General features: G+C 37.7%; 91 protein-coding genes and 1 tRNA gene (2 of these 92 cut by a window edge). 37 read left to right on the top strand and 55 right to left on the bottom strand.

What is annotated here, in order from left to right:
* From ACXAGS_RS08055 to ACXAGS_RS08000, 12 genes are all read right to left on the bottom strand, one after another.
* Positions 1–532, bottom strand: the 5' portion of a protein-coding gene (locus ACXAGS_RS08055; RefSeq protein ID WP_474906040.1) for a polyprenyl-phosphate transporter. The gene continues 383 nt to the left of window position 1, outside the view; only the first 532 of its 915 coding nucleotides appear in the window; it begins with the start codon at positions 530–532; its stop codon lies beyond the left edge, outside the window.
* A gap of 34 nt (positions 533–566) precedes the next feature.
* A complete protein-coding gene (locus ACXAGS_RS08050) occupies positions 567–1,973 on the bottom strand; it encodes a tetratricopeptide repeat protein (protein WP_474906039.1) in 1,407 nt (468 codons plus the stop codon).
* An 85-nt stretch (positions 1,974–2,058) separates the two neighbouring features.
* On the bottom strand, positions 2,059–3,249 hold the full coding sequence (locus ACXAGS_RS08045) for an aspartate aminotransferase family protein (protein WP_474906038.1): 1,191 nt from the start codon (positions 3,247–3,249) through the stop codon (positions 2,059–2,061).
* A gap of 23 nt (positions 3,250–3,272) precedes the next feature.
* A complete protein-coding gene (locus tag ACXAGS_RS08040; RefSeq protein WP_474906037.1) occupies positions 3,273–4,967 on the bottom strand; it encodes an OstA-like protein in 1,695 nt (564 codons plus the stop codon).
* 126 nt (positions 4,968–5,093) lie between these two features.
* The gene (locus ACXAGS_RS08035; protein WP_474906036.1) at positions 5,094–6,737 is read right to left on the bottom strand and encodes a GH35 family beta-galactosidase; all 1,644 of its coding nucleotides are present in this window, start codon (positions 6,735–6,737) and stop codon (positions 5,094–5,096) included.
* 86 nt (positions 6,738–6,823) lie between these two features.
* A complete protein-coding gene (locus ACXAGS_RS08030) occupies positions 6,824–7,426 on the bottom strand; it encodes an aminotransferase class IV (RefSeq protein ID WP_474906035.1) in 603 nt (200 codons plus the stop codon).
* Positions 7,410–8,381: an aminodeoxychorismate synthase component I gene (locus ACXAGS_RS08025; protein WP_474906034.1), complete on the bottom strand. Its 972-nt coding sequence runs from the start codon at positions 8,379–8,381 to the stop codon at positions 7,410–7,412. Before ACXAGS_RS08025 ends, ACXAGS_RS08030 begins: the two co-directional genes overlap by 17 nt.
* Before the next feature lie 24 nt (positions 8,382–8,405).
* A complete protein-coding gene (locus ACXAGS_RS08020; RefSeq protein WP_474906033.1) occupies positions 8,406–9,674 on the bottom strand; it encodes an adenylosuccinate synthase in 1,269 nt (422 codons plus the stop codon).
* 11 nt (positions 9,675–9,685) lie between these two features.
* The gene (locus tag ACXAGS_RS08015) at positions 9,686–10,141 is read right to left on the bottom strand and encodes a Fur family transcriptional regulator (protein WP_010520127.1); all 456 of its coding nucleotides are present in this window, start codon (positions 10,139–10,141) and stop codon (positions 9,686–9,688) included.
* A gap of 40 nt (positions 10,142–10,181) precedes the next feature.
* On the bottom strand, positions 10,182–12,386 hold the full coding sequence (locus tag ACXAGS_RS08010) for a RelA/SpoT family protein (protein WP_474906032.1): 2,205 nt from the start codon (positions 12,384–12,386) through the stop codon (positions 10,182–10,184).
* A gap of 44 nt (positions 12,387–12,430) precedes the next feature.
* Positions 12,431–13,663, bottom strand: a complete 1,233-nt coding sequence (locus ACXAGS_RS08005; protein WP_474906031.1) for a M48 family metallopeptidase — start codon at positions 13,661–13,663, stop codon at positions 12,431–12,433.
* A 5-nt stretch (positions 13,664–13,668) separates the two neighbouring features.
* Positions 13,669–14,463, bottom strand: coding sequence for a TrmH family RNA methyltransferase (locus ACXAGS_RS08000; protein ID WP_474906030.1), 795 nt, complete (start codon positions 14,461–14,463; stop codon positions 13,669–13,671).
* 76 nt (positions 14,464–14,539) lie between these two features.
* Here ACXAGS_RS08000 and ACXAGS_RS07995 point away from each other — a divergent pair, with 76 nt between their 5' ends.
* Complete coding sequence (locus ACXAGS_RS07995; protein WP_474906029.1) at positions 14,540–15,346, top strand: DUF6503 family protein; 807 nt, start codon at positions 14,540–14,542, stop codon at positions 15,344–15,346.
* Here the strand turns inward: ACXAGS_RS07995 and ACXAGS_RS07990 are convergent, their stop codons facing one another.
* The 8 genes from ACXAGS_RS07990 to ACXAGS_RS07955 all read right to left on the bottom strand — a co-directional run bounded on the left by ACXAGS_RS07990 (position 15,347) and on the right by ACXAGS_RS07955 (position 24,867).
* The gene (locus ACXAGS_RS07990; RefSeq protein ID WP_474906028.1) at positions 15,347–16,168 is read right to left on the bottom strand and encodes an endonuclease/exonuclease/phosphatase family protein; all 822 of its coding nucleotides are present in this window, start codon (positions 16,166–16,168) and stop codon (positions 15,347–15,349) included.
* A 3-nt stretch (positions 16,169–16,171) separates the two neighbouring features.
* The gene (locus ACXAGS_RS07985) at positions 16,172–16,666 is read right to left on the bottom strand and encodes a VOC family protein (RefSeq protein WP_474906027.1); all 495 of its coding nucleotides are present in this window, start codon (positions 16,664–16,666) and stop codon (positions 16,172–16,174) included.
* Positions 16,667–16,746: 80 nt separating this feature from the next.
* Positions 16,747–18,042, bottom strand: a complete 1,296-nt coding sequence (locus ACXAGS_RS07980; RefSeq protein ID WP_474906026.1) for an amidohydrolase family protein — start codon at positions 18,040–18,042, stop codon at positions 16,747–16,749.
* A 10-nt stretch (positions 18,043–18,052) separates the two neighbouring features.
* Complete coding sequence (locus ACXAGS_RS07975) at positions 18,053–20,992, bottom strand: amidohydrolase family protein (protein WP_474906025.1); 2,940 nt, start codon at positions 20,990–20,992, stop codon at positions 18,053–18,055.
* A gap of 69 nt (positions 20,993–21,061) precedes the next feature.
* Entirely contained in the window at positions 21,062–22,129 is a 1,068-nt protein-coding gene (locus ACXAGS_RS07970; RefSeq protein WP_474906024.1) for a DUF3810 domain-containing protein, read from the bottom strand.
* Positions 22,130–22,190: 61 nt separating this feature from the next.
* The gene (locus ACXAGS_RS07965; RefSeq protein ID WP_474906023.1) at positions 22,191–23,297 is read right to left on the bottom strand and encodes a peptidylprolyl isomerase; all 1,107 of its coding nucleotides are present in this window, start codon (positions 23,295–23,297) and stop codon (positions 22,191–22,193) included.
* Positions 23,294–23,854 (bottom strand): gliding motility-associated peptidyl-prolyl isomerase GldI, encoded by a 561-nt coding sequence (gene gldI / locus ACXAGS_RS07960; RefSeq protein ID WP_474906022.1) that lies wholly within the window; start codon positions 23,852–23,854, stop codon positions 23,294–23,296. The genes ACXAGS_RS07965 and gldI overlap by 4 nt, the downstream gene beginning before the upstream one ends.
* Complete coding sequence (locus ACXAGS_RS07955) at positions 23,851–24,867, bottom strand: DHH family phosphoesterase (protein ID WP_474906021.1); 1,017 nt, start codon at positions 24,865–24,867, stop codon at positions 23,851–23,853. The genes gldI and ACXAGS_RS07955 overlap by 4 nt, the downstream gene beginning before the upstream one ends.
* Before the next feature lie 137 nt (positions 24,868–25,004).
* Here ACXAGS_RS07955 and ACXAGS_RS07950 point away from each other — a divergent pair, with 137 nt between their 5' ends.
* On the top strand, positions 25,005–25,424 hold the full coding sequence (locus ACXAGS_RS07950) for a nucleoside-diphosphate kinase (RefSeq protein WP_010520140.1): 420 nt from the start codon (positions 25,005–25,007) through the stop codon (positions 25,422–25,424).
* A 46-nt stretch (positions 25,425–25,470) separates the two neighbouring features.
* Here the strand turns inward: ACXAGS_RS07950 and ACXAGS_RS07945 are convergent, their stop codons facing one another.
* The 3 genes from ACXAGS_RS07945 to recF are packed head-to-tail and all read right to left on the bottom strand — an operon-like array spanning position 25,471 to position 27,270.
* Positions 25,471–25,767, bottom strand: a complete 297-nt coding sequence (locus ACXAGS_RS07945; RefSeq protein WP_474906020.1) for a DciA family protein — start codon at positions 25,765–25,767, stop codon at positions 25,471–25,473.
* Positions 25,767–26,189 (bottom strand): hypothetical protein, encoded by a 423-nt coding sequence (locus ACXAGS_RS07940; protein ID WP_474906019.1) that lies wholly within the window; start codon positions 26,187–26,189, stop codon positions 25,767–25,769. Before ACXAGS_RS07940 ends, ACXAGS_RS07945 begins: the two co-directional genes overlap by 1 nt.
* 1 nt (position 26,190) lies before the next feature.
* Positions 26,191–27,270, bottom strand: a complete 1,080-nt coding sequence (gene recF / locus ACXAGS_RS07935) for a DNA replication/repair protein RecF (protein WP_474906018.1) — start codon at positions 27,268–27,270, stop codon at positions 26,191–26,193.
* Positions 27,271–27,394: 124 nt separating this feature from the next.
* On the opposite strand from recF, the gene ACXAGS_RS07930 reads away from it, so the two are divergent.
* The 7 genes from ACXAGS_RS07930 to ACXAGS_RS07900 all read left to right on the top strand — a co-directional run bounded on the left by ACXAGS_RS07930 (position 27,395) and on the right by ACXAGS_RS07900 (position 33,539).
* Positions 27,395–28,156 (top strand): tetratricopeptide repeat protein, encoded by a 762-nt coding sequence (locus ACXAGS_RS07930; protein WP_474906017.1) that lies wholly within the window; start codon positions 27,395–27,397, stop codon positions 28,154–28,156.
* A 6-nt stretch (positions 28,157–28,162) separates the two neighbouring features.
* The gene (gene ribH, locus ACXAGS_RS07925) at positions 28,163–28,645 is read left to right on the top strand and encodes a 6,7-dimethyl-8-ribityllumazine synthase (protein WP_474906016.1); all 483 of its coding nucleotides are present in this window, start codon (positions 28,163–28,165) and stop codon (positions 28,643–28,645) included.
* Positions 28,646–28,751: 106 nt separating this feature from the next.
* A complete protein-coding gene (locus tag ACXAGS_RS07920) occupies positions 28,752–29,036 on the top strand; it encodes a riboflavin synthase subunit beta (protein WP_474906015.1) in 285 nt (94 codons plus the stop codon).
* Positions 29,036–30,880 (top strand): DNA mismatch repair endonuclease MutL, encoded by a 1,845-nt coding sequence (mutL, locus tag ACXAGS_RS07915; protein ID WP_474906014.1) that lies wholly within the window; start codon positions 29,036–29,038, stop codon positions 30,878–30,880. Before ACXAGS_RS07920 ends, mutL begins: the two co-directional genes overlap by 1 nt.
* Before the next feature lies 1 nt (position 30,881).
* Positions 30,882–31,628 carry a rhomboid family intramembrane serine protease gene (locus ACXAGS_RS07910; RefSeq protein WP_474906013.1) on the top strand — a complete coding sequence of 249 codons (747 nt, stop codon included), beginning with the start codon at positions 30,882–30,884 and terminating at the stop codon, positions 31,626–31,628.
* On the top strand, positions 31,628–32,497 hold the full coding sequence (locus ACXAGS_RS07905; protein ID WP_474906012.1) for a rhomboid family intramembrane serine protease: 870 nt from the start codon (positions 31,628–31,630) through the stop codon (positions 32,495–32,497). The genes ACXAGS_RS07910 and ACXAGS_RS07905 overlap by 1 nt, the downstream gene beginning before the upstream one ends.
* 4 nt (positions 32,498–32,501) lie before the next feature.
* Entirely contained in the window at positions 32,502–33,539 is a 1,038-nt protein-coding gene (locus ACXAGS_RS07900; RefSeq protein ID WP_474906011.1) for an endonuclease/exonuclease/phosphatase family protein, read from the top strand.
* Here the strand turns inward: ACXAGS_RS07900 and ACXAGS_RS07895 are convergent.
* From ACXAGS_RS07895 to udk, 11 genes are all read right to left on the bottom strand, one after another.
* On the bottom strand, positions 33,536–33,847 hold the full coding sequence (locus ACXAGS_RS07895) for a DUF6122 family protein (protein WP_474906010.1): 312 nt from the start codon (positions 33,845–33,847) through the stop codon (positions 33,536–33,538). The two genes, ACXAGS_RS07900 and ACXAGS_RS07895, sit on opposite strands and share 4 nt — an antisense overlap.
* On the bottom strand, positions 33,840–34,418 hold the full coding sequence (locus ACXAGS_RS07890) for a WbqC family protein (RefSeq protein WP_474906009.1): 579 nt from the start codon (positions 34,416–34,418) through the stop codon (positions 33,840–33,842). The genes ACXAGS_RS07895 and ACXAGS_RS07890 overlap by 8 nt, the downstream gene beginning before the upstream one ends.
* Positions 34,419–34,487: 69 nt before the next feature.
* Positions 34,488–36,200 (bottom strand): signal peptidase I, encoded by a 1,713-nt coding sequence (gene lepB, locus ACXAGS_RS07885; protein WP_474906008.1) that lies wholly within the window; start codon positions 36,198–36,200, stop codon positions 34,488–34,490.
* Positions 36,201–36,255: 55 nt separating this feature from the next.
* On the bottom strand, positions 36,256–36,963 hold the full coding sequence (gene dapB, locus ACXAGS_RS07880) for a 4-hydroxy-tetrahydrodipicolinate reductase (RefSeq protein WP_474906007.1): 708 nt from the start codon (positions 36,961–36,963) through the stop codon (positions 36,256–36,258).
* A 4-nt stretch (positions 36,964–36,967) separates the two neighbouring features.
* On the bottom strand, positions 36,968–37,537 hold the full coding sequence (locus ACXAGS_RS07875) for a DUF5683 domain-containing protein (RefSeq protein ID WP_474906006.1): 570 nt from the start codon (positions 37,535–37,537) through the stop codon (positions 36,968–36,970).
* Between the two features lie 43 nt (positions 37,538–37,580).
* Positions 37,581–38,492 (bottom strand): ParB/RepB/Spo0J family partition protein, encoded by a 912-nt coding sequence (locus tag ACXAGS_RS07870; protein WP_474906005.1) that lies wholly within the window; start codon positions 38,490–38,492, stop codon positions 37,581–37,583.
* Complete coding sequence (locus ACXAGS_RS07865) at positions 38,493–39,266, bottom strand: ParA family protein (protein WP_474906004.1); 774 nt, start codon at positions 39,264–39,266, stop codon at positions 38,493–38,495.
* A gap of 133 nt (positions 39,267–39,399) precedes the next feature.
* Positions 39,400–41,469, bottom strand: a complete 2,070-nt coding sequence (gene scpA / locus ACXAGS_RS07860; RefSeq protein WP_474906003.1) for a methylmalonyl-CoA mutase — start codon at positions 41,467–41,469, stop codon at positions 39,400–39,402.
* The gene (locus tag ACXAGS_RS07855) at positions 41,462–42,829 is read right to left on the bottom strand and encodes a methylmalonyl-CoA mutase subunit beta (protein ID WP_474906002.1); all 1,368 of its coding nucleotides are present in this window, start codon (positions 42,827–42,829) and stop codon (positions 41,462–41,464) included. Before ACXAGS_RS07855 ends, scpA begins: the two co-directional genes overlap by 8 nt.
* 38 nt (positions 42,830–42,867) lie before the next feature.
* Complete coding sequence (locus ACXAGS_RS07850) at positions 42,868–43,194, bottom strand: FtsB family cell division protein (protein ID WP_474906000.1); 327 nt, start codon at positions 43,192–43,194, stop codon at positions 42,868–42,870.
* Between the two features lie 2 nt (positions 43,195–43,196).
* On the bottom strand, positions 43,197–43,805 hold the full coding sequence (gene udk / locus ACXAGS_RS07845; RefSeq protein WP_080319317.1) for a uridine kinase: 609 nt from the start codon (positions 43,803–43,805) through the stop codon (positions 43,197–43,199).
* 200 nt (positions 43,806–44,005) lie between these two features.
* Between udk and ACXAGS_RS07840 the strand changes: the two genes are divergently transcribed.
* The 4 genes from ACXAGS_RS07840 (at position 44,006) to ACXAGS_RS07825 (ending at position 48,803) form a co-directional block, all read left to right on the top strand.
* A complete protein-coding gene (locus ACXAGS_RS07840) occupies positions 44,006–44,494 on the top strand; it encodes an acyl-CoA carboxylase biotin carboxyl carrier protein subunit (protein ID WP_474905999.1) in 489 nt (162 codons plus the stop codon).
* Between the two features lie 2 nt (positions 44,495–44,496).
* On the top strand, positions 44,497–45,939 hold the full coding sequence (locus ACXAGS_RS07835) for an acetyl-CoA carboxylase biotin carboxylase subunit (RefSeq protein ID WP_474905998.1): 1,443 nt from the start codon (positions 44,497–44,499) through the stop codon (positions 45,937–45,939).
* A gap of 4 nt (positions 45,940–45,943) precedes the next feature.
* The gene (locus ACXAGS_RS07830; RefSeq protein WP_474905997.1) at positions 45,944–47,485 is read left to right on the top strand and encodes an acyl-CoA carboxylase subunit beta; all 1,542 of its coding nucleotides are present in this window, start codon (positions 45,944–45,946) and stop codon (positions 47,483–47,485) included.
* A gap of 103 nt (positions 47,486–47,588) precedes the next feature.
* Complete coding sequence (locus tag ACXAGS_RS07825; RefSeq protein ID WP_474905995.1) at positions 47,589–48,803, top strand: multidrug effflux MFS transporter; 1,215 nt, start codon at positions 47,589–47,591, stop codon at positions 48,801–48,803.
* Here ACXAGS_RS07825 and ACXAGS_RS07820 read toward each other — a convergent pair.
* The 5 genes from ACXAGS_RS07820 to nagB form a co-directional block, all read right to left on the bottom strand.
* Positions 48,796–49,878, bottom strand: a complete 1,083-nt coding sequence (locus tag ACXAGS_RS07820; protein WP_474905993.1) for an anhydro-N-acetylmuramic acid kinase — start codon at positions 49,876–49,878, stop codon at positions 48,796–48,798. The two genes, ACXAGS_RS07825 and ACXAGS_RS07820, sit on opposite strands and share 8 nt — an antisense overlap.
* A 1-nt stretch (position 49,879) precedes the next feature.
* On the bottom strand, positions 49,880–51,409 hold the full coding sequence (locus tag ACXAGS_RS07815; protein WP_474905991.1) for a glycoside hydrolase family 3 protein: 1,530 nt from the start codon (positions 51,407–51,409) through the stop codon (positions 49,880–49,882).
* Between the two features lie 6 nt (positions 51,410–51,415).
* Entirely contained in the window at positions 51,416–52,684 is a 1,269-nt protein-coding gene (locus tag ACXAGS_RS07810; protein ID WP_474905989.1) for an MFS transporter, read from the bottom strand.
* Positions 52,674–54,179, bottom strand: a complete 1,506-nt coding sequence (locus ACXAGS_RS07805) for a glycoside hydrolase family 10-like protein (RefSeq protein WP_474905987.1) — start codon at positions 54,177–54,179, stop codon at positions 52,674–52,676. The genes ACXAGS_RS07810 and ACXAGS_RS07805 overlap by 11 nt, the downstream gene beginning before the upstream one ends.
* 104 nt (positions 54,180–54,283) lie before the next feature.
* Complete coding sequence (gene nagB / locus ACXAGS_RS07800) at positions 54,284–56,227, bottom strand: glucosamine-6-phosphate deaminase (RefSeq protein WP_474905985.1); 1,944 nt, start codon at positions 56,225–56,227, stop codon at positions 54,284–54,286.
* 173 nt (positions 56,228–56,400) lie between these two features.
* Between nagB and ACXAGS_RS07795 the strand changes: the two genes are divergently transcribed.
* Positions 56,401–57,150 carry a DeoR/GlpR family DNA-binding transcription regulator gene (locus ACXAGS_RS07795; RefSeq protein ID WP_474905982.1) on the top strand — a complete coding sequence of 250 codons (750 nt, stop codon included), beginning with the start codon at positions 56,401–56,403 and terminating at the stop codon, positions 57,148–57,150.
* 1 nt (position 57,151) lies between these two features.
* Positions 57,152–57,973 (top strand): N-acetylmuramic acid 6-phosphate etherase, encoded by an 822-nt coding sequence (gene murQ / locus ACXAGS_RS07790; protein WP_474905981.1) that lies wholly within the window; start codon positions 57,152–57,154, stop codon positions 57,971–57,973.
* A 4-nt stretch (positions 57,974–57,977) separates the two neighbouring features.
* Here the strand turns inward: murQ and ACXAGS_RS07785 are convergent, their stop codons facing one another.
* Positions 57,978–59,099 carry a PQQ-dependent sugar dehydrogenase gene (locus ACXAGS_RS07785; RefSeq protein ID WP_474905979.1) on the bottom strand — a complete coding sequence of 374 codons (1,122 nt, stop codon included), beginning with the start codon at positions 59,097–59,099 and terminating at the stop codon, positions 57,978–57,980.
* Positions 59,100–59,243: 144 nt separating this feature from the next.
* Here ACXAGS_RS07785 and ACXAGS_RS07780 point away from each other — a divergent pair, with 144 nt between their 5' ends.
* Complete coding sequence (locus ACXAGS_RS07780; RefSeq protein WP_474905977.1) at positions 59,244–67,742, top strand: T9SS type B sorting domain-containing protein; 8,499 nt, start codon at positions 59,244–59,246, stop codon at positions 67,740–67,742.
* A gap of 57 nt (positions 67,743–67,799) precedes the next feature.
* A tRNA-Pro gene (locus tag ACXAGS_RS07775) sits at positions 67,800–67,873 on the top strand.
* Positions 67,874–67,928: 55 nt separating this feature from the next.
* Here the strand turns inward: ACXAGS_RS07775 and ACXAGS_RS07770 are convergent.
* Entirely contained in the window at positions 67,929–68,243 is a 315-nt protein-coding gene (locus ACXAGS_RS07770) for a four-helix bundle copper-binding protein (RefSeq protein ID WP_474905975.1), read from the bottom strand.
* A gap of 596 nt (positions 68,244–68,839) precedes the next feature.
* Here ACXAGS_RS07770 and ACXAGS_RS07765 point away from each other — a divergent pair.
* The 6 genes from ACXAGS_RS07765 (at position 68,840) to ACXAGS_RS07740 (ending at position 81,074) form a co-directional block, all read left to right on the top strand.
* Positions 68,840–71,824, top strand: coding sequence for a SusC/RagA family TonB-linked outer membrane protein (locus ACXAGS_RS07765; protein WP_474905973.1), 2,985 nt, complete (start codon positions 68,840–68,842; stop codon positions 71,822–71,824).
* Between the two features lie 13 nt (positions 71,825–71,837).
* Positions 71,838–73,397 (top strand): RagB/SusD family nutrient uptake outer membrane protein, encoded by a 1,560-nt coding sequence (locus tag ACXAGS_RS07760; protein WP_474905971.1) that lies wholly within the window; start codon positions 71,838–71,840, stop codon positions 73,395–73,397.
* Positions 73,398–73,409: 12 nt separating this feature from the next.
* On the top strand, positions 73,410–74,723 hold the full coding sequence (locus ACXAGS_RS07755) for a SusF/SusE family carbohydrate-binding protein (protein WP_474905969.1): 1,314 nt from the start codon (positions 73,410–73,412) through the stop codon (positions 74,721–74,723).
* An 11-nt stretch (positions 74,724–74,734) separates the two neighbouring features.
* On the top strand, positions 74,735–77,020 hold the full coding sequence (locus ACXAGS_RS07750; protein ID WP_474905967.1) for an alpha-amylase domain-containing protein: 2,286 nt from the start codon (positions 74,735–74,737) through the stop codon (positions 77,018–77,020).
* A gap of 164 nt (positions 77,021–77,184) precedes the next feature.
* A complete protein-coding gene (locus tag ACXAGS_RS07745) occupies positions 77,185–79,122 on the top strand; it encodes a helix-turn-helix domain-containing protein (RefSeq protein WP_474905965.1) in 1,938 nt (645 codons plus the stop codon).
* A gap of 113 nt (positions 79,123–79,235) precedes the next feature.
* Positions 79,236–81,074 (top strand): glycoside hydrolase family 13 protein, encoded by a 1,839-nt coding sequence (locus tag ACXAGS_RS07740; RefSeq protein WP_474905963.1) that lies wholly within the window; start codon positions 79,236–79,238, stop codon positions 81,072–81,074.
* A gap of 7 nt (positions 81,075–81,081) precedes the next feature.
* Here the strand turns inward: ACXAGS_RS07740 and ACXAGS_RS07735 are convergent, their stop codons facing one another.
* The 3 genes from ACXAGS_RS07735 to ACXAGS_RS07725 form a co-directional block, all read right to left on the bottom strand.
* Positions 81,082–81,603 carry a DUF421 domain-containing protein gene (locus ACXAGS_RS07735; RefSeq protein ID WP_474905961.1) on the bottom strand — a complete coding sequence of 174 codons (522 nt, stop codon included), beginning with the start codon at positions 81,601–81,603 and terminating at the stop codon, positions 81,082–81,084.
* Between the two features lie 243 nt (positions 81,604–81,846).
* Positions 81,847–82,749, bottom strand: a complete 903-nt coding sequence (locus tag ACXAGS_RS07730; RefSeq protein ID WP_474905959.1) for a helix-turn-helix domain-containing protein — start codon at positions 82,747–82,749, stop codon at positions 81,847–81,849.
* A 97-nt stretch (positions 82,750–82,846) separates the two neighbouring features.
* Positions 82,847–83,656 (bottom strand): helix-turn-helix domain-containing protein, encoded by an 810-nt coding sequence (locus ACXAGS_RS07725; protein ID WP_474905957.1) that lies wholly within the window; start codon positions 83,654–83,656, stop codon positions 82,847–82,849.
* Positions 83,657–83,878: 222 nt separating this feature from the next.
* Here ACXAGS_RS07725 and ACXAGS_RS07720 point away from each other — a divergent pair, with 222 nt between their 5' ends.
* From ACXAGS_RS07720 to ACXAGS_RS07680, 9 genes are all read left to right on the top strand, one after another.
* Positions 83,879–84,376, top strand: a complete 498-nt coding sequence (locus ACXAGS_RS07720; protein WP_474905955.1) for a nuclear transport factor 2 family protein — start codon at positions 83,879–83,881, stop codon at positions 84,374–84,376.
* 117 nt (positions 84,377–84,493) lie between these two features.
* The gene (locus tag ACXAGS_RS07715; protein WP_474905953.1) at positions 84,494–86,950 is read left to right on the top strand and encodes a TonB-dependent receptor; all 2,457 of its coding nucleotides are present in this window, start codon (positions 84,494–84,496) and stop codon (positions 86,948–86,950) included.
* 99 nt (positions 86,951–87,049) lie between these two features.
* Entirely contained in the window at positions 87,050–87,832 is a 783-nt protein-coding gene (locus tag ACXAGS_RS07710) for a hypothetical protein (protein ID WP_474905951.1), read from the top strand.
* Complete coding sequence (locus ACXAGS_RS07705; protein ID WP_474905949.1) at positions 87,829–88,944, top strand: aldo/keto reductase; 1,116 nt, start codon at positions 87,829–87,831, stop codon at positions 88,942–88,944. The genes ACXAGS_RS07710 and ACXAGS_RS07705 overlap by 4 nt, the downstream gene beginning before the upstream one ends.
* 52 nt (positions 88,945–88,996) lie before the next feature.
* The gene (locus ACXAGS_RS07700) at positions 88,997–89,494 is read left to right on the top strand and encodes a cupin domain-containing protein (protein WP_474905947.1); all 498 of its coding nucleotides are present in this window, start codon (positions 88,997–88,999) and stop codon (positions 89,492–89,494) included.
* A gap of 157 nt (positions 89,495–89,651) precedes the next feature.
* On the top strand, positions 89,652–90,113 hold the full coding sequence (locus ACXAGS_RS07695) for a (2Fe-2S)-binding protein (protein ID WP_474905945.1): 462 nt from the start codon (positions 89,652–89,654) through the stop codon (positions 90,111–90,113).
* A gap of 21 nt (positions 90,114–90,134) precedes the next feature.
* Complete coding sequence (locus ACXAGS_RS07690; RefSeq protein WP_474905943.1) at positions 90,135–92,405, top strand: xanthine dehydrogenase family protein molybdopterin-binding subunit; 2,271 nt, start codon at positions 90,135–90,137, stop codon at positions 92,403–92,405.
* Positions 92,406–92,577: 172 nt separating this feature from the next.
* Entirely contained in the window at positions 92,578–93,141 is a 564-nt protein-coding gene (locus ACXAGS_RS07685; protein ID WP_474905941.1) for a type 1 glutamine amidotransferase domain-containing protein, read from the top strand.
* 66 nt (positions 93,142–93,207) lie between these two features.
* Complete coding sequence (locus ACXAGS_RS07680) at positions 93,208–94,737, top strand: GH3 family acyl-acid amido synthetase (protein ID WP_474905939.1); 1,530 nt, start codon at positions 93,208–93,210, stop codon at positions 94,735–94,737.
* On the opposite strand, the gene ACXAGS_RS07675 is transcribed toward ACXAGS_RS07680, so the two are convergent.
* The 8 genes from ACXAGS_RS07675 to ACXAGS_RS07640 form a co-directional block, all read right to left on the bottom strand.
* Positions 94,738–95,367 carry a hypothetical protein gene (locus ACXAGS_RS07675; RefSeq protein WP_474905937.1) on the bottom strand — a complete coding sequence of 210 codons (630 nt, stop codon included), beginning with the start codon at positions 95,365–95,367 and terminating at the stop codon, positions 94,738–94,740. It abuts the gene before it with no gap.
* Between the two features lie 69 nt (positions 95,368–95,436).
* A complete protein-coding gene (locus ACXAGS_RS07670) occupies positions 95,437–95,649 on the bottom strand; it encodes a hypothetical protein (RefSeq protein WP_474905935.1) in 213 nt (70 codons plus the stop codon).
* A 49-nt stretch (positions 95,650–95,698) separates the two neighbouring features.
* Positions 95,699–95,860, bottom strand: coding sequence for a DUF1328 family protein (locus tag ACXAGS_RS07665; protein ID WP_080319291.1), 162 nt, complete (start codon positions 95,858–95,860; stop codon positions 95,699–95,701).
* A 203-nt stretch (positions 95,861–96,063) separates the two neighbouring features.
* The gene (locus ACXAGS_RS07660; RefSeq protein ID WP_474905933.1) at positions 96,064–96,756 is read right to left on the bottom strand and encodes an SOS response-associated peptidase; all 693 of its coding nucleotides are present in this window, start codon (positions 96,754–96,756) and stop codon (positions 96,064–96,066) included.
* Positions 96,757–96,902: 146 nt separating this feature from the next.
* Positions 96,903–97,784 (bottom strand): mechanosensitive ion channel family protein, encoded by an 882-nt coding sequence (locus ACXAGS_RS07655; protein ID WP_474905931.1) that lies wholly within the window; start codon positions 97,782–97,784, stop codon positions 96,903–96,905.
* 160 nt (positions 97,785–97,944) lie between these two features.
* Positions 97,945–98,151, bottom strand: coding sequence for a hypothetical protein (locus ACXAGS_RS07650; RefSeq protein WP_474905929.1), 207 nt, complete (start codon positions 98,149–98,151; stop codon positions 97,945–97,947).
* The gene (locus ACXAGS_RS07645; RefSeq protein ID WP_474905927.1) at positions 98,144–98,491 is read right to left on the bottom strand and encodes a phage holin family protein; all 348 of its coding nucleotides are present in this window, start codon (positions 98,489–98,491) and stop codon (positions 98,144–98,146) included. Before ACXAGS_RS07645 ends, ACXAGS_RS07650 begins: the two co-directional genes overlap by 8 nt.
* 9 nt (positions 98,492–98,500) lie before the next feature.
* Positions 98,501–98,830, bottom strand: a complete 330-nt coding sequence (locus tag ACXAGS_RS07640; RefSeq protein ID WP_474905925.1) for a YtxH domain-containing protein — start codon at positions 98,828–98,830, stop codon at positions 98,501–98,503.
* Between the two features lie 180 nt (positions 98,831–99,010).
* On the opposite strand from ACXAGS_RS07640, the gene ACXAGS_RS07635 reads away from it, so the two are divergent.
* From ACXAGS_RS07635 to ACXAGS_RS07615, 5 genes are all read left to right on the top strand, one after another.
* Positions 99,011–99,175 (top strand): hypothetical protein, encoded by a 165-nt coding sequence (locus ACXAGS_RS07635; protein ID WP_474905923.1) that lies wholly within the window; start codon positions 99,011–99,013, stop codon positions 99,173–99,175.
* A 42-nt stretch (positions 99,176–99,217) separates the two neighbouring features.
* On the top strand, positions 99,218–102,928 hold the full coding sequence (locus ACXAGS_RS07630; protein ID WP_474905921.1) for a ShlB/FhaC/HecB family hemolysin secretion/activation protein: 3,711 nt from the start codon (positions 99,218–99,220) through the stop codon (positions 102,926–102,928).
* Between the two features lie 335 nt (positions 102,929–103,263).
* Positions 103,264–106,308 (top strand): SusC/RagA family TonB-linked outer membrane protein, encoded by a 3,045-nt coding sequence (locus ACXAGS_RS07625; RefSeq protein ID WP_474905919.1) that lies wholly within the window; start codon positions 103,264–103,266, stop codon positions 106,306–106,308.
* Between the two features lie 12 nt (positions 106,309–106,320).
* Positions 106,321–107,790, top strand: a complete 1,470-nt coding sequence (locus tag ACXAGS_RS07620) for a RagB/SusD family nutrient uptake outer membrane protein (RefSeq protein WP_474905917.1) — start codon at positions 106,321–106,323, stop codon at positions 107,788–107,790.
* A 108-nt stretch (positions 107,791–107,898) separates the two neighbouring features.
* Positions 107,899–111,216, top strand: coding sequence for a VCBS repeat-containing protein (locus ACXAGS_RS07615; protein WP_474905915.1), 3,318 nt, complete (start codon positions 107,899–107,901; stop codon positions 111,214–111,216).
* Positions 111,217–111,275: 59 nt separating this feature from the next.
* Here the strand turns inward: ACXAGS_RS07615 and ACXAGS_RS07610 are convergent, their stop codons facing one another.
* From ACXAGS_RS07610 to ACXAGS_RS07600, 3 genes are all read right to left on the bottom strand, one after another.
* A complete protein-coding gene (locus ACXAGS_RS07610) occupies positions 111,276–112,100 on the bottom strand; it encodes a glycoside hydrolase family 43 protein (protein ID WP_474906129.1) in 825 nt (274 codons plus the stop codon).
* Between the two features lie 223 nt (positions 112,101–112,323).
* Positions 112,324–113,775: an MFS transporter gene (locus ACXAGS_RS07605; protein WP_474905913.1), complete on the bottom strand. Its 1,452-nt coding sequence runs from the start codon at positions 113,773–113,775 to the stop codon at positions 112,324–112,326.
* A 201-nt stretch (positions 113,776–113,976) separates the two neighbouring features.
* Positions 113,977–115,343, bottom strand: partial view of a hybrid sensor histidine kinase/response regulator gene (locus tag ACXAGS_RS07600; RefSeq protein ID WP_474905911.1) — the 3' end only. Its footprint extends 2,824 nt past the window's final position; the window shows 1,367 of its 4,191 coding nt (coding positions 2,825–4,191); its start codon lies off the right edge, out of view — the gene reads right to left on this strand; it ends in the stop codon at positions 113,977–113,979.

Here is a 115,343-nt window from a genome sequence, read left to right as displayed (position 1 = left end):
AAGCGCCGGATATTCCCGGTAAAATCATAGCGCAAATGGCAAGCGCACCAGATAAGAATAAAAATGGATAGGAATCTACATTTTCATTAGGTGGAAGTTTAGTTATGTAAAATGCGATGGCCGCTCCTGCTATTAAAATAATTACGGTAACGGCACTCCACTTTTTTATTTCTTTACCCACCAAGAAAATACTGGCAACTACTAATCCAAAGAAAAAGGACCATAATAGAATAGGCTCATTATCTAGAAGCCAAGTTAATAGTTTGGCCAACGACAAAACACTAATAAAAATGCCAGTAAAAAGCGCCAAAAGGAAATTGCCGTTTATTTTATTCCAAGCGGCTTTAATACCATTTTCTTTGATTTCTTTAAGCAAAGAAAAACTAATGGCGTTTATTGAATTTATTAACTCTTCATATATTCCAGAAATAAAGGCGATGGTACCTCCAGATACCCCTGGTACAACGTCTGCAGCTCCCATGGCCATACCCTTTAGGGTAACCCACAGATAATCTATTAGTTTTCTTGGCATAAGCTACTATCTATATTGCTGCAAAGATACCCATTTAGGTAGAAGCCCTTTGATTTCTTTTAAGGGAATCTTGAATCCATTTGATTTGACCGTATTCTGGATATAACTCTAAGAAGATTGAAGATTTTTTTGGACTTATTTGCAACGCTACACCAAAGTTTTCTTTAGCTTCTTCAAAATTGTTACAACGTAAATAGAGCCCAGTTAATTGGTACAATATTTCTGCATTGTTGGGGTAAAATTCCAAACCTTGTAGCAAAACTTGAATGGCAGCTTCAGAGTCATTAAGTTGTTTTAAAACCTTGGCCCAATTGGTCCAAGTATCTAACTCATAATTACCCAATTCTACAGCTTGTTTAAAGGCAAAATCGGCCTCGTCTATGTTATTTAAAGCAAAAAAGGTTTCTGCATTTCTTTTCCAGTACAAGGCATTGTCACCATCTATGTTTATAGCCTTATTTATATAGTGCAAGGCTTTTTCATAATCTTTTTTTCTAAGATAAAATTCGGTAATGGCCAACCATCCTTTATCTAACAGTGGATCTTCATGTACCGTATTGTAGTAATAGTATTTTGCCAAATCATCATTGCCTAGTTTTTCATGACATTTTGCAATTCTTAAATAGGCGTGAGAGGTAGGGTCTTCTATTTCAATAGTGGTTTCATAGCAAGCTATGGCTTCATTAAGTTTTCCTAGTTTTTCTAAAACCTTGCCCTTTTCAAAATAGGCACCTAAAAAGGTATCGTCACTAATTATGGCGAAGTCAAATGCGCCTAGTGCAGATTCCCACATGTTTTTTTCAATATACATTTTACCCAACTGATGCCATGCTACTTCACAGTAAGGATTCTTTTCTAAAAACTTGTTTAAAAAGCTGATAGCCCCTTCAAAATCTTCTAAAAATTCAAAACAATAAATTACATTGTATAGGGAAGAGTAATCAGAATCATCATAAGTTAGGCACTGTATAAAGCACTTTTTAGCTTCTAAATAGTTATCCATAAATAAATGCTCCATGCCCATTAGTGAATAGACATCAAAGCTATCCTCGTCTTGCACAATAGTTAAGGCTTTCTTTAACATATCAATAGCTCCAGCGTGATTATCTTTTTTAGAAAGAATGTTTGCGCGCTGGATAAAAATTTCTTCGTTATGTGCATCTAAGGATTGTAAATGGTCTAGGAGCGATTCTGCTTTGGTAAATTGATCTTCAAAAACCAAAACTTCTACTTGAAGCAATTTTATTTCAATGCAATTCGGATGTTGTTCCAAACCTAATTGAATTGCCTTTTTTCCTAGGGATACTTTACCAAGATTTAAGTAATGATGAATTATCTCTTCAAAGTCTTCCGCGTCAAAGAAATAGACATCGTCTGTCTTTAACATAGACTCGAACTTGTGTACCGTGGGATTATTATTTTCGTTAGTATGTAACGCCATAGGTCTAGTTTGGATTAACTATGGACTTAAAATTAGCAGGATATTGCTCCTATTTTAAGTCTTAATTTGTGTTCTTATTAACAAATTAGTTAACAGTTTCCCCGTTTAGGGTATCCAATATTTTTAAAATTTTAGTGCATCCTTCCTTAATTTCTTGTTCAGAGACAGTTAACGGAGGTGTAATTCTAACCGCTTTACTTTCGAACAATAACCAAAAAAGTATAAGCCCTTCTTCTTTGGCTCTTAGGACCAATTCATTGGCTATTTGGTCATTTTTCATGATTAATGCCAACATTAATCCTTTGCCTCTAATCTCTTTAATCAAAGGATGTACCAAAAGTGATTTAAAGAATATTTCTTTTTCTAGGCACTGACCCATAAGTTGACTTTCCTTTATTTCTTTTAGTGTTGCCAAAGCTGCTGCCGCAATGACAGGATTACCGCCAAAAGTGGTAATATGCCCCATTTTTGGGTTCTTAAGCGAAGCCATGATTTCTTGAGAAGCAGTAAACGCGCCAACCGGAAGGCCAGAGGCCATGCCTTTACCCATTACCAAAATATCTGGGATGCAGTTGTAATGTTCAAAAGCAAATAATTTGCCGGTACGTCCAAATCCGGGCTGTATTTCGTCTAAAATTAATAGTGCACCAACAGCTGTACACTTTTTTCTAACTTTTTCTAAATACTTGTTCTTGGGTTCAATAAATCCCGCACCACCTTGTATGGTTTCTAATATTACTGCCGCAGTTTTTGTTGTGATGTATTTTAAATCTTCCTCGCAATTAAATTGAATATACCCCACATCAGGAATCAATGGTCTAAAGGATGCTTTGCGTTCTTCTAAGCCCATTAGACTTAAACTACCCATTGTATTTCCGTGATAGGCATTTTTTGCGGCTAGTATTTCTGACCGTCCTGTAAAGCGTCTCGCCAACTTTAGTGCCCCTTCAATAGCTTCTGTTCCAGAATTTACTAAATAGGTAACTTCTAACGTTTTTGGTAATAATGATGCAAGGTATTTGGCGTATTCCACGGCTGGTGCCTGGATGTATTCACCGTAAACCATTACATGCATATATTGTTCTGCTTGTTGGGTTATGGCCTTAACCACTTTTGGGTGGCAATGGCCTAGGCTACAAGCAGAAACCCCGGCCACAAAATCCAAATGGGCTTGGCCATTTGTATCATAAATATAGCTGCCCAAAGCACGGGATACTTGCATACCCAATGGGTAGGGCGAAGTTTGTGCTTGGTATTTGTAATAATCCTTCTCCATAAATCAGCGTCTCATTTTTTGTATTATACACCGCCAACTTTTTTAAGTTTAGGGCGTTTGGTGCTGATAGCCTTATTATTCTTTGGCGCATTTTTAGGAACTAGAGGTAAACCACCACGTTCTTGCTCTTCGGTATCAATATCCACGGGTTGGTCTATGCCTCTAATTTTTACCAATATGATATTGTTATCATCGGCATCAAAAATTTCCGATTTAGAGGTTATGCGTTCATCTCCGCGCCAAATAAAACCTTTTAATTTTCTATTTTCCTCTGGTAAATCTGTTTCAGGATATATTTTGCCTTCAGGATTTACAAAAAAGGTAATGTCTTCTATATCACTATTGGCCAATTCTAACCTAATTTTACTACAAATGGTCTTGTCTATGCCAACTAGCTCGTTTTCATCATTATACATATAATAGATAACCTCTGTGTTCTTAACTAAGTCTACAATTTTTAATTCATTTTCTATAAACTTTCCAAAGAGGTCTTTTCCTTTTGCTTGGTTGTAACCCTTTTTTCCAATGGTATCAAATGCCGTAATAAAAGCGTTATTTATAACCCGTAAGGAATCCATTTTTTCGGTTTCTAAATCCGAAATTAGATGAATACTGTCCCCTGTCATTTGGTTGTCTAAATTCCACAATACCGGATTCGTAATTAATTGTGTTATGCCGGTGGCCTCTGCGGAATGAATAGAATCGCATTTGCCGCTCATATCGGTTTTGTAAAACTTGGCATTTCTAAATGCTCTTAAAACCCTTGCATCGGGCTTACCGGTAACCATTAAGGTGTCTCCGTGAATGTAAAGGGAATCTTGTTGAACCAAGCTTATTGCCACTGCACGTTTAGTGGCGAATACCGAGTCTTTTTCCTTAAAAACTTCCGCGTAATGTGCTTTAATAACCCCATTGTTTACGGTGTCTGTAACCTTAATATTATTTGTGGCAGATGCAAAAGACGTAGCCTTATCAAAGAAAACGCTATCGCCCTCTATGATACGGTTGTTGTAATTTATTTTAGTGTTTTTTACACCATATCCTTGTTCAATTTTAGTATCGTAGAAACCACGTTCACAGTAAATGGTGTACTCTTCGCCTATAATGGTAGAAGGCCCGTACATATAGGCATTTTTAGTAAGTCGGTAATAGTTCAATTGTTCAGAATCAATGGTATATTCTGGATTGTCTATGTGGACATTTTTTTGAAACTGAACTTTCTTTAATTCCATAAAATAGGTGCCAATAGTACTGGTTAGTACATTGGCAGAGTCTATTACCTTACCACCGGTTTTGTAAAAAGATTCTTGTTTTTCCCTATCAAAAAACAACGTATCGGTAGTTAGGGTCATTTGACCGTCCGTTAAATCTACGGCTTCATAGGCTCTTGCTATTTTGCTATTTCCATCATAGTCTAATTTGCCACTATTCATTTCAATACTATCGCCTTGTTGTAATCTTACGTTACCAACTGCTTTAAGTGTATTGGCTTCGGAATAGAAAATAGCTACATCACACCACAGGTCTGCCCCTTGATGTTCAAACTGTAATTGTCTGGTATCGTCTTTGCTAAATATGGTTGCTCCAGGAAATTGTTCCTCGTCTTTTATAAGGTTGGCCCCGTAAACAATATTTATTTTCTTGCTTTCTGTCTGCTGTGCGGCTGTTTTTGCACTAGCTATAAATACAAAAGCACAAAAAAGTATACATCTTTTCAATTGCTTGAAATTTTGCCCAAAAGTAAGGTTTTTACACAAAGAAAGGATTTTAGTTTAGATAGATTTAATACCCAAACTAAGATTACATAAAGTTGATTCTGTAAAAGGATAAGGGGTTATTAATTACTATTCATACTCATATAGGGTAAATCTTTGTAATGAAACGTTACCCAAGAATGCCCTTATGTGCCTGCCTTGATGTGTTTGGTCTCCATTAAGATGGCGATAAACTTTCCAAGCATTGTTTTCAAAGTGTCCTGATTCCGCTTTTAAAATACCGACAGTTTTGTTGTTTTTAAGATTTTTGAAGGTGAACGAAGTACCAAAACCTAAATAATAGAATTCGTTTTTAGCGGTTTGAACGATTAAAGCTGCTGCCTGCTCCCAATGATCATCTTTTGATCGTGCATCCCAACCTAAATTATGGGTGTGGCTGGCGGTAAATTCATAATCTCCCAAGACAAACGTACTGGTATTATTTTCTTTATCTAAAAGAACCCCTTTTATTTTATTTTCTCCCCATTGGGAAAATAAAAATGGTGCTAGTTCGCCCAGGGTTTTATAAGTTTCCGCTAAAAGTTTTTCTTTAGGGTTTAGCGCTTCATTTGGATTTTGCTCTATGGCAAAAGGGGAAAACCCCAAAGCTTGGTACTTGCCAATGGCAAAAATAGCTTTGGCAGCTACAGTGTTGTCAAAACTATGTTCCGGAACAAAAAGAGGGTTGTCTTGTCTGGTGTATAAATTGTTCCACTGTTCAAAATCGGGATTATAAAAATCTGGTGAATAGAAATCGATGGCGGGTGAGGCGGCTTTCCAAACATCCAATAAATGAGGCAAGGGACCAGCACTAGGGTAAGAGCCTGGTGCTTTGCCTGGGGCATTTAAAGCAGCATTTACAAATGCAGGAATTGGATAAATTTCTTTACCTGCTAGGGTAATGCTATTGGTATATTTTGCAAAATAATAGGCCATGAATAATTCTTCGGTGGCTATACCTTTTCCAAACACTTCTTCCCAATTTCCTGAATTTTTATATCCATTTTTGGCCCAAATGGACTTAAACTCTGGATTTAGTTTTTTCTTATTAGCTAATAAATACGCCATTAATTGTTCTGGAACGGGTTCGGCATACTTTTCATTGGCCAGTTTGCTATGGTCTCTGGCAACAGGTAACATACCTATTTCATTTTCTGGCTGCATCATAATAACGGTATTTTCCTTACCATCCACTTCTTTAATATGCTGCATTAATGCGGTGTAGGCATTTAAATCTGCCTTTAAGTTAGCTTCGTAGAACGGACTTAATATCTCTTGTGCATTACCTTTATCATCCCTGGCTCTAGGATACTTTTTATAATTGGTTTTTACCCATGCCGGTACATGGCTAGACATACTATTTTTCCAAGATCCAAACCATAGAATAACTAGTTTTAGGTTATGGGCTCTTGCATCATGTATTAGTTCGTCTACCAAATCAAAATTAAATTGGTTGGGTTTTGGTTCTAAAAGCTCCCAATAAATTGGTATTAGAACAGTGTTTAAATTGAGCTCTTTTAATCTTGGCCATACAGTAGACATAGACGCTTTTGAAGTTGCCGTAGAATTGCCCAATTCCCCACCTAGTACTAAGTAGGGCTCATTATTTACCAATAATACATCTTTGTTTCCTATTTTGCCTAATCTTGGTAAAGATTGTCCTAACATTAAATAGGACCAGAATAAGGTAAAAAATAGTATGAGTATACTTTGAATTTTAAGTTTAGTTTGCATGCTTAGTAATTAGTAGAAGAAAATTACTTAAGTGCCTTACATTAAAGCTTGGAAAGTGAAAAAGCTTACTAAACTTTTACGAAAACCTAATTGGTTTTTATCTGTTGTATTGGGATGATTTTTTGAGGTTCAAAATCCAGCATTGCATTTATTAGTTGAAACCCTTCAAATTTTTTTAAGTTTTGTATGGTAATATCCTGGGTTTCTACAAGCTTATGCTGTAAAAGTCGTTGTCTACACGTACCATTTAGTAAAAATGTTTTTGGGGTATACCATTTGGCATTCTTTTTAAACAGGATGTTGGCAAAATAGGTGTCGGTTATAAAACCGTTTTTACAAATAAGAACATCATCACAGTTGCCTCTTCTTTGCCAAAGCTGGGTTAAAGGGTCTCTTTGGGTGAATTTTAGATTATAGTCTATTTGGTTATCGTGAACTACTTGTAGGGTATTAATGGGTTTTGGTGAATAATAAGTAAACTTTGGTACTGTTCCTTGCTGATTGTAATCGATTCTTAACTTAACTGTTCCTTTAGTAAATGTATTAGGAACTTCAATAGTATCAAGTAAATTATAATTAGGTAAGTATCCAAAAAACTTGTAGAACGCTTTATTAAATCGAGCTTCATGAAAAGAACGGTTTTTAATAACACCGTCTTGTACGCATAGGGTTTCAAAGAGTGGGTACATACACTTTTTTCAGTAGTTCTTGGTATTCCTCTTTTGCTATACTTTGATGCGTAATGCCACCGCCGCTTTTAAAGACATAGCCATTTTCTGTTTTCTCAATAAAACGAATTGCCACACCAGAATCTATTTTTTCTCCATCAAAGATTCCAAAAATTCCCGTGTAAAAACCCCTATCATATTGTTCTGCCTCTTTAATTATTTTCACGGTTTGTTTTTTAGGTGCCCCACTTATAGAGCCAGCAGGTAACATCTTAAACAATAGGCTTGCAAAATTCTTTTTCCAATTAGCTGGTAATTTTCCTCTTATTTCTGAACTGGTTTGGTAAAGCCCGCCATCCTTAGTATTTATTTTTTCTAAATACCTATACTTGGTAACGGTTACTTCTTTAGCAACAAGGGACAAATCGTTTCTTATTAAATCTACAATTGTATTGTGCTCCTGAATTTCTTTAGCATTTTCTAGGAGCATTTTTTTTGCATTGGCCATGTTGGCGGTTGCGGTACCCTTCATAGGATACGAGTAGATAAAATCGTCCTTTATCCTTACAAAACACTCTGGCGAAAAGCAAACAAAATTGTCTTTGTAATATAATTTATAAGGTGCTTGCGCTGTATAAAAGGTATTTTCTAAATCTAAATTATTTAAAATAGGAGTAGGGTAGGTAAGGTTTAACAAAAAGCTATTACCCTTTAAAATTTCTTGCTTAACCAAACTGAACCCATTTTCATATTTTGAGAATGGCAATGGTTCGGTTATGAATTCTGGGATAGGAGTTAGTACCTCTTGCTTGGTTACGTTACTATTACCTTTAATATCAAAATAAATGCCTTGCTCTTTAGCTTCTTCAAAATCAAAGGCAATTAATTGTGTTTGGTCAAAATTGATTAGAAAAAAGAAAGGCTTTCCTTTTTCCAAAAAAACCGTTGTCTTTTCTTCAAAAGAAAGCCTATCCATAAAGGTACTTATCTAATTAGTTTACTATCGTAAGATAGTCTGTAGTCTGTCTGGACCTACGGAAACAATCTTGATAGGAACGTTTAGTTCTTGTTCTAAATATGCAATATAATCATTTAAAGCAGCTGGTAATTCTTCTGCTTTGGTCATTTTAGTTAAATCTGCAGACCAACCTTTAAGTTCTTTATAAATTGGTGTAACGTTTTCTGCTTCAATATTATAAGGTAGGTGTTCAATTTCTTCACCCTTATAATGATAGGCCGTACATACCTTAATCGTTTCAAAACCACTTAAAACGTCGGCTTTCATCATCATTAACTCGGTTACTCCATTAATTTGAACAGCGTACTTTAACGCGACCAAGTCTAGCCATCCGCAACGTCTTGGTCTACCGGTTGTGGCTCCAAACTCGTTGCCTACACGGCCCATGGTTTCCCCATCTTGGTCAAATAATTCCGTAGGAAACGGTCCGCTACCTACTCTTGTAGTATATGCCTTAAAAATACCTAGAACATCTCCTATTTTACCTGGAGCAACACCCAAACCTGTACAGGCGCCTGCCGCGGTTGTATTAGATGAAGTTACAAACGGATACGTTCCAAAATCAATATCTAAAAGCGAACCTTGAGCGCCCTCCGCCAAAATCTTTTTACCAGCGGCCATCGCATCAAAAATATATTGCTCACTGTCTATAAAGGTCAATTTTTTAAGGGTTTCCACACCTTCAAAAAATTCGGTTTCTAGCTCAGGTAAGTTGTATTGTATGTCTACGTTGTAATAAGCAATCATTGCTTCGTGCTTATCTGCTAGAGCTCTATATTTTTCTTTCCAATCTACAAATTCTAAGTCACCTACGCGCATACCATTTCTTCCGGTCTTGTCCATGTAAGTGGGTCCAATTCCTTTTAAGGTAGAACCAATCTTAGCTTTACCTTTTGCCGTTTCAGAAGCGGCATCTAGTAAACGGTGGGTAGGTAGAATTAAGTGTGCTTTTCTAGAAATCAATAGTTTAGAAATGTAATCTATACTAAACTGGTTTAAATTATCTAATTCTTTTTTAAAGATTACAGGGTCTATAACCACCCCGTTGCCTACAACGTTAATGGCATTTTTATGAAAAATTCCGGAAGGTATGGTATGTAAAACATGTTTAATACCATCAAATTCAAGTGTGTGTCCTGCATTTGGACCACCCTGAAAACGGGCAATTATATCATAATCCTTGGTAAGAACATCTACAATTTTACCCTTACCTTCGTCTCCCCATTGGAGTCCTAATAATAAATCTACCATTAAGTGTTTGCTTAGTCGGTTACGTTTTCTTGTTTATTTCTTGTGCCGTAAAAGTATAGGGAATGGTTATTGATTTTGATATCGAAAACCTCTTCTATGGTCTTTTTGATAGACTGTATACGAGGGTCACAAAATTCTACAACTTCTCCGGTGTCTGTTAAGATTACATGATCGTGCTGACGGTCAAAATAAGATTTTTCGTATTGTGCTTGGCTACCTCCAAACTGATGCTTGCGTACCAATTTACAGTCCAGAAGTAATTCTATGGTATTATACAGGGTAGCCCTACTAACACGGTAATTCTTGGTTTTCATTTTTATGTAAAGCGATTCTACGTCAAAATGATCATCGCTCTCATATATTTCCTGTAAAATAGCGTAACGTTCCGGTGTTTTTCTATGGCCGTTTTCTTCTAAAAACTTGGTAAAAACACTTTTTACGATTTCTTGGTTCTTATTGTTCCCCATAATAGTGCTACAATCAACTTAGCAAAGGTAACATCTTTATTTAAATTCGCACTACCTTGTCAATACCGTTGATGGCTTTCAGATTGTCAATAAGTTTTTTCAGAATGCTCTTGTTTTTTACCACAACGGTTATCTTTCCGGTGAAAGTACCGCCCTCTGCACTAAAATTTAGGTTACGCATATTTACATGCATATTGTCCGAAATTATGTTGGTAATTTCATTCATTAACCCAAGATTATCTATACCCGTAAGTTTAATATCCGCGCTAAATTCTTCTTGTGTAGAATCTATCCATTTAGCAGACATGATTCTATATGCATAGTTACTTTGTAATTGTATGGCGTTAGGGCAGGTTTTTTTATGCACTTTTATACCATCGTTTACGCTAACAAAGCCAAAAACAGGATCACCGGGTATAGGATTACAACATTTTGATAGCTTATAGTTTAATTTTTCTTCCTCACTACCAAATACGAGCATATCGTATTTCTGTGTAATTTCTTCTTTATCTAAATCTTCTGAAACAGGTGTTTTCCTAATTTTATTTTTAAAGAAGTTGATAAATGCATTGTTGTAAGAAGAGGCAAAATCTTTAATTTTTTGATTGTCTATTGCCCCATTGCCAACTCTGAAAAAGAGGTCTAAACTGGTTTTTAGTTTAAAGAAATTAACCATTTTGTTCACTACATCTTCGTTGAGGTTTATTTTTTGTGAACGTAGTTTTCTTCTAAGGGTTTCCTTACCTTCTTCTGCAATTTCTTTTTTCTCCTCTCTAAGGGATGATTTTATTTTCGCCCTGGCTCTTGCAGTATGGGCATAATCTAACCAGTTTTGATTTGGTTTTGCAATAGCCGAAGTTATAATTTCTACTTGATCACCACTTTTAAGCCTTGTATTTAGCGGTACCAATTTACCATTGACTTTTGCACCGCGGGTTCGCATGCCCACCTCTGTATGTATATGGAATGCAAAATCTAAAGGAGAGGCTCCTTTTGGCAATGATTTTAGTTCTCCTTTTGGCGTAAAGACAAATATTTCTTTGCTGTACAGGTTAAGCTTAAATTCCTCTACAAAGTCAACGGCATTGCCATTGTCTCCTTCCAGTGCTTCTTGCAAACGGTTTAGCCATTCTTCAATACCTTGTTCGTTTTGGTTACCGTGCTTGTACTTAAAGTGGGCGGCATACCCTTTTTCTGCAATTTCATGCATTCTTTCGCTACGTATCTGTACTTCTACCCATTTGCCTTGTGGCCCCATTACCGTTATGTGTAAGGCCTCGTAGCCAGTAGATTTAGGGGAGGTAATCCAATCCCTTAAACGCACTGGGTTAGGGGTAAAATGGTCTGTAACAATGGAATATATTTTCCATGCCAAGAATTTTTCGTTTTTACGATCAGACCTATAAATTATCCTAATGGCAAATTTGTCATAAACTTCATCAAAGCCAATATTTTGTGCCATCATTTTACGGCGGATGGAAAAGATACTTTTCATCCTACCTTTTATATGATAGTTAAGCCCCTCTTCATCTAGGGCATCTTCTATAACTTTTGTAAACGCATTTATGTATTCTTGCTGTTCTTCTTCGGTATCTTCAATTTTGTTGAAAATATCGTTATATACATCTGGTTCCGTATATTTTAAGCTGAGGTCTTCTAGGTGCGTTTTTATATTGTATAACCCAATTCTATGTGCTAGGGGAGCATAGATATAAAGGGTTTCTGAAGCTATTTTAACCTGTTTATGCTCTGGCATACTATCCATGGTGAGCATATTGTGGTAACGGTCTGCTATTTTAATAATGATTACACGCACATCATCATGCAGGGTGAGTAACATTTTTCTAAAGTTCTCTGCCTGCTGGCTAATGTTCATGTCTTTTTTAAGATGGGCAATTTTGGTAAGGCCATCTACTATCCGCGCTACGGTTTCGCCAAATAAGCGTTCTATGTCTGCCAACGTATATTCTGTATCCTCTACCACATCATGTAAAAGGGCAGAAGCAATAGAAACAGCATCTAAACCAATTTCGGAGGCTACGATTTTGGCTACCGCAATAGGGTGAAAGATATAGGCTTCGCCAGATTTTCTTCTTTGGTTTTTATGCGCATCTACAGCTACATCAAAAGCAGAACGTATTAGTTTTTTATCCTCGTCTGTTAAGGTTTGGTAACTAATTCGCAACAACTCTTTATACTGTTGTGCAATTTCTTTGTTTTCTTGTTCTATCGCAGCTTCCGTCATAGTAAAATAAATTTACGCCAATCTTTATTTGGAAGCAACAAAAATTATGCCTTAAGATTTCTTATACGCTCTAGTAGCGGCGGATGCGAATAATGCATAAAAACATAGGCGGGGTGTGGGGTTAAATTGGTCAAATTATTTTTGGACAATTTTTTTAAGGAACTGATCAACGGATGTGCGGCATAGGTTTCTTTGGCAAAATCATCTGCTTGAAATTCAAACTTTCTAGATATATAATTCATGACCAAGCCGGTAAGCGTGGATATTGGGCTATACAGTAAAACAAAACCGAGTAGGGCCGCATGATAACTTGGTGTTTTTACACCAATAGCCAAAGAGAGCTCCGGACTGTTAACAAATAACGAAAGTACGAACAAGGTAAAACCAGTTGATAAAATTGAAGTAAATAGGTTAAACAGGATGTGTTTTTTCTTATAATGACCAACTTCATGTGCCAATACAGCTACTATTTCTTCCTGGTTCAAATCGTTTATAAGGGTGTCAAAAAGTGTAACTCTTTTTTGTTTTCCAAAACCAGAAAAATAGGCATTAGCTTTTGTGGAACGTTTAGAGCCATCTATAACAAAGATGTTTTGGAGATTAAACCCAACATTTAGTGCATACTTTTCAATAGCAATTTTTAAAGGGCCATGTTCCAAGGGCTTTTGTTTGTTGAAAAGGGGAACAATAAGTTTGCTATAAAATAAATTGGCAAAAACCATGACTATTACAAACGTTGCCCATACGTATAACCAAAAATTAGGACCGGCCCATTGCAAAAACCAAATTACCAAGGCCAGCAACCCACCTCCAAATAAGAAAGCCAAAAGCCATCCTTTTAAAATGTCCAATAAAAAGGTTTTTTTGTTTGTTTTGTTAAAACCAAATGCGGTCTCTATTACAAAGGTTTGGTAATAATTAAATGGTATGGCCAACAAACTGCTTCCAAAAAATAAGAGTCCAAAATAAAGCACGGCCATTAATGTTGGGTTTTCTGTGTAATTCCTTACCCAAGTGTCTATCCAATTAAATCCACCAAAAAGTAAAAAAGTAAGGGTAAGTACTAAAGAAAATAAATTCTGAAAATTACCAAATCTATAGTTTGCTTGTTGGTAGGCCTTTGCCTTTGCATATGCTTCTTGATCATAAACATCTGCTAGTTCATCTGGTAGTTGTTTTAAGAATGATTTGTTGTTTAAGAACTCTAGATAGCGTTCTATTAAATATTGAACAACTACAATTGTTATAATGCAATAGAAAAGAAGGCTACTCTGCATAACGATTAAAATCCGCGCTGGCGTTTGGCTTCAAAGATAAGTATTGCTGCGGATACAGATACGTTCATACTATCAATTTCGCCCTGCATGGGTATAATTACATTTTGAAAAGAATTGTTTAGCCACTCTGCCGTAAGCCCAGTAGCTTCTGTGCCTACTACAATAGCAGCACTACCGGTAAAATCTGCTTCTATATAATTTTTGGATGCAGATAATGCTGCACAGAAAATTTTAATTTTTTCCCCGTTTAAAAAATTGATAAGCTCTTCAGTACTACCGGTAGCAATCTTATTGGTAAAAATACAGCCAACGCTAGAACGAATAATATTAGGGTTATACAGGTCCGTTTTAGGATTTGCTATTAAAACAGCATCTAAATTAGCAGCATCTGCAGTACGTAGTATGGCGCCTAAATTACCTGGCTTTTCTGGTGCTTCTGCTACCAAAATCAAAGGGTTTTCTTTTAGTTTAAATGAGGATTGTAAAGTATGGTCTTTACTTTCTACTACGGCTAATATACCTTCGGTTGTATCTCTATGCGCTACTTTTTTAAATACTTCTTTAGAGATATGGATTGTCTTTTTTTTCAAATCTGCTTGTGCAAATTCTATTTTTGTGATTTCCGGACAAACACAAAGCGTTTCAATAGCATATCCACCTTTCAAGGCTAAATCTAACTCTCTTTGCCCTTCTATAACAAACAAGCCAGTTTTTTTTCGTTCTCGGGATTTTTCTTTGAGCAAAATCATTTTCTTCACTAAGGCATTTTGCACGCTGGTTATTTCTTTTATGGTAGACATAGCCGCAAAATTAGTTATTCCTGTAAACAAATAGTTTTAAAAGCGACTTAGATAGAAAACATAATTGAACCCAACCATGAAAACTACTGTAGTTGCCATTATTTTTGGAATAATTTTAACCTCTTGTAATACTAAGTCTGAAAACCAGTTAAAAAAATCGGAACAAGAAATAGAAGATATTGTTACACAAAAAAATAACCAGCCAGAAAATTTAAAAAGGGTTTTAGACGCTCACGGTGGGCTAGAACGTTATAAAACCCAAAACACACTTTCTTTTACCTTACCAAAACCAGATAATCCTGAACTTCATGTTATAGATTTAAAACATAGAAAAGATAGAATTGAAACGCCAAAATATGATTTGGGTTTTAATGGGGAAGAAGTTTGGACTTTAACCAAAGAAGAAGAGTATACCGGTAACCCGGAATTTTATCACAACTTAATGTTTTACTTTTTTAATATGCCATTTGTATTGGCGGATAAAGGTATTATTTACTCACAGACTAAAGATTTAATGGTAGATGGAAAAGTTTATCCAGGAATAGCCATACAATTTAAAGAAGGTGTTGGGGCTTCTTCTAAAGATCAATATTACCTGCATTACAATCCCGACACGTATAAAATGGAATGGTTGGGTTATACCGTTACGTATAGAACTGGCGACGTATCAGATAAAGTAAGTTGGATTCATTATAAGGAATGGGTTAATGTAAGTGGTTTTCTATTACCAAAAACAATTTCTTGGCACAAGACTGAGGGTAACCAAATTCAAGAAGAACGTAATACGGTAGTGTTTGAATCCATTACTATAAGTGAAGATAAAAAGCCAAATAGCTTTTATGAAAAGCCAGAAGGCGGTATCTTTTGGATAAAACCAGAATAATTAATACCGTACTAAAATAGGCAAATGATCAGAAGGGAAGTGTAAATTTTTCCTTCGGTCATCTATACACCTATAGCTTTTTACGTTGAGGTTGCGATTAAAAATATAATCTATTCTTTTATCTAACGGATGGTTGGTATCAAAAGCATTATAGGTGCCAATAGGTCCGTATGGGGTTATGTTGGGGGTCGTGAAACTATCTTGTAAAACAGTTCCTAAAACTACAATGGGTTCTTCCTCTGGTGTAGCATTTAAATCTCCCATAACAATTACTTTTTCATCAGTAGAGCAATAGAGGTCTATAAGTTTTAAAATTAGATTAGAAGAGTTTTTACGGGCCAACTTTCCTTTATGGTCATAATGGGCATTGAAAACAAAAAACGTTTCGTTAGTGGTAATATCCTTAAACTTAGCCATGGTTACAATTCTATTTAGGGCGGCATCCCAACCTAAACTAACCTTATCCGGAGTATCTGATAACCAAAAAGTATGTTGCATAACCAAGGTTACTTTTTCCGTATTATAAAATATAGGTGCCAATTCTCCCTTACGGGAACCATCTTCTCTTCCCACGCCTATAAAATCATACTTTTCTAGTTCTTTATCTAAATAAAGGGTTTGGTCTAGTAAAGCCTCTTGTAAACCTAAAATATCTGGGTTATAGAAATCGATTAAATCTTTAACTTCGGTTTTACGATTTTCCCACCAATTTTCTTTATCGTTTGGATTGTTGTAACGTATGTTATACGTCATGGCAGAGCTTTGTGCCTCTAGATTAATTGTGGTAAAAAACACAATTAGAATAAGTATTGATTTGGACATGTTTTAGTGGTTGAGTTCAGCTAATAAATTATCTAAGTCTAATGGTTTTGTGTACATATCTAATTCCCCATCCACCGTCTTAGGCCATACATTCATGGGTTTGTCCCAATACAATTCCACCCCATTTTTATCCGGGTCGTCTAGATAAATAGCTTCAGAAACACCGTGGTCAGCGGCACCCGTGAGTGGATATTTTAAATCTATAAGTCTTTTCAGAATCTTGGCAAGATCCTTTCTGGTAGGGTAAAGAAAAGCAGTGTGGTATAGGCCTGGTGCTTTAACAGGAGCAGGGTTGCTACCTTGACTGTGCCATGTATTTAAACCAATTTGATGATGATAGTCTCCCGCTGCTAAAAAAGCTGCTTGTTCTCCGTATAACATAGTAGTTTTAAAGCCAAGAATACCTCCATAGAAGGCCATGGCTTCTTTAAGGTTAGAAACTTTTAAATGAATATGGCCAACTTTTGTTTTATCTGGTACAATATAGGTTTCTATCATCTTAATGGTTCTTATTACAAAAAAACCGATATACTTTCAATTGAAAATATATCGGCATGTTAAAATTAGATTATTAATGGTTACTTACCTTGCGCTTCGTATTTGCCCATATAACGTTTCCATAATTTGGTTTGATGGGTTTCTAAAGAGATATCCCTACCATCTATAAAAGCTTTGGTTAAGCTATTACCTTGCATATCTAAAGCATCACCTTCTGAAATAAAAAGTGTGGCACTTTTACCAACTTCCAAGGTGCCGTAATTCTTATCTATACCTAATATTTTGGCATTGTTACCGGTTATAAGTTGCAATGCTACTTCTTTACCCATTCCTTGGCCAACTAATTGACCGGCATAAAAGGGAAGGTTTCTAGTTTGAAAGTTGCTAGCATCTTCATTTTGCATACCTACGGTTAAACCAGCATCTACCAATAATTTTGGCAATTTGTACGGATAATCATAATCATCGTCTTCCGTGAGTGGTAAATTATGTGTATGTCTTACCAGTACCGGAATGTTATGTTTTTTCAATAAGCTAGCCACCTTTGGGGCATAATAACCACCAACTAAAATTACTTCTGCAACCCCACTATTTTTAAGGCTATTAATGGCATCTGCTATTTCTTTTTCCCCATGGGCATACACATATACTTTTTTATTGCCATCAAAAACACCATTCATGGCTGCAAAAGCGGGGTTTTCTTCCGCATTGGAGGCCTTTCCGTATGCTTTGGAATTGGCTAAAAATTCTTTGATAGTGGTAACATTACTGTCATACTCTTTATCTGGAGCATACCCTCTTGGCTCGCCTAACCACCAGCGACCCCTGCGGTAGGTGCTTGGCCAATGCAGGTGAATACCATCATCTGTTTTAATAGCGGCGTCTTCCCAATTCCAAGCATCAAATTGAACAATAGAAGAGGTCCCTGAAATGGTACCACCTTGTGGCGCTATTTGACCTACCAAGACCCCATTAGGTCTCATGGATTCTACTACTTGAGATTCCGCATTGTAGGCAATGATGCTTCTTACATGTGGAATCATCTCACCAATTTCGTCCATATCCCTTGTGGGCCTTACTGCGTCTATTTCTACCAAACCTAATGATTTAGCTGGTGCTATGATACCTGGGTAAACATGCTTGCCCTCTGCCTTAATAACGGTGCCTGCTCTGGCTATTTTGGCATTGGCGCTACCTACGTAAGTAAGTTTGCCATCTTGGAACATTATTAAAGCATTTTCTATTACCTCTCCATTACCCAAATGTGCCGTTGCACCTTCAATACTAATGGGTGAAGTTTGTGCTGCCGCGGGTGTCTGTTGGGCCCAACTTGTAATCCCAACCAATAAACTAAGTGTAACTATTATATTTTTCATGGTATAGCGATTATAAGGTTTCACATTCAAACAATGGTTTTTTGCGCTGAACAGGAGCTTGCGTTTTACCGCCAGTTGCTTTATCCTGCAACATCATATTAATAAGCTTTGCTCTTTCGGCAGTTATGGCATCTCGCTTTTTAAGGTCTTCTTCTAAATCAAAATAAACGGCACCTTCTATAATGGTCTTTTCTGCTTTTGCATAAACAGACATTGGGTAATCGCTCCATAAAACCAAATCTGCATCTTTACCTACTTCTATACTTCCCACCTTATCGTCTATGTACAATAATTTAGCTGGATTTAAGGTAACGGTTTTCCAAGCTTCAATTTCTGACATACCACCGTATTTCATGGTCTTGCCTGCTTCTTGGTTTAATCTTCTAGACATTTCCGCATCATCACTATTTATAGCAACGGTAACTCCTTGGCTTGCCATGATAGCGGCATTGTAGGGTATGGCGTCTTTTACTTCGTACTTATAAGCCCACCAATCGCTAAAGGTAGAACCTCCTACACCATGCTCTGCCATTTTATCGGCAACTTTATAACCTTCTAAAATGTGGGTAAAGGTGTTAACCCTAAATCCAAATTTTTCGGCAACTTTCATAAGCATGTTTATTTCGCTTTGTACATATGAATGGCAGCTAATGAAACGTTCTCCGTTCAGGATTTCTGCCAACACTTCCATTTCTTCGTCTACACGGTAAGGCGCGCCACTTTTCTTAATTTCGTCATACTCTTTAGCGCGTTGAAAGTAATTCATAAACACTTGTTCCACACCCATTCTTGTCTGCGGAAATCTAGAGAAACTTTGCCAATTACTTTGTTTTACGTTTTCTCCCAAGGCAAACTTTATAAACTTTGGCATGTCTGGAAACAACAAATTATCTGCGCTTTCTCCCCATTTTAAACGCAAGATTGCCGACCTGCCACCAATTGGGTTGGCAGACCCATGCAATAATTGTATGGTGGTTACACCACCGGCTAAATTTCTGTAAATATTTACGTCTTTTGGGTCTACCACATCTGCCATTTTAACTTCGGCACTAGAATTATGACCCGCTTCATTGATGGAAAGTCCGGCAATGTGGGAATGTTCATCTACAACACCTGCGGTAAGGTGTTTTCCGGTTGCATCAATAGTTTTGGCGCCAGACGCATTTAAATTGGTTCCAACTTTGGCAATCTTTCCATTTTTAACCAATACATCCGTATTTTCTAATTTCTCCATCCCAGTCCATACCGTAGCATTTTTAAACAGGAGGGTTTCTTGTTTGGGTAAACTTGTATTTCCTAATCCAATATTTGGGTAGGTTACAGCTACCAATTCTGGTTTTTCGGTAGTTTTTTTCTCGTCTTCCTTTTCTTGGAACGTTTTGGTTTGGCTAGCGGTGTATTGCACCTCTTTTCCCATTGGTAAAATAGCGTTACCTGTTAAAGTAGTAGTATTTGGTGAAACCAAACCAGTAAAACGAAGCACGTTATCATCTTCCGTAAACGAGAAGCTAATCCAGTCTGCGCTGTAATCTAGTTTGGATTTTAACGTAGTAGAGTCTTTTTTAACTTCTAATTTAGGCTTACTAAGCGCTCCCGTAATTGCCATTTTATAGGTTTTGCCACCTACTACTAAATCATAGTCTCCACGGATATCTTTTTGGTCCATGGTATTGATAACGTTTTTCTTACCCTGTACCCAATTTTCGAATAACGTAGTATTGCTTTCAAAAATATCGCCAGAGGTAATCAAAAAGTTAGCTTGCTTTCCTTTTTCTAAAGTTCCAATTGAGTTAGATTGCCCAAGAACCATTGCAGGAACCGTGGTAAGGGCTTTTAATGCAGTTGTTTTGTCCAATCCGTAATTTATGGCTTTTATAATGTTACCCATAAATTTTTTAGACGATTTTAAATCGTGCATGGTAAAGGTAAAATCAACCCCGTTTTTAGCCAATACACTTGGATTGCTTGGTGCAAGGTTCCAATGGCGCATATCTGACAGGTTTACGTATTTTGCCGCGAACGGATTAGAAACATCATAGGCATCTGGAAAGTTTACCGGAATGATAAGTTTGGCGTTCGTCTGTTTTACTTGATCAATGAATTGATATTCATCTCCACCACCTAAAATACTGTATTGAATACCAAATTGATCTCCAACTTTATCTGCTCGCATAATGTTGCCATTATCCCCGGCAGCAAAAATTTGCGGCATGTTTTTATTGGCCAATAAAGCTTCTATAGAACGGTCTTTAGTTGGTACATTGCCTTTGGCATACCAATCAGCATCATGGTACAATTGCCTCATTAAAGCTGTTGCACCCATTAGACTGGTAGGGTAGGATTGTCTTGAAGTAACACTTTTTTGAAAAGAAAAAAATTGGGCCGATTCATCTTCCAATATCCGGTCCGCATCATTACCGTCAGAATTTAGAGCCACCAAAACACCTGTTCCCCTTGCTATACCATCGTTAACATGGGAATTTATAACCCCAAAACCAATTTCTCTTAACTCTTTGGCCTTTTTATCATCAAATTTGAACTTGGCAATAGCATCGGTTTCTGGCATAATATGGTCGTTCCAATAAAAACCTTCTCTTGAAGGGCCATATTGGGAAGCTCTTCCGCTGCCAGATGCTCTTTTGGGTTTTTCGATACCAAAGTCTGAAAAAACATCGATAAAAGACGGATAGATACTTTTTCCATCTAAATCTTCTACAATGGTGTTTTGTGGTAAGCTTACATTTTTACCTACAGAAACTACTTTTCCATTTTGAATAAGCAATGTTCCATTAGTAATAATTTGGTCTGGTGTAACATAAATTTTTGCGTTGGTAAACGCTCTGTAGTTGTTGTTCTTTGATTTTACCCCATCATTACTAGGAAAGTAATCTTGAGCAAATAAAGAAGCACTGCACCAGCACAAGGCTAATGCTACGAGTCTCATTTTCATTAGTGGAAATTATTTTTGAATTAGTCCCTTTAAAGGTAATTGACTGGGATAAATTCTGCAACAAGTGGGTTAAATTCCATGAACTTTCTGATAATTTATCAATAAGCCTACCACTTTATTGTAACTATAGATGCCATCTGCCTGTTTATTTGCTTTTAAAAAACTGTTGAATATAGCTTTAAAAACAGGCTCGGTAACATTTTCATAAGAATTCCAAAAATCTGTTAGCTCTTGGTAATTGGCTTTTATTCCCGGATTTAATTGATTCCACACCTCTTCAAAGGCCTGTTGGTCTTTTTGTTTTAAATCAGACAAACAATAGGCAAGTGCATGGGTATTGGCAGCATATTTAAAATAAGGATCGTTATGTTTTAGGCTAACCAAAAAGCCTATAAAATTAGTGGCAGATTCTGAAGAATAACCTAGTTGATGTCCTATTTCATGGGCACTTACCGTGGGTAAGCGTAATGCTGGTAATTTGGCATTTACTTGGGCTTCATTGGTAAATGGATTTAAATAACCACCATAACCCATATAGGTTAATCCTAAGCTGTATAACGAAGTTTTTAAGGAAGGGTTATTGTAATAGAAAAATGGATTGGTCTTGGTTAATTGCTTGTATCCTTTAATGGTTTTTGCAAAAACTTCTTTTGTGGAATAAGGTATGTGTACGGGTTGTAGGCTATCTTTTACCAAGCTTAATTGTAAAGTGTTGGAGCGCTCTATTAATAAGGTATTGATATAGACAAGGTCATCTAAATTGTATTCCTTTTCAATACCTAATTTTTCATGGATGGGTAAGCGATAGTAATTAAGGCCCCACAATACGTGAAAAAGAAAATAAACTAGGGAAAGTGAGATACCTAAATCTGTAAAGAATACTTTAGGTTTACGCCATATATTTTTCCCTTTTAAATACAGGTATCTTAGCACTGCAAACCCGATGAGGGTGTAAAAAACATCTCCCGCGGAAAAGGGCAACCATCCAAAAAGAATACGTTGAAAATTACTGATGTATGGATAAATACCATCTGAATAGTATTTTTCTACCCAATCAGGGTTTGTGGCCATTACCCTTACCAAAATTATTTGGGGTATTATAGAAACAGCTAATGCTAAACGTACCGTTTTATTCACGGCCCTAAAATAAAAAACTCCGATGAGCGATCACCGGAGTTTAAGGTATTGTTTTGATATTTTATTGTGGTAATCCAGTAATTTCTAGATCAAACACCAAGGTGGACCCACCTGGTATTGGTCCGTAATTATTTTCTCCATACCCAAGATGTGGTGGAATAAAGAAACGATATTTATCACCTACATTCATCATTTGTAAACCTTCTTTAAAGCCAGCTATCAACTGTGCTTCTGGTCCGTAGGTCATAGGAATTGGAGCGTAACCGCCTTGGTCTCTACGGCCTGCGTTTACCATATTGTATTTTGCGGCTACGTCTAAAATATTACTATCAAATAAAGTACCATCTGATAAATAACCAGCATAGTTTACCAATACCTTAGTACTGGTTACAGGTTTTACACCATCTCCTTTGTTAACCACTAGGTATTTTAGTCCGCTACTGGTTTCTTCCGCTTTTTCTAGTTGTTCTGCAATTTCAAAAGCAAAATCTTCCTTCATTTTTTGCATGGCGGCAATGGCTTCTTCTTCCTCTTTAAAGTAATCTGCCATTATTTGATTGGCATCAAATTTTTTAGCCTCTTTGCCATTACGTATAATTTCTACTTTATTCATAACAACAGGCACTTCTGGTTTGTCCCCAGGTCCTGTTTTTACCGTTGCAATAGAATCTACAACCTCTAAACCAACTACAACTTCGCCAAACACGGTGTGTTTACCGTTAAGCCAAGGGGTGGCCTTGTGGGTAATGAAAAACTGACTCCCGTTGGTCTTAGGACCAGAATTTGCCATAGACAGCAATCCTTTTTTGTCATGTTGTAAGGTGTCTACAATTTCATCCTTGAATTTATAGCCTGGGTTGCCCGATCCAGTGCCAGTAGGATCACCACCCTGTATCATAAAATCTTTTATAATTCTATGAAAGCCCAATCCATCGTAATATTTCTTATCCTTAAATTCTTCAGATACAAATGGATTATTGCCTTCTGCTAAGGAAACAAAATTTGCTACTGTTACGGGTGTAGCGTCTTTGTGTAACTTAACAACTATATCTCCTTTGGTTGTTTGTATATCGGCGTAGATACCATCTCCAAGGTCTGCATATTTTCCAGATTTACAACCAGTAAAGGCAAATAAGAGAGCAGCCGCTCCAATTATTAATTTTTTCATTTAAGTCTATTTAAATTAGTGGTGTCTTTTTTTATTTCTACTAAGGTTAAACTTGTTTTAATTGGCATTCTAGGTAAAATTTTATCATTATCTCCTTTATAGCCATAGGCTAGGCTAGAAGGAAAAATAAATGTTGCCTGTTCACCTTCCTTTAAAAGTTTTACCGCATTTCTTAAACCAGGAAAAAGTTGTGATTTATCTACAGCATGTTGCACCAGGCCTATATCTTTCCTTTTATAAATAGTATCGCCCGTTAAATTCATAACGTTGTACGTTAACATTACAACATCGTTAGTTTTTGGACTATACGCAGAAGTGTCTTTTTGGTCTTCATAAAAGTACCAAAAACCGGTATTACTATTTTGGTAATTGTTCAATGTATCTTTCTGAATTACGGCTTGTATTGCCGCAATCTCTGCATCTAGCAATTTTTTGCTACGCGCAACGCTTTCATCAATAAAGCTACTTGTTTTTTGCTGTACCGGTTTTCTAGGTTCTGGCTGTTTACAAGCAAATAGTAAAAATGTTAGGCAAATTAAAAAGAGGTAACGCATCATGCTAGCAAATCGGTTTTATACTCTGGTAGTAAAGTTTTGAATTTTTCTACAGTTTGTTCTAAGGAAAGCTCACTCCTGCCTCCAGCGGCATTATCGTGTCCGCCACCATTAAAATGGTTTCTGGCGAATTTATTTACCGAAAAATCTCCTACGGATCTAAACGATATTTTTATGATGCCCTCTTCCTTGTTTTCAATAAAAATTACTGCAAAAATAATACCTTCTAGAGTAAGACCGTAATTTACAAAGCCCTCAGTATCTCCTTTGGTGTAGTTGTGGGTATCTAATTCTGCCTGACTCATGGTAATAAAGGCCGTGCGGTATTCTGGTATTATTACAAGGTTATTTAGGGCAATACCTAATAACTTTAGGCGACTAGGAGAGTTGTTATCATATATTTGCTGGCTTATTAAGGTGCCTTGGGCGCCTTGGTCTATTAATTGGGCAATGGCCCTATGGGTTTTGCTCGTTGTAGAACGGTACTTAAAAGACCCAGTATCTGTTAAAATACCCGTGTAAAGACAGGTGGCCATTTCTGGGGTTATTTTTTTTGCTAACCCAAAGGTTTCGACCAATGCATACACCATTTCACAAGTACTGCTCATACTCGTATCAGAATACGTAATCTCAGCATAACCGGAAGGTTGCTGGTGGTGGTCTATCATTACAAATTTAGCCTTGGAATTTTCTAGGTCTTTACAAACCTCTCCCGTTCTTGAAAAATCGTTAAAATCCAAGGTGAATATTACGTCGGCAGCTGCTATTAAATTTTTGCAGTAATCCGTTTGGTACTCATAGATAAGAATATCCTTTGCACCGGGCATCCATTTTAAAAACTTTGGAAAGTCATTAGGTACAATTACCTTGGATTCCTTACCAATTAGACTTAAAAAATAGTGTAAGCCCAAAGTTGAACCAATAGCGTCTCCGTCTGGGTTTTTATGCGGTATTATTACAATTTTATCTGCAGTACCAAGCAGTTTTTTTAATCGGTCTACATCCGGTTGTTTCATGCCGCCAAATATACATAATATTACAAGGAGGTTATTGGTTTAATACTGTGCAAGGTAGCAACATAAGAATTTATTAAAATAGGAAAAATTGCGACTTTAAGGAAAAGGCGTACTTTTGCGCAAAATTTCTAATTAAGATGACAGGAAATAGAACATTTACCATGATTAAGCCAGATGCTGTAGAAAACGGTCATATTGGTGCTATTTTAGACAAAATTAGTGCTGCAGGCTTTAAGATTGTGGCAATGAAATTTACACATTTGAGCAAGAGAGATGCCGAAGCTTTTTACGCAGTACATAACGAGAGACCATTTTTTGGAGAACTTGTATCGTTTATGACAAGAGGACCTATTGTTGCTGCTGTTTTGGAAAAAGACAATGCAGTAGAAGATTTTAGGGCTTTAATTGGTGCTACCAACCCTGCGGATGCGGCCGAAGGTACTATAAGAAAATTGTATGCAACTAGCCTTGGCGAGAATGCAGTTCACGGTTCGGATAGCGATGAAAATGCAGCAATTGAAAGTGCGTTTCACTTTTCTGGAAGAGAGATATTCTAATTAGCTATGCGCTTAAAATATATAAGGCTGCCATTTGGCAGCCTTTTTACTTTAAGATAATTTTTTTGATGAGCTCTTGCCCTAATTCTTCATTTAACATTTTTACAATTTTCGACTTTCCCATACTTAATTCTTCTCGTAAAACAGAAGATGATAAGGAAACGTAAAGTACCTGGTTACGCAATTCTACGTTTTGGGTATAATTGTTTACTCCATTACCCATTAACTTAATCCAAGCCTCTTTTGCATCTACCTTATTAATGCCTTTTTCTAGCCTATTTTCTTGTATAAATGCTTTTAGAACATCACTTATCTTTTGTTCTTCGTTGTATCTTTTTGCCATTACGGATTTACGTTAATTGGTTCAAACCGTTGGTAAACATATATTTTGCCATCTTCATTTTTAACGGAAAAACTATCTGTTTCCAGTGTTTTTAGTTCTTCCTCCCATTGGTTTTGGTCTTTTTTGTAGCTTAAAAGAAATGTATCGTCTTTAGGTATAATTTCAAAAATTTCCGTGTCACCATTATTTCTAAAATTACCACTAAGGTCTGGCGCAACTTTAGTGCGCGTACCTTTCATGTCTTTTATCACAATATAATCTACCAAAGTATTTACGGAGTAGGTTTTGCTCTCGCCATTGGCAAAAACCACCTCGCTAATTTCCCAGTAACCGTTTAAGTTCTTTAGCTTTTCAGCTTCAATACTTTGTGAGCATCCGTTAGCCAATACTATAATCGTGAGAAAAAAGATTTTTTTGAACATATTACAAGTTAAAGATTTTGTAGCTCTGGTGTATGTTTTTAACTACGTTTTCCGTTCTATCTGCATGCGTGTCACTAATAAACAATTGCCCAAACTGATCCTGATTTACCAAGGACACAATTTGAGAAACCCTACTTTCATCCAGTTTATCAAAAATATCGTCTAAAAGTAAGATAGGTGTTGTGCCACTTTGTTCTTTTAATAACTTAAACTGGGCTAGCTTAAGAGCTATTAAAAAGGATTTTTGTTGTCCTTGGCTGCCAAATTTTTTAATGGGGTGCCCATCTATACTAAAATCAAGGTCGTCTTTATGCACGCCTACAGAGGTATACTGTAATGCCCTGTCTTTTTCTAGGGATTGTTCTAGTAATGCTTTTAAATCTAATTCGTTTAACTTACTACTATAGGTTAGGGTAATACCTTCTTTTTTTTGGGCCACGTTTTTGTATTGTTCTTCAAAAACAGGAATAAATTTTTCTAAGAATGCCTTACGTTCTTCATAAATAGATGTGCCGTATGTAGCAAGTTGGTCGTTATAAATGTCTAAGGTGGTGGTGTCAAACGTATGGTTGGCGGCAAAGTACTTTAGCAATGAGTTTCTTTGGCTAAGTACTTTATTATATTGTATAAGATTTTGAAGATAGACTTTATTGGATTGCGAAATAACACCATCAATAAATTTTCTGCGGGTATCACTACCTTCAATAATTAAGTCACGGTCTGCCGGTGAAATTATTACCAACGGAAGAAATCCAATATGGTCAGAGAAACGGTCGTAAACTTTACCATTTCTTTTAATAAGTTTCTTACTGCCTTTTTTATAACTACAAATAACTTTTTCTTCGCGCTCGTCCTTCTCAAATAGTCCTTCTACCAAGAAAAAGTCGCTACCATGTTTTATATTCTGTGTCGTTACCGGATTAAAATAACTTTTACCAAAAGATAGATGATAAATTGCATCCAAAACATTGGTTTTGCCCACACCGTTTTTTCCAACAAAACAGTTAATGGTAGGGTCAAATTCAAAATCTCCGCTTTCAAAACTTTTGTAATTTACTAGTGATAAGTGTTTTAAATGCATAAAATGGATGGCAATTGCGGTTTTGCGCTAGTTTGTTTTATTTTTAGTGACTTCAAAAATAACGATTAATTTGCCTTTCGTTTTTCGATAAAAACTTTATTTTTGCCCGATTAAAAAAAGCAAGATGGCTACATATAAGAAGCGCGGATACAAACCTAAGAATAAGGAAGAAGAAATTATAATAGAGGAACAAGATAGCACAACAGCAGAAGTATTTAATACTTTAGATGAAGGTGCTTCTAAGACCGAAGCTTGGGTTTCTAAAAATCAAAACTACATTTTAGGAGCAATAGTTGCTATTGCCGTGGTAGTTTTGGGGTATTTAGCTTATCAAAAATTTGTTATAGAACCAAAAGACACCAACGCGGCAAACGAATTCTCTTACCCAATGCAGAATTTTAATGCAGCTCTAACCAATACTGCACAGAAAGATTCATTATTTAATCTAGCGTTAAACGGATCAGAAGGTAAGTTTGGTTTTATAGATATTATAGAAGAATACAGTGGTACACCAACTGCAAATATGGCAAAGTATTCAGCTGGTATGGCTTACCTGAACTTACAGAGGTATGAAGATGCAATAGCCTATCTAGAGGATTTCTCTTCTGATGACAATATTTATCAGGCTTTAGCTTATGGTGGTATAGGAGATGCTTTTTCTCAGTTAGAGCAGCAAGCAGATGCGCTTGATTATTACAAGAAAGCAATTTCTGCAGCTGGGGATAACGAATTTACCGCACCTAAATTTTTATACAAAGCAGGAGTTGCAGCTTTACAATTAGAAAAGAAAGATGCTGCATTGGATTTTTTCAATACCATAAAAGAAGACTTTCCTACCAGTAAAGAAGCAAATAACATTGATGCATTAATCGGTTTTTCTGAATAAGAATTAATGGCAACAGAGAATAAGAATTTATCTGTATATGATAAAGAATCCATTGGAGATGTTACAGGCCTAAAAATTGGTTTAGTAGTTTCTGAATGGAACAACAATATAACTGAGCCCCTTTTTCAAGGGGCTTTTGACGCTTTAATAGACTGTGGTATTGCTACATCCGATATTATTAGATGGAATGTTCCCGGTAGTTTTGAGCTTACTTTTGGGGCAAAAAAAATGCTAGAGACCAAAGCCGTAGACGCGGTGGTAGCCATTGGAAGTGTAATACGAGGTGAAACCAGCCATTTTGACTATGTGTGTAGTGCCACGGCGCAGGGTATAAAAGACTTAAACGTACAATTTAATGTTCCGGTTATCTTTTGCGTTTTAACAGACGATAATTTGCAACAATCTATAGACCGTAGCGGTGGTAAGCATGGTAATAAAGGTACGGAAGCCGCAATTGCTGCCTTAAAAATGGCGTTATTGGGTAAATAAGGGTTATAGTTACAAATGATGACTATCACTTGTTAACAAAAATTATGAGCTAGCGCCAAGCGCTTCCTGCTATTTTAAGTAACTTTGGAGCTATTAGCAAAGGAGGATGCGCAACTTTTTAAAGTTAAAACGAAATAGAACGTTCGAGTACAAACCCCGTTTCTACAAAGGGGAAGGTAATCCTTATAAAATTGAGCATAAATTAGACCAATACAGGACTACCGCCCATACAACGCGTGGTTTAAAAAACAAAGTTCTAAATGCAGTAGATGATCTTAAAACCGAGGGCGATAGGGAAATGCGAATTCGTTTTTGGGTCATTGTGGTTGTTTTGGTCCTCATTTTTCTTTTTATTATCGATTTTGATTTATCTATATTTCTAGGTTCCTAATGGCAGATGTTATAAAATTATTACCAGACCATGTTGCCAATCAAATTGCTGCAGGGGAGGTGGTGCAACGCCCAGCGTCCGTAGTAAAGGAATTATTGGAAAACGCCATTGATGCTGGGGCAGATGCCATTAAACTGATCATAAAAGACGGAGGTAAAACCCTAATACAAGTGGTAGATAACGGGAATGGCATGAGCGAAACCGATGCCAGACTGGCATTTGAAAGGCATGCAACTTCCAAAATAAATAAAGCTGAAGACCTATTTAATCTCAATACCAAGGGGTTTAGAGGAGAGGCGCTTGCTTCTATAGCCGCTATTGCCCACGTAGATTTACAAACCAAAAAAGACGATGCAGAGGTTGGTACTGCCATAAGGATAGAGGGAAGTGTTATTAAAGAACAAGAGGTGGTGGTAACTCCAAAGGGAACATCTTTGGCCGTTAAAAACCTATTCTTTAATATACCCGCTAGACGTAACTTTTTAAAATCGGACCAAGTTGAGCTTCGTCATATAACAGACGAATTTCATAGGGTGGCCTTGGTACATCCTAATATTAGCTTCCAGTTCTACAATAATGGTGCTGAATATTTTAATTTACCCATAGAGAGTCATAGACAACGTATTGTACACGTTTTTGGGAATAAAATGAATGAGCGTCTGGTACCGGTATCGGAAGATACGGATGTGGTTAAGATTCATGGCTTTATCTGTAAACCAGAATTTGCAAGAAAAAGTAGGGGAGAGCAATTCTTTTTTGCCAATAATAGATACATTAAAAGCCCTTATTTGAACCATGCGGTTGCGGCTGCTTTTGAGGGGTTGTTAAAATCAGATACGCATCCAGGGTACTTTTTGTTTTTAGAAGTTAACCCTGCAACTATAGATATAAACATACACCCAACAAAGACCGAAGTTAAATTTGACGATGAGCATACCCTGTATGCTATTTTACGATCGGCCATAAAGCATAGTTTGGGTCAGTTTAACGTAGCTCCTGTTTTAGATTTTGAAAGTAATCTGGATTTAGATATGCCTTATACCTATAAGGATAAATCTACACAGATACCAACGGTTAGTATTGATGCGGCGTTTAACCCTTTTCAAGAGAAAAAAAGCGGTTCAAATGCTGGTGTAAGGGTAAATCTTCCTAAGAAAGAAAGTACTAAAGGTTGGGAAAACCTATATGAGTTTGAGGGTGGAGAGCCAACCAATTTTAGCAGCATACAGGTAGAGTCCTCATTTGAGACAACAAGTCTATTTACAGAACAAACAGATAATGATACGGGGCAAAACCTTTTTCAATTGCAACGTAAGTATGTAGTTAGTACGGTCAAGAGTGGTTTATTACTTATTAATCAGAACAGGGCACACCAACGAGTACTTTTTGAACGGTTTTTAAAGGATATAACGGTTAACAAAGCGGTTTCTCAGCAATTATTGTTCCCAGTGCATTTAGAATATGCGCAAAAAGATCTTTCTATCTTAAAAAGTTTAAATGAGGTCTTAGAAAATTTAGGTTTTGATATACACTATGGGGATAATGGGGCGGTTCAGGTAAATGGAGTGCCAACTTTGTTGGCAGAGAACAATGTATGTACCGTTTTGGATACGGTTTTGGCAACCTATGACAATGAACAGGCAACTGACAGTTTTTCACAAGCCGAAATAATGGCGAGATTATTGAGTACCTCATTAGCAATACGTACCGGTCAAGAATTAACTATTGAAGCACAACAGAATTTGGTTAACGATTTGTTTGCTTGTAAAGAACCAAAATTAAGTCCGCACAATAAAAAAGTGTACACTATTCTTGAACTTAACGAAATAGAGAACAAATTTTAGTATGGGTAGAATAACAGAAGGCATAAAGCACTTAATCATTATTAATGTAATATTCTTTGTAGCCGGTATTTCTGGTTTTGCAGACACCCTATATGAATATCTCGCGCTTTGGTTTCCGTTACATCCAAATTTTGGTGTTTGGCAGCTATTTACACACATGTTTCTACACAGTTTTACAGACGTTATGCATATTCTGTTTAATATGTTGGGATTGTGGATGTTTGGTTCTCCCCTAGAGCGTATGTGGGGCAGAAATAAGTTTTTATTTTTTTATTTTTCTGCAGGAATAGGAGCAGGTTTATTGCATATAGCCACGAATTATTACTTTTTTGACCAAGGTTTGGAGGCTGTATTAACAAGCGGGATTACGAAACAAGAAGTCATAGATGTTTTGGCCAGTGGTAAATATAGTCCAGATTGGTATAAATTGGCATCACAAGCTACGATAGATAAATTTATGGGGGCGTTTAATTCTCCAGCAGTTGGTGCCTCTGGAGCCGTGTATGGAATTTTGGTTGCGTTTGCCTTTTCGTTCCCCAATGCGGAACTCATGATGCTTTTCTTACCTATTCCTATAAAAGCAAAATACTTTGTTCCCCTTCTAATTGCGGGCGACTTAGTTTTTGGTCTAAGTAATGCAAATACAGGAATAGCGCACTTTGCACATATAGGAGGAGCTTTAATAGGTTTTATAATGATGTGGTACTGGAAAAAAAATCAGTTTAACAATAACCGCTGGGATCGCTAATGGCTAATGGAGGGTTAAAATATCAGTTTGCAAGATTAAGCATAGCAGAAAAGCTTATAGCTATTAACGTGGCTATTTTTATTGTTTCTGGGTTAGCAATGGCCTTGTTTGGTGCTAGTGAGGCAGCTGTAATGGGTTGGTTTCAATTACCCAAGGAATTTGGAGATTTTATAGTCCAACCTTGGTCTATACTTACCTATTCCTTCTTTCATGTTGGGTTTGGACATATTTTTTGGAATATGATAATGCTTTGGTTTGCCAGTAGAATTTTCTTGAATTTGTTTGGGGATAAGCGGTATTTAACGGTATACTTTCTTGGTGTAATTACTGGTGGCTTGTTTTTCTTGTTAAGTTATAATGTATTTCCAGCTTTATTAAACTCCAATACGGCTTTGGTTGGTGCATCTGCGGGGGTAACCGCCGTGCTGCTCTTTGTTTGTTCTTATATTCCAAACCAAGACGTAAGAGTTATTTTTTTCAATGTTAAGTTATGGCATGTTGGTGCCTTTTTTGTTTTGGTAGACTTAATTCAAATACCCTATGGTGGAAACATTGGCGGTAGATTGGCTCACTTGGGAGGTGCCTTATTGGGTTATGTTTATGCCAGACAACTTTTAAAAGGCAATGATATTGGTGCGGTATTTACCAATTTTGGAGAGCAAATGGTTAGTTGGGTTAAACCAAGTAAAAAAGCCCCTATGAAAACGGTTTACAAGGCTAAATCCAAGGCTGGCAACCCTACGGCCAACTATAAAAAAGAGGCGAAACAACGCCAAATAGATGCTATTTTGGATAAGATTAGCAAATCTGGCTATGAGAGCTTATCAAAGGCAGAAAAAGACTTTTTGTTTAAAGCTGGTAAGGAATAATTGAATGCCTAAATTTTTAGCGTTACTTGTAAAATTAGCTAATCTGGTTTTTATACTTATTGGGTTGTTGTTGGTAGTAACCATTTTGATTAAGACCAATGTAATAACAGAACTGTCATTCTTAGGATTGTTCGCGGTTCCATTTTTAACTTTTTATCTATTTTTCAGTTTTTTGGTTCTGGCGGTCTCAAGAAGGATGTTTGTCTGCAACATAGCCATTTTACTCACTGTTTTTTTAGTAGCAGGACCATTTTATAAGTTTACCACAAAACCTGACAAAGAAGCCTACGATAGTGAATTATCCGTGATTACCTTTAATGCACGGGGATTTAATAGTTTTAAAGCACTTTCAGAAAATTCTACTGCCGATTCTATCTATAATTTTCTAATCAAGGAAAATGTAGATATTATTGCAATGCAAGAAGCCGCTTACTATTTAAAGCGTAAAACGGTTCTAGATTCTATTTATCCATACAAATACGTGGATTTTGTTTATGGAGAACAGCACAAAAGGGTATTACAGGCCATATTTTCTAAATATCCCATTAAGCAAAGTAAATTACTTTCATTTCCTAATAGCTCTAATTTGTCTCATAGGTTTGAGGTTGAGTTTAACGGGAGTTTAATTTCTATTTACAACGTCCATTTACAATCCTTTAAGGTGGTTCCAAGTCTAAAAACGGTAAAAACCGAAGATTCTAAATCTTTGATTTCAAATATTAACAGAAAGGTATTAATGCAAAGTAGTCAGGTAGATATTTTGTTAGATGATTTGGCTTCTCATGAAAATCCTACCTTAATAATGGGTGATTTCAACAATACCCAATACTCCAATATTTATAGGTCTTTATCAAAAGGTTTTAAAGATACCTTTATTGAAGCTGGTTCGGGATTTGGCAGAACGTACAGTTTAAAAGGTTTGCCTATGCGCATTGATTATATATTAGCAAACCAAAAATTTGAGGTATTGTCCCATACCAATTATGATGTTGAATATTCTGACCATTATCCTGTTAAAGCAACCTTAGTTTTAAAAGATTAAAGAATGAAGGTACAATCTACCGTATCGGCTAATATATGTATCAATAAAGCTAAACCTATTAATCTAGTTTTAGGAATAATAAAAAGTATAGCATATACGGCTATGGCCCAATAGGTATGTAGTGGGTGAAAACCAATACTACATCTGTTAGGGTCAAAAATAGGGGTGCTTAAAAAGTGGTCTAAATCTATACCAATGCCTAAAAGCATAATAATAGAAGCTCTCCAATATTGTTTTCTATAGAATAGAAATGCAATTAGAAAGGGTAAGCCAAAATGAATCCCGTAATGCAAAGAATGCCTAAGCATTTAACGTAGGCTTTTGACTTTTTAAATAGGCTAAGCTATTTGGACCTTCATTAAAAAGTAAATCTAGACAAGATAGGTTGGGAATAAAATCATGCCTGTCTTGAAAAACCTGCATGTAAGGTTCAAAACCCGTCATTTTTTCATTTTTGGCAATGACTAAGTTGCGTTGGTCCAAGCCCAAATCAATATCCTTTTCGTAATTAATTGTTCTGTGGGTAGTATCTATTTTAATTCCAAGTTGATTTTCAAAAAAACGAATGGTAGCCCAATTAAAATCAATAAGTTTTTCATACTTATTATGAAATAAAGGGGATAATTCATCCTCATAAAATTCAAAAAAGGGCGAGGTACGATAAGCAGTTTGTATAGTTTTCCATTGTTGGCTTTGCCAAGGGTAGCTATTATCTATATGCACATTAGCATATTTTTGCCTACCATCGCCTTTACCAGTGTGTTTAATTGGAATGGATAAAAGGTGCTTACCTTGGTCCGTAGCAATATAATAGCGGTTGCGATAGGTTTGTTTTTGAAAATTATCGCAAACTTCCCAGGTTACACTATTTTGAATCATGGTAGCTAGGTTGGCTACATTTGGAAAGCAAACGGGGTGTAAAAGTACAGTAGACACGTATAGTTTATTTTAGGCTTCCGTATTTTTCTTTCTTTTTTTTCTAAAAAAGTCAAAAACAAAATAACCAGCCAGCGCTATCAGAAAATACTTGAAATAAGACACAGGTTCTCCAGACCCGCCTACGGTAGTAAACATCCGGTCCCATCTTAAGCGCTCGTTAAATCGAATTCCATCTTGAAAATTGTCCATACTTAACCATATAAATATAGGTTTGCCAACTATATGGTTTTCTGGAACAAAACCCCAGGTTCTACTATCTTCAGAATGGTCTCTGTTATCTCCCATCATCCAATAATAATCCATTTTAAAGGTGTACGAATCTGTTTGTTTGCCGTTTATGGTGATGGTATTTCCATTAACGGCTAAGGAGTTGCCTTCGTAATCTTTTATTATTTTTTTGTAAATGGGTAGATTTTGAACAGTAAGCTTTATGGTCTTACCTTCTTCTGGAATGTAGATTGGTCCCATATTATCATTATTCCAAGGATATAAAGGACTTTGCGCGAAAATATTATTTCCAGCTTCTCCTTTTGGTTCCACAGCTCGTACAATAGAATCAATCTTAGCATTTTTCCTTAATTCGGAAACCATCTCTTCGGTAAGATTAACAATACGTTGTCTTGGTGTTTCTTCCTTTAAATCTGCTAATCTGAGTCCTCTAATTACCTCTGTAGGTATACCGTTTTGATTGGTATAAAGGGCTATTTTACCTTCTGCTATTTGTTTGGCTCCTAAAAGATAAGGTGTAAGGCCGTTCAATTGTTCTTGAGTTAACGGACCAGAAATGTATTTTCTTTCAAAACTATCAGCATCTATCTCGTTTAAAAGCCTACTACTAACACCACTTTGCGCGTAAACAATGTTGTTAAACATAGGTTTGGCGCGGTCAGATAATTTTAGTTTTTTACCATCAATATAAACATCACCGTTTACCACGGATAAAGTATCACCTGGTGTGCCAACACACCTTTTTACATAATTAGATTTTTTATCAATTGGTTTTTTTACGCCAGCCTCTTTCACAAAAAACTGTCTTACTGTATCTGCAGGCCAACTAAACACTACAATATCGTTTTTTTGAGGTGTTTGGAATCCAGGTAACCTAAAATAGGGTATTTGTGGTTTGCTTAGGTAAGATTTTGTTCTAACTATGGGTAAAGTGTCATGAACCATAGGTGCGGCAACAGCCGTCATAGGTGTACGTGCCCCAAAATGAAATTTACTTACAAAAAGGAAATCTCCTATTCTAAGCGTTCGTTCTAACGAACCAGTAGGAATAACGTAAGGTTGAATAAAATAGGTGTGAACTAAAGTAGCTGCGACTATGGCAAAGACGATAGAGCTAACCCATTCTCCTAAACCAGTGGTTGGTTTTAAGCTTCTATCGCTTATATAGGTTACATCCATGTTATAATTAACCACATAAATGTAAAAACCAAGTGTTAAGATTACGGCCCAGGTTTGCCAAAGTTTGTTTTGGCCAAAACTTCTAATGGTTTCTACCCAAACTACTGGGAACATTAAAAGGTTTATTATGGGTATAAACAGTAGTAGTGTCCACCATTTTGGTCTGTTAATAATCTGCATTAACACAATAGCATTATAAACAGGAATTGCGGCTTCCCAAGCTTTTCTACCGGCCTTTACGTATAATTTCCAAGTACCTAAAAAATGAATTACTTGTACCAATAAGATAAATAAAATCCACTGTGTGCCGTTCATGGTCTAATCGTTATAGTTTGTTGTAAGACTAACGCTTACTTTTTTCGTTACCGGTTTAGCTTAAGTTTAACACATCTTTCATGCTGTAAACTCCTGTTTTACCAACAAGCCATTCTGCGGCAATTATGGCTCCAAGAGCAAATCCATTTCGGTTGTGTGCTGTATGTTTTATTTCTATAGAATCTACATCGCTTTGGTAGGCAATACTATGCGTACCTGGTACTTCACCTTCTCTAATAGCTGTAATTCCAATTTCATTTTCGGTAGGTGCAACCAATTTCCAGTTCACGTAAGACGAATTTTCAATAATACCTTCTGCCAAGGTAATAGCGGTACCAGAAGGCGCATCAATTTTATGAATATGATGAATTTCTTCCATACTTACTTTATAGTCCTGTACATTGGCCATTAACTGAGCTAATTTCTTGTTTAATTCAAAAAAGAGATTAACTCCAAGACTAAAGTTGGAACCATAAATAAATGCACCTTTGTTTTTATTGCACAGCGTAACTGCCTCTTCGTATTTGGCCAACCAACCTGTAGTACCAGAAATTACTGGTATACCTTTGGTAAAACAATGTGTAATATTACCAAATGCCGCATCTGGAGTGCTAAAGTCTATAGCTACATCTATTGCTGTATAATCTAACTCTTCTAAGTTGGTATCTACATCTATTTTGGCTACTATCTTATGGCCTCTTTCGGTTCCTATTTGTTCTAACATACGGCCCATTTTACCGTAACCAAAAAGTGCAATATTCATAGGTTTAAAATTTTATAAGTAGGGCAACACCGTAATTGGGTTCTCCAGTAAGTGGGTTGGCCTCTAAATAAGGACTAATATCATAAGATAATTGATCGCTAACGTTAAACTGTTTTAAGTGTGCATCTACATTGGCGTCAACAATATTTAGTGCATAAAAGCCTATAGTGGCCAATAACCAAATATCTCTATTTTCTTGTGCTCTTTCTTGTGCATCTTCTAACCCAGAGTCAGAAACATTTACAATAAATTCATCATCGTTAAAACCTGCTTTTCTACGTTTAAAGGCGGTTCTAAACCTTTTGTAATTGGTATTGTTAATAGAATAGTTATAAACACCCCAACCTATTAGGCCCCAGGCTATTGGTGCTTTCCAGTATCTTTTATTGTAAATTTGTCCAAGCCCTGGAACTACTGCAGAATAAAAGGCTGCTTTTGCAGGGGCAAGGGGATTAATTTCTTTCGGGGCCACGTAAACTTCTTCTACCACAATACCTTTTTCAGCAGCAGCAGATGCAATAGAATCTGTAGGGGTAGAAACCACTACGCTATCTTTTTCTGTTTGCGCGCTCACTGAAAAAGCTAGAAAAAAGATTATGACAATATATAAAAGGGATTTATTCACCCGATAAGATTTTTTTTAACCTGTGGAATTCTTCTTCGGAATGAAAAGGAATAACGATTTTTCCTTTTCCGTTGGAAGATGCACTAATATCTACTTTCACTGCCAGATTTTCTTTGATAGCCTCTAAGTTTTCTGAAATAAACCCTGGAACACTTTTTTTGCTCTTTTTGGCTAAAGTAGTTTTTTCTTTATCAGAACCTTCTTTATAGGCTTTTACAAGTTGTTCCGTATCTCTAACAGAAAGGCCTTCAGCAACAATTTTCTCGTAAATATCTATTTGGTCCTTATTTTTTTCAATGTTTATTAAAGCACGACCATGCCCCATGCTAATAAAGCCATCTCGCATTCCGGTTTGGATTATTGGGTGCAATTTTAATAAACGTAGGTAGTTTGTTATGGTAGAACGTTTTTTACCCACCCTGTCACTCAACTTCTCTTGGGTAATTTCTACCTCCTCTATTAATCTTTGATAAGAAAGGGCAACTTCTATAGGATCTAAATCTTGGCGTTGTATGTTTTCTACCAAAGCCATTTCCAAGGATTCTTGGTCGTTGGCTATTCTTATATAGGCAGGAATCGTTTTTAAGCCAACTATCTTAGAGGCACGGAACCTACGCTCACCGGAAACCAATTGAAATTTATTGAATTCTAGTTTTCTAACAGTTATAGGTTGAATTATACCTAGTTCGCGGATGGAACTAGCTAATTCCTGTAAAGCCTCCTCGCTAAAATTAGTCCTTGGTTGAAAAGGATTTACCTCTATAGCATTAATATCCAATTCTACTACATTGCCAATAACTTGGTCCGCATTTTTGTCGGAAACAGATTGTATATCGTTTTCTGGATCCTTTAATAATGCGGAAAGCCCTCTTCCAAGGGCTTGTTTTTTAGTTGCCTTCGCCATTTAAACTTTCTCCTTGTTTTTATTCAAAATTTCATTGGCCAAGTTAAGATAGTTAGAGGCACCTTTACTGCTAGCATCATATTTAATTATGCTTTCTCCGTAACTAGGGGCTTCACTTAACTTAACGTTTCGCTGTATTATGGTCTCAAAAACCATATCTGCAAAGTGTTTTTTAACTTCTTCTACCACTTGGTTAGATAGGCGTAATCTAGAATCATACATAGTTAATAGCATGCCTTCAATATCCAAATCTGTATTATGTATTTTTTGTACACTTTTTACGGTATTCAATAATTTACCTAATCCTTCCAGAGCAAAATATTCACATTGTATTGGAATTATTACCGAATCTGCAGCTGTTAAGGCGTTTAGGGTTAATAAACCTAAAGAAGGGGCACAATCTATTAATATATAATCGTAATCATCTTTAAGGCTTTTAATAGCCTCTTTCATCATATACTCCCTATTGTCCTTGTCTACCAATTCTATTTCAATAGCTACAAGGTCTATGTGCGCCGGAATCAAATCTACGTTGGGAGATTCTGTTTCTATGATGGTTTGTTTGGCGCTGTAAGTATGCTCCAACAATTGATACGTACCCAGTTCTACACTCTCTACATCTACTCCAAGACCGGAGGTTGCATTTGCCTGGGGGTCGGCATCAATCAATAAAACCTTTTTTTCTAGCACGCCAAGAGAGGCAGCGAGATTAACGGTAGTGGTGGTTTTACCCACACCACCTTTTTGATTTGCAATAGCAATGATTTTGCCCATTGTAACTGGTTGAGTTAGGAGGTAAAAATACAATTATTTACAACGCCATAAAATGGAATTTGTTAACACTGGGTGAATAACTGCTTTTACCTACGTTAAAGAAAGTTAAACAAATTATAGACCCAATGGCAAATTACTGGCCCATAAGTAATTTTAATAAGGCAATTGCGGCTTCGCTTATTTTTGTGCCCGGACCAAAAACGGCCGCTGCACCTGCTTTAAAAAGGTAATCATAATCTTGTTTTGGTATAACCCCACCAACAATTACCATTATATCTTCTCTGTTAAGTTGCTTCAATTCTTCAATTACGGCAGGTACTAACGTTTTATGCCCCCCAGCTAGGGAAGAAACACCAAGAATATGTACATCGTTTTCCGTAGCTTGTTTGGCTACTTCTTTTGGTGTCTGAAACAAAGGTCCTATATCCACATCAAAACCTAAATCTGCATAGCCAGTTGCAACCACTTTTGCACCACGGTCATGACCATCTTGTCCCATCTTGGCAATCATGATTCGTGGTCTACGGCCTTCCGATACGGCAAATTGGTCTGCCAATTCCCTTGCTTTATTAAAGCTGTCGTCGTTTTTAATTGCTTTAGAATACACCCCTGTAACTGATTGGATTTTTGCTTGATGCCTACCAAAAACTTGCTCTAATGCTTCGCTTATCTCACCTAAGGTTGCTCTTTCTTTGGCAGCTTCTACTGCTAAAGCTAATAAATTATCGCCTTTTTCTTTTTTTGCTTGGGCATTTGCGGCTTGTGTTAATTGTTCTAGACACGATTTAACTTTAGAATCGTCTCGAGATGATTTAATTTGCTCCAAGCGGTTTAGTTGTTGTTGGCGAACCTTGTTATTATCTACCTCTAAAATTTGCAATTCTTCGTCTTCTTCCAACTCGTATTTATTAACACCAACCAATACTTCTTGTCCACTATCTAATTTGGCTTGTTTTTCTGCGGCTGCCGCTTCTATACGTAGCTTGGGTATGCCAGACTCAATAGCCTTGGTCATACCTCCTAATTCTTCTACTTCTTGTATGTATTCCCATGCTTTTTCTGCAATTTCATGGGTAAGTTTTTCAACCAAAACACTACCTGCCCAAGGGTCTACGGTTTTTGTTATGTGTGTTTCGTTTTGTAAAAATAATTGGGTGTTACGTGCAATTCTTGCAGAAAAATCTGTTGGTAAGGCAATTGCCTCGTCCAATGCATTGGTATGTAAGCTCTGGGTGCCGCCAAATGCAGCAGCCATGGCCTCAATATTTGTTCTTGCTACGTTGTTAAACGGGTCTTGCTCCGTTAAACTCCAACCACTGGTTTGGCTATGTGTTCTTAGCATCAAGGACTTTTGGTTTTCAGGCTTAAATTTTGCTACCATTTTTGCCCATAACATACGGGCGGCACGCATTTTTGCTATTTCCGTAAAATGATTCATGCCAATACCCCAGAAGAAAGATAATCTAGGTGCAAATCCATCTATTTTTAATCCTGCTGCTAATCCCGTTCTAATGTATTCTATCCCATCTGCAAGGGTGTAGGCTACTTCTAACGGAGCCGGAGCTCCAGCTTCGTGCATATGATACCCAGATATACTTATACTGTTAAAGCGAGGCATATTTTTACTGGTATATTCAAAAATATCTGCAATGATTTTCATGGAAGGTGTAGGAGGGTAGATATAGGTATTTCTTACCATGAATTCTTTTAAAATATCGTTTTGAATGGTGCCAGAAAGCTGTTCCAAAGCGACACCTTGTTCCAAAGCGGCAACAATGTAAAACGCCATTATGGGTAATACGGCGCCATTCATGGTCATGGAAACACTCATTTTATCTAAGGGTATACCAGAAAATAGAATTTTCATGTCTTCAACAGAATCAATAGCAACCCCTGCTTTACCAACGTCCCCTAAAACACGGTCATTGTCACTGTCATAACCGCGGTGGGTAGGTAAATCAAAGGCAACCGACAATCCTTTCTGGCCAGCCTCTAAATTTCTGCGGTAAAAAGCATTGCTTTCTTCCGCCGTAGAAAAACCGGCATATTGTCTAATAGTCCACGGTCTGCGTACGTACATGGTAGCGTAGGGCCCTCTTAAAAAAGGCGCAATGCCAGCGGCAAAATTTTCATGGCCGTAGTGATTAGGTAATTTAGTTGATTTATCTACAAGCTTAAGGTCTTTTGTGGCTATTCTACTCATTTTCTAATCGCTTTTTTTCCAACTGTTCTGCTAATCTTCTGGCTACAATAGGCGGAATCAAGGTTTTTCTAGATTTTTTCTGTAAAAATGGATGTTTGTCTAGTGCGCCTCCCATTTTGTCCGCTTTATTTTGAAAAAGATTCGTGCCTATTGATTTTAAAATACCATCATTGAACATTTGTTGTTCTTTTTCCGCAACTTCTTTTATTTTTTTTTGAATGACCCCTTTCTTTAAATTGACTAAAAAGCCACCAGAGGCTTCAATTTGTTGGTACAATTCCAGTGCTTTTTGGGCTAATTGATACGTTATGCTATCTAAAAAATAACAGCCCTCTGTGCTAGCTGGTGCATCGTTAAAATAGGCCTCTTCTTTTAGCAACAGTAATTGATTTCTGGCTATGCGTTCGCTAAACTCGTGCGGGTATTTATAAAGCAGGTCATAGGGATGGTTCACTACCATATCTGCACCACCCAAAACGGCGGCCATACATTCTGTGCTCGTGCGCAGTAGATTTACATTATAGTCGTAAATAGTTTTATTACGCGTTGCAGGTTTAGCGGTTATTCTTAATTGATGTGCTAGGTTATGTTCCGTTTGTAAGCTTTCCCACAACCAGCGATATGCCCTTAGTTTGGCGATTTCGAAAAAATAATTTCCACCAATAGAAAAGGTTGTATTTAGTAGAAGAGGTTTTTTAATTTGATTAAGATATTCAGTGGTATGTGCCAAGGCATAAGCTAATTGCTGTACGCAGTTTGCCCCTGCATTACTATAAACAGCGGCATCTATGGATAATCCAACATGGTTTTTAGCTGTTTTTTCTAGTAAGGATTTAAGTAGTTCTTCGTCTTTCTCCATGTTTAGATACCAATTTCCAGATTTGGCCAGATGGCCAATGGTATCTACATGTAAATGAACTTTGTTTAGATAGGGACTAAGTTCTTTTGTTACTTTTTTGAAACCTTCAACCTCCAAAGTAGTAAGGTCTAAATGTATTGGATGTTCAGTATTCAATAGGTCATGGAACAAAGTAGGAAAATGGGGTAACGTGGCTTCAAGTACAAAATAAATAGCCTCAGCACCCTTGTTTAAAGCGTTTTTGGCTTTTTTATTTGCAATTTCTGCATCTGTAACACTAATATGTTCTCCTATGTTCCAAATATGATTGCTTGGTAATCTGTATTTGGGTATATCGGCAACATCCTCCGCGTTGTAAAAGGGTTTTACCTTAATACCTTCAATGCTTTCCCATACTAAGGTGTCATTGTAATCGGCACCTTTAAGGTCAAATTGAATTTTCTGTTTCCACTGTTTTGCGGTAACCGGTGAAAATTCTGAAAAAAGTGCAGTTTTAGTCATAATTGGGTTATTGCAAACAGATAGTTGTACTATTTGTTTTATTCTTTTTGTTGTAGGCTATCCTCAAATTCTATCAGAAAAATTTCTTCATTATCTTTTTTCATATAATAGTTTTCTCGGGCAAATTTTTCTAATTCGTCTTTACTAGAAAGTTTTTTAAGCATTTCTTGGTCGTGCTTAATTTCTTTTTGTAAAAACTCTTTTTTTTGTTCTAGTTTGTCAATTTCTTGTTGTAGTTCATGATGTATTAACAAGGAGTTGGTGTCAAAAAAGGCCATCCAAATAACAAACAAAGTAAGCACAAGCACATAGGTGTTGGTCATTATCTTAAACCACTTTTTCTGTCTAAGTGCTTTTAGTCCCATAACTAAATAAGTTTATCATTTATTATGGTCCTAACCATGTCTACAGCTACTGTGTTGTAATGATTGTTAGGTATAATTATATCTGCAAATTCTTTTGAGGGTTCAATAAATTGGTTGTGCATAGGTTTTACGGCGGTTTGGTACCTGTAAAGTGCCTTTTCCAAATCATGGCCTCTTTCCCTAATATCTCTTTGTAACCTTCTTATAAGACGTTCATCAGAATCTGCGTGCACGTATATTTTAATGTCGAATAATTTACGCAATGCCGGATTGCTTAATACCAATATGCCTTCTACAATAACTACTTTTTTAGGAGCCGTGGGTATACTTTCGGGTAAACGGGTTTCTTCTACAAAGGAATAAACGGGTATGTTAATGCTTCTACCGGCCCTTAACTCATTAAGATGATGCATGAGCAAATCAAAGTCGATAGAATTAGGGTGGTCAAAATTTACCTTGCTACGTTCTTCTTTGGTTAAATGCGATAAATCATTGTAGTAAGAATCTTGAGAAATCACGACCACTTCGTTCTCTGGAAGCTCATCCACAATTTGTTTAACTACCGTAGTTTTACCACATCCGGTACCTCCAGCAATCCCTATAATCAACATGAACAAAAATTTAGGCCAAAAATACACAATTGGTGCTTTTATTAAAGCGAATTACACTTATCCATTTTAAAATTAAATAAGTTGCTACACTTTGGTAGAAAGTTAAGCGAATTTGTAAAATCAAGACCTCTTTTAATTGAAAATTTGCTAATTATTTAGCAAATAAACTATCTTTAAATGCGATTAATTTAATGGATTGAATGGAAAATAGATATATTGTTAAGGTTGGCGAAGACCATACCTTTGAATTTTCACAAGAAGACTTGGATCAAATAGACCTAATCAAAACAGACCAAAGAAATTTTCACCTAATTCATGAAAACCAAAATTATGCGATTTCTTTTTTGGAGTCTAATTTTCAAAAGAAAAGGTACCAAGTAGAAGTAAATGGCATACAGAATAGCGTACACATCCAAAATCCGTTGGCAACCTTGATTAAGGATATGGGGCTAAGTGTGGGTGCTGCTACGCAGGTTGGTAGCTTAATTGCTCCTATGCCAGGCCTTATTTTGGAACTTTCCGTTACTGTTGGGCAAGCAGTTAAAGAAGGTGAAACCTTGTTAATATTAGAAGCTATGAAAATGGAGAATGCATTAACCGCACCAAGGGATGGGGTAATAGCGGCCATAAATGTAGGGCAAGGAGACGCGGTAGATAAAAAACAAGTTTTACTAACTTTTGAGGACTAAACATGAAAAAGATATTAGTTGCCAATAGGGGAGAAATTGCCCTTAGGGTTATGAAAACGGCCAAGAAAATGGGCATACAGACCGTGGCGGTTTATTCAGAGGCAGATAGGAACGCGCCCCATGTAAGGTTTGCAGATGAAGCGGTGTTTTTGGGCCCTGCTCCAAGTAACCAGTCTTATTTATTAGGAGATAAAATAATTGAAAAAGCAAAACGCTTAAATGTAGATGCCATACACCCAGGTTATGGTTTTTTGAGTGAAAATGCTGGCTTTGCCGAAGCAGTAGAAGATGCTGGTTTAACCTTTATTGGGCCAAAATCTCATGCAATAAAAATTATGGGAAGCAAACTTGCAGCAAAAGAAGCTGTAAAAGCCTATGATATACCCATGGTACCAGGTATTGAAGAAGCTATTTCAGATGTAGAAAAAGCTAAGGTGATTGCTAAAGAAATTGGTTTTCCCATACTTATAAAAGCTTCTGCCGGTGGTGGGGGTAAAGGTATGCGTGTGGTAGAAAAAGAAGAAGATTTGTCCCAACAAATGGAACGTGCCATTAGTGAGGCAAAATCAGCCTTTGGAGATGGTTCTGTTTTTATTGAAAAATATGTAAGTTCTCCCCATCATATAGAAATTCAGGTTTTAGCGGATACCCATGGTAACATATTGCATTTTTTTGAACGCGAATGTAGCGTCCAAAGAAGGCATCAAAAAGTGGTAGAAGAGGCACCTTCAGCGGTGTTAACTCCAACTTTGCGCAACCAAATGGGCGAAGCTGCCAAACGTGTGGCCCAAGCTTGCGATTATGTGGGGGCCGGTACGGTAGAATTTTTGTTAGATGCAGACCATAATTTCTATTTTTTAGAAATGAATACCCGCTTGCAAGTAGAACACCCAGTTACGGAGTTAATAACGGGAGTAGATTTGGTAGCCTTGCAAATAAGCATAGCAAGGGGAGAAGCACTGCCTTTTAAGCAAGAAGATTTAAAAATAAACGGACACGCTATGGAGCTTAGGGTCTATGCAGAAGACCCGTTAAACGATTTTTTGCCCAGTGTTGGTAATTTGGAAACCTATAAAATTCCTACTGGTGAAGGCATACGTGTAGACAATGGTTTTGAAGAAGGCATGGATATACCTATTTATTATGACCCTATGCTGGCCAAACTAATTACCTACGGCGAAACCCGTGAAGCCGCTATTTCTAAGATGATCACCGCAATTGCTAATTACAAAGTCGAGGGCGTACAAACAACCTTGCCTTTTGGTGATTTTGTAATGAAACACGAGGCATTTACTTCCGGTGATTTTGATACCCATTTTGTAAAACAACATTACACGCCAGAAGCCATCAAAGAAAATGAAAAGAATATAGCTAGAATAGCTGGTTTAATGGCACTGAAACAATATTTAGAGGATAAAAAAATAGTAAGATTGCCCATTCAATAACACTATGGACGATAAGATTAAAATATTAGAGGATAAGATTGCCAAAGCCCATTTAGGCGGTGGTAAAAAAAGAATAGAAAAACAGCATGCCAAAAAGAAGCTGACAGCAAGGGAACGTATAGATTATCTCTTGGACGAAGGTTCTTTCGAGGAAATGGGCATCTTGGTTACCCACAGAACAACCGATTTTGGTATGGAAGACCAAAAGTTTTACGGGGATGGTGTGGTTACGGGATATGGTACCGTAGATGGGCGTCTAGTCTATGTATACGCCCAAGACTTCACCGTATTTGGTGGTGCATTATCAGAAACACATGCAGAAAAAATTTGCAAGGTAATGGACCTAGCGGTTAAAGTAGGTGCGCCAATTATTGGGCTAAATGACTCTGGTGGAGCACGTATTCAAGAAGGGGTACGTTCTTTGGGTGGCTATGCAGACATTTTTTTTAGGAACGTACAGGCGTCTGGTGTAGTGCCACAAATTTCTGCTATTATGGGCCCTTGCGCCGGTGGGGCGGTTTACTCTCCTGCCATGACAGATTTTATTATGATGGTAGAACAAACAAGTTATATGTTTGTTACTGGGCCTAACGTGGTAAAAACCGTAACCAATGAAAATGTAACTTCTGAAGAATTAGGAGGTGCAAGTACGCATGCTTCCAAGTCTGGAGTAGCTCATAAAACTTCTATTAATGATGCGGCATGTTTAGAAGATATTAAACAATTACTTACTTATTTACCTCAAAATAATACGGAAAAAACAAAAAAGCTTCCCTTTGACCTTGGAGAAGAGCTGCGTCCAGAACTAAAACAAATAGTACCGGATAATGCCAATAAACCGTATGATATGCATGCGGTTATAAATGGGATAATAGATGAACAATCCTTTTATGAAATCCACAAGGATTATGCTGAGAATATCATCACCGGTTTTGCAAGATTGGGTGGTAGAAGTATAGGAATTGTTGCTAACCAACCCATGGTTTTAGCTGGGGTGTTAGATGTAGATAGTTCTATTAAATCTGCTCGTTTTGTACGTTTCTGTGATGCATTTAATATACCGTTATTGGTGTTGGTAGATGTTCCAGGATTTTTACCAGGTACGGATCAAGAGTGGAACGCTATTATAACCAATGGTGCTAAATTATTATATGCTTTAAGTGAGGCAACCGTACCTAGGGTAACCTTAATAACACGAAAGGCATATGGCGGTGCCTATGATGTGATGAATTCTAAGCACATTGGAGCCGACTTTAATTATGCGTGGCCTTCTGCGGAAATAGCGGTTATGGGAGCTAAGGGTGCTAGCGAAATTATATTTAGAAAGGAAATAGCAAATGCAGTAGATTCTGAAGCAAAACTATTAGAAAAGGAAAAAGAGTATGCAGATAAGTTTGCAAACCCGTACAGAGCTGCAAATAGAGGCTTTATAGATGAGGTTATTTTACCTGAAAATTCTAGACGTAAGTTGCTTAAAGCGTTTGCAATGCTAGAAAACAAAGAAGTAGTTGCTCCTAAACGAAAACATGGAAATATACCTTTATAATCAATTAATTAAGTTTTAAAATAGTTGACACATCAATTTTAACTTAACAAAAGTTAAACATATAAAGACGGGCTTATCAAAAAAGGTGGAGTAATTTTGCCAGATGCAAAATACAGCGCAAAAGCCAAAGTTCGAATTTATTGCCTTAATGGCTTCTCTAATGAGTATAGTGGCATTGTCTATAGATGCTATTTTACCCGCTATTCCAGAAATTGGTGCTTCTATAAATAGCTTAGATCCAACGGAAAACCAGAAGCTGGTTACTATGATATTTTTAGGTTTGGGAGTGGGTCAATTATTTTTTGGCCCACTTTCCGATTCCTTAGGCAGAAAAAAAGTGGTGTATCTGGGTTTTGCCATTTTTATAATTTCAAGCGCCGTTTGTGTATTTGCTCCCAACCTGGAAATTATGTTGTTTGGTAGGTTGTTGCAAGGTATAGGACTCTCTACCTCAAGGTCTATTTCTATTTCTATGATAAGGGACTTGTACGAAGGGGATATCATGGCCAAAGTGATGTCTTTTGTAACGGCTTTTTTTATATTAATTCCTGTTGTTGCGCCCGCCTTTGGTAAATTAATGTTAGACATAGGCGGATGGCAGTTTATTTTTTACTCACAGGTTTTCTTCGCCGTTTTGGTGGCAATTTGGTTCTGGAAAAGACAACCAGAGACGTTACATGAAAAGCACAAAAAGAAATTCTCTGCCAGTCTGTTTTGGAATGGTTTTAAAGAATTTATGAAGCATAGGGAATCGGTAGCGTTTACTCTTGTTTCAGGTTTGGTAACCGGTGCTTTTTTGGTCTACTTAAGTGCCTCTCAGCATATATTTGAAGAAATATATGGCTTAAAAGAGGTGTTTCCGTATATATTTGCGGGTCTAGCAATATCCATTGGTTTGTCTACTTTATCTAATGGTACAATGGTAATGCGTTTTGGCATGCGCAAACTGTCTTTAACGGCCTTAGTTGCGTTTTGTTTAATTGCTTTAATCTATGTTGTTTTGTTTTGGAATGCGCCAAATCCAAGTATCTGGGTTTTGGTAGTTTTTCTGTCACTTCAATTTTTCTGTTTGGGTTTTATGTGGGGTAACTTTAGAAGTATTGCCATGGAGCCCATAGGGCATATTGCAGGTATTGGGGCGGCTATTAACGGATTTTTTTCTACCGTAGTCTCTATACCTATAGCCACCGCCATAGGAAGCTATGTGGATGATAGGGTATTACCACTATTTTTAGGCTTGGCTATTTGCGGTCTAATTTCGTTGGTAATCTTTTTATTTGTAAAAAGAGCTAATAGATTGGCTGCTGCAACTACTTAAACATATGCATTTTACCTGCGCAAGAATCGCTATCTGCACCCGTTACAGAGGCTAAAACGTTAATAGACCCCTGCTGCTTAAGAACGCCCATAAAAGCAAAAATCATAGCTTCTTTAAAATCAATTATTGTTTTATCCGGTAACACCATTTCAACGGTGTTGGGTAAATAGGTTTTTAAGTTTTTCATGCCGAAAGCGTTTAAAGCCCCACCACCGGTTATTAATAACTTTGTAGGTTTCTTTTTATCGAATTCCTTTATGACTTTGGCAATTTGGTAATTATTATGCTGAACAATGGTGTGCAGTATATCTTCTACTTTATTGGTTTTATACGTTTCCAATAGAGGAATTACATCAGACTTGAACCACTCAATACCGGTACTTTTTGGGTACTTTTTTTGATAATAGGGTAGTTTGTTCAGGCTATTAAAAAGTGGTTCAATTAATTCGCCAGATTCCGCTAATTCACCATCCTTATCGTAACTCAATCCTAAAGGGGCTACCAAATAATTAAGCGGCATATTGGCCAGACCTATATCAAAAGCAATACGCTCGTTGTCATGTTCTAAACTAATATTGCTGATGCCACCTAAATTTAAACAGTAATCGTAATCTGAAAACAATAGGGCATCGCCAATTGGTACCAATGGAGCTCCTTGTCCGTTTTTTGAGACATCTAAAGTCCTAAAATCATTTATACAAGTAATTTGGGCAGCTTTAGCAAGTTCTGAACCATCGCCTAGCTGAAAAGTAATTCCTTCTAAAGGCCTATGGTGACTGGTATGGCCGTGACTAGCTATAAAATCTACCTTAAGTTTTTCAATATCCAAAAATTGCTTTGCTTGCTCACCAAGCCATCTTCCATAGCTAATGTGCAAATGTTGATGTGCTTCTTCGGTTAGGTGAATCGCATTTTTTAATTGCTCCCGTAAATCAGTACCATACGGTATGGTTACACCCTTGTTAATTATAAAATTCCATTTTGCTTTGTCCTTCCAAAATTCGCAATGGGCAATATCCAGACCATCCAAAGACGTTCCAGACATTAAACCTAAAACCGTATAACGTTGCTCCATATTAATCTAAGTTTACGGGTAAGCTGCCATACAAAGGCAATGGTTGTAAAAGTTGTTTAGCGGCTTGTTCTTGAAATTGAGGAAAATCTTGATACACTACATAAATTTGCTTGGCTTTTTTGTAGTGGATTGTATTTAAAAACAACGGGTTTCCAAAATTATAGAGCACTACATCTTTCTCCTTGAGTAACTTATTGATGCGTTCCAGTTCTAAAGCGGTGAAGCCAAAATTATTTGCAGGTTTAATGGATGGTGGGGCCAAGGCCAATACAATTTTATTATTTAATGACTTACCCATAGCTCTTTTGACAATAGAAGATTCCGTTGTTAAAATCGATTCAAAACGACTTAAGTCCTTGCCCATAGTTACCAAATTGGTTTGGGCATCTAAATAGGTACTTGTATTTATATCAGGCATTAACTTAGTTAAGCTTTTGGTAGCCGTTTTAGCAATTAGGGTCTCGTAGGATAAATAATTTAATTGAGGTTTTGCAGCAAATGCTTTGGATTTTAAAATTTCAAAGCGATTATATTTTTTATTTATTAATGCTTCCGGTGCTTGTTCTACTATTTTTTGAATTCCTTCGCTAACATGTTCCGCAAAACAAAGTACGTCCATGCCGGCCATAAATGCGTGGTATTCTACAGCTCCTTTTTCTTGAAATTTTTTAGAAATACTATGCATATTCAATGCATCTGATATTATAATACCATCAAAATTCATTTTTTTCCGGATATACCGGTCAATAAGAAGTTTACTAAGTGTGGCCGGCAGTGCTGAATCGCCGGTAATTTTGGGTAATGCCAAATGCCCAACCATAACAGCATCTAATTTTTCTTTTTCTATTTGATAAAATGGAAAAAGTTCTTGATTAAGTAATTCATCTTCCGTCTTCTCAATCTGTGGCAATCCTAAATGTGAATCAACTTCGGTGTCTCCATGCCCAGGAAAGTGTTTTACGGAGTTCAGGATTCCTGTTTCACTCATTCCGGCTATAAATGCTTGTGCTTTTTGCAACACCTTGTTTTTATCGGAACCAAAAGAACGGTAGCCAATTACCGGATTCTTCGGGTTGCTATTTACATCTAATACGGGGGCTAAATTCCAATGTATACCTGCTTCTAAACAATCTCTGCCAATATTTTTACCCGCTTCTCGTATCAAGTCTAACTCCTCTTCCGGTAAAGCACCCAAAGTAATGGCGTAAGGATATTGGGGAGTGTTTTCTACTCGCATGGCCAATCCCCATTCTGCATCAATAGCAATAATTAAGGGTGTTTTTGCTGCTTTTTGATAGCGTTGAATCAAGGTTTTCAGTTGGTCTAAACTGTCCTTGTTGTAAAGCACTTCTTTTTTACCCTCAAAATTAGTGGCTGCACTGGCTCTACTATGAAAAAAGCAGATAGAACCAATGTAATGGTTGGCTATGAGTTGCTCTAGGCGTTGTATTTCTTCTTCAGAATCATTTATAAATGCGGCTGGCATAAATAACTGCCCAACCTTTTGCTTTAAACTTAGCTTGTTTTTCATTAGAAATTAGGTTGTAGTTTTTTTGCCAAAATCAGCGGGGTAATCTAAATAGCGTACTATAACAAGAACGGGTAGGGCGGCGAAAACTACCCAGACGAAAAAACCTTCATAACCCAGCCATTCTTGAATATAACCACTCACCATACCAGGAAGCATCATGCCTAAAGCCATAAAGCCTGTGGCTAAAGCATAATGGCTGGTCTTGGACAACCCTTCTGCCACGTAAATTAAATAAACCAAGAATGCAGCAAACCCAAATCCATAACCAAATTGTTCTATTACTACGGTACCTACTACGGCAGCAATGTGGGTGGTGTTTGTAAGAGCCAATAAGGCATAAAACACGTTGGGTAAGTTTAGGGCCAAGATCATTGGAAACATCCATTTTTTTAATCCGTCCCTAGAAATTAAAATACCACCTAAAATACCGCCAATAGAAAGCATTATTATTCCTATGGTTCCATAAATGGTGCCAACCGCTTCGGTAGAATAGTTTAAGCCACCAGCAGCTTTGGAATCTAGCAAAAATGGGGAGGCCATTTTAACCAATTGCGATTCGCCTAAACGATAGGTGAGGATAAATGCCAACGAAAGCCAAATGCCTTTTTTCTGAAAAAAACTGGTAAAAATGGTTATAAAGTTGGTTTTTGTTTGTTTCTGTTCTAGTTGGTTTGGTTCAACCTTTGGTGCGGCAAACATGTTACCTAAGGTCATGAGTAGCATTAGAACGGCCGTGCAAACCATAGTTAGGGACCATGCCTTATGGTTGTCTCCGTAAGTATTTTCTAAATAACCAGCTAGAATTACGATTAATCCTTGCCCGGTTATCATTGCCAATCTATAAAAAGTACTTCGCATGCCAATAAAAAACGATTGTTTTTGCTCTGTTAGGGCAAGCATGTAATAGCCGTCAGAAGCTATGTCGTTAGTTGCCGAAGCAAAGGCCACCATCCAAAAACAAGCCAGGCTGGCTGTTAAAAACACATCTGTTTTAAGGCTAAGGCCAATACCCAAAAAAGCAAGGGCAATTACAAACTGCATGCTTAAGAACCATTTTCTTTTGGTCCATTTTAAATCTATCAAAGGGCTCCAAAGTGGCTTTAAAACCCAGGGTAAATACAACCAACTTGTGTACAAGCCAATTTCTGCATTGCCTAAGCCTAATTGCTTGTACATAATTACAGATAGGGTAACTACAATTACATAAGGTAGACCTTGGGTAAAGTAGAGTATAGGCACCCAAAGCCAAGCATTCTTGTCTTTTTTAATTTCCATTGGTTGTTTTTAGGTTGATAGGTATAACTTGACTTGGTTGGCCATATTTTGTTCGAAAAACCGCGTAAAATTTCTTTTTTCCTTTAACAACGTTTCTAGGGATATAGAATGAGTCACTTGGGTTAAGATACTGTTTTCCTAAGATATTTTTTGGGGTTAATTCAGGCTTTTTCAAGTAAATTATTTGTTTTAAGTCAGTATCCGAAACATATTCAACTACATAGCCATCTGCTTTCTTATTTACAGTCTTAATATCCATATTTAGTGGAAGGGTAACTTCATAGAGCTTTGAAAGTGCTGGAGTTAATGCATTGTGCTTGTAAACTTTCCTTTTTAGGGTCTTAACTATTGTTTCTTTGTTGGCAGTGAGGGATTTAGCACTGAAAAATGCGTTTCCATTTATAGTATTGGTTGCTCTGGTTTTATTTAGCTGTTTGGGAAGTTCTAAGGGGTTGTCCCAGGCTTTGTCCGCATTGTTGTAAATTTTATAGGGGCCGTTACCAATATATAGATTTATGTTTTCTATGTTAGACGCCCACCAATCCGTTAGAATATTATAGGACGCAGGAGCGTAATCCAAACTCCAATACAATTGCGGAATTAAATAGTCTATATAGCCTTCTTTATCCCAAAGTAGGGGGTCTGCAAATAAATTTTCGTAAGTGGTTTGCCCGGCATTGGTTAACGAGCCTTTGGTATGTGTGGTACTATTTTTCCAAACACCAAAAGGACTAATGCCAAAATGTACCCAAGGTTTACTGTTTTTTATGCTCAAATTCACCTTTTTTAATAAGCTATCTACATTGCTACGCCGCCATTCTGCCAAGGATTGGTTGGGTAGGGCGTATTGTTGGTAGGCAAGGGAATCATTAAAAACTTCGCCTTTTATGGTGTAAGGATAAAAATAATCATCAAAATGAATGGCATCAACGGCATACTTACTAACTACTTCGTTCATAATGGAGACTAAATGTTCCTGAACCTCTGGCAAACCGGGATTATAATAATATTTGGTGCCATAAGGAATCATCCAATCGCGGTGTTTGTAAAAATCATGCGTAGGGGCAAGAGATGAGGTGTCTAAGCTCATTGTAGCCCTGTAGGGGTTTAACCAAGCATGGAATTCCATGCCGTTGTCATGGGTTTTTGCTATTAACCATGGTAATAGATCTGTGGTGTCTTTTGGCGGATTACCCTCCTTACCTGTTAGGTATTTGGACCACGGTGCTAATTGGGTAGGATACAAAGCATCACCGGCAGTTCTTATTTGAACTATGGCTGCGTTAAAATTTAGCGCTTTGTAAAAGGATAAAAGTTCTAGATAGTCTTTCTTTTTTTTAGCTATGTCATCGTTTCCGTTTTTGGGCCAATCTATGTTGGCCACGGAAGCAATCCAGACACCCCTAAACTCTGTTGTAGCACTAGGCACTGCTTTAAATGTAGAGCAAGAAACGGCAAAAAACAGCAAAATGGAAAAAGGCAGTAGTTTTCTCATAAAATATAAAGCTAAAAAGGCCTACCAAAAATAGGTAGGCCTAGTGGGGGTTAAACTAACAAAATAGATTTAATCGCTGCAATAAATTGAAAGTTAAAAATGTTCTATTTTTTAAAATGGTATTGAACAAAACCTTCCATTGCTTCATATTCGGCTAGGCCTAACGCATTATATTTAAAGGCCGTTTCCGTGTTACGTTGTTGTGCTCTCTGCCAAAATTCTCGTTTATCGTTTCCTGGGAACATGGCACTATCTTTTTGGGATTGGTGCTTAAATATGGCATTAATTTTACGTTTCATATCCTTAGGGCCAATAGGAACGGCCATTTCCATATCCGCAATATCCCATTCTTGCCATGCACCACGGTATAGCCATACATAACAGTCTTCTAACCATTTTGCACCCTGCTCCTGTAGTCTTTCTAATGCCAAGAAAATAATTTGTAAACAAACCCTGTGTGTACCGTGGGGATCAGACAAATCTCCTGCTGCAAATATTTGGTGCGGTTGTACTTTATTTAATAAGTCTACCGTTAACTGAATATCTTCTTCTGAATGTGGTTTTTTCTTAACCGCACCGGTTTCATAAAACGGTAAATTTTGAAAATGTGCGTTTTTTTCTGGAACACCGCAATATCTACAGGCCGCTAACGCTTCCCCTTTTCTAATTAATCCTTTGTATTCTTGAATTTCAGGACTGTCTACCTCTCCTGGTTTTTTGTTGTTGATGAATTCACGTACCGCCTTCATTTTAGAATTCAATTTATCATCTTTATCTACCTCCGTAGCAAAATCTAAAAATCGAATTACTTCATCATCAAATACGGCAATATTTCCAGATGTTTGGTAAGCCACGTGCACGTCGTGCCCTTGATCAACCAAACGTAAAAGGGTTCCTCCCATAGAAATGACATCATCATCTGGGTGTGGACTAAAGATTAAAGATGTTTTAGGATATGGATTAGCGCGTTCTGGTCTATTGCTATCATCTGCATTTGGCTTGCCACCTGGCCAGCCAGTAATGGTGGCTTGTAATTGGTTAAAAACCTTAAGGTTAATTTGTTCCGCAGATCCTATTTCTGCAATTAAATTACCCATTCCGTACTCATTGTAATCTTCATTGGTAAGCTTAAGTATGGCTTTTTCCAATTTTTCAGACAGCCAAATGGTTGCCTTTTTTATAAGTCTATCGTTCCAATTAACTTCTCCTACCAACCAAGGTGTTTCTATACGGGTAAGTAAAGAACCGGCAGCTTCATCTATAATATAATCACAGTTGGGATGTTCCTGTAAAAAGGTTGCAGGTACACTTTCCCTTATCTCACCTTCTACGGCTTCTTTTATTATGCGCGATTTACCTTCGCCCCAAGCCATTAAGATTATTCTTGTAGCACTCATAATAGTGCCAACCCCCATGGTTATGGCACGTTGTGGTACGTTTTCTTCTCCAAAGAAATCACTTGCGGCATCTAATTTGGTAACACGGTCTAAGCGAACCAATCTGGTTTTACTACTAATACTAGAACCCGGTTCATTAAAACCAATGTGTCCTGTTCTACCAATACCCAGTACTTGAATGTCAATACCGCCTAAATCTGCAATTTTTTGCTCGTATGCATCGCAAAACGCTCTAATGTCTTCTTTTTTTAGCGTGCCATCTGGTATGTGGATATTTTTTTTATCAATATCTAAATGGTCAAAAAGATGCTCGTTCATAAACCGAACATAACTGTGGATAGAGTCCGGTTGCATAGGATAATATTCATCCAAATTAAAGGTTGCAACGTTTTTAAAACTCAATCCATCTTCTTGATGAAACTTAACCAAATAGTCATAAACCTTAGTAGGAGTAGACCCTGTTGCCAATCCTAACACGGCCATTTTTCCTTCTTTCTGTCTTTTGCGGATAAGTTCTGCAATTTCATTTGCTACATAAAAAGAAGCACTATTAGAATCCTCATGGATCATGGTGTTTACTTTTTCAAATTTTCTAATTTCTGGGTTATCGTTATCCAGAATAGATTGCTGTTTGGTGAGCGTTTTGGACATAAGTCTGTAATTTCTGATTTAAAAACAGCACAAAGTTATGAAAAAATCTAATATTTGCTGTTTTATGCTGTTTTATTTTCATTTTACTGCAAATAATAACTTTAAATTAATATTATAATAGCATAAAACAGCAATTTTGAGAATTCCATATATTTGCAACATAAATTCATGAAATGCTCAAAGAAGAACGGCAACGAATAATCCTTAATGAGGTAGAATTACATAATAAAGTACTTCTTATGGATATAGCGGAAAAATTAGACGTTTCTATAGACACTGTTAGAAGAGATGTAAAGGAGTTAGATGCGGATAGTAAACTAAGAAAGGTGCATGGTGGTGCGGTATCCTTAGGTTTTGCCAATTTTAGCCCATCTAGAAATAATGTTTATGCTTTAGAGAAAAAAACAACAATTGCTGAAAAAGCCATTAAGCTTATAAAGAATAATAGTGTAATATTAATAGACGGGGGCACTACATGCTTAGAGCTGGCAAGGCTGTTGCCGGTAAATTTAAATTTAACTTGTTTTACTTTAAGCTTACCCGTAGCCATGGAACTTTTAAATAAACCTAATGTAGAAACCATTTTTATAGGAGGTAATTTATCTAAGGACTCCCAGATATCCTATGGGGCCAATACTATTAATAACTTATCCCAACTAAAAGTAGACTGGGCCTTTATTGGAACGGGCTACGTAGATGCTACTTATGGTCTTACGGAGTTTGATTGGGACATTGTACAAACCAAGAAGGCTGTAATTAAAGCTTCCAAGAAATCTGTATTATTATGCATTTCAGAAAAATTAAACTCGCAACACCGTTATAAAACGTGCGATTTAGCACAGATAAATACTATGGTTACGGAATTAGACCCGGATCATAGAGACCTTAATCCTTTTAAAAACCAAGAAATTAGTTTGCTTTAATATGGCCGTATTTGATAAGATTACAGAAACATCTTCTTTACACGATAATTTAGAGACCCTTTCTACAAAAGAATTATTACATAAAATCAATGAAGAAGACCAAAAGGTTGCTTTAGCGGTACAAAAGGTAATACCACAAATAGAAAAATTGGTAGAGCAATTGGTTGCAAGGTTTGAAAAAGGAGGAAGGCTATTTTATATTGGTGCCGGTACCAGTGGTAGATTGGGTGTTTTAGATGCATCAGAGATACCACCTACCTTTGGTATGCCTTATGATAGGGTTATAGGGCTAATTGCGGGTGGTGATGTTGCTATTAGAAAAGCAGTGGAATTTGCAGAGGATAATACGCTGCAAGCCTGGAAAGATTTGAATGAATTTGGTATTAATGAAAACGATGTGGTTGTGGGTATAGCCGCATCGGGTACAACCCCTTATGTTTTGGGAGGTATAGCGGATGCAAAAAAGAACGGACTGTTAACAGCGGGAATCACCAATAATCCCGGGTCGCCTTTGGCTACCCAAGCGGATATTGCTATAGCTGTTGATGTAGGTCCGGAATTTGTGACCGGTAGCACTAGAATGAAATCGGGCACCAGCCAAAAAATGGTCTTAAATATGATTTCTACCGCTTTGATGATTCGAATAGGTAGAATAAAGGGCAACAAAATGGTAGACATGCAATTGAGCAATAAAAAACTGGTAGACCGTGGCACCCGTTATCTTATTGAAGCTTTAGGTTTGGAGTATGAAGTTGCGGAAGCTGCCCTTAAAAAATATAAATCCGTAAGGGCTGCAATAGAGAATCTTAAAGAAAAGGGCTAGGGGGTTAAGACTTGGGAGTTAATTTGTAAATACCTTTGCCTTCCACACCTATGTAAATATAACCATACGGCCCTTCCTTAACGCTACGTACACGGCCAATACCATCCAATAATTTTTCACGGTAAGTAACTTTGTTGTTTGTAATTACCAGACGTTCTAAATACTGAAAAGCCAGGGAGCCTACCAAAAGATTGCCTTTCCAATTGGGGTATTTGTTGGTTGTTATAAAAGCCATGCCGCTAGGTGCTATAGAAGGCACCCAATAGTGTAAGGGTTGTTCCATGCCTGCCATTTTTGTCTTATCGGTTATTTTTGTGCCGCTATAATTAATACCGTAGGTTATAGATGGCCAGCCATAATTTTTACCTTCTTTAATGATATTAATTTCGTCTCCACCCCTAGGGCCATGCTCGTGCTCCCAAATTTCACCGGTAAGCGGATTTAATACTAATCCCTGAGGATTTCGATGTCCATAACTAAATACAGCTCTTTTTGCATTGGCTTCGCTATAAAATGGATTGTCCGTAGGTATACTACCGTCTTTGTTTAGGCGATATATTTTACCGCCATCCCTGGTAATATCTTGCGGATTTTCTTCCCTATTGCCTCTATCTCCAATAGAAAAATAAAGATACCCTTCTTTATCAAAAACAATTCTGGAACCAAAGTGATGCGAGGTAGTACTATTTGGACTTGCTTTATATAGGACTTTTTTATCTATGAGTTCCCCATTACGCAGTTTACATCTTAAAAGTGCGGTATTGCTACCTTTTTCTTTTCCGTCTGTAGAAACATAGGTTAAATAAATATAACCGTTAGAAGCATATTTTGGGTCCAGTGCCACATCCAATAGACCGCCTTGACCTGCTACTTTAATATCGGGTAGGCCCTTTATTATCGTTTTTGAGTCATTTTTATATAAAATTAATTTTCCTTCTTTCTCGGTAATAAGTAAACTGTTATCTGGTAAAAAAACAAAGCCCCAAGGATTCCTTAAATCAGGCACTATTAATTCTTTGGAAAGTACTGGTTTTTCAGGCGTTGAGATGGTATTGTCGGTGTTTTGTCCACAAGACGTACCAAGCAGTACAACGAAAAAATGTAAAGTCAATATATACTTTTTCATAAATTGATCGTTAGAATAAAGGTAATACCCGTTAAAATGCAATTTTTTTACGGTAAATAAAGATAACTAGATTATATAGATAAATAATTACACCTAGAAATATTAGGCTCCCAAATCCCGGTATTTCTACAACAGACTTAACCTATGCAAAGCAATAAAGCCCTACGTGTTTTATATGCGCTATTGTTGATTTTCGTATCAATAGTAGGCTATGCCTCTCTCTCAGAAGCAAGGGTACTTCGTTTTCTTGAATGGAAAACGGAAGCAACACCCATAGTTACCAAGAAAATGGAAGAAGTGACCAGTTCTTCTATTGTTCACAATTCTAGCGAAAATACATTTGAAGCAACAGCTGCAATGTTCACCACTATTATTACTAATGGAGATGAAAGCGTAGGATGTACGGATAATGGTTTTACGGTAGTGCGCTACAACCTCTGTGGTGATTTTGACGACAGAACGGTTACACTCAATGGAAGTTATGGTAGCTATCAATGGCAGCAGTTTAACCCAAGTGGATCCTGTACGGCAGATATCAATGATACCTGTCCAAATACAACCAACACGTGTTGGTCTACTGTAGACACCGATGCTAATTTTACTATAGATGCAAGTACAATTAACCCTACCAACGGTGGGGAATTTCGTGTTAGGGTAGATAATGGTGCCTACTATTATTTTAAGGTTAAAAAGAGTACAATTACCCAAACCTTTGTCAAAAGAAATTATATCTGTGATGTTCCGGGTAGAATACAGATTACTAATCTATCTAGTTCTTATGAATATGCCATTGATCCTGGTACTGGTTTTGGTGCATGGCAAAATTCTGCAATTTTTGAAGGATTAACACCTGGAACCTATGTGGTTAAGGCAAGACTAAGAAATACACCAAATACCTGTGAGTATCCGTATGAGCCAATAGAAATTGAAGAAAGAGAAATTGATATTGATGTTACTTATACAGATGCGAATTGCTTTGGGGAAACAGGCAGTATTACCGTAACGGTAAATGATGTTCCCGGTCCTTACAAGTATACCTTATTGGATGAAATGGGTGTACCCCAAGAATTTACAACTTTTATTGCAACGAACCCTTATACCTTTTCAGCGGTTGGTTTTGGTACCTATAGCGTGCAAGTAGAAACGCAACAATGTGCTGGTGACCCTGGAAATGGTATCCCCGCTCCCAGACAAACAACAGATGTCAATGGCAATCCAATCACCATTGGTGATGGATTGGTTCCATTGGCAGCATCTACAGAGGTAAACGAGAGCTTAAATGCTACTTGTGGGGTTAACGATGTAAATATTATAGTACGTACCTCAGGTGGTGCGGCCCCTTATACTTTTACAACTAGTGATGGTGGTAATTCTGGTGGTTCATATACCACTAGTACTACTTACAACGTTACTGCTGCTGGCGATTATGATTTTTATATTACGGATGCTAACGGTTGTACAATAACGGCATCTGCCTCTGTTGAAGAGCTTACACCTCCTGATATTACGGTAACTGGTACGGATGGAACTTGTAGTAATGGTGGTGCCAAATTAAATTTTACCATCAACGATTCTAAAGGATATAATTTGTCTTTTAGGGCAACACCTGCAGACCCTTGGTCTACAAACCCTATTCTTTCCGTTGCCGCAGGAACTTACAATAATATTCAAGTAAGATACCAGCAAGGAACGGTAGATTGTATATTAAACGTGCCTGGTTCGGTTTCGGTAACCAGTGTGGGTACAATTATGGGTAGTGCCGTTAAACTATCAGATAGAACTTGTAATGGCGCTGGAGGTGTAGACGGTGGTGTTATTGAATTTCAAGGGCCTTTTAGTGGAGGTTCCGGAAGTGGGTATGTCTTTAGTATATCAGGAGATGCCGCTTCTAATTTTAGTACGCAAACTACTTATACAAATCTAGCGCCTGGTACATATACTCCAATAATAAGAGATGGTGGTGGGTGTAGATTAGAGTTAACGCCAATAACCATTTTGGATGTAGACCCTCCTACCAATATCGATTTTTCGCAAGATAATACCAATTGCGCGGCAAATACATCAGACGTTCAACTTACGGTTACAGCTAACGCCGCTATTGCTACTTATGAGGTTATTAGTCCGGTTGCAATTAACAATGGCGGTAGTGATACCTTTTTAGGGCTAACAAATAATACCAACTACACTTTTAGGGTAACGGATGTTAATGGTTGTCAATACGAAGAAAGTTATAATCCTTCTGTCATTAGTTCGGTAAGGGCTAGAGTAAAGTCTGGAGGAGATACCCGTGTATGTAGCGGTGCGTCTGATGGCTCTGGAACATTTATCATAGATGGCTTTACCAATAATTATACATACAATATTAATGGAGGTGCAGAAAGTGCTGCCCAATCCGACGCAGAAGTTACCGTTAACAGTTTAGCGGCGGGTAATTATACCATTACCGTAACCGATGTGGATTCTGGCTGTACGGACACCGCGACCTTAACTATAGAAGAACCGGCTACAGCCATTGGATTAACAGGTGCCGTAACCGCTATGAGTTGTGATAACAACAACTTGGGTAGGGTAGTGGCCAATGCAACCGGGGGTTGGGGAAATTACAGTTATACCTTATTATATCCTGATGGTTCAACGCAGGCTGGGCCAAAATCGGGAACGGTTTTTGGTAATCTAGGGCAAGAAGGTGCATATACCTTAACAGTTGAGGATATTGAAGGTTGTACAGATACGTTTACCTTTTCTTTAAATAGGATAGAAGCGCCTGTAATTGCATTAGACGCAAGCACGGATTATTGTTTTGAACCAAGCACGGGAGCTACCATTGTAGTAACGGCCAGTGGTGGTTCTGCAGGGCCTCCTTATACCTTTAGAATGGATGGTGGTGCTACGCAACCAACCGGAACCTTTACAAATGTGGGTACGGGAACACATACAGTAGAAGTAGAAGATGCAAATGGTTGTACGGATACGGTGAACGTTACCATTAGACCCCAATTACGTGTTACTGCAAATATTATTGCTGAGATACCCTGTGGTGGTTTGGACGGGGAAATTGAAGTAAGGGCAAGTAGAGGTTATCTCTCTGGTTCTGGCCCAAAGAATTATGAAATTAGCTCAGATAATGGGGTTACTTGGTCTGCGCCGCAGCCGTTGACCACCAATACATTTAGCTATTTTACCAATGTAGACGGTACCTATGTTTTTAGGGTAACCGATAATGAGGGGTGTGTTGCCACATCCTCTCCAATAATAATGAATCCGCCGGCAAATATAAATCCGGCGACTCATGATGTGAGTCCAGCTAGCTGTGGACAAACGAATAATGGCCGGGTAATCATTACGCCAGACGCGACAAGTGGATTACCCCCTTATGAAGTTGATTTTGATGGAGGTGGGTGGTCCTCACAGACCGCCTTCTCCAATCTTCAAGCTGGGCAAACATATACCTATCAGGTTAGAGATGCTAGAGGTTGTGTAACGGTAGCACAAAGCTTTACCGTTCCTACGGATGGTACTCCTCCGCCAGATGCAACTGTAGTACAAGATATAGCCACCTGTTCCTCAGGAACTATATTAGGGGGTATAAGTATCACTAATGTTACAGATGGTGTTCCTGATTTTACCTATATTTTGCAAGATGAGTTTGGTGCAGAAATCGCTATCATTGGCCCAACACCAAGTACTTCTGAGTCTTTTACAAACTTAGCGCCAGGTAATTACCGGGTTATTACCGTAGATGCCAATGGTTGTACGGATACGGATGCTGTAACGGTTACACAAACCACTTTAGATGTAGTGCCAGATCCTGTGATGGCTCCTACATGTGGACCTTCAGGTTTTTCTAACACGGTTGAGATTGTTGGTGGGGTAGGACCGTTTTTAATCCGATTGGTAGGAGACCCAAACCCTGCGGTTACACCAAATAGCCCGCCAAGAAGACATACTTTTACTAATCTATTGTTTGGGGTAACCTATACGGTTGAAGTTACTGATTTAGGTACAGGATGTATCTATGAAGATGAAATACCACCCGTAAGTGGACCAAATTTACTTTCTGTTGCAGCTACATCTACACCTGGGGCTTGTGATGTAAATAGAAATGGAGAAATTCAATATACAATAGATGGTTTTAATCCTGGGGATACATTGTTAATAGAATTAATGAATTCTGATGATGGCTCTATAACCCCAATAGGAACGGTTACCCCAGGTACAGTTCCTTATTCAGATACAATAGCGGAATTAGCAGGTAACTACCAAGTTATTGTTACCAATCAAACGGACAATTGTAATGCAGCAGGTTCGGTTACTATAGAAGAAAACCTTCCTAGCTATATCATACTTTCAGAAGAACCAGCTAATTGTAATGCCTTTGGCCAGATAACCGTACAAGGTTATGGTGGAAATGGCGGTCCTTACGAATTTGCTTTTATGCCAGATGGTACTATTCCAGCGGCGGGAGATTATAGCAATGAAACAACATTTGTAGGTCCTGCCGGAGATTATGATGTATATGTTAGGGATGCTTCTGGTTGTACCTCCTTTGATATTGCAACTATAATCGCTTTGCGTCCAGATTTACCGGCACCTACCATAGATGTGGTTAATCAATGTGATGTTACGGCAACCAGTTTTGAAATTCAAGTACGTATTGCAAATACTTTGGCAGATACACCAAGGTTTACCATGGGTGGAGATACCCAAATAGGAGTAGATAATGGAACGGATTATGTGGCTACATTTTATGTAAATTCTCCGGGAAATTACACTATAGATGTCCAAGATGCGGATGGTTGTACCAGTCAGGGCATTGCAGATGTATATGAATTTTTAACGGTTAGTGGTTCGTTTAGTACAATGCCTAATTGTTTTGATAATGACGGTACCATTTCTATTGATGTTGTGGGCGGTAGCGACGATTTTACCTTTGAGTTACAAGACGAATTTGGAGTGTATCTAGGACCTACGCTTACTGGAGATAGAACAGCAGGTGTTTTTACCAATTTAACTACAGGAAATTATAGGGTTTTTGTTTCGGATAACGAAACAGGTTGTAATGATACGGTTAGCATTAACCTAGACGACCCAGTACCGCCGGTTATTGATTCGGTTGTAGATCAAGACATTTCTTGTAATGGCGCAAATGATGGTTCTATAGACGTATTAATTGATCCCGTAAGTGCTGTAGATAGTCCTTTTACCTATAATTTGTACCAAGCAGGTACAGCTACAATTGTACAAACAAATGCTTCGGGCGTGTTTAATGGTCTTGTTCAAGGTTTTTATGATGTTGTAGTTGTATCTAATAGAGGATGCGAAGATCGCCGAGACAATATTGAAATAGAAGAACCACCAGTATTTGAAATAGGTGCAACAGTTCCAGATTTTGCATGTGAAGTAGGAGCAAATAGATTTAGTAGTACCATTATAACTGTAAGTGTTAATCCCAATGGAACCGGTAATGTAGGTACGGCTGGCTATCAATATAGTATAACCGGTTTTAGTAATTATCAATCTACAAACACTTTTGAAATTATAGATGATGGTACCACACAAACAATAACGGTTTATGCCATAGACGGTAATGGTTGTCAAGACCAATTTGACGTGGTCATTGCCCCACCTACAGATGTGATACCTACAATTAGCAATACTACGGCCTTAACATGTGCTACCGACGAGTTGGTAGAAATAACGGTGGCGGGGACAACTAATTATGAAATAGAAGTGACGCCTGCCGTGCCGGGAAGTCCTTTTAACAGTGGAGGCGCTGCAACAACAACTATAAACCTACCAAATGCCGGTGAATATTTGTTTGTGGTAAATGATTTATCTCCAAATGGATGTTCTTATCCATTACCAAAATATACTGTAAATGAACCTATTGTACCAACAGCATTAATATCTGAGGCTGCCCCAATACTTTGTGATGGGGATGCCAATGGTGCACTTTTTATAGATGTATCCAATTATTCCGGGAATTATAGCTACGAGGTTTTTGCCGTAGACGGTGCGGGAACACAAGTTTCTACCGGCAATACTGGCTCGTTTGATACGGCTAATTTCCCGGATATTAATGGAGAAGCTGCAAGGATATCAGGTTTGCCAGGAGGTAATTTTGTAGTTCGTATTACATCTTTAGATACACCATTTTGTTCTGCAGAAAGTAACTTGGCAACTATTAGGACACCAAGCGGTCCTTTAACTGTGAGTACAACAGAAATAGGTAACGTAAGTTGTCTGGATAATACAGGAAACATCGAAGCTATTGCAACAGGAGGTTGGGATGTTTCGCCCTATGAATATCGTTTATTATTGGATGATGGTTCGGGTACCTATCCAACAGAGGTAAGTCCGTTTTCCGCAATAAATGAATTTGAAAACCTTTCTAGTGGTGATTATCGAGTAGAAGTTAGGGACATTGAAGGGTGTATAACTTTTGATGATATTACTTTAAATCCAATAGACCCTATTGTAGCGGGTATTAGAGAGCCGGCAGGCTTAGTGTGCCCGGGCGGTAATAATGCGGTATTAGAGGCATTTGACCCAACAACAGGCGATACGGATACAGCAACTGCTGGTGCATATGGAGGTGTTACGGGGGCAGGCTACAAATACCAATTAATTTATCTAGGTAGTAATAATATCACAGACGAACTATCAAGAAGTGGTCTTCAAGATTCGCCCACATTTATAGGTGTGAGCGGAGAAGGATATATAAGTGAAGGTTGGTATGCCATAGAAATATCTTCTAGTTATTCTTGCATTGGGGTAACCCAGCCATATTACGTGAATCCGCCACCTGCAATCATACCTAATTTGGTACAGGTTAGAGCACCAGGATGCGGTGGTTTAGGACAAATGCGTTTAACGGTTACCAATCCCGAAGCTGGATTTGACTATGAGTATAGATCGGTTAATACACCAGATCCAATTAACGATCCCTACATTTCTATGGGGGCAGGTGTTACATCGGTAATCATAGACGGTGGCCCGGGCTTTTACCAGTTTGATGTTAGAAAGGTAAACTTGAACAATACTTGTGATCCGGTAGCATCTAATGGTCTAACCTTGGTAGATGCACAAGACTTGGACTTGGTAGTAAATTTACCTGATGATATTTCATGTGCTTCAGAAACAGATGGTCGTATAGAATCTTTCTCTTCGGGAGGTGTGGGTTCTAATAATTACTATTTATTTTCTGGAGACCCAGGAGACCCTTTTAATCCAAACGCTGGCGCTACCTTAGTAAGAGGTCCACAGCCAGATGGTACATTTGAAGCATTGCCAGAAGGAACGGATTATTATGTTGCCGTAACCAGTGGTGTAACCTGTTCAGACGTTGAAGGGCCATTTGTAATAGAAAGACCAGATCCCATAGAATTTGAAATTTCAACTACCAATGTAAGTTGTAGTGGAGAAGAAGATGGTAGCATAACCATAGAAGTTACTAACGGTGGTGAAGGTTTAATACAATTTGCTATAGCTCCTAACTTTAATGAGTTTTTTAATGATGTTGATACTCCAGGGGTATATACCTTTGAAGATTTACAAGGTAGCCCATCTGGCACCGAGTATATTATTTTAATACAGGATTCCCAAGGTTGTTCAGAAACAGAAACCGTTCGTGTATTTTCACCAGAAGAGCTAACAGCCACATTTACGGCAACACCAGAAACTTGCCTTGGGGTTGCAGATGGTAGTGCACAACTAAACATACATGGCGGAACACCTTTTGTAGACGCAATTTCAGGGCAATCGTATTATGAGGTAGCCTTTAATTCTTCCTTAGAAGAAGATTACCAAAGAAACGATACCCTTTTATATGAGAATCTATTGGGAGGTGAGTCTTATGTATTTTTTGTAAGAGATGCCATGGGCTGTGAAACTACCGTAATAGTTCCTATAAATAGTGGTGTAGACCTAGTACCAACAGCAGAAGTAGTGTACGGTTGCGAAGGTATATTTCCTTTTAGTACTGTTACCATAGACTTAATGGATAGGAGTGAACTGTCTAGAACTTTGTTTTCATTGGATGTAGATGATGTTTCTATGGCTTCTGAGGAACGTGTTTTTGGAAATCTACCAGCAGGCGAACATACGGTATATGCTTATCATGAAAATGGTTGTGTAACCTTTGTGGAGTTTAGTGTGGATACCTTTGAGCCATTGACCTTGTCTGCAGAGCAAACCGGTCTGGGTGAGATTACTGCCACGGCAATTGGAGGCTTTGGAGATTATGAGTTTTTCTTTAATGGTGAGTCTTACGGGACAGAAAATGTCTTTACCATTAATTATGACGCTAACATTGAAATTAGGGTAATAGATGCCCAAGGTTGCGAGTCTATAATATTAATGCCTTTTGATTTTGAAGGAATGCCAGAATTTCCAGATTTCTTTACACCGAACGGAGATGTAATGAACGAGAATTGGTTTGTAAAGAATGCAGATTTATTTCCAAACATGGAAGTTAAAATCTTTGATAGATATGGCAGGGTGGTAGCAATTCTAACTGAAGTAAAGGGGTGGGATGGTACGTATGAAGGCTCTCCTTTACCAACAGGAGATTATTGGTATGTTGTTAATGCCAATGATGCAGACAAGCAACAATTTGTAGGTCATTTTACATTGTACAGATAAGGTCTTAAAAAGAATAGTGCTATCTAAAATATATTCTTATTTTTGCATCCCAAAATCCGGGATGTGGCGCAGTCTGGTAGCGTACACGCATGGGGTGCGTGTGGTCGCTGGTTCGAATCCAGTCATCCCGACGAGTTAAAGCATAACAAAGGCTTCCAAATTTGGAAGCCTTTGTTATTTATAGGGTTATGCTGCTATTTTTCTACATTCATCCGCACAGGCTTTACAACTGGCGGCACAAATTTGACAATGTTCATGACTGTGCGCACTACATTGTTCTGCACACCAATCACAAATTTCGGCACAAATAGCGGCATATGCTTTACTAAACTTAGAATTGGCGCTCATACTTTTAATACATGCCAAACAAGCGTCAATACACTCCATACAACAAACAGGGCAGTCGTTCATGCTTTGTTTGCCAGCCATATTGGCCAAACAATTTTGGCAATCTACCAAACATTGTTGGCACAATTGTATGCAAATAGTGTAACGGTTCATAGCTATTTGTTATAAATTATTTAATATAAAGACTACAGATATAATAAAAGAAAGGCAAAAAAAGATGCCAGAGGTTACCAAATAATATTTAGTACGTTCTAGTACTTTATGAGAATCGCTTATAGATGTCATATATTTTCTTTTTGATGTCAACAATTTTTCAAAACAAAAATCACTAAAACCTAAGTGTTTGGTTTGCTTATATCAGTTAGTTGTTAACCCAAATAGAAAAGATAATCAGGCCTTAATTGAAGTATTCTCTTTTTACTTGGTGTGGCATTTTTAAATTCGGAATTAAACCGGTTTAAATTGCGATTTATGAAAATTGGTAATTCGTAATACCTTGTCTAAGCCAAATTTTAACACAAACTGACGGTTGTCAATAAATTGATAGCTACAACTTTTAAATTCAATATAAAACACTGAAAAACAAAATATTAAATGCCTGTGTAACATTGCGAATAGAAGGGTTCAAATTCTGATTTTAGGTCATTTTATAATTTGAAGCGAACCAGAAGAGCGCTTCAAGTAGTTTTAGTTAGCAAATTGAAATAGGTGTAAAAGCCTAGAACTTCTAACTAAAAATTAACTCACAAATGCGAAAGAAAATTTCGATGATTTTTCTGTGGCTTCTTTGTGCTCCAATTTTAATATTGGCACAAACTACGGTTACAGGAACTGTCACTGATGCCGATTTTGGTACACCTTTACCAGGCGCATCAATTGTAATTAAAGGTACAACTACTGGTGTTACAACAGATTTTGATGGTAACTATTCTATTGAGGCGGAAACAGGGAGTATTTTGATTTTTTCCTACATAGGATTAAAGTCAAAAGAAGTTACCGTAACTACAAACACCATTAATGTTGCTTTGGAGAGCGATGTGTCTCAATTGGAAGAAGTGGTTGTTATTGGTTATGGTACCACTACCAAAAAAGACGCAACTGGTGCTGTACAGTTACTAACAGCAGAGGATTTGAACAAAGGTGCCATTACAACCGCAGACCAAATGATTACCGGTAAATCTGCTGGTGTTCGTGTGGTAAACAATGGAGGTGATCCAGATTCTGGCATTAATATTCGTATTCGTGGAGGTTCTTCCTTAAATGCGAATAATAGTCCATTAATTGTTATTGATGGGGTGCCGTTATCCAATCAGAATCCTGCAGGGCAGGCCAACCCTTTAACGCTAATTAACCCTAATGATATTGAATCGTTTTCGGTATTAAAAGATGCTTCTTCTACGGCTATTTACGGTTCTAGAGCGTCTAATGGTGTAATTATCATTACCACAAAATCTGGTACCAAGGGAGCGCCTCAATTTAACTTCTCTTCCAACGTACAGGTAGGTACGTTGAGCAATCAAATAGATATTTTTGATTCTGCGGAGTATGTAGATTTTATTCAAAATACGTATCCAGAAAGTGCTGGCTTATTGGGTTTAAATGGTATTATTTATGATACCAATTGGCAAGAAGAGATTTACAGAACATCTTACACGGTAAACAATAACCTTACGGCTAGAGGTAATCTTTTTAATAAAATACCAATTAGAGCATCTTTTGGTCATTCAGAAATTGCGGGTATTTTAAAAGAGTCGCAATTAGACAGGTACACAGCGTCTTTAAACATTGCACCAGAGTTTTTTGATCAGCATTTAAAAGTGACTATCAATGCAAAAGGGATTGCTACAGAAAAAGACCAGCCAGATGGTGGAGCTATAGGTAGTGCCTTAGCAGCTAACCCAACCTTACCAATTTATGACCCACAAGGTGGTATTTTTGGTGGCTTTTTTCAATTAACAGATGACCAAGGTATAGTAGGGCCAGCAAACCCGTTAGCATTACTAAAGCAACGTGAGCGTAATGAAGACGCAGACCGTTTTATTGGTAGCGCCGAGTTTAGGTATAAAATTCATGGTTTTGAAGAGCTAACAGCGGTGGTAAATGCAGGTATAGATTATTCAGAATCTACTATTAACGAGTACTTTTTGCCAAGTGCTGTTGGAGCATATACGGTTTTTGATGGGCTAGAGATATTCAACAACTTTAGTCCAAGTTATAGAGAAAATCAAATTAAGAGAGACCATTTGTTAGATGCCTATTTGTCTTATGCTAAAGACTTTGAAGGAGCTTTGAACAGATTGGATGTACAAGCAGGTTACGCATACCAAAACTTTGTGGTCGATGGCGCACCTTTTTCGACAGTTACTAATAATGGTTTTAGAGAGCGTGTAAATGAAAATAGATATTATACAGAGCTTAATCTGCAGTCTTTCTTTGCTAGAGCAAATCTTACGCTATACGAGAATTTTTTATTGACCGCATCCCTTAGAGCAGATGCATCATCTTTATTTAATGAGAATGATAGATGGGGGTATTTTCCAGCAGCGGCTTTAGCCTGGAAATTAGATGAGGAAAAATTTCTTGAAGAAACGGATTGGATAGACCAATTAAAACTAAGATTGGGTTGGGGTCTTACAGGACAACAAGATGTTACAGGCATTGTTGGTTATTATCCTAGTACTGCATCCTATGGTATTGGTAATGAAACGGTACAATATACTTTTAACGGTCAAAATATTCCAGGTTATAGGGCTAATCCTTACAATCCGAATTTAACTTGGGAATCAACTTCAACTTACAATTTAGGAATAGATTTTAATTTCTTTTCTAATGTTCTTAGCGGTAATATAGACGGGTATATTAGGAATACTAACAACTTGTTGGCAAATGTTCCACAATCAGAAGGAGCCCTGTCAAATGAGTTTGTGGAAAATGTTGGTGAAACCGAAAGTAAAGGTTTTGAAACTGCACTACAATTTAGACCTATACAAACGGATGATTTCACTTTAGAATTCAATGCGAATGCAGCATTTAATGAGACCTATATTACTACATTAGGTAATATCACTCAATATGGAAACGGTGGTGGTATAGGTCGTGGTACTGGGGTAAATATTGGGCAAACCGCTGTAGGGGAGCGTAACCGTACCTTCTGGTTGTACGAGCAGGTATATGATGCTGATGGTAAAGCGATAGAAGATGCTTTTTTAGATCAGAATGGCGATGGTATTATCTCTGATGCGGACAGAAGATTTATTCCGTTTGAACCTAAATGGACTTACGGTTTTGGTACGTTTATTCAGTACAAAAACTTAGATTTTACAGCCAATTTAAGAGGGCAATTAGGGGGCAAAGTGTACAATGCTAATTTATTAAATAGAGGATTTGCTCAAGCAGCAATACCACAAACAGATTCTGGATTTATCAATAATACGTTGGATTTATATGATGGTGTGCAGTATAATGGATTTCCAGAGATTCCTTCAGATACACAGGCCTTATCAGATTTTTATTTATCCGATGCCTCTTTCTTAAGATTAGATAACATTACTATTGGTTACAACCTAAAACCTTTTGAGGACAAAAAATTAAGCCTAAGATTTTACGGTTCTGCTAATAATGTTTTTGTTATTACAGATTATGATGGTTTAGATCCAGAGAACTTTAATGGTATAGAATCTTCGCCTTATGCAAGACCACGTACCTATACATTAGGTGTAAATGTTGATTTCTAAAAACGAATTACAAATGATTAAAAAGATAATATTCGGACTATTTGCAGCTACTGTATTTGTTGGCTGTACAGACGATTTAAATACGGAGCCAAGGGTAGAACAGAGTTTAGATAACTTATTAGATGCTGACCCAAACGCCACTTTAGGTATTCTAGGTAAATTATATGGCGGTTTAGCATTACACGGTATTGGTATCCCCGGTAGCGGTAATCAGCAAGCAGATATTGCTGGGGATGACCCTGGAGAAACGGTATTCTTTAGAGCTATCTGGAACATGCAAGAATTGACCACGGATATTGCTAAAAACCGATGGGGCGATGGCGGTTTAGACCCGTTAACTACAGCAACCAACTGGGTGCCAACCAACAAATTCTTTGGTTACTTATATAATAGAAGTTATTTCAATATTGCGCAAATCAATAACTTCATAATAGATGTACAAAAAACAGATGATGCAAACGCAGAATTATATGTAGCCGAGGCTCGTTATTTACGTGCACTTTTTTACTACTATTTAATGGACACCTTTGGTGGTGTGGTCATTGTAACCGAAGCAGATGGAGTAACTGGTGTAAGAAGAGCGCGCAACACTAGAACAGAAGTGTTTGATTTTGTGGAGAGCGAATTGTTGGCGGTAGAAGAGACCATACCTGCAAATAATGAGTACGGTAGGGCAAACAAGGCAGCAGTACACATGTTATTAGCAAAAGTGTACTTAAATGCAGAAGTGTATACAGGTACAGGTAGGTATGCAGATGCATTAACCTACAGTGAAAAGGTAATTTTAGAATCGCCTTTCACCTTAGACGATGATTACCAGTCTATTTTTCAAGGAGATAACTTTACTTCTCCAGAAATTATTTTTCCCATCATTGGGGATAGAAATACCGTACAATCTTTTGGTACAGCTAGCTATCTTACCAACGGTAGTTTAGGAGATACCACGATGCCAATTGCAGAGTTCGGAAATTCTGAAAGTTGGTTTGGTCACCGTTGTACGCCAGCCATTTATGGTTTGTTTGGCGATTTGGAGACTACTCCAGATAGTAGAGCTATTTTCTGGACAGAGGGCCATAGCTATGAAATGGACGATTACCGTACGTGGGAGAGTGGTTACCCAACTACTAAATTCCAAAATCAATATTCAGACGGTAGCTCTGGTCAAAGTCGCTTCTCTGATACAGATATACCCTTATTCCGTTTGGCAGATGCTTACTTGATGTACGCAGAAGCTTTCTTTAGAGGTGGTGGTGGTTCTGCAACCCAGGCAGTAGACTATATTAACGCCCTAAGAGAAAGAGCCTATGGAGATACTAGCGGAAATATTATAGAAGCAGATTTAACAGAACAGTTCTTAATAGATGAGCGTGCACGCGAATTGTATTATGAAGGGCATAGAAGACAAGATTTAATTCGTTTTGGTCGCTTTACTGGCGGAACTTATAACTGGCCTTGGAAAGGTAATGTAGCAGATGGTACTTCCATTCCGGATCATTACAATTTATTTCCATTTCCTTTAGAGGCATTACAAGCCAATCCACTATTGGAACAAAACCCAGGCTATACTAACTAAAAACTAAAAACGATGAAGAAATATTTAGCATTTATATATGCATCCATCGTAGCAATGGCACTTTTGGTGACAGGTTGTAGCGATGATGATGAGAACATTAGAGTAAGCAGTGAGGCAAGTACACAGCTTACACTGTCTACTACAGATGCTCTAGAATTAACTAGAGATATGACAGGAGAAACAGTTTTAAGTCTTAATTGGACTGCTCCAGATTTTGGTTTTACCGGTGCGGTACCTACCTATAACGTGGTTGTAGGGGTAGATGCGGCTACAGAAGCTATGCCAGTCCGTGTAAATGTGGGCAATGTACTAAGCAAAGATTTTTTAGCAGAAGAACTGAATGAGGCTGTTGCAGATGCCGGCGCTTTATCCGGTTTGGAAAATGAGGTTAAGATTTGGGTAGAAGCTATGTTGGGTCAAGAGGTTGTAGTGGCTTCAAGCCCACAACTTTTAACCATTACAGGGTATGCAACTACCTTCGATTTAAGTTCGCCTTGGGGTCTTGTGGGTTCTGCAACACCTAACGGCTGGGATGGTCCAGATGTGCCGGTTTACAGCACTGCTATTGCTAACGAATTTGTGGCTTATGTTACGCTTGTAGATGGTGAACTTAAAATACGAAGAGACAATGATTGGACCGTTAATTATGGTGATACCGGAGCAGATGGTATTCTTGATGAAGGAGGAGATAACATTCAGGTAACAGCTGGTACTTACAAAGTAATGTTTAGCTTAAACGACTTTACCTACAGCATAGAGCCATTTACTTGGGGCTTGGTTGGTAACGCTACACCAAACGGTTGGGATGGTCCTGATACGCCTTTAACGTATGACTCTTCTTCTGACCAATGGAGGGCAGTGGTAACCCTTACCAATGGCGAAATGAAGTTTAGACAAAACAATGATTGGACCGTAAACTTTGGTGATACTGGTGCAGATGGTACTATTGAAGCCAATGGAGATAATATCGTTGTAGAAGCTGGTAATTATTTGGTTTCGGTAGACTTTACCAATAATCTATATACCATAGAGCCAATAGATATTTGGGGCTTAGTGGGTGATGCTGCTCCAAATGGTTGGGACGGACCTAACGTTCGTTTTACACCAGATTATGCAAACGAAGGGGTTTGGGTTCTAGAAAATGTAACCTTGTTAGACGGTGAAATTAAATTCCGTACCAATGATGCGTGGGATTTTAATTATGGAGATGATGGTAATGATGGCACTTTAGAAGCAGACGGAGCCAATATTCCAGTAAGTGCGGGTACGTATACCATAACACTTTATTTGGCAGATGCTGATAACCCAACCTACACTATCGAATAAATCAAGAAATTATGAAAATCAAAAAATATATAAATCTAAGTCTGGCTGCGTTAACCTTTGCGTTCGCAGCTTGTACTAACGATGATTTCTCGCCCTTAAAAGTAAAAGAGGCTAATGACGCAGAAGACTTAGCTTCTGGTTCTGCCGCCGGTAGAACAGACGCATTAGTGCCAGGTAATGGTGTTATGATGCAAGCCTTTTATTGGGATGTTACCGAGGGCGGAATATGGTGGAATAATGTAGAGTCTAAACTAGAGAGTTGGGCTGCTAATGGTATAGATGCTATCTGGATTCCCCCAATATCTAAAGGTCAAAGTGGTGGTTTTTCTATGGGGTACGACCCTGCGGATTACTTCGATTTTGGTGACTTTCAACAGCACGGAACGGTAGAAACACGTTTTGGTAATCGTGCGGAATTGGAAAATATGATTGGCACTGCACATGAGAATAATATTGCAGTAATAGCGGACATCGTGCTAAACCATAATTCTGGTGGACAGTTAGAATACAACGAGTTTAGACAAATTGAAACCTATACCTTGTTTGAGCCCGCTTCTGGATTATTCAATAGAACTTGGTTAAACTACTTGCCTAATGCCGAAAATTTGAAGGATGAAGGTAGATTTGGTGGTTTCCCAGATTTAGATTTAAAGAATGACTATGTACGCGATTGGTTATGGCAATCTGAAGAGTCTGTAGCCAACTACTACATGAATACGTTGAAAATTGACGGTTGGCGTTTTGACTTTGTAAAAGGTTTTTCTCCAGATGTTGTTAAAGATTGGATAGCTACTGTTGGTGGTTATAGTGTAGGAGAAAATTTTGATGGTAATGTAGAAGGTGTAGTTGGTCCTTGGGTAGAAGCATCTGGCGCCAATGCCTTTGATTTTCCTAACTTCTTTAACATGCGTAATGCCTTTTTAAATGGTAATTTAAATGAGTTGGTAAAACCAAGCTTAATTTCTACAATGCCAGATAAGGCGGTAACTTTTGTAGGTAACCATGATACCGAAGCAAGAGATGGTAGTAATGAATTTCCGGATGCGTTTGAAACTCATGCTTACGCATATATTATGAGTGCTCCAGGATATCCTTGTGTTTTTTATTCGCACTATGAGGATAGCGGCGAGGATCAAAAAGCTAAAATTAACCAGTTGATTCAGATTCGTTCAGAATTGGCTGCTGGTGATTGGACGGTGAATCATGTTTCGAATCAAGAGTTTGTAGCCACCCGTGGTGGCGATGCAGAAAAACCAGGTTTGGTATTGTATATTAACTTAAGTGGAGAGGAAGTATCCAGAGAAATACAAACGCATTGGATTAACGCTAATATTAAAGATTACACAGAAGAATATTTAATTTTTGAGCAATCAGATGCTAGTGGTTTGGTTACTTTAAAAGCACCTGCTAATGGTTTTGCTATTTGGGCAGCTACAGAAGACGAGCAATTGGCCTTTCCAGAGGTATTATATGTACCCGGAGGTTACCAAGGATGGGACCCATCATCTGCTCCTGCCTTAAATGCTGTAGAATTACCAAATTTAGCCGGTACGTTTAGCGGTCACGTTCGTTTTACAGAAGCTAGTAATGAATTTAAATTTACAGACGCACCTAATTGGGATAATGGTATTTACGCGGATGAAGGAGATGGAACAACGGGTGTTTTAGCTTCGCCTGGTAATAACATTGTTCTAGCAGGCCCTCAAGATTATGAAATCAATGTAGATTTAGCCAATAATACTTGGTCTGCCAACACTTGGGCAATTATAGGTAGTGCTACTCCTAATGGTTGGGACGACCCAGATACGGACATGTCTTATGATTTTGATAGAAATGTTTGGACGGTAACGACCACACTTACAGATGGCGAATTAAAATTCCGCGCCAACAACGGTTGGGATGTTAACCTTGGAGATACTGGCGCAGATGGCGTGTTGGACAATGGGGGTGATAATATTGCAGTTACTGCAGGTAGTTATCAAATAGATTTAGATGTGGCAAACAATTCATTTACCCTAGGTAATTGGGGTGTTATTGGTAGTGCTACCCCTAGCGGATGGGATGCAGATACCAACATGGCATATGATGCTGCAAACCAAGTTTGGACCATAACCTTGGATTTAGTAGCTGGTGAAATGAAGTTTAGATTTAATGATGATTGGGCTGTTAATTTAGGAGATAATGATGCTGATGGTAGCGTAGAGCAAGATGGAGCTAATATTGCTATTGCTGCAGCGGGTAATTATACCATAACATTAGATTTATTCACAAATACTTTTACTATTACTGGAAATTGAGAGTTGTTTCGGTTTAGTTAATTTTTAATTATAGTTTGTGATGTAAAAGGGTTGTTTTATGAACAACCCTTTTTTTATGGTTACACTAGATAAACCTTTAGGTAAACTGTTTCTTATTCGTAATTTTGTAACAAATAACAACAGACTCAATCTTCACTAGCGCAATGACTACTATTAGCTTACTGTTATACAGTAAAAAAAAGCATTATTCGCCCAAAACAAAAGCGTTTAGCGGGTATAGGTATGTTGTTTTAATAGTACTCTTATTACAATCTGTATTTTTAAAATTAAATGCACAAACTACTTTTATAGTAGACTACGTGCCACCAGAAACCAATTTAAAGGATACATTATACTTAACCGGTTCTTTTAACGATTGGAATCCGGCAGATAAAAATTATGCCTTTCAAATACAAGACACTGGTACCTATGTATTGGCCAACAAGCAATTCTCTAATTCGTCTTGGATTTCGTATAAAATTACACGTGGTACTTGGGATAAGGTAGAAGTTCAAAAAAATGGCAACCCACTAAACGTTAGGAAGCACTCTTTTACTAGTTCTACACCAGAAACCGTAACGCTTCAAGTTGCAGGTTGGGCAGACCAATTAAAAAAAGAAGAAACGAACAAAATTAAATTACAGGTGGTAGACTTACCCAGTAATACACCGCCAAATACTTCTCTTTTTGTTTGTGGTAATTTTAATGGATGGGTACCAGGTGATGAACGCTATAAATTACAAGATATAGGTAATGGTATATATCAGATTTCTATTCCTGTGTACAGCAGTAGAATAGAATATAAATATACACGCGGTAATTGGTTAACCGTAGAAGGTAATAGTTATGGAAGACCAAGACCTAACCGGGTTTTGGATACAAATACCTTAACTACAAAAAAGATATTAAAGGATAGTATTGCATTCTGGGAAGACCAATCTTACGGTATTTTTAATCCGTACACTTTGGTTTTGGTTTTAACGGCCTTACAGGGTTTATTCCTCATTTTTATTATCAACTCAAATCAAAACAATAATAAATGGGCCAACCAAGCACTTAGTATTCTAATTTTTGTTATCTCTTTTACCTTAATTGCAAGGGTGGTAATTTATGACCGGGTTATCTATACCAACTATCCAAAACTGTCTTTGTTAACCGATTTAGTTTTCTTTCTATATGGGCCAACGTTGCTAATTTATATTAAAAGATTACTGCATCACGCCAAAAAATCAATTTGGCACTATTGGCCTCATTTTATACCGTTTTTACTGCAATGTATTGTTTACGTAACTTTCTTTTTTAAGCCTACGCACACCTTTATTGAGCAGAATTTGTTTCAGTCTATGGATTCCCCTCCATACTCTGTTTACGAGGTTATAGTGGTCTTAGCTTTGGTTTTCAATATTTGGTATTGGTTTAAAATAAACGGCATAGTAAATAGGTATTTTAAAAATATAGAACACAATTATTCTACAGACCAAAACCTAAAATATTTAAATACCATATTAATAATTTTAGGTATTTGCTTGCTTTTATGGACGGTGATTATAATAGTAGATGTATATGCCACGTTCACCAAGCAACCGGCTAACTATTTAATCAATTTTTTAATTGATGGTATATGGATTGTTTTTTCCGTAGTAGTGTTTTTCTTGGGGTATTTCGCTATAAAGCAACCACAAATTTTTAGAATGCCAGAACCAGAGGAGGAAAAAGAAGAACCTAAAATAGAAAAACCAGTTTTAGAAACAGCAGAGTTAGAGCAATTAAAAACCAATTTACACCAGATAATGAAACAGGAACAGGTGTATCTAAACCCACAACTAAGTTTACCCGATCTAGCTGAAAAGATGAATTCTAACGTGCATACCTTATCAAGGGCAATAAACGCAGGTTTCAATAAAAATTTTAGAGATTTTGTAAATCAATATCGTATAGAAGATTTTATTGTTAGAGCACAAGACGAAAAATATAAGAACCAAACTTTTTTAGCCATCGCTTTGGCCGTAGGTTTTAACTCCAAATCCTCTTTTAACCGCTCATTTAAAAAGGTAACGGACAAGTCGCCCCGCGAATATTTTAATCAATTAAATCAAGATTAGTATTAAGGTTTAAATTAGTCTCATTTTATAACTTTTAATGCCCAATTTATAATTTAAGACGATACTACCCTCATTTCGTCCTACTTTAGTTTTAACTGAATAAAACTAAAACAATGAGGATTGCAATTACAATAGTTATGATGATGGTGTTAAACCTAACGCCATTATTGGGCCAAAATACCATAGAACGGGTTGAGCCGCCTAATTGGTGGGTGGGTATGGAATATAATACCATAGAATTGTTGATTTATGGAAAAGACATTGCGGCCAACGACGTAAGACTAAAAGCTTATGAAAACGTACAATTACAAAGCGTTAAAAAAGCAGCCAACCCCAATTATTTATTTGTAACCATTGCAATAGGTGAACAGGCCCAACCGGGTAATTTACAATTAGACTTCCACAAAAATGGTACTTTGGCATTCGTTCATAATTATCAATTAAAAGCACGTGAAAACAACCGTAAAAACATAACCGGTTTTAATAGTGCTGATGCCATATACTTAATAACGCCAGACCGTTTTGTAAATGGAGACCCAGATAATGACGCTGTTGCGGGCCTGCTAGAAAAACCCAACCGAAAAGATAAAGGCGGTAGACATGGGGGCGATGTAGCCGGGATTGTAAAAAGTTTGGACGCGATTAAGGACATGGGTTTTACCGCCATTTGGACCAATCCTATTCTAGAAAACAACATGCCCAGCTATAGCTACCATGGGTATGCTATTACGGATTTTTATAAGGTTGACCCACGTTACGGAAGCAACGAATCTTATAAGAAGATGGTAGAAAAAGCTTCTGATAAAGGAATGAAGGTAATTATGGATATGATTGCCAACCACTGTGGATTGGAACATTGGTGGATGAAAGATTTACCATCGGACGATTGGATTAATCAATGGGACACCTACACCCAAACCAATCATAAAAAAACGGTAGTATTGGATCCCTATGCCACTAAAAAGGATACCAAAGAATTTTTTGATGGCTGGTTTGTGCCTACTATGCCCGATTTAAATCAGCGAAATACATCTATGGCCAAGTATTTAATACAGAATACACTTTGGTGGATAGAATACTCCGGCATTGCAGGCATCCGTATGGATACCTATCCATATCCAGACATGTATTTTATGCGAGATTGGACCGCCGCAGTGATGAAAGAATATCCAAATTTCAATATCGTAGGGGAAGAGTGGGTGCTACGCCCAACCATTGTATCGTATTGGCAAAAAGGAAAAGAGAATACTAACGGTTACACTTCGGAATTAAAAAGTGTTATGGATTTTCCGGTACAACATGCATTGACAAAATCTTTAAATGACGCCAACTTTTGGAATGCGGTTTATGAGGAACTGGGGCAAGACTACTTATATCCAGACCCAAGCAATTTGGTGGTTTTTCCAGATAATCATGATATGAGTCGCATTTACACCCAGCTGAATGAAGATGCAGCCTTGGTTAAATTAGCATTGACCTACATTGCAACCGTTCGTGGTATTCCTCAAATTTATTACGGAACTGAAATTTTAATGGGTAATAAAGGTACGGAAGACCACGGTATTATTAGAACGGATTATCCTGGCGGATGGGCAAAAGACAAAGTAAATGCTTTTACAGAGAAAGGTTTAACTTCTGAACAAAAAGATACAAAGGCATATTTAAGCAAACTGTTTAATTGGCGAAAAAATGCTGAGGTTATCCACAACGGGAAGCTTATCCATTTTGCGCCAAAAGATAACAGTTATGTCTATTTTAGATACAATGAACAGAAAACGGTGATGGTCATTTTAAATAAAGATGCCAAAGCAAAGTTATTAGATGTTACCGATTATCAGGAAGTATTAAAAGGTAGTGTAAACGGAAAAGATGTGCTAACCGGTAACCGTTTTGAAAATGCCAACACCATAAATGTACCTGCAAAAACGGCCATGATTATAGAGATAGACTAATTTGTATTTATCGTTGTACACCGTCCAAAATCCAGTCTTGTACTGGATTTTCTTGGTCTTTATGCAAAACGGAGACATCACCGGTAGATTCAAAAACTACAGCTTTTACTTGGTTTATATGGGTAACGTTGGCTTCTCTAAGCTTTGCTTTCAAGTCGCTCACGGTTACTTTTGCCTTCTTTAGGTTAGAATAATTTATTTTATTGCCGTCCATAAGTAATAATGGTTTATTATCTACCAAGAATTGAACAAAATAAAATTCCCTAAAGTAGGCCAGTATTAGCTGTAAAATATAAATATTTAACAAACCAATGCAACCCTCTATAAGGTTTACTTTAAAAGGCAATATAGAAGAAGCTATAACGGAACCAATGGCAACGGTCATGGCAAAGTCAAAGCTAGACATTTTAGAAAAGCTTCTTTTTCCAATAATTCGGGTTAGAATAATTATGGATAAATAAATACCTATACTGGTTAAGCTTATAATACCAAGTGTTTCCCAAGAGGTGGTAAATAGTTTAGATAGCATAATTAGGTTCAATAATTTAATGTAGAAAGGAATAATAAGAGGGCGCCTAGTATTACCAGTACAAATACCATATTGGTCAAAACCTTATTGCAATTTTTACCCTTCATTATTTACGATTAGTTTTTTTGTTGCCTTATGTGATTCATAGGCAATAATCATAAAATTGAAATTAAGTTTTTCTACTGGTAATCTTTAACTTTAAGTGTATGTTGATTAACCCTATTAATGAAATCTAATAGAATATTAATTTAACTGCCTAAACTCCTTAGGCGAATGCCCCACCTGCTTTTTAAAAAGTCGGCTAAAATGTTGTGGGTATTTAAAGCCCAGTTCATTAGCAATTTCACTAACGGATTTATCAGGATTAAACACTTTGCTTTTAGCTACATCTATAAGTTTGGTCTGTATGTATTCTTGGGCAGAGTTACCCGTTTCTTTTTTAACCAAATCCCCAAAATAGTTGGACGATAAATTTAACTGGTCCGCAAAATAACCCACAGAGGGTAAACCATATTTTTGGGGCTTTTCAGAATTTAAATAATCGTTCAATAAACTATCGAACTTTTGTAAGGCACTTTGATGCGGAATTTCCCGGGTCAAGAACTGTCGGTCGTAAAAACGAAGGGAATAATCCAACAGCAATTCAATATTGCTAACAATCAATTTTTTACTGTGCTTATCCAGGTTCTGTTCCAACTCAAACTGAATTTTATCCAAAACACTCAGCACCAACGCCTGTTCCCGTTCAGATAAATGCAAGGCTTCCTTAACCCCATATGAAAAGTATTTGTAGCTCTTCATCTTGCGGTCCAAGTCTGAGCCCAACAATAAATCTGGATGAAAAATTAGCGCATACCCTTTGGGTACGTAATTGGGGTCATAGCTAATTCCGGCCTGTTGTCCGGGCGCTAGAAACACCATGGAACCTTCGTCAAAATCATATACTCCACCCCCGTATTTTAGCTTGCAATTTTTGGCCATTTTTAGAAAAATGGCATAGCAATCAAAGTGTAATCCGTCAAAAGAATAATCTGGGTAGGCCGTGTTTTTTTCGTAATCTAAAATTCCCACCAAAGGATGTGTAGGTTTCGTATTTCGCCATGCAAAATAATCAGCAACAGATTTAATGTGGTAAATGTTTTCCATGCTTTTCTAAGCTTTATAGCTTAAAGGTAAACATTTGCCTATCAAGTAATACCAAATCCGTAATAATGGTATAAACATCCGTAATCTGGGTAGCCTTTTACTTTAAGTTGTTACGATAGGAACTTGGAGACATACCCAAAACCTTCTTTACATACCTGCTAAAAAAGGAAGTACTTGAAAAGTTGAGCGTATCAGAAATTTCGGTAAGTGATAGATTTTTGTTTTTAAGCAATAGTACAATACGTCTTGTGGTATAGTTTTGTATCCATTCCATTGCTGTTTTTCCACTATTTTTTTTACATACTTCCGTAAGGTATTTAGCGGTAATGAATAATTTGCTACTGTAGAATTCCACTTCCCTATGTTCCATACAATGCTCTTGCACCAAACCTAAAAATCGCTCAAAAATAGTACCGCGAGTTTGATTTTGTTCTCTGTTTTTCATTTCCTGGGCCAAAATGTTCCACATGTCCATCACAAAAATTTCCGTCTGCCGGTTTAAAATTTCTTTTCTGAACTTATGATCTTTGTCCTCGTATTTTTCATGTAATAATTTAAAATTCATTTCGCACCGTTGCTTTAACGCTTCACTTAGCGGCACTACGGGATTATTCTGAGTAAATAGGAACCCTTTAATGCCCCAGCCTGTATCGGGATTATTTTTACTTAACAAATCAAAGGAGACAAACAAATATGTAGCTTTAAAATCCGGAGAAAGCATTATTTCACTTACGTCGGAGCTAATTAGCCAAATAACAAAATCGTTTTTTTTAACGGTATATGTTGTGTTCCCCAGTTTAAACTGGCCTGTTCCGGAATGACATAGGATATGGGTAAAATACAATTCTAAATAATTATCTGGAATTATGGATTTATCAAACTGTTCCAATAATATAATTTCCTCCATTATTTATTTTAGGTAAAAGGTGATTTGTGAAATTTATATATCAAATATAGCATTATATGTACAAGAGTTAAATGCTGTAAAACATATTAACAGTGTTATGTGAAAGTATTACCGTAAAATATGTCATATGTAAACAAATAAACTGGGATACATTTGTAAAGTGATTCCGTAAGCGATTTTGAACCAGTTAATGAGAATCAACAATTCTTAAATCACTTTATCATGAAAAAAATCTTTACAACAATACTTTTAATTATTTGCGTCATGAATTTGCAAGCACAGGATTTACAACTAATCCAAGACCGAATGGATCTTAAGCATTTGGTAGATACTTTTTCCAATCTGGCAGATACTAAAGAGGTAGATGCCCAATTGCAATTATTTACGCAAGACGCCATTGTAGAATCTATCCAAAATGGAAATGCAGGTTCTAAACTGGTTGGCCATGAACAAATAGGCAACGCCTTTACATCTTTTTTAGGCCTTTTTGATGTAGTCTATCATCAAAACGGGCAGCAAACGGTGGATATCAATGGCGATGAGGCCTCTGGAATCTCTTATTGTACCGTAGTGTTGATCGGTACCAATAACGGCCAAAAAACCATGACAACCATGGGGGTGCGTTACAATGACCACTATGTGCGTAAAGACGGTAAATGGCTTATTGCCCAACGAACTTCCAACTTTATGTGGCAAGATGTAAAACAACTAGACAACTAATTGGAAGTAAAGGTTTAGCAAGCTTCAATCTTTAGTATTTGAGAGATTATGGAATATCGGTCTTACGCAACTGGTACAGCCAAACCTATGGCATTTTGAATTAAAAAATCGGTAAAAATGAAACGAATAATCAAAAATAGTATAGCTCTTTGGTGCTTTTTAATACTAGGTACTTGCCAAGCTTTAGCTCAAGAAATATCTGGTAAAGTATTGTACGAAGATGGCAGCCCCGTAGATATGGCCACGGTAATTGTGTTAAACGCACAAGACAGTACGTTGGTCAAGGGCGAGATCACCAATATAGATGGTAACTTCGGTATAAGCATAGACCAACCAGGCACTTATGTAATCAAAGTAAGCTTTATAGGATTTAAAGACTTCACAAGCCAGGCAATACCCATTTCCAATAGCAATATGACCTTACCGAATATTACTTTAGAAGAAAGTAATTTTGAATTGGAAGGTGTGACCGTTGCTACTAGACGGCCTATGATAGTTGTAAAAGCAGACCGCACCATTTTTAATACCGAAGGTAATATTGCCAGTGCCGGTACAAACGGATTGGAATTGCTACGTAAGGCACCTGGTGTTATGCTGGGTAATGATGATAATATTGCACTACGTGGTAGAAATGGGGTTTTGGTGTATTTAGACGGAAAGCGTAGCTTTTTAGAGCCCCAAGAACTGGCCAACCTACTGCGTAGTCTTAATGCTACGGATATTGAAAGTATTGAAATTATCACCAATCCATCTGCGCGCTACGACGCCTCTGGTAACGCTGGCATCATCAATATCGTTACAAAAAAAGGTAAGGCCCTGGGCACCAATGGAACTATTACGGCTACTTCGGGATATGATGAAGAATTTAAAAATAGCCTTTCACTCAACCTTAACCACCGCATGGAAAATTTTAATATTTATGGTGGTGTAAGCCTAGCCCGCAACAAATTTGTGAGTTCACTTAGGGCACGTAAAACACAGGACAGTCGATATTTTGACCAAACCATACAAAATTATAGTGAAGAAAGCCCCGTGAACGGAAAATTAGGTGTTGATTATACGGTAAATTCAAAACATTCTTTTGGGGTGCTGTTTAATGTAAACAGCAATTTGGGAGAGCGGTTAAATACTTCTTCTAGTAGAACCGATATTTCAGATGGCGAAGGTATGGCCGTCGATTCTTTATTGCTTGCAAACAGTGATATGGAAAGCAACTTTGTAAATGCGAGCGCAAACGCCAATTATCGATATGCGGATACTTTGGGTAATGAGCTAACTGTAGATGTCAACAGAAGTTGGTTTAGGTCAAATTCAGTAAACGACCAACCTAACACCTACACAAATGCAGATGGCACCGTTATCCTAAATGAACGAAACTTTTTAACCGATTCAAACACCGACATCGATATTTATACTGCTCAGGCCGATTATGAACACCGCTTTGAGGAGTCTGGGCTTTCCCTCAGTGCTGGAGCCAAGTATGCCAAGGTAGTTTCTGACAATGATTTTGGCTTCTTTAATGAAATTAACAACATATTCGTTCTTGACGAAACCCAAAGCAATCAGTTTGAATACACTGAAAATGTAACAGCCGCCTACGCTAACGCTATGCTGCCCTTGTCTAAAAAAATAACATTTCAAGCGGGGCTACGTTGGGAAAACACCCATTCTGTTGGAAATTTACAGCGTCTTCCCAGTCAGGTTGCACAACCGCAAGACCACGTAGAACGAAAATACAACAACCTTTTTCCTAGTGCGGCAATGACCTATGAGATTAACGAATCCAACGGTTTGGTGTTGAGTTACAGCAGACGTATAGATAGGCCTATGTATGCAACTTTAAATCCGTTTGAAGTACGCATAGACGACATTAGTTACCGAAAAGGAAACCCGTTTTTGAACCCACAGTTTTCCAATAATTATGAATTAAAATACATCCTTAACGGTACCTCTACTTTTGGGTTTAGCTATTCAAAATCTACGGATAATATTGTTAACATTATAGAGTTGGACCAAAACCAACCGGACATTATTTTTGTGAACTATCGGAATTTAGCTGATAGGTCTTACTATGCCCTGGATTTTAGCACGCCAACCAGATTTGCCAATTGGTGGAACGGCTTTGTAAACCTTACCCTGTACCGTTCACGATACCAAGCTAATTTTCCAGAATTTAGTTATGATATTACTACGCCGGTTTCGGCCAATTTATTTGCCCAACAAACCTTTACCTTGGGTAACGGGTGGACGTTTGAAACCTCTGGTTGGTTTAATTCCCGTACTTTTTCAGAAAACGGTTTTGAAACCAAAGGTATGGGCTCCTGGGATGTTGGCCTACAAAAGAAAGTGTTCAATGATAATGGTACGTTTAAACTTTCTTACAGCGATATTTTAAGAACAGCCAATTGGGAGGGAATAAATGGAGCGGTAGAAAACCTACATGTAAATACCACCACGGTTAGGGAAACACAAATTTTGCAGTTGAGTTTTAACTATCGTTTTGGAAAATCAACCGTTAAAAATCCAACAAAAAGAAGTACAGGTTCGGAGGAAGAACAAAATAGAATCAATTAGATTTTAAGGTAATCCGTAATAATGGTATAAACATCCGTAATCTGGGTAGTACTTGCTCTTAATTAGTTGGTTAGTTTTGGTTTAAATTGAAAAATGCATATGAAACCTTTTCATTTTAAGCAACTTATAGCTGTACTTATTTTTGTGGTCACTGCTGCAAATGCCCAAGAAGAAGAACAAAAATTTCTGGATGATTTTAGGGGAACGGCCAGCGTAACCCACAATGGAATTTCGTTGGTGCCTTCTTTTTCGTTGGGTGATCCTGCGTTGTTGTTAGACTTGAAGTTTACCAAAGGACGGGTAAGTTTTGAGCCCGATATGCGTTTTGCATTGGAAGGTAAACCGTGGTCTTTTTTATTTTGGTTTCGCTACAAGGCAATTCAGAAAGAAAAATTCTCCTTGCGGGTCGGGGCCCATCCAGCCTTAAATTTTAGAACCATAAGCATAATGCGTAATGGCGTTCAAGAAAATATATTAGAATCTCGTCGCTATGTAGCTGCAGAGGTGGTACCCACCTATAAGTTAGGCAAGAATATAGGTATTGGTTTGTATTATTTGCACGGTCGTGGGTTTGATGATGGTGTAAAACAGACCAATTTTGTGGTTTTCAATTCCTACTTTAATAACATAGGTATAGCAAAAGACTATTACCTAAATATATCACCACAAGCCTATTATTTACGTATGGACACCATAGACGGGGTATATGTGGTTGGTTTTATCACCCTCGCAAAAAAGAATTTCCCCCTTTCCATTTCGTCCATTTTAAACAAAGCCATAGACACCCAAATTGTTCCTGAAGACGATTTTACATGGAACATCTCCCTAAACTACAGTTTTGGAAGTACCAATAGAAAAGCGAACAAAAAACGAAAAATATGAAAGACTCTAAACAAACAAATGAAGGTAGAAGGGGTTTTGCTTTAAAATCAATTTTAGGATTAGGTGGATTGGCCATTGCGGCCAATGCAACGGCAGCTATGCCAAAAAGAGCAAGCAGCAATTTAACCCTGCCAGAAGGAAAACGTATGTTGGGTAATTTGGAGGTTTCGGCAATAGGCCTAGGTTGTATGAGTATGAAAAGCGGTAGTTATAATCCGCCAAGGGATAAAAAAGAAATGATTCCGGTTATACGAGGCGCCGTAGATTTGGGGGTTACTTTTTTTGATACCGCAGAGGTTTATGGCCCATTTACGGATGAAGAATTGGTTGGCGAAGCCTTGCAACCAGTGCGGAATGAGGTGGTAATTGCCAGCAAGTTTGGATTTGACTTTACCAATGGCAATCGCGCTGGTAGAAACAGTAAACCAGAACACATTAGAAAAGCAGTGGAAGGGATGTTGAAACGGCTGCGGACCGATAGGATAGATTTATTGTATTTACACCGTGTAGACCCGGATGTTCCAGTAGAAGAAGTGGCCGGAGTAGTCAAAGAATTGATTAAAGAAGGCAAAGCGTTGCATTTTGGATTGTCCGAAGTTTCTCCCACTACCATAAAAAAAGCACATACGGAACTAAGGGTTACCGCCGTACAGAGTGAATATTCTTTAATAGAGCGTGTGTTAGAAAATCAGGTAATCCATACTTGTGGTGAACTAGGTATTGGTTTTGTGCCCTGGGGCGCGATCAATAGAGGTTTTTTAGCCGATAAGTTCAATGAATACAGTCGTTTTTCAGATGATTCAAGATTTTCATCGGTACCTTATTTCACCCCTGAGGCCATAAAGGCCCACATGCCGGTATTGACTTTAGTGAGAGAATGGGCGCGTAAAAAAGACGCTACCCCAGCACAAATAGCTCTGGCGTGGGTAATGGCACAAAAACCCTATATCGTACCCATACCAGGTACTACCAAGTTGCACCACATGAAAGAAAATATGGGTGCCCTTACGGTAAAATTCACTCCAGAAGAACTTCTTGAGTTTAGAACCCAATTTGAGAAAATACCATTGGTGGGGGTAAGAACTCCAGAAACGGCTTTGGTAGATAGGTAATACAATTTACCCTGGTGATAATCTGTAACTTTAAAAATAAAATGAAAATACAATGAAAACAACAAATAACAATTTTAGAAAATTTACAATGCTAATGCTAGGTCTTATCTGTTATACCACGGGTGTCTTGGCCCAAAAAACAGATTATGCCATATCTTCTTACCAAACCGAAGGTGTAAAAGCACCCAACACCCACTACATTGGAGCGGCATGGTTAAACCCGTTGCTGCGGGCAGATGATGATTTGGACTACAACATCACCAAAGCAACGTTTAAAGCCAATTCAACATTGGATTGGCACAAACATGAGTCGGTTCAAGTATTGATTATTGTAGATGGGGTAGGGTATTACCAAGAAAAAGGAAAAGAAGCAGTACTAGTAAAAGAAGGAGACGTTATTAGGTGCGAAAAGAATACGGAACACTGGCATTCCTCATCCAAGCATAAAGATGTAACCTATTTGGCCATTTATGGCGGAGAAACCCCTACGGTTTGGACCGAAGTAGTAAGCCAAGCATATTATGATAAGGTGGCAGAACGGTTAAACTAATTAATGGTTGAACCATTACGCAGTTTACGGGTAATCTAGTTGCCAATAACTGTAAAGGTTCAATTATGAACATTTAACAGAATAACAACGGGAGCATCAATAATTTAGAATGCATCCAAAAGGATATTTCAGTACCTTCAAACAAACACGCAAAACAATGGCAACATTCAATCTAAAAATCAACGGAAAAACCCAAACGGTAGACGTAGATGGGGCTACACCCATGCTCTGGGTGTTACGAGACCACTTGCATATGGTAGGTACCAAATTTGGTTGCGGTATTGCCCAATGTGGGGCTTGCACGGTTCATTTAGGAGATAATGCGGTTCGCTCATGCCAACTGCCTGTATCGGCCGTAGGGGAACAAGAAATTACGACCATAGAAGGATTGTCCGAACATGGCGACCATCCAGTGCAAAAAGCTTGGCTTGAAGTTGATGTACCACAATGTGGGTACTGCCAGGCCGGGCAAATAATGACCGCTTCTGCCTTATTGAAGCATAATCCTAATCCTGCGGACGATGAGATTGCCAGTGCTATGCACGGAAATATTTGCCGTTGTGGTACGTATACACGTATTAAAAAGGCCGTGAAATTAGCTGCTGAAAACAATTCATAATTCACCCTAAAACGAGAAAAGATGACACTAGTAAAATCAACATTGGGCCGTAGGGCCTTTATCAGAAATACCGGTTTGGCCGGGGGTGGATTGGTTTTAGGATTCAGTTTTTTCAATTCCTGTAAGCCTAAAGTTGCCGAGGCTGTTGGCATGGAATTGGAAATGCCCAAAGAGTGGTTCGAAATTAATGGGTATCTAAAGATAGGGGATAATGGCGTGGTCACCATCATGTCTCCAAATCCCGAAATAGGGCAGAACGTACGCACGTCTATGCCCATGATCGTTGCGGACGAACTGGAGATAGATTGGAAAAACGTGGTGGTAGAACAAGCACCCTTGAACACTAATTTATACAGCTGGCAGGTAGCCGGTGGTAGTAGGTCTATTAGTAGCTCTTGGCAAAATTTGCGTATGGCAGGTGCAACGGCCCGTCAAATGTTAAAAGAGGCTGCCGCAAAGGCATGGCAAGTACCTGCAAGTGAGATAACCGCTATTGCAGGTGTTTTGTCCCATGAGGCTAGTGGTAAAACGGCAGGTTATGGCGATATGGCCTCCGCTGCAGCCCAATTAGAGGTGCCGGAGCAAGTGGAACTTAAGGAGATTACCGATTTCTCCATCATTGGCACCACTCGAAAAAATGTAGATGGAAAAAAAATAGTGACCGGAAAACCTTTGTTTGGTCTAGATGTTCAAAGAGAGGGAATGTTGATTGCCGGTTTGGTGCATCCGCCAGCATTTGGAAAAAGGCTCAAGTCTTTTAATGCAGATGCTGCTATGGGAATGCCGGGTATTAAGGAGGTATTTTCCCTAAAATTATATGAAGACGATTTTGATAAAATGGCGTTCCATTTTACGGCGTTTAATGAAGTATTGGTGGTAGTGGGCGAATCTACATGGCAAGTATTTCAAGCAAAAAAGGCTATTGAAGTGGAATGGGAAGACGCTCCCGATGTTACCCAAAAAATGTCTCTGTTCGGTAATCAAATGGAAGTGAAACACCCTGCTGGAATGGAAAATTCTGAGGGGCACATGTCCAAATTGAAGGAATTGATAGCGCGCAATGCTAAAGTGGCCCGCAAAGATGGTAATCCTGAAAAGGCATTTAAAAATGCGGCCAAAATTGTGGAACGCAGCTATAGTTGCCCTTTTTTGGCACACAATACCATGGAACCAATGAACTTTTTTGCCCATGTAACGGAAGACCATGCAGAATTGTTGGGGCCTACACAGACCCCGGAATGGATGGAACCTGCCGTGGCAGAACGTTTGGGCCTACCCTTAGAAAAAGTGGATATACAAATGACGCGTCAAGGAGGTGGATTTGGGCGTAGGCTTTACGGACATTTTATGGTAGAAGTGGCCGCCATTTCCCAACGGATGAAAGCGCCGGTTAAATTGGTGTATACCCGTGAAGATGATATGACCCAAGGAATTTATCGTCCAGCGTATTATGCCACTTATCGGGCGGCCTTGGATGCAGATAACAACCTAATTGGTTTTCACGTAAGGGCCGGAGGCATCCCAGAAAGTCCTTTGTTTGCCAACCGCTTTCCGGCTGGTGCCATTGATAATTACCTAGCAGAAGATTTTACGGTAGATACCAACATCACTACAGGAGCCTTTAGGGCGCCGCGCTCCAATTTTATTGCTGGGGCAGAACAATCGTTTCTTGATGAACTGGCAGAGGAGATGGGAAAAGACCCTATTGATTTTAGATTGGAACTGCTCAAACGTGCGGAGGAGAATCCTGTTGGTAGCCTAGAATCCAATGATTATGATGCTTCGCGTTACGCAGGGGTATTGGAGTTGGTACGGGAAAAGGCTAATTGGGGTCAAAATCAAGAAGGTATTCACCGTGGGGTATCCGCTTATTTCTGTCACCAAAGTTATGTAGCCCAGGTATTGGATATTGTAATGGAAGGTGATAAGCCGGTGGTAGAAAAAGTTACGGCGGCCATTGATTGCGGCATCGTGGTAAACCCGGGTGCAGCGGCCAACCTATCTGAAGGAGGGGCCGTAGATGGTATTGGGCATGCTATGTATAGTGGATTAACTTTTAAGGATGGTTCTGCGGAACAAACTAATTTTGATAGGTACCGTCTAATTCGCCATGCAGAAGCACCTAAAGCTATAGAAACGTATTTTGTAAAGAACGATATAGACCCAACCGGAATGGGCGAACCGCCTTTTCCTCCAATTATGGGCGCCTTGGCCAACGCTTTGTACAAGGCAACGGGTAGACGTTATTACCATCAACCTTTTATAACGGATAGGCCACCTTTGGTGGGATAAAAATTAAGTAGATAAGCCCATGCTTAAAAGTATGGGCTTACGGCTATAAAGGCATCTAAATTTTGACCAACGGCTATTAGCTTGCTATTTCTTTTAAGTCAACCTAAAAATTGATAGAACAAAACAAACCCTAAGTTCTTTGTTAGTTTTGAGAAAAATAAAAACAAGCTATATGAATTTAGAGAATAAAAAAGTAGCAATTTTAGCTACACACGGATTTGAAAAATCAGAACTATTTGAACCTTATAATGCCCTTAAAGAAGAAGGCGCAACCGTAGATATCATATCGTATCACGAAGGTGAAATAAAAAGTTGGGATGGCGACAATTGGGGCCAATCTATTCAAGTAGACAAGCTAATCAAAGACGTTAAAGCAGAAGATTACCAAACGTTGGTTTTACCTGGTGGCGTGGCCAATCCCGATAGCATGCGCACAAATGAGGATGCCTTAACATTTATAAAGGACTTTTTTAAATTAAGTAAGCCTGTAGCGGCCATTTGCCATGCGCCATGGTTGTTAATTAGTGCAGGTGTAATAGAAAATAGAAAAGTAACTTCTTACAAAAGCATTAAAGATGATGTTATTAATGCAGGAGCTGAGTGGGTAGATCAACCGGTGGTAGTAGATGAAGGCTTAACCACGAGTAGAAATCCAGATGATTTACCTCAATTTATAAGTAAAGTAATTGAAGAGCTAAAAGAAGGAAAGCATGAAGGACAGGTAGTAAATGCCTAATCCTTAGAACATATTTATAATTATAAGGCAAGGTTGCTACCTTGCCTTTTTTAAGTTAAAACTAGCATGGCAATTTTAGGTAATATAATCAAAGGAGTAATAGAAGTTGGTGGTAAACTAAAACCAGAAAACAACCCTATAGAAGAACAAAAAGCTGTTCTAAGTGAGCTGTTAGATACAGCAAAAGGCACCTTATTTGGGCAACATTATGGGTTTAGTTCTATTTTAGGTTCAGAAACTCCAGCCCAACTATACAGGGAAAAAATTCCATTCCATGATTATAATAAAATGGCTAGTGAATGGTGGGAAGACGTAGTTGCGGGCAAACCGGATATTACTTGGCCGGGTAACCCAGATTATTTTGCCTTGAGTTCTGGAACTACGGGTAAAAAAAGCAAACGTATACCGGTTACGGACCAAATGGTAAAAGCCATTAGAAATGCCGGAATTCAACAGGTAATGGCACTGCATAATTTTAATTTGCCGGCAGATTTTTTTGAAAAGGAAATTATGATGCTCGGTAGTTCTACGGATCTTAATAAAAGGGGAGGCCATTTAGAAGGAGAGATTAGTGGTATAAGCGCCAGCAATATACCTTTTTGGTTTAAGGGGTATTATAAACCCGGAGAAGAAATTGCCCAAATAGACGAGTGGGACCAACGTGTGCTACAAATTGCCAAAGAAGCCAAGAATTGGGATATTGGCGCGTTGAGTGGCATACCCTCTTGGATGGAGCTAATGCTGGAAAAAGTAATTGAATACCATGGTGTAAAAAACATTCATGAAATATGGCCTAATTTACAAGTTTACACTTCTGGTGGCGTGGCATTTGATCCCTATAAAAAAAGTTTTAATGCGTTGTTGGGTAAACCTATTCAAATAATAGACACTTATTTGGCATCTGAAGGCTTTATTGCATGCCAAGTACGGCCAGACACTACTGCTATGAAACTGATAACCAATAATGGTATTTATTTTGAATTTGTTCCATTTAAACCAGAATACATAAATACAGATGGTTCTTTGGTACAAGATGCTCCTTGTTTGGGATTAGATGAAGTTGAGGAAGGGGAAGACTATGTTTTAATAATTTCTACTGTTTCCGGTGCATGGCGATACATTATTGGAGATACCATAGAATTTACAGATGTTGCTAGGGCAGAGATAAAAATTACCGGAAGAACCAAGTTTTTCTTAAATACTGTAGGTTCTCAATTATCTGTTAATAAAATGAACGATGCCGTACAGTATTTAGAAGAGGATTTAGGAATAAAAATCCCTGAATTTACCTTGTGTGCAAAACGGTACGATGATGGTTTTTATCATACCTGGTATTTGGGCAGCGATGCTAAAGCCAATTCAGAAGAAGCTGCTAAAAGCTTAGATACCTTCTTAAAGGACGCTAATAAAAATTACCGTGTGGCACGTACTAAGGCGCTAGAAGGTGTAAAAACGCATTTTGTTCCCCAGAAAGCATTTGCGGAATGGAGTGGGGCAAATAAAAAGAAAGGTGGCCAAGTTAAGATGGAACGGGTAATGGGAGAGGAAAAGTTTGCCGAATGGGAAAACTTCTTGACCGAGAATAACTTCAAGTAATTAATCTTCGCCCAGCTCTTTTACCAATTCCCTAATTTCTTCTGGACTAAGGTAATATTGCTTAATTCGGTCTTTATACACTTGGTCTATAGCTGCATTGTTTAATATAAAATCTTTTGTTTTTAATATATAAGGCGCCATACCATTGGATACGGCCAAAGAATCTGCGCTACGTTCTGCAGCTTTCACATGCTCTTTAAACAGTACATAACGTATCCCAAATACAATCATTTGCCAATTGTTCTTTTCCTGATAGTCCATAACATGGCCCAACTCATGACCTAACCAACCTATTAATACGTCTTTGGGAACGTCTGTGGTTTTAAATTTTTGATCATTGATTTTAAATTTTTCACTTATTAAAATAACATAGGCCCTTTTACTGCGTGGTCTAAAAAGACTTGCAAATGTTGGTTGGGCCATCATAACAGATTTTTTTATGTTCTTTTTAAATTTAAAATCAATAGGTATTTCCTTTAAATCGTTAAAATAGGAAAGTGCAATCTGCGTTTCATCTTGTATTTCCTTGGGTATATTTCTAAGTGGTGTTTTCAAATTAAAATAGAGTATTAAAAGACCTAGACTAAATGTAAATAGCCAAGTTATTTTTTTTAGATAGCGTTTTTTCATCAAATTAAGTTACAAACAAAAAACTCTGGTCTAAGACCAGAGTTTTTTCATAGCAATTTTTATTAATATCTAGTTGTCGTCCGTATCACCGTCCAACTCTTCTTCAATATCTTTAGCAGCGTCCTCAACTTCTTCTCCTGCCTCTTCAAAGCCATCTTCTACTTCTTCAATGGCATCTTCTGCTTTATCTTCTTTTGTTTCTCTACAGCTTGTAAAGCATACGGCCATTACAAACAAAAGTGTTAATAAGGAGACCGATTTTTTCTTCAACATAGTAATCATAATAATTTGTTTTAAGTGTTTATTGTTCTGTTTTTATTTTATTCTTGGTCTAGATTCTTTTTCTACCTGTAATCAAAGAAATGATAAACAAAATGATGAAAATGAAGAATAAAATTTTAGCAATACTTGCAGCTCCTGCTGCTATTCCACCAAATCCAAATATTGCGGCTATAATTGCCAATATAACAAAAGTGACTGTCCAACGTAACATAGTTTTAATTTTTAAGGTTGATGTCTGACTATCTCTTAATCAGTACATTACAAATGTAGGGTTAACTAGTTGCAATAATTACCGCTTATGCATGTTAACTTAACTCATTAGCATTAAAAAACATTAAACAGATTTGATTAAAAAGAAAAAGGCTTTTTGGATTAATAATCCTAAAAGCCTTTAGTTAAATTGTTGTGTATTATTTAATTGAGTGAGAATGGAAATAAATCCATTTCAACCAGCTCAGGAGTTAAGTTTTTTTCAAAAAGTTTTTTTGGTACTGGCCTAACATTAAATTCCAGTTCTTTTAAAGAATTTACTATCTGTTCTGCATTGTCTTGACTTATATCTGGTGACAACCATTTTTCGCCATCCTTTTTAGCTATAATTAAGGGGGCAACATCGCTTATATCGTGGAATTTTGAAATTTCGTTATAGGTACCTGTAGTTACCACGGCACAGGATAGGAATCCATCTTCTAATACACTATAAACACCAGCAAGGTAAAATGGTTTGTTGTTTTTTAAGGTGATTAAAAACGGTTTTATGTGTCCGTCTTCAAAAAGAAAGGTATAGAATCCGGTAACAATGATAAGGCACCTATCATTTTCAAGAGACTCTGCAACCCAGTCGCTATTGTGGTTGTCTTTTGGTACGTTTAGTGTGTTGGATAGATTTTGGAATACAACCCATTCATCCTTAAAACCATTTGGCATTAGACCCCAGATAGCATATTGTATTACTTGTTTTTTATCTAGTGTTATAATGGAAAGGTTTTCTTCTCTAAATCCGTTAATTATGGGTTGTGGTGCATAGAGATTAGGATATTTATACGGTATACCAAACTCGTATTCTATTTCTTCTAGCTCCGCAACATTGGAAAGTTTGTATATCATCTTGAAGTATTTTTATGCAAGTAACTAATTATGTGGCAGTTAAAATGACTTAAAAGAATGAAACTGTAATTCATATAAAAGCCATTTGTTTAAAATTACTCGGTTTTTTTACTTTAAATATTAATAACCGTTGAACAGATTGTGTTTTAAGCTTGAGTAAACTCTTTTACAACTGTTTTGGGAATGTCTAATGTGCGAATTGGGAATGGAATGTTAATGTCATTTTGGTCAAAAGCGGACTTTATCTTAATCATAGCTTCTGTCTTGGCTTTTGCTACTTCAAGGGCAGATGTGCTATTAATCCAAAAACGTGTTTCAAAATTAATAGAACTGTCACCAAACTCGCGGTACAGGAATAAAACTTCATTATTGTTTTCTACGGCCTCAAAGTTAGATACAATTGTATCTTTTACTAGTTTTCGAACAAATTCCAAATCGGAATCATAAGCCACCCCGCACTCTAAAATTACCCTTGATTGTGCCGTGGTAGAATAGTTTTTAATAGGATTTTCCACAACCAACTTATTGGGTATGTAAACCATATTATTATCAACTTGTTTAATAGTTGTAACCCTCAAGTCTATATCTACAACTTCCCCTTCATAGTCATTGGTTTCAATCCAGTCGCCAAACTTTATCTGTTTTACGTAAGAAAGTATAATTCCTGAGTAGGTATTTGCTAAAGCTCCCTGCAAAGCCAAACCCACAGCTAAACCTGCTACACCTGCACCAGCTAAAATGGTATTAAGGGCCTTACTAAGGTTTAAAATACCTAATACAAAAAACAGCCCCACTAAAATTACAATAACGGATACGATTTGTGAGAGCAATTGTTTCATGCTCTCTTGCAATTTAGTTCGGTTAGATAAACGGTACGCTAATTTTTTAATGTACCTGGATAAAATTATAGTGATGACAAATACGAGAATGGCGAGGATAATGTTAGGTAAGCTAGCAACAAAGCTATTTAGCCATCCGTCTAGCTTGTCCCACATTCCTTCAAGTGCATCTTTAAATTTTTTTTCCATTTTCGTATATAATTTCTAGCGTTGGTTTAATATTTGGGTATAGAGTAATATATGTTCTATTCTTGTAGCGGTGATTTTTACTATAGTGCCATCTAAAGATGGTAAAATAGTTGATTTAGTGTGGTAGTTAGATTTAATAGGAATAAGACTCTACCAAGAATTACTTAACTACTTTTTTTAGTAAATAGGCAATAAAAATTTTCTTAACCGGGCCTAAAATTCGGTTTGCCAGATTTAGCGGTTGCATCATGTTTTCAAAGTCTTTTCTACTAGACTTCAACATCTCTAAATTTATCTCTTTTTTTAACCTTAGAACTTTTAAATCCTGTCTTATCTGTTCCAAGGACTCGTAATTTGTGTTATTCATCTCGCAGTATGGTTTTGGAAAGTTTCTTAATTATAGTTTTCTCTAACCATTTTTTTAAGGGTAGGCTAACTAAACCTAATAGTACATAAAAGCCACCTACTATTAGATAGCCAAACGCACTGTTGTCTAAGCTCTGGCCAATAAATAAGGCAATGCTTACAGAAATAAATAAAAGGGCTAGTAGACTCAACATGCCCACAAAAAAGTACTTTATAAAAGAAATACTTATTTCGGACGTGTGGTAGAACAGTTTTAACTTATAATACTCCCAAGAATTTTCAATCAATTCTTGGGAGTTATCTATTGATTCTGAGGTAATGGTACCTAACTTCTTATCCATAGGCCCTTATTACGATGTTTGTAATTTTTTATTCTTTGCCTTCAATTCTTTTAATTTGGCTTCCAAGGTATCTATTACGTCATCTGCTTTGTAACTAGCATCGGTAACCAACGCATCCACCTCATTTTTTAAATCTCTTTTGTGAGTGGTAAAACTGTTGGCGATTTGATGTGTTAATTGATTAGCATTTTGGGCAACGCTGTCTACTACACTGTTAGACTCTTCTACTAATTTTCTTCTTGTAGACGACCCCTTGTCTGGCGCAAATAAAATCCCTAATGTGGCTCCTACTGCTGTTCCTGCTAATATTCCTAGAATTGTGTTACTGCTATCGCTCATAATATTTGTTTTTTAGATTCATACCAAAACTACTTTAACTATATAGGTTAGGTTGATGCATTCCCTTTAATCCTTGCCGTAATTCATTTTTTGGATTGCGTTAATGTTAAATTGTTTACAAGCACTGTTAACGAAACCTTTAAAATACCTTGCAGTTTAAATTTTTAGAACTTTTAAAAAATGAAACAAGGAGAAGAAAAAACACAATTTGTAAAAGAAGAAGAAGAAAAAACAAGACATTACATCTTTCAAAAAAATAGTAAAACCAAACTAGGTTTTTATTTTACACTTATTGTACTTGTCTTACTAATTATTGGTGTTGCCGTAAGTGGTATTCTTTTCTAGTGTTTTTTAAACTACAGTTTATTTCTAATCAAACACATTTAAATGATAAAATCCATCACAATAAAAATCACAACCTTATTTACCATTTCCAGTTTACTATTTCTAGCTGGTTGTGCAACTTATAATGAACAAATAAATAAGCAAGCATTAACTGGCCAGAACAATGCCAAACGTGTAGCACAAACCTTCTACATAGCCGGTGGCCTTGGTAACCAAGAAAACACAGATGATAACCTCATATATAAACTAAAAAATGAATTGAAAAAAGCCCCTGAAAATAGCTTTATGGTATTTACGGGAGACAACGTCTCTAAAGAGACGGGGCAGTGGCAAAAAGACGAGGCTTTATTGAAAAAGCAATTGAATATTGTCAAAGATTTTAAAGGCGAAACCTTGTTTATTCCTGGTAATAATGAATGGAAAAGTCATGATACAAATAAGGTTGAAGATTATGAGAACATAATAAAGGATTTGGATTTAGAGGATATAAAGTACTATCCAAACAACGCCTGCCCGCTAGAATATAAAGTAGTTAATGATAAATTAGATTTACTAATAGTAGATTCTAAATGGTTTGTTGGTAATTGGTCCAGAGAACTGGATATTAATAAAAAATGCCCAAATATTGTTACCCGAAGACGTTTTATGGAAGAGTTTGAGGGGTACCTAAACGACGCACAGGGTAAAAACATTATCGTAATCATGCACCACCCGGTATTTAGTAATGGGGAATATGCAGGTAACACCAAATTAACAGACCACCTAACACCCATACCGGTTTACGGCACCTTAAAAGAGGCCGTAATGGATTTAGGGGCATTTAATCCGGAACATTTAAATAGTAGACGTTATAATTATTTAAGAATTTTGATAACGGCCCTTGCCAACAATGCAGAAAGGGTTACTATAATTTCTGGTCATGAAGAAAGTCTGCAGTACCTTAAAAGTGACAAAATAAACCAAATTATAAGTGGTTCTCTAGGAACAAAAGCAGCTACAAAATTAAATAACGATAGAATAACAGCTATTGGTGGCAGCCTAAATTATAAAGGCTTGTATGCAGCCGGAGAAAAGGGGTTTGCCAAGTTGGAAATTTTTGAAGACGGAAGTTCTTCTGTAACGTTTATCAAAGAGGAAACAGATTCTCCAACATTTAGTGTATTACCACCATTTTCTGTTTATGATAGTACCAAAACCTATCCTAAAACAGAAGAAAAGACCAAATTGGCAAAGGTACTTTCAGATTCTAAAGCAATAAATAAATCGGGATTTCACACTTTTTTATGGGGAGAAAGATACCGTTCCTATTTTGGTAAAGAAGTTAAAGCACCTGTTGTAGATTTAGACACACTATATGGTGGTTTAAAGGTAATAAAAGAGGGTGGTGGGCACCAATCTTTTACCCTAAGGTTAGAAGATAACAAAGGTAGACAGTATAATATGCGTTCACTCCAGAAGAGTGCGTTAAAATATTTAAAATCGCAATTACCTGGTATTTCTTATAACGAAAGTGATTTTGTAGATACTTTTCCAGAAGAAATAATTTCGGACTTTTTTACCACAGCCCACCCTTATATGCAGTTAGCGGTAAATCCGTTGGCCAGGAAAGCTGGGGTAAACCACTCAGACACGTATTTATTTTATGTGCCAAAACAAAAAGCGCTGGCACAACACAATGATACTTTTGGTAATGGTTTATACTTTATAGAGAGAAGACCTTCTGATGAGCAATTAAACTATAAAGGGTATAGAAGAACAATAGATGTTGAAGGTAAGGTCAAAGATTTTGAAAGTACCACGGATATGTTGGAGCTCATTAAGAGTGATGAAGATTACACTATTGACCAAAAAAATTACATCAGGGCAAGAATATTTGATATGTTAATTGGTGATTGGGACAGACACCAGGATCAATGGCGATGGGTGGAGTATGAGAAAGAAGACGGTAGCGTAGAATTAATGCCTGTACCTAGAGACAGGGACAATGCCTTTCCAAAGTTTGATGGCTTTGCACTTAACTTAATAAAATTATTTGCGCCAAACAGTAGAAGGTTTCAATCCTTTGATGATAAAATAGGAGACGTTAAATGGCTTAATATTGGCGGAAACAAACTAGATAGGGCCTTATTAAACGGGTATGGAAAAGAGGTTTGGAGAGAAGAAGCAAGAGCAATTGTAGATAATATTTCCAAAGCGGATATAGATAATGCATTTGATAATCTACCAGATGCGGTACAAGATGAAACGCTCAAAGAAATTAAAAGCAATTTAGTGGCTAGATTGGGCCAATTGGAAGAGAAGGCCGTTGCATATGCCGCATATCTAGATAAGATAGTTGCGGTAACGGGAACGGAGAAAGATGATTTGTTCGAGATAAAAAGGTTGCCAAACGGAGAAACCAATGTTAAGGTGAAACGCCTTTTTACAGACAAGCAGAATGAGGTTATTTATGATAGAACCTTTAACAAAAAGGATACCAAAGAGATTTGGGTTTATGGACTAGGAGATGATGATAAATTTAGGGTTACTGGCGATGGTTCTAAAAAGATTAAAGTTAGGATTGTAGGTGGTTATGGTGAAGATGATTATGATGTTAACAACCGTTCTAAGCTTAAGGTGTATGATTGGGAACACGAGGATAGTGATTTTAAGGGTAAAAAGCCAGCTACCCAAATCAGTGATATGTACACCACAAATTCTTACCACTGGCGTTATTTTAGTCCAAATTTAAATATAGTCGCTCCTAAAATTGGATTTAGAACAGATGATGGTTTTTTCCTAGGCTTAGGAGACACTTACATTAAAAAAGGATTAAATGCAGATGATTTTAAGCAAAAACACCAATTTTTGGGTAATTATTATTTTGGATTTAGTGCCGTAGAATTAAACTACAAGGGTACTTTTGCCAATATTTTTCCTAAATGGAATTTTGAAGTTGAAGGTTACTACACCAGCGATAAATACGTAAAGAACTTTTTTGGAATTGGTAATGAAACCGTAAACAATGAAGCTGCATTAGATAGGGACTATTATAGGGCAAGAATAAGACAAATTAAAGCTAGGGCAGGCTTAGCGTATTACGATTTACGTTTTAATGCTTTGTTCGAATCTTTTGAGGTGGCAGATAATCCCAATCGGTTCTTTAATCCAAATAATTTTGATCAAGCTATTTTCAATGCTCAAAATTATGTAGGTGCAGAGGTTTCTGCCCAATATGATAGGGATAACGCAGATGATTTCCCCACAAAGGCAATTTTATTTGGCCTAGTTGCAGGTTACAAATACAATCTAGATAATAACAATAACAAGTTTGGCTACTTTAAGTTCACCACTTCTTTCGCACATAAATTAATATCCTCAGGCAATTTAGTATTAGCCAGTGAAGCAGAGTTTAATACCAATATTGGAGATAACGACTATTATTTTTACCATGCTCCCTCTTTAGGTGGTAACAACGGTCTACGTGGTTTTAGGGACGAACGTTTTAGTGGTAATTCTTATTTTTATCAATCTACAGATTTAAAACTTCGCTTAAAGCAATACAATACCGCCATAACTCCGGTAACCATAGGTTTATTTGGTGGATTTGATTATGGTAGGGTATGGGCAAAAAATCAAGACTCATCAATTTGGCACATCAGCCAAGGTGGTGGAATCTGGATAAGTACCCTCAAGGCATTTAGTTTTAATTTAGGCTATTTTAATTCTAAAGAAAACAACTTAATACAAGTAGGCTTTGGACTAGACTTCTAATCTATGCCATCAAGAATAAATTAAAAGCACCCTATTAAAGGGTGCTTTTTTTGTTTATCGCTTAACCTATGTTACAAAGTCTATTGTTACCAATAACCTTTGCTACATGTTTATTTTAAAGGGATTGCACGTTTGATGCATCAAATATTACATAGGATGCTTCAGGATTTTTACTTAGAGAAAAAGCTAGCATCTAGATTTGTTTCAATATTCCTGTCTGTTTATTGATAATATGATTTTTAAACGGGTTTAATTTTCATGAATCTGTAATCATTAAATGCAAAACAGGATAAATCATTAACAAACTAGAAAAAATTAACTTTAAACTAAACAGAATGATTCTCAAACTCAATTACGAGAAATTCGCAAGGTTAAAAACCCTATTACTTACCATATGTATGGGTGTTTTTAGCATTGCAACTTATGCCCAAGAGGTGCAGGTTACAGGTAACGTGTCAGACTCTTCCGGTCCTTTACCAGGAGTAAGTGTAATAGTAAAAGGTACCAATAATGGTGCTGCAACAGACTTTGATGGTAATTATGTCTTAGAAAACGTGCCAGCAAATGCCACCTTGGTATTTCGCTATATTGGTTACAACACTCAAGAAACGTCCTTAAACGGTAGAACCACGGTTAATATTACATTAGAAGAAAACCTAGAAGCTTTAGATGAGGTTGTGGTTGTGGCGTATGGTAGCCAATCAAGAGCTGCAGTAACCGGTGCCATTGCTAGTGTAGATGCAGATGAGATTTCTGCTCTACCAGTAGCCACTGCGGACCAGGCGCTACAAGGACGTGCAGCGGGTATCACGGTGACCAATAGTGGAGGGCCAGGTACGGCCCCCGTAGTTCGTATACGAGGTGTGGGATCACCTAATGGCGGTAGCCCTCTATACGTTATAGATGGTGTAATCTCAACCGGATTAGGAGCTATTAACCCTAATGATATTGAAAGCATAAACGTACTTAAAGATGCCGCTACGGCAGCGGCTTACGGATCGCAGGCAGCCAATGGTGTTATTGTGGTAACTACCAAACAAGGTAGGGCAGGACGCTCAGAGGTAACCTTTAACACCTATACGGGTGTACAATTTATTACCAATAGGTTTGATTTACTGAACACAGAGCAATATCTGCAGTTTATAGACGAAGCTTTTGGCACGGTGCCTACAAGCCCATTGAGTAGTTCTGGTCTTAATACAGATTGGCAAGATGCCATATTTCAAACCGGTTTTCTACAGAATTATGATTTAAGTATGGCCGGCGGTAACGAAAAGAGCAATTTTAGGACTTCTCTAGGTATGCTAAAGCAACAAGGTGCTGTTATAGAAACAGGTTACAATAGATACAACATCCGTGTTAATAGTAATTTTGATGTAACGGATAACTTTAAAGTAGGGCAAACTTTGGCCGTAACGTTTAGTGATCAAAGTCCAGAACTAGGTGCAGATAATGCAGGTTCTAGATCACTTTTGGAACATGCCATTAAAATGGCCCCATATTTACCTATCTATAATGAAAACAATAATGGTGGCTATCAAGGTCCTACATCAGCCTTGGATGGGCAAGATGCGGAAAACCCTGTAAGGGTACAGGAACATGGCAACAGGTTGTCCAAAAGAACCCAAGTATTTGGAAGTGTTTTTGGAGAGTATGAATTACTTAAGGGTTTAAAATTTAGGTCTCAATTCGGTTTGGAATATAACTACAACAATTACGATGAATTTGTTCCTTCCTATGATGATGATAGTAACGGCCAGTCTACGCATGCTCAGGTTTTTGCAAGAATTACTAAAAACGCTAACACCTTTAGAAGATTCTTGTTTACCAATAGTTTAAACTACAATTTTACCTTAGGCGATGACCATAATTTTGATGTACTTGCTTTAATAGAAAAGAACGAGGCTGTTTACAATCAAGTAAATACAACAAGTCAAAACTCAGTATCTGATGAATTAGAACAATTAACCAATGAACAATCCGAAATAGCATCTTTAACAGACGAGGTAGATAAAATAGGTTATTTAGGAAGGTTAAATTACAACTACAAGAACAAATATTTGCTTTCTGGGTCTATTAGAAGAGATGGTTCTTCTCGTTTTGGACCATCTACCAAATGGGGATGGTTCCCAGCAGCCTCTGCCGGTTGGAATATTGCCGAAGAAGACTTTATGTCACAATCAAACATCAATACCTTAAAATTGAGAGCAAGTTGGGGTATCAGTGGTTTTGATGAAATTTCAAATTATAGATACAGCACTACGTTAACCAATAACTTTAACTACGTGGTAAATGGTAATGCTTTAGGTGGTACGGCACCGTCTAGCACACCAAATCCAAATGTGGCTTGGGAAGAAAGAGAAATGCTGAACATTGGTATGGATTTAGGGTTTTTCCAAAACAAGTTTACGGCTGCAATTGAATATTTTAAAAATACGAGTAACGGCCTGTTAATAGATTTGCAGTTGCCTGGTTCTTTTGGAAGTTTAAGTTCTACAGTACCAACCAATATTGGGGATGTAGAGAGCAAAGGTTTTGAAGTAAGTTTGGGTTACAATGATTTTGAAGGAGATTTTACTTGGTCTGCTAATTTAAATTTATCTACAACCAAAAACGAAGTTTTAAAAACGGGAACGGGAGAGGATATTATACCCGGTAGTACCTTTGAGGCACAGTTTATTAACGGTTTAAGAGTTGGTGATCCGATTTATTCTTTCTATGGTTATCAAACGGATGGTATTTATCAAACACAAGCAGAGGTAGAAGCGGTTTTAGGAACCGATCAAACGGCTATACAACCCGGAGATATCCGCTTTGTAGATCAAAATGGAGACGGGCAAATAAATAACGAGGACATTGTTGCCATTGGTAACCCAACACCAGAATTAATTTTTGGTTTAAATCTTGATGCAAATTATAAAAATTGGGATTTCAATGTATTTATAAATGGAGTAACCGGTAATGAAATTTATAATACTAACATTTATGATTTACAGGGTATGCCAAGAACCTTTAATGCTGGTGTAGCGGTATTAGATCGTTGGACACCCACTAATCCTTCCAATACCATTCCACGCGCTTTTGACGGTAATAATGGTATAAACACGGCATCATCAGACCGTTTTATAGAAGATGGTTCTTTTGCCAGGTTAAAAAACCTAACAGTGGGGTACACCTTTCCACAAACTAGTGCCTTGTCTTCTTACTTTTCTAAGTTAAGAATATATGCAAGTGGTCAAAACCTACTTACGGTAACAGATTACTCTGGCTTAGATCCTGAGATTGGTAACGCAAAAAGCACCAATTCTGAATTTGGTGTTGATCGTGGAAACTATCCACAACCAAAATCTGTGTTAGTTGGTTTACAAGTAACATTTTAAAAAAAAACAGCAATGAAAAAATATAGTATAATATTAATAGCAACCGTATTGGTTACATTGGTATCCTGTAAAGAAGATGCCTTGTTTAAAACCAATCCTAATGAGTTATCCCCAGATACATTTTTTAAGACCGCAGCTCAAGTAGAGTCCGCTGCAACGGGCACTTATGCGCATTTACAGAATAGGGGCTTGTATACTAGGCATATGTTTTTTATGATGGACAACATGAGCCAGGAAAATGGTAGAAATCAACAATTAGAAGCAGATAAAGTAGAGTATTTGCAGTTTGCATTTAATGCTAATCATGGTCCAATAGGCGAATATTGGAAAGCTTGTTACAGAGGTATAAACAACTGCAACCTTCTAATTAATAATGAAGATAAGGTGTTGGCGCTGAACGATTCTGAGCTTTCTCCTGAAATGAAAGCAAAATTTGTGGGAGAGGCCAAATTTATGCGTGCCCTGTACTACTTTTTACTGGTAACCCGTTTTGGCGGCGTACCTATTAACGATGGTTTATCCTCTGAGGGTCAACCGCGTTCTTCGGTAGATGAGGTGTATAATTTAATTATCTCAGATTTAACGGATGCAACTACTAGTTTACGGTCCAAATCTGTTGAAGATACCGGTAGGGCTACAAGAGAAGCTGCCATTGCCATGTTGGGTAAAGTATATTTATTTAGAAACAACAAAACAGCTGCATTGGCAGAGTTTCAAAAAATATACGGCCAGTTTCAGTTAGAGGACGAGTACTTTAATAATTTCACTGAAGAAGGTGAATTTGGTCCAGAATCCATTTTCGAAGTGGTTTATGACGATGAAATTGGAGGTTCTGCTTGGGGTGAGACCGGAACAGGTCTAAATGAAATCACTTTTAGGGGGCAGGAATATGGTGTTTTAAATTGGTATAACGTTCACGTATCTGATGATTTGTTGGATGAATACGAGTCAGGAGATGGTAGGTTAAAGGATAATTTTTATATGGCCGGAGACGACTACTGCTGTGGTACCATTCAAGAATCAGATTTGGCAGATGCCAGTGGTACTATTTACCGTGCGGCTTGGAAAAAATATCAGAATTACCATGCAGAGGCTTCAGAAGATGCGGCATCTGGTATAAACTTTAAGTATTTACGTTACGCAGATGTACTTTTAATGATGGCAGAATGTGTATATGAAAGCAATCCGGCACTTGCGGTAGAGTATATAAACGAGGTAAGAACTAGGCCTAGTACAGGTTTGGCACCCTTGCCTACAACACTGTCTGCTAGTGAGGTTTTTGATGCTATTGTACATGAAAGAAAAGTAGAGCTTGCCGGTGAACAGGTTAGATTTAATGATATAATTAGATGGGGTAATGCCGCAACGGAATTGGCCGGATCTAATTTTCAAGCTGGTAAACATGAGTTGTTACCAATTCCAGCAGCAGAAATCAATGCAAATGCTGCCTTGTCAGAGGTAGATCAGAACCCAGGATATTAATCCACGTTAATATAGTTTCAGTTAGTTTTTGATTTAAAGCAGCGTGTTTTACATGCTGCTTTTTTATCTTTAGTTATTAGCGTACACTCCCTTTTAAAACCACGACCAATGTATTTCAATATTAAAAAAGACAGACTGCTTTATTCTTATTTCTTAACTCTATTTGTATTTACCCTAATAGGATGTGCAGACAATTCTACAGAGTCTACCGAGCAGGAAAAGATTTTTGAAGCTGTTCCCAGTACTGTTTCTGGATTAGATTTTGCCAATATTTTAACTGAAAATGATACCATAAATTATTTTACATATTCTTATTTATATATGGGAGGTGGTATTGCCGTTGGCGATGTTAACAACGATGGCTTAGAAGATATATATTTTACAGGCAACATGGTACAGAACAAATTGTATTTGAATAAGGGAAATTTACAATTTGAAGACATTACCCAAAAAGCTGGTGTAGGTGGCGATGAAAGGTGGTATACCGGTGTTACTATGGCAGATATAAATGCAGATGGCTTTATGGATATTTATTGTTCGGTTTCTGGTAAAGATGGTAATAAGGCCAATCAGTTTTTTTTAAATAACGGCGATGGTACTTTTAAAGAGGTAGCAAAACAATTAGGTATCGCGGATTTAGGACAAAGTGTCCAGGCAACCTTTTTTGACTATGACAAAGATGGAGATTTAGACCTGTATGTGGCTAATTATCCTATGACCAGATTTGACGCCCCAACCTATTTTTATAGGTATAAAATGAATAACCCTAAAGATTTAGAATCTAATCAATTGTATAGAAATGATGGTGATAGCTTTACAAAGGTTACCATAGAGGCTGGTTTATTAGATTTTGGTTTGTCCTTAAGTGCTACCGTTGCAGATGTAAATAATGATTCTTGGCCAGATATTTATGTTTCAAACGATTTTAATGCACCAGACTTTTTATACTTGAACAAAGGAGACGGTACTTTTAAAGAAGCCGTGGCAGAAGCAACAGGGCATACCGCATTCTATGGTATGGGGGTAGATATTGCAGATGCAAACAATGATGGTCATCTAGATATTTTTCAAGTGGATATGGATGCGAACAATAATCGCAGAAAAAAAGCCAACATGGCCAGTATGAACATTCCGCTCTTTTGGGATGTGGTAAATGCTGGGTTTCATTACCAGTATATGCACAATTGTTTTCAGTTAAATTCTGGAATTTATGAAAACGGGGTGCCTAAATTTTCAAATGTTTCTAGGTTAACAGGTACTTCTTCTACCGATTGGAGTTGGGGTCCGTTGTTTGCCGATTTTGATAACGATGGCTTAAAAGATTTGTTTGTGAGTAATGGCACTAGAAGAGAGGTAAATAATAACGATTTCTTTAAAAAGATTAAGAAAATGCAATTGAAGAAAGATACCTTGTTGGCTTTGAGCAAAGCTATTCCTTCAGAAAAAATAGACAATTTTATGTTCAAGAACCAAGGTAATTTAAGTTATGAAATTACCAATAAACAATGGGGTATTTCTTATGAAGGATTCAGTAATGGAGTGGTCTATGTAGATTTGGACAATGATGGTGATTTAGAAATTTTAACGAACAACATAGACGATAAGGTTAGTCTATTTCAGAACAAGAGTGCAAAGACCAATAATTATCTTCAAATAAAATTAAACGGTAAGGGTAAAAACAATCAAGGACTTGGGGCAAGGGTTCAGATAGAGACAGAGGCGGATACCCAAATGCAAGAACTAACATTAACAAGAGGGTTTCAATCTTCGGTATCTCCAATCTTACATTTTGGTCTTGCAAACCATTCAATAATTAAAAACCTTAAAGTAATGTGGCCTTCCGGTGCCACTCAGATTTTGTCTAATATAAAAGCCAATCAAAGATTAAATTTAAACGAGTCAGACGCATTTATTGAAAACGTACAGTCGCCATATCAAGAATATCAGTTTACAACAGATCAACAAACTTTTCCTGAGCATAAGCACGAAGAGAATTATTATGACGATTTTAATCAACAAGTACTATTACCGCATAAAATGTCTGCTTTTGGCCCAGCTTTGGCCAAGGGAGATTTAAATGGGGACGGATTAGAAGACTATTTTGTTGGAGGTGCCGCTGGTAAAACCGGAGCGGTATATATTCAAAATAAATCAGGATTTAAGAGTTTGCCCATACCGGCATTAGATCAAGATGCCCCATCAGAAGATGTTGCTGCCATAATTTTTGATGTAGATAAAGATGGGGATAATGATTTATACGTGGTTAGCGGCGGTTATGAGTTTAAAAAAGAGGACCCATTATTGGCGGATAGGTTATATCTAAATCAGCAAGGTTCTTTTGTAAAGGTAGATAAAGCCTTTTTAAACAGCCCATATATTAGTGGTTCTCAAGCCTACGTAGCAGACTTTAATAAAGACGATAAGTTAGATATACTGGTTCTAGGAAGGCAAACACCTGGTAATTATCCTTCTCCGGCTTCTTCCTATATTTTACTGAACAAATCGTCTAAAGACGAAATTAAATTTGAAATAGACCCTGGCAAACAACCAAAAGAATTTAATAATATGGGTATGGCTACCAGCGCAGTTGTAACCGACTATGATAATGATGGTTGGCAAGATATAATCGTTGTTGGAGAATGGATGCCAATAAGGGTTTTTAAAAATTCTAAAGGTATATTTAGAGAGGTTTCAGAAGAGTTAGGATTGGGTAAGGAAACAACAGGATGGTGGTGGAGTATTGCACAGGGCGATTTTGATAAGGATGGCGATATGGATTACGTTCTTGGAAATAATGGACTTAATTACAAATACAAGGCGAATAAAGAGGAAACTTTTGATATCTATGTTAATGATTTTGATAAAAACGAACAAAATGATATTGTTCTAAGTTATTATAATGATGGGGAACAGTATCCAGTAAGGGGTAGGGAGTGTTCTTCCCAGCAAATTCCGGCTATAAAGCAGAAATTCAAAGATTATGAAAGCTTTTCGCAAGCATCCTTGATTGATGTTTATACGGAAGCGGATTTGGAAAAATCTCTTCATTATCAAGTACATTCTTTCGCCAGTATTTACTTAGAGAATAAAAATGGAAAATTAATTGTACACCAATTACCTAGAGAAGCCCAATTGAGCAACATAACGTCAATTATTGTTGAGGATTTTAATACAGATGGTAATTTAGATTTGGTAATTGCTGGAAATTTGCACGTATCAGAAGTAGAAACACCAAGAAACGATGCAGGATATGGACTTTATTTAACGGGAGACGGTGCAGGAAAATTTAAACCAATACCCGCTCATAAAAGTGGTCTGTTTATACCTGGTGATGTAAAACAAATGATTGCTATTAAGGCAAGCAGGGCAAATTACCTATTAGCGGCAAAAAATAATGATTATTTACAAGGTATCAAGATTCAATAAAAAAGCCGTTGCGCAAAAAAATGCTGCAACGGCCAACAATTGAAAGTAATGGTCAGTGTTTAGTCCCCATAAGGTTTTAATGTTTTAATGTATCCGTTAGGGTCATGTTGTAATGGCGCCATTTTCACGGACCTAAGATGTGTAACCCCTTTGGATAAGCTGGAGTCATGGTAGAAAAGGTACCACTGTCCGTCCACCTGGCAAATGGAATGGTGGCTCGTCCAACCCACCACGGGTTCCAGTATGCGCCCGGCGTAGGTAAAGGGCCCGTAAGGGCTGTCCCCAATGGCATAACAGATGTAATGGGTATCCCCGGTACTGTAAGAGAAGTAATAACGTCCGTTATGCTTATGAAGCCATGCGGCCTCAAAAAAGCGTCTTTGGTTGTCCCCTGCTAAGAGGAGTTTACCGTTTTGGTCCAGGATCTCTACGGGCCTTGGTTTCTCGCCGAACTCCAACAAATCGTCCCGCATCTTGGCCACAAAGGGCAAAAGCGCCGGTTCATGGTCTTGTGGTAAATGCGCTGTAGGGCTTTCCGGGCTGGAGGCATCAAAAGAGCCGTTTCTCCAGCGCTGTAATTGCCCGCCCCAAAGCCCGCCAAAATACATATAGTGTGTGCCGTCGGTATCCTCAAAAACGACCGGATCAATACTAAAACTATTTTTTATGGCCTCTGGCCTAGGGGTAAAAGGCCCCGTAGGCGAATCGGAGAGGGCCACCCCTATCCTAAAGACGCCCTGATGGTCCTTAGCGGGAAAAAACAGGTAATAGGTACCGTTTTTATGTGCGGCGTCCGGGGCCCACATCTGTTGTTGTGCCCAGGGCACGTCGTCCAGGTGCAGGGCCACGCCATGGTCCTTGGCCGGTGCCCCAACGTGGTCCATGGACAGGACGTGGTAGTCCTCCATGGCAAAATGGCTTCCCAAATCGTCAAAGGCCTCCCCGGCATCGATGTCGTGGGATGGGTAAACGTATATCTTGCCCTCAAATACATGTGCGGAAGGGTCCGCGGTGTAGATGTGGGTCACCAAGGGCTTTGAAATGGCCTTTTGGTCCAATGTGTCAAAATCGATGTGTGCTGTGCTTTCTTCGGGCATGGTGTATGTTTTAGTTTTTTCGTCTTGTTTTTAAATCGTTCTCTATGGTGTTCTCCATGTCCTTGTTGATCACATAGAAGAAGAGTAGCCCTATCCCCAGAAGGAAGGGTATGGCGGGGTATAGGCTCACCAATAGTTTTATCCCGTCCAACGCGGACCGGGGCTGTTGCGCTGCCGGGTTCCCCGCTACTTTTGCCAGATAGCCATATGCCCCCAGGATATAGGTGACCAGTGCGCCCCCTATGGATAGCCCCAGTTTTAGGCCTATCATCATGGCGGAGAAGATAATTGCCGTTGCCCTACGGTTGTTCCTCCATTCGGAATAATCGGCCACATCGGCTATCATGGCCCATAAAAGGGGAATGGTCACCCCATAGGAAAAGCCGTGCAGTACCTGTGCCAAGAACATGTATGCCACGTCCTTTGGGCCAAAGAAATAGAATGCGATTATGAACAGGGTGGATACGAACAGGGCCAGGGCAAAGACGTCCCTTTTTCCATAACGGTCCGCCAGTTTCTTGGAGAACCCAATGCCCACGATCATGAAGATGATGCCACCTGCGTTGAAGAGCCCAAAGCCGGCGGCCGCGGCATTGTCCCCAAAGAAGTCCATGCCCACTGCGGTAAGCGCGTCCAGTATGGGGGCAAGGAACCCCGCAAGTTGTGGTTGGTCCACAAAGTTCTCGAAATAATAGACATAGGACCCGCCCTTCATGGCCAAGGTAACGAACACCAATGTGGTAAGCAGCAACATGATCACCCATGGCCTGTTGTTGCTCAAATCCCTGATATCCTGAAGGAAGCTGGATCTTTGTTCCGGTTTTGGGACGATGCGCTCCTTTGTGGTGACAAAGGTTACCAGTAGCATAAGGGTGCCTATGATGGCCAGATAGGTCATTACCGTTTCAATACCGGCGGCCTTGTCGCCCCCGCCGGCAGCCTGTATGATGGGCAGCATGAACACCTGTACGAAGAACTGGGCGAACATCACGGCCACGAACCGATAGGCGGAGATACTGTTGCGCTCCTGCATGCTACCGGTAATTACCCCGCTGAGTGCGGCATAGGGCAGGTTGTTGGCGGCATATAACAACAAAAGAAGGGTATAGGTTACACTGGCATAGATGAGCTTGCCCTTATAGGAAAAATCCGGGGTGGTAAAGGCCAAAAGGGCCACCACGCCCAAGGGCACTGCGGTAAAGAGTATCCAAGGTCGGAACTTGCCCCATTTGCTATGGGTACGGTCCGCCAGGGCGCCAATCAAGGGGTTAAAGAGAAAAGCGGCCACGGTGCCCACGGTAAAGATGACCAAGGAGGCATCACTGGTCTTAAGGCCATAGATATCCGTATAGAAATAGGCCAAATAGGTCAAAATGGTCTGGAAGACCAGATTGGCGGAGAGGTCGCCCAGTGCGTACCCAACTTTCTCCTTAACGGATATACCAGTAGAATCAGGTTTCATATAAATGGTAGGCTTTACTAGATGTTTAAATTAAACCATTGAGACCTTGGCACATTATTAATTTAGTATGTGTAACCCAATGAAATAATGGATTTAAAAAAAAGTTTAACGGTTATCTAAACTAGAATTATGAATAAAAATAGAATTGTAAATCCGTAACATTTATTAGTACAAATGTTGCACCTAAGGTAAAAAGTACATTCAAGATTTAATATCTGTCGGCAGTACGCCAAATTCTGTCTTAAAACACCTGCTAAAATAGGAAGGAGAAGAAAAACCAACTTTATAACAAACCTCGCCAATGTTCTCGGCACCATTTTCAATAAGGCTTTTTGCTTTTTCCATTCTTATCTTACGAATTAAATCATTAGGTGTTAAGCCACTCATTGCTTTAACCTTTCTGTAAAGTTGACTTCTGCTTAAACACATTTTATCGGCAAGTAATTCAACGTTTAAATCGGTGTTATCTAAGTTTTTATTTACAAATGCTATCACCTTTTGCATAAAAGTTTTGTCTTGCTTCGTGGTATGTTCCAAAAGGATCAATTGTTTTGGGTTACCTACATTTTTCTGGACAAAATCTTGCCTTCCAAAAGTTAATTTTTCCATGTAAGATTTTAAAACCTTGGTGTGAAATGGTTTACATAAATAAACGTCCGCACCCAATTCTAGACCATTTATTTGGTCTTCTGGCATGGCTTTAGCGGTTAGCATTATAATAGGAATATGACTTGTTTTGGAATCTTTTTTAATTTTTTGGGAAAATTCAAAACCATCCATATGTGGCATTACCACATCGGTTACGATGATATCTGGATTAAATAGTTCTACTATTTGTAAAGCTTCAAGTCCGTTTTTTGCTTCTTTAACCTCATAATTGGGTTCAAATTCATCTTTTAAATAGGTTCTTAGTTCGTAGTTGTCTTCAATTAAGAGCACTTTACTTCTTTGGGCAGTACCCAAAGACATTTCTTCTAACATTGATTTTAATGAATCATCTGGATAATTTATAGTCTCATTTTTGGTTACGCTATCCTTAAGTGTTTCAATCTTGTCTACAATGGTTTCTTTTTTTATGAGCGGTAAATAAATACTAAAAGTGGTTCCTTTGTCTATAACACTTTCTACTTCAATTTTGCCTTTGTGTAATGCCACAAAATTCTTGGTTAACTCCAGACCAATGCCAGAACCTGAGGCACCTAAATAAGATTCATTCATATGTTTGCCTTGGTAAAATCTGTTGAAGATGTTAGGTAAGTCCTCAGTAGCGATTCCACTGCCCGTATCTTTAATTTTTAAGACTACCGCATACTGCGTGCTGTAGTCCATAAGTGGAAAGAATACTTTTTGATTGGACCTATTTGCCGTTATGGTGATAACCCCATTGGAAGATGTTGCTTTAAATGCATTGGAAAGAAGGTTGAAAATAATTTTTTCTACCATCTTTTTATCTGCTACTAGGTAGGGTAGCTGTTCTTCTATGGATACGTGGTATTGAATGTTACGTTGTTTAGCTTCATTTTTAAAGTGATCACAAACGTCTTTTAAAAGGTATTCAAAATCTAGAA

It is taken from the genome of Croceivirga sp. ABH4_376, from assembly GCF_056160685.1.
Note: the sequence above shows the minus strand (reverse complement) of the source record. Positions and strands in the feature narration are given on the sequence as shown.

Coding starts and splice junctions, on each gene's coding strand:
- ACXAGS_RS07910 (WP_474906013.1), top strand. CDS start 30,882: ATGGGTAGAATAACAGAAGGCATAAAGCACTTAATCATTATTAATGTA.
- ACXAGS_RS07905 (WP_474906012.1), top strand. CDS start 31,628: ATGGCTAATGGAGGGTTAAAATATCAGTTTGCAAGATTAAGCATAGCA.
- ACXAGS_RS07670 (WP_474905935.1), bottom strand. CDS start 95,649: ATGATTACTATGTTGAAGAAAAAATCGGTCTCCTTATTAACACTTTTG.
- ACXAGS_RS07855 (WP_474906002.1), bottom strand. CDS start 42,829: ATGACTAAAACTGCACTTTTTTCAGAATTTTCACCGGTTACCGCAAAA.
- ACXAGS_RS07995 (WP_474906029.1), top strand. CDS start 14,540: ATGAAAACTACTGTAGTTGCCATTATTTTTGGAATAATTTTAACCTCT.
- ACXAGS_RS07770 (WP_474905975.1), bottom strand. CDS start 68,243: ATGAACCGTTACACTATTTGCATACAATTGTGCCAACAATGTTTGGTA.
- ACXAGS_RS07630 (WP_474905921.1), top strand. CDS start 99,218: ATGATAAAATCCATCACAATAAAAATCACAACCTTATTTACCATTTCC.
- ACXAGS_RS07870 (WP_474906005.1), bottom strand. CDS start 38,492: ATGGCGAAGGCAACTAAAAAACAAGCCCTTGGAAGAGGGCTTTCCGCA.
- ACXAGS_RS07825 (WP_474905995.1), top strand. CDS start 47,589: ATGCAAAATACAGCGCAAAAGCCAAAGTTCGAATTTATTGCCTTAATG.
- ACXAGS_RS07725 (WP_474905957.1), bottom strand. CDS start 83,656: ATGGAGGAAATTATATTATTGGAACAGTTTGATAAATCCATAATTCCA.
- ACXAGS_RS07620 (WP_474905917.1), top strand. CDS start 106,321: ATGAAAAAATATAGTATAATATTAATAGCAACCGTATTGGTTACATTG.
- ACXAGS_RS08000 (WP_474906030.1), bottom strand. CDS start 14,463: ATGTCTACCATAAAAGAAATAACCAGCGTGCAAAATGCCTTAGTGAAG.
- ACXAGS_RS07930 (WP_474906017.1), top strand. CDS start 27,395: ATGGCTACATATAAGAAGCGCGGATACAAACCTAAGAATAAGGAAGAA.
- ACXAGS_RS07815 (WP_474905991.1), bottom strand. CDS start 51,409: ATGAAAAACAAGCTAAGTTTAAAGCAAAAGGTTGGGCAGTTATTTATG.
- udk (WP_080319317.1), bottom strand. CDS start 43,805: ATGTTGATTATAGGGATTGCTGGAGGTACCGGATGTGGTAAAACTACG.
- ACXAGS_RS07850 (WP_474906000.1), bottom strand. CDS start 43,194: ATGGGACTAAAAGCACTTAGACAGAAAAAGTGGTTTAAGATAATGACC.
- lepB (WP_474906008.1), bottom strand. CDS start 36,200: ATGAACGGCACACAGTGGATTTTATTTATCTTATTGGTACAAGTAATT.
- ACXAGS_RS07625 (WP_474905919.1), top strand. CDS start 103,264: ATGATTCTCAAACTCAATTACGAGAAATTCGCAAGGTTAAAAACCCTA.
- ACXAGS_RS07900 (WP_474906011.1), top strand. CDS start 32,502: ATGCCTAAATTTTTAGCGTTACTTGTAAAATTAGCTAATCTGGTTTTT.
- ACXAGS_RS07990 (WP_474906028.1), bottom strand. CDS start 16,168: ATGTCCAAATCAATACTTATTCTAATTGTGTTTTTTACCACAATTAAT.
- ACXAGS_RS07685 (WP_474905941.1), top strand. CDS start 92,578: ATGAATTTAGAGAATAAAAAAGTAGCAATTTTAGCTACACACGGATTT.
- ACXAGS_RS08005 (WP_474906031.1), bottom strand. CDS start 13,663: ATGCAGAGTAGCCTTCTTTTCTATTGCATTATAACAATTGTAGTTGTT.
- ACXAGS_RS07650 (WP_474905929.1), bottom strand. CDS start 98,151: ATGAATAACACAAATTACGAGTCCTTGGAACAGATAAGACAGGATTTA.
- gldI (WP_474906022.1), bottom strand. CDS start 23,854: ATGATGCGTTACCTCTTTTTAATTTGCCTAACATTTTTACTATTTGCT.
- ACXAGS_RS07705 (WP_474905949.1), top strand. CDS start 87,829: ATGAAAGACTCTAAACAAACAAATGAAGGTAGAAGGGGTTTTGCTTTA.
- ACXAGS_RS07635 (WP_474905923.1), top strand. CDS start 99,011: ATGAAACAAGGAGAAGAAAAAACACAATTTGTAAAAGAAGAAGAAGAA.
- mutL (WP_474906014.1), top strand. CDS start 29,036: ATGGCAGATGTTATAAAATTATTACCAGACCATGTTGCCAATCAAATT.
- ACXAGS_RS07895 (WP_474906010.1), bottom strand. CDS start 33,847: ATGCTTAGGCATTCTTTGCATTACGGGATTCATTTTGGCTTACCCTTT.
- dapB (WP_474906007.1), bottom strand. CDS start 36,963: ATGAATATTGCACTTTTTGGTTACGGTAAAATGGGCCGTATGTTAGAA.
- ACXAGS_RS07950 (WP_010520140.1), top strand. CDS start 25,005: ATGACAGGAAATAGAACATTTACCATGATTAAGCCAGATGCTGTAGAA.
- ACXAGS_RS08045 (WP_474906038.1), bottom strand. CDS start 3,249: ATGGAGAAGGATTATTACAAATACCAAGCACAAACTTCGCCCTACCCA.
- ACXAGS_RS07965 (WP_474906023.1), bottom strand. CDS start 23,297: ATGAAAAAATTAATAATTGGAGCGGCTGCTCTCTTATTTGCCTTTACT.
- murQ (WP_474905981.1), top strand. CDS start 57,152: ATGGCCGTATTTGATAAGATTACAGAAACATCTTCTTTACACGATAAT.
- ribH (WP_474906016.1), top strand. CDS start 28,163: ATGGCAACAGAGAATAAGAATTTATCTGTATATGATAAAGAATCCATT.
- ACXAGS_RS07920 (WP_474906015.1), top strand. CDS start 28,752: ATGCGCAACTTTTTAAAGTTAAAACGAAATAGAACGTTCGAGTACAAA.
- ACXAGS_RS08035 (WP_474906036.1), bottom strand. CDS start 6,737: ATGCAAACTAAACTTAAAATTCAAAGTATACTCATACTATTTTTTACC.
- ACXAGS_RS08010 (WP_474906032.1), bottom strand. CDS start 12,386: ATGACGGAAGCTGCGATAGAACAAGAAAACAAAGAAATTGCACAACAG.
- ACXAGS_RS07715 (WP_474905953.1), top strand. CDS start 84,494: ATGAAACGAATAATCAAAAATAGTATAGCTCTTTGGTGCTTTTTAATA.
- ACXAGS_RS07980 (WP_474906026.1), bottom strand. CDS start 18,042: ATGAAAAATATAATAGTTACACTTAGTTTATTGGTTGGGATTACAAGT.
- ACXAGS_RS07740 (WP_474905963.1), top strand. CDS start 79,236: ATGAGGATTGCAATTACAATAGTTATGATGATGGTGTTAAACCTAACG.
- ACXAGS_RS07820 (WP_474905993.1), bottom strand. CDS start 49,878: ATGGAGCAACGTTATACGGTTTTAGGTTTAATGTCTGGAACGTCTTTG.
- ACXAGS_RS07780 (WP_474905977.1), top strand. CDS start 59,244: ATGCAAAGCAATAAAGCCCTACGTGTTTTATATGCGCTATTGTTGATT.
- ACXAGS_RS07735 (WP_474905961.1), bottom strand. CDS start 81,603: ATGCTATCTAAACTATTTACCACCTCTTGGGAAACACTTGGTATTATA.
- ACXAGS_RS07745 (WP_474905965.1), top strand. CDS start 77,185: ATGACTACTATTAGCTTACTGTTATACAGTAAAAAAAAGCATTATTCG.
- ACXAGS_RS07675 (WP_474905937.1), bottom strand. CDS start 95,367: ATGAAAAAACGCTATCTAAAAAAAATAACTTGGCTATTTACATTTAGT.
- ACXAGS_RS07865 (WP_474906004.1), bottom strand. CDS start 39,266: ATGGGCAAAATCATTGCTATTGCAAATCAAAAAGGTGGTGTGGGTAAA.
- ACXAGS_RS07730 (WP_474905959.1), bottom strand. CDS start 82,749: ATGGAAAACATTTACCACATTAAATCTGTTGCTGATTATTTTGCATGG.
- ACXAGS_RS07795 (WP_474905982.1), top strand. CDS start 56,401: ATGCTCAAAGAAGAACGGCAACGAATAATCCTTAATGAGGTAGAATTA.
- scpA (WP_474906003.1), bottom strand. CDS start 41,469: ATGAGTAGAATAGCCACAAAAGACCTTAAGCTTGTAGATAAATCAACT.
- ACXAGS_RS08030 (WP_474906035.1), bottom strand. CDS start 7,426: ATGTACCCACTCTTTGAAACCCTATGCGTACAAGACGGTGTTATTAAA.
- ACXAGS_RS07785 (WP_474905979.1), bottom strand. CDS start 59,099: ATGAAAAAGTATATATTGACTTTACATTTTTTCGTTGTACTGCTTGGT.
- ACXAGS_RS07645 (WP_474905927.1), bottom strand. CDS start 98,491: ATGGATAAGAAGTTAGGTACCATTACCTCAGAATCAATAGATAACTCC.
- ACXAGS_RS07665 (WP_080319291.1), bottom strand. CDS start 95,860: ATGTTACGTTGGACAGTCACTTTTGTTATATTGGCAATTATAGCCGCA.
- ACXAGS_RS07755 (WP_474905969.1), top strand. CDS start 73,410: ATGAAGAAATATTTAGCATTTATATATGCATCCATCGTAGCAATGGCA.
- ACXAGS_RS08050 (WP_474906039.1), bottom strand. CDS start 1,973: ATGGCGTTACATACTAACGAAAATAATAATCCCACGGTACACAAGTTC.
- ACXAGS_RS07660 (WP_474905933.1), bottom strand. CDS start 96,756: ATGATATACAAACTTTCCAATGTTGCGGAGCTAGAAGAAATAGAATAC.
- ACXAGS_RS07765 (WP_474905973.1), top strand. CDS start 68,840: ATGCGAAAGAAAATTTCGATGATTTTTCTGTGGCTTCTTTGTGCTCCA.
- ACXAGS_RS08025 (WP_474906034.1), bottom strand. CDS start 8,381: ATGGATAGGCTTTCTTTTGAAGAAAAGACAACGGTTTTTTTGGAAAAA.
- ACXAGS_RS07605 (WP_474905913.1), bottom strand. CDS start 113,775: ATGAAACCTGATTCTACTGGTATATCCGTTAAGGAGAAAGTTGGGTAC.
- ACXAGS_RS07710 (WP_474905951.1), top strand. CDS start 87,050: ATGAAACCTTTTCATTTTAAGCAACTTATAGCTGTACTTATTTTTGTG.
- ACXAGS_RS07835 (WP_474905998.1), top strand. CDS start 44,497: ATGAAAAAGATATTAGTTGCCAATAGGGGAGAAATTGCCCTTAGGGTT.
- ACXAGS_RS07610 (WP_474906129.1), bottom strand. CDS start 112,100: ATGGACCACGTTGGGGCACCGGCCAAGGACCATGGCGTGGCCCTGCAC.
- ACXAGS_RS07955 (WP_474906021.1), bottom strand. CDS start 24,867: ATGAAACAACCGGATGTAGACCGATTAAAAAAACTGCTTGGTACTGCA.
- ACXAGS_RS07890 (WP_474906009.1), bottom strand. CDS start 34,418: ATGATTCAAAATAGTGTAACCTGGGAAGTTTGCGATAATTTTCAAAAA.
- ACXAGS_RS07840 (WP_474905999.1), top strand. CDS start 44,006: ATGGAAAATAGATATATTGTTAAGGTTGGCGAAGACCATACCTTTGAA.
- ACXAGS_RS07975 (WP_474906025.1), bottom strand. CDS start 20,992: ATGAAAATGAGACTCGTAGCATTAGCCTTGTGCTGGTGCAGTGCTTCT.
- ACXAGS_RS07985 (WP_474906027.1), bottom strand. CDS start 16,666: ATGATAGAAACCTATATTGTACCAGATAAAACAAAAGTTGGCCATATT.
- ACXAGS_RS07680 (WP_474905939.1), top strand. CDS start 93,208: ATGGCAATTTTAGGTAATATAATCAAAGGAGTAATAGAAGTTGGTGGT.
- ACXAGS_RS07945 (WP_474906020.1), bottom strand. CDS start 25,767: ATGGCAAAAAGATACAACGAAGAACAAAAGATAAGTGATGTTCTAAAA.
- ACXAGS_RS07615 (WP_474905915.1), top strand. CDS start 107,899: ATGTATTTCAATATTAAAAAAGACAGACTGCTTTATTCTTATTTCTTA.
- ACXAGS_RS08020 (WP_474906033.1), bottom strand. CDS start 9,674: ATGGTAGATTTATTATTAGGACTCCAATGGGGAGACGAAGGTAAGGGT.
- ACXAGS_RS07940 (WP_474906019.1), bottom strand. CDS start 26,189: ATGTTCAAAAAAATCTTTTTTCTCACGATTATAGTATTGGCTAACGGA.
- ACXAGS_RS07640 (WP_474905925.1), bottom strand. CDS start 98,830: ATGAGCGATAGCAGTAACACAATTCTAGGAATATTAGCAGGAACAGCA.
- ACXAGS_RS07655 (WP_474905931.1), bottom strand. CDS start 97,784: ATGGAAAAAAAATTTAAAGATGCACTTGAAGGAATGTGGGACAAGCTA.
- ACXAGS_RS07750 (WP_474905967.1), top strand. CDS start 74,735: ATGAAAATCAAAAAATATATAAATCTAAGTCTGGCTGCGTTAACCTTT.
- ACXAGS_RS08015 (WP_010520127.1), bottom strand. CDS start 10,141: ATGGGGAACAATAAGAACCAAGAAATCGTAAAAAGTGTTTTTACCAAG.
- ACXAGS_RS07810 (WP_474905989.1), bottom strand. CDS start 52,684: ATGGAAATTAAAAAAGACAAGAATGCTTGGCTTTGGGTGCCTATACTC.
- ACXAGS_RS07700 (WP_474905947.1), top strand. CDS start 88,997: ATGAAAACAACAAATAACAATTTTAGAAAATTTACAATGCTAATGCTA.
- ACXAGS_RS07760 (WP_474905971.1), top strand. CDS start 71,838: ATGATTAAAAAGATAATATTCGGACTATTTGCAGCTACTGTATTTGTT.
- ACXAGS_RS07695 (WP_474905945.1), top strand. CDS start 89,652: ATGGCAACATTCAATCTAAAAATCAACGGAAAAACCCAAACGGTAGAC.
- recF (WP_474906018.1), bottom strand. CDS start 27,270: ATGCATTTAAAACACTTATCACTAGTAAATTACAAAAGTTTTGAAAGC.
- ACXAGS_RS07805 (WP_474905987.1), bottom strand. CDS start 54,179: ATGAGAAAACTACTGCCTTTTTCCATTTTGCTGTTTTTTGCCGTTTCT.
- ACXAGS_RS07720 (WP_474905955.1), top strand. CDS start 83,879: ATGAAAAAAATCTTTACAACAATACTTTTAATTATTTGCGTCATGAAT.
- nagB (WP_474905985.1), bottom strand. CDS start 56,227: ATGTCCAAAACGCTCACCAAACAGCAATCTATTCTGGATAACGATAAC.
- ACXAGS_RS07830 (WP_474905997.1), top strand. CDS start 45,944: ATGGACGATAAGATTAAAATATTAGAGGATAAGATTGCCAAAGCCCAT.
- ACXAGS_RS07690 (WP_474905943.1), top strand. CDS start 90,135: ATGACACTAGTAAAATCAACATTGGGCCGTAGGGCCTTTATCAGAAAT.